Below are 115,343 nucleotides of genomic sequence, written 5' to 3' on the forward strand. Positions count from 1 at the left end.
GGCGGAACAAGCCCTGGACAAACTGCGAGCGCGTATCGCCCACGTTCGCACACGTCAGGTAGAACCCTCGCAGGCCATTGATACGCTGATAACGCTGAGCGGAAAAAGCCGTCTCGACAAACAGGCCCAAGCGGTCGCCCAGGCGTGCGACCTGCCGAGGAAAATCCAGCATGCGATCGCGGCGCTCGCCGCTACGCTCCTGATGCAAGCGTGGGATCAGCTCCGCCCCCAGGCGTTGGAGCAGCGCCTCGAAGGCCTCGCGCACCTGGGCAATGTCGGATCCGGACGTGCCCGCCACCAGGTGCCCGCCCAATATGTCTTCCGTGCCGTCGCCCTGCTGCGCATCAAAAAACTCGGCGAACCCTGGCAAACGGTCGGCCCGGGTCAACACCAGATAAACCGGCACATCCACATGCAGCGTCTGCTGGATGTCCTGCAAGCGAGTATGGACATGACGCGCGTGGAGTTCCAGGTCATGCTCATTGCCCCCCCAAAGCGTATCCACCGACAACGTCACCACAACGCCGTTGAGCGGGCGAGCCCGACGGCGCGACCTGAGCAGACCGAGCAGCGTCGACCATCCCGCCGCATCCACCGTACGGTCAGGCTGGTCCAGATAACGTCCGGCAGTCTCCAGCAGCACGGCGTCATCGGCGAAGTACCAGTCGCAGTAGGCCGTTGCACCTGGTATTGGCGACTCGGCCCGATCGAGTGGGAACTGCAATCCATTGGCGGCCAGCAGATGGGTCTTGCCACTGCCTTGCTGGCCGATCAACAGGTACCAGGGCAGCGCATTGCGCCAACGCTCACTGCGCTCACCGTAGCGGCGGGAGGTTTTCAGGGTTTGCAGCGCCTCCTTGAATCGCCCGCGTACCTGACTTTGCTCATCGTGGATCAGCCCCTGGCGCTGATGATGCGCCTGGTGTTCCGGCTGGTTGAGCCGCGTGGCGCGCCGTGCGCCTACCACCACCATTGCCAGTCCCCACAGTAGGAACAGGCCACAGATGGTCAGCAAGCGAGCCGTCGCGCTTTGCCAGAACCGATGGTCATCCACTGCCAGCAATGGTCCGAAAAACCACACCAGCAATGCGCTGGACAGCACCAGCAACAGGCTCCATAACCAAATCTTGCGCAGCATCGTGCCCGCGCCCTTGAAGAATGCGTTCATTCATTGCTCCCAGCGTTACAAGGGCGTCCGAGCCTGGTCCGACGCCAACGATTGAAAAGGTTGCAGCACCGTCATGCGCTCCGTGCCCAGCACCCAGGCAAACCCTGAGTACATCGCCAGCAAACAGGCCAGTCCAACAGCAATGAGCCACTTGGCACAGAGCATGCGCACCGGCACGGCGCGGACTTTGCCTGCCACCGATGGCGCGGCCATCGAGAGCCGATCGCCCCGCACATGCCTGATCTGCCGGTACAGCGCGTCGCGTACCCCTTCCAGCTGAGCACCTCCCCGCTCCATCACGCGGTATTGGCCTTCGAACCCCAGTGACAGGCACAGGTACATCAGCTCCAGCATGGCCACGTGCTTGACAGGGTCACGGGACAATCGCTCCAGCAGCAGGAAAAACTTCTCGCCGCCAAAGGTTTCGTTGTGAAAGCGACTTAACAGGCTTGACCTGGACCAGTCGCTGCAACGGCCCCACGCGGTGGTGACCACCGCCTCGTCAATGACGCTGCACAGCACATAGCGCGCCGACATCACCTGCCCCTCCTCCCCCCCCAGGTGCAGGGCGTGCGCTTCAAACGTCGTGATGCCCGAAGACAACCGGTCGTTGAGGGTCTGCAGGCTCTCACGGCCGGAGCTGCCCTTGAGCTGCACCACCTGCGACAACAGGTCCCAAGCCGCCGCCACCAGGATGTTGGGGCCCACAGTCAGACTCTGCGCGCTGTGCAGCCGGGCGGTATAGATCATCCTGTCCTCCAGCTGCTCGAAACGCGGCGGCGATGGGAAATCCGTCACCGCCCCCTGCGCCGGACCGCGTCCCTCGCGGTCAAGCAAGACGGTTTTTTCGTCCTGCGGGTATTCACTGTCCATCCTCATAGGGTTCAGTTCCTGATAGCCCAGAAGTTGAGTTCCAGCTCGGTAAACTCGCCGCTGGCATGCAGGGCGAATCCACCTGACTGCTCCAACTGCGCGATGTCCTGGGCGCTGAGCTCGAGCATGAAATAGGTCTTGCCTGCGTGGAACGGAATCTGTCGCGGCGCTACGGGCAACGGTTTGATCCTGATACCGGTGAGATGCAGGTTGACCAACTCGCGGATGCGCTCCACAGGTCCAATCTTGAGATGCGCCGGCAGCCGGTGACGCAGCGTTTCCGAATCACACTGGGCGGTTGCCGCCAGGATGAACGTCGCCGTCCCCAGCAACTTGAGGTCACTCACCGGGCATACCAGCACACCGTACTGACGGGGTTGCAGCGTCAACTCAATGGCATGCTGCTCCAGCACCATCGACAGCACCGCGCGCAGGCGCTCCATCAATCCGCGAAAGCTCGCGCCTTGATCACCATGCTGGTAACGCACCTCCAATTGGGCGCGCTTGCTGTCGGTGGCGAACGTGGCCAATTCCCCAAGGATCGACAGCAGCTCGCGATACAACGTTTCCGGGCGCACCTGGGCCTGGCTCATAAAGTGGCGCAACATCAATTCAGCGCGATTGATCAGTTGCAGCATCAGAAGATCGCCCACCTGCGCACCGGCCGACGCGCCATTACCTTGGATGCGCGCGGCAATCGCGTCTCCACGGCTGGCCAACAGACTGATGACCTCCTTGACGCACGACGACACATACCCGGAACCCTGCAAAAAGATGAACGTCGGCACAAAATCGGTATCCAGTCGCACGCCGCCTTCACGGGTGCAGTCCAGCACCTGAGCGACCTGCAGCTTCACATGGAACGGATCACCGGAATGCTCCCCCAGCATCAGGCGCAGGTCCGGACGCGCACAGCTGATCTGGCAACGGGCATCGACACCGGCATTGGAGTCCCCGATCTCCATTTCACAGGCAACATAGCGCGCCAGGATTTCGTGTTGCTCCGACCTGCGCACTTCAATCTGATTGTCGGTAACCAGCGGCAACGCCAGGTACACGGCTTGCCGACCGACGTTGGCAGGCACTTGCAATACCAGAGGTTCCATCGCGCCATTGAGTTCGAACAGGCTACCGTCCGGCAATAGGCCGCTGGCCTGGTTGACGACCACCTTGCCCAGGTTGAGGTACTGCACATCGATGTCCAGGGTCAGGAACCCCCAGGCGTCGCTGCCCAGCAAGCGCGTTCGGTTGAGCTGCTGATGATAGTAGCGGTCGCTGTGCTGCAAGTGCTGGGGCCGCAGCAACATGCCTTCCTGCCAGATAACGTTATGGATGTGCATCTCGATCCTCCGTCCGACCGGTTTGCGGGGCGGCCATGCGAATACCGTTCTGGTCCAGCATTATTCTGGCCCGCGTCCGTTGCTGGGGGGCAACAGGCAGCACCAGTCGCCATTGCACATGGGGCAGGTCGCGATAGGCCGCCAGTACGCCGACATAGCGGCTTTGGGGCTCGACACTGAGTTTGAGCATCAACCGTTCACCGGGCCGCAGCTCCAGCTCTTCGCTGCTGACCCAGTCCTTGGGCAGGGCCTGCTCGGCCCGTCCATAGAGGCTGAAAAAGTCGGCATTCTCGAATGCCACGGGGTGCCGCAGCGCAAGCAAATGCACCACCACCGGTGAAGGACGGCCATGAAGGTCGGGGTTGACCTCGTCACTGGCCATCAACGCCAGGTCCAGCTTGGTCAAGGTCGAAAAGGGTGAAACGCTGCTGCAGCCGGTCAACATGCCCAGTGCCAGCAGTGTTGATGCAACGGTGGTTAGATACATGAACGTCATCCCGGGTAAGCCGCATGCAGGCTGGAGACCAGGCGCACCTGCTCTTCGTAGGCCTTGCAAAAGTCGTTGCGTAATAATTGATCGCCCAACGACGCCTCGTCGGTCAGCCGTCGGTAATAGCGCTGGTACGCCCGCCAATGAGCGCCATCGGTGAGGAGCCTGGGCGGCTTGCCCTCGCGTTCGAAGCACAGCAGCAGATGACCTGGAGCAAAGGCCGCCAGCGCGCTGCGAACGACGGCACGGCAGGCCACCACCAAGGCCAACTGATGAATCTGCAGGTCCCGGCAGGCGTGGGCCACCGCCCGTTCGGGCGGCAGATGCCCCAACTCACCGTCCCCCAACAGCGCCGTCAAGGCCGCCTGGGCGTCTGGACAATCCACCAAGGGGTTCTGCCGCATAAGCGCCGGGGAGGTCCAACCCAGGTGCACCTCACTGCTCAACTCGTCGCGAGTTCGCAGGCTTTGCTGCAAACCTTCGATGGCTTGCCTGAACAACCCGGCCACCTTGATCGCAAGGGCCTCGCGACCCGACGTATCGAGCGCCCCCACCTCCATGCCCAACGCCTCGCCGAACTGCGCCCAGAACGTCTCAGGGACTGCGGATGCAGCCACAACGGGCTGCGCAGGTACTACGTCACTGACAGGCTCAGCCCATTGCGGTACGACCAGGTGGTCCTGGTCCACGGTTCCCGGAGAGAACGCTTGGGCGGTCGATTCCGTCAACGTGTTCAATGCCTCCAGCTCTTGCGACGACTCGCCGCGTCGTTGTTCGCGATCCAGTGCCTGAATCGGGTCCAGCCCCAGGAAAGCATCGTCTGGAATCACCTCGCTCCGCCCGAGCGGCGGTCGTTGATGCTCGATCAGTCGGGCATGAATTTCCAACGCCCCCAGTTGGTATACGTCTGCATCACTGATCTGCCGCGCGTGCCCCTTGCGCAAGCGCTCCAGGCTGCCGGATACGCCGATACCGTTGCTGCTGATATCCGTCAAAAAGTAATGGCCGCCGCGAAAACTGACCAAGCCATGGTGGCTGGATATCAAGCGTGCGGTGTCGGGGATGACCCAGTCACACGCCGTCCCACGGCCGATCACACCGCCGACACCATCAAAGGTTTTACGGGCTGGCGGCTCGCCACTGGCGGAGCACACTTCAAGCACTAACTGCATGGCAAGGCTCCCCTGTTCAATGGCCACGACGGCTCGCCTGGGGGTCACCCAGTGGACGGTAGTCAGCATCGTCAAAGACATAATTGGCGTTACAGCCACCCAGCAAACACAGCACAAGCGCCACGGCTTGCCACGGACGAAGAGGCATCAGGAATCTCCCATGAAAGTAAGGTGTCCACGCATACGCTATTCAGCATTCCTCTCGAACATCGCCAACCGGGATCTTCAAGCGTGCCAGGCGGTAGAGCAGCGTGCGTCGTGCGACACCCAACTCCCGCGCGGTACGGGTACGATTGCCACGGTTCTTGTGCAGGCAATCAATCAGGAACACCCGCTCCACTCGCTCCAGGCGTTGACGCAACGTTGCATCGACAGCATCGTTGGCGGGTGCCGGTGACAGGGGCAGGTGCGCCGGCAGGATCACACCGTCGTCACAGAGCAGTACCGCGCGCTCCACCAGGCATTTGAGTTCTCGCACATTGCCGGGGAAGCCATGGCTGGACAGTTGGTCCAACGCCGCACTTGACCAGGCCACCGCTACGCGACCCAGCGCAACGCAGGCCTTTTGCGCAAAATGCCGAGCCAACAGCAACGCATCGCCATCCCGCTCACGCAAGGCCGGTAACTCAATGGGAAACTGCGCGAGCCGGTAATACAGGTCCTCGCGAAAGCTGCCCTCGGCGACCATCGCGGGAAGATCACGGTGCGTCGCGGCAATAATGCGTACATCGACCTTATGGGCCGTACTGGCACCCAATGGGCGAATCTCGCCCTCCTGTAAAACCCGCAATAACTTGGCCTGCAACGACAACGGCATATCGCCGATTTCATCGAGTAGCAATGTGCCGCCGTGAGCGGTGTCGAACAAACCGGTGTAGTTGCGTTCAGCCCCCGTGAACGCCCCCTTGCGATAGCCGAACAGTTCGCTTTCCAGCAACCCTTCGGGAAAGGCTGCACAATTTTGCACCACGAAGGCTTTACCACTGCGTGGGCCGGCGGTATGGATGGCGCGCGCCACCACCTCTTTGCCGGTACCGGTCTCGCCATGCAGCAGCACGGTGTAGGGCGTATTCAGCACCTTGCCGATCAAGCGGCACGTTTCATCCATGGCCTTGCTGTTGCCGATCAATCCGAAGCTGGCACAGGATCTCGGCGTGCGACACGTAGGCGGCGTGACATTCACCCCAGGACTCAGACGCTGCATCAGTGCAAGCTGCCTCAAGGCAAAGCTGCCCAGTTGAGTCAATGAGCGGGTGTAGTGCTCCAATTGTTTCAGACGCCGGCTGGCGCACAGCAACACGCCCGCGAGAGTCTTGTGCCGACCGAACAACGGCATGCACGTCAACGATTGCCAAGGCGTCGCCATCGCCGGAAGGAACCGGCTTTCATAGACGCTGTTTTCCAGGTCCTCAAGACTCAAGGCTGTGCGCTGACTGAGCACATACTGCAACAGCTGCTCATGTTGGAAATCCACACCTGAAGCCAGCTCGCCGGATGGCAGCTCCTCTGGCAAATGCTGGGCAATCAGTGCAAGCCGACCCGTCGCCTCGTCGCGCCAATACAACTGGCTGAGTTCGCACTGGCTCAATTGAGCTACCGCCGCGACACACAGGTCCGGCAAGGTTGTCGCGTCACCATCGATCCCCAGGCGGGTGAACCAACCCAGCATCGCGTCGGCGTACCCCGAGGGATGGGGCAACCGGTTGAAAGCATCTTCCGTCATTGGCTGACCTCACAGACAGGACAACCGCTGCCATCCAGGCCGGCATGCACCCGGGACAGCGATTCGCCCCCGGCCATGGCCTCCAGCAAACGATCCGTCACCTGCGCCAGCAAGTGTGCGTCGATCCATTGATCGATAGAGCGGGCACCGCTGTCACCGTCAGCGCAACGCTCGGCGACACAGGCAACCAGTTCGGGCGTATAGCTGAAGGTGAGCTTGCGCAGTTGCAGCCTTTGCCCCAGATGTTCCAGCTTGAGCCTTGCCAGGTCATGCAGGACTTCGCCCGTGATCGGGTAATACGGCACGACATGCATTCGCGCCAGTAAGGCAGGCTTGAAGTGCTTGCGCAGCAACGGACGAATGGCTTCTTGCAGGACCGCCTCAGCAGGTCGCCGGTCACCTGCGCATAATTGACCGATGCACTCGCTGCCCAGGTTGGAGGTCATCAGGATCAGCGTGTTGCGAAAATCGATTTCCCGCCCTTCCCCGTCATTGGCCAGTCCCCTGTCGAAAATCTGATAGAACAGGTTCACTACTTCCGGATCAGCCTTCTCGACCTCGTCCAGCAGCACGACCGAATACGGGCGTTGGCGCACGGCCTCCGTCAACACGCCGCCCTCGCCAAAACCGATATAACCGGGTGGAGCGCCAATCAGCCGGGAAAGGGAATGCTTTTCCTGGAACTCCGACATGTTAAGGGTGGTGACAAAACGCCGACCGCCGTACAGCAGGTCACCGAGGGCCAGGGCCGTCTCGGTCTTGCCCACACCACTTGGGCCAACCAGCAGGAATACGCCGACCGGGGCATCCGCCTTATTGAGCCCGGTGGCAGCCGCGCGCAGGTTGCGTTCAAGTATCTGCACGGCGTGCTCCTGACCGAGGATGCGCGAACGCAATGCATCGGCAAAGCCCAACACACTTTCACTGCTTTCCAGGGCCAGTCGTTCGACAGGAATACCCGTCCAGGCGCTGACGACCTGTGCCACCAGACGTGGACAAACCTCAAGGCCGGCCAATGGCTGGCCGTTTTGTTGCGCGTGCAGTACCTGGCGCTGTTGGGCCAAGGCATGTTCAAGGGTGTCGGTGTTCTGCCCTGCACCACGAGCAGCGTCCAATTGCTGGCGCAGCGCGAGCACCTGCTGCGCCGATGCCCGCTGTTCCAACCAGTGTTGCTCCAGATGTTCACGCTCGCGCTCCACGGTCTCCAGGCGCAGGTTCAACGCGTGCAAGGCCTGCTCGTCCACCGGCAGCCCGGCGTCCCTGTCGCGATTCAACGCCTGGCGCTGTCGCGCGCCTTCCGCCTGCTCGGCGTAAAGGCGTTGCAATGCCTCGGGCGCCGTCTCCCAGCTGGTTCTCATGCGGGCGCAGGCGGTGTCCAGCACATCCACCGCCTTGTCGGGCAACTGCCGCCCAGCCAGGTAGCGCGCGCTCATGTGGGCTGCCGTGACAATGGCATCATCCCGCACATACACGCCATGGCTGCGCTCATACGCCGGAACCAGGCCGCGCAGGATCGAAACCGCCTGTTCAACACTGGGTTCGCCGACCTGCACGGGCTGGAAACGCCGCGCCAATGCCGGGTCTTTTTCGAAGTACTTCTTATATTCCGACCACGTGGTGGCGGCGATGGTACGCAACTCGCCACGGGCCAGGGCGGGCTTGAGCAGATTGGCAGCATCGGACCCACCTGCCTGGGCGCCTGCGCCCACCAGTGTATGCGCCTCGTCGATAAACAGGATCACCGGGATTGGCGAGGCGTTGACTTCATCGATCACGCCTTTGAGGCGCCGTTCGAATTCCCCCTTGATCCCGGTGCCGGCCTGGAGCAGGCCCATATCCAGGGTCAACACCTGTACGTGTTTGAGCGGCTCCGGCACCTCTGCGCTGGCGATACGCAGGGCAAGCCCTTCAACCACAGCGGTTTTACCCACCCCGGCTTCGCCAACCAGGATTGGATTGTTCTTGCGCCTGCGCACGAGTATGTCGATCAATTGGCGGATTTCGGCATCGCGACACAACACCGGGTCGATACCGCCCTCCCGGGCCTGGCGGGTAAAGTCATGGGTAAAACGCGCCAGCAACGCATCGCCGCCCGGCACAGGGTCGAGTTCAGGCACCTGGCTCAACAAATAACTGCACACACGCTGTGCATCCAACCGACTCAGTACCGCCTGATAACCACTGTCGGCATGTTGTAACGGGTAACGCAACAGCGCCAGTAACAGAGCGCCGTGATCAACGTCCGCCTGCCGAAGCTCCAGGCGGGCCACCATCAGGGCGTGCTGCAGCCATTGCACCAGGGCCTGGGCAAACACCGGATTACACGAGGCATTCGTGCCAGCTTTGGGGTGCAGGGCCGCCTGCAGTTCGCCTGGCTCGACACCTGCATCCACCAACGCCCTTACCAGAGTACCGTGGGGGTATTCCAGCAGGGTCAACAGCAGGTCCTCCACCAACACTTCCCTGCCGCCGCGGGTCACGCAACGTTCCGCCGAGCGCTCAAGGTCTCGGCGCGCCTGGGGAGTTAATTTCTGGATAAGTTGCTGCAGGTCCACATTCTTCATAATCATTCATCCCTAATCAGCGTTGCTGGCCACAATGACCACACCGTCGGCACACCCACGGGCCAGCCAAGTGGTCCAGCCGAGGCGGCAGACGTTGTGTTCGCCGAGGTGCAACGGCCTGATCTCCTCCTTGAGCAGTACCAGACGCAGGTCATAGGCCAGAGGGTCGCGCACCGTCAGCCGTAGCAATGCGCACAACAACGGGTAGTCCACACCCGTGGGTAGAAACTCATGGAAACGCTGCCAGCCCAGGTCCTGCACATGCACCCTGAACTTGCCGCTGCAGTCGGTGACCCGACAACCCAGCACCTGGTCATGACCGAGCACACTGTTGGTAGCACCCAGCCGATTCTGCTGGGGGACGGCAATGACCACCGAGCGTTCCACCCACTGCTCGACGAACAAGCGGGTGTGCTTGAAGTAGTAACGCAGCACCGTCTCGATCAAGGCTGCCGAATGGGCCCGCAGGCTGAGCAACCCCAGGTAGGGTAATAGCCGTTTGCAGTTCAATTGGGCAGTCGCGCGCAGGTGATGGCCCTTCAACCCGATCAGGGCAAACATCTGCTCGGAAAAGACATCCCGGGCGCCAGCCTGGAAACACGCCCGGTAGCGGTACTTGCGCCAGATCGGCAGCATCAGCCGCTGCAACCGATGATGAAACAGGTCGAGAAAGTCCCGGGTAGCCTGACCTCCCGCACCGTCAACAATCGCCTGCTCGCCATAAAATGCCGGCAATGGCGAACCTGAGCCGCACAGCCCCAGCACGTTGAGGCAAAGACGCGCGCGCAATTGACCGTGTTCAACAAAAAACTCCACCCGTTCAATATCATGACCGGGGAAACCAAGACCTGGGTTGGCTTGAAACTCCAACTGGTCATACAGCGCGTCGTCATCCAGCATCGGATGAGCATCGCGTAAACGCCTGATCACCTGCAAAACCGCCTGGAACAGCGAGTATTCGCGGATGACGCTGGACAGTGCCGTCAAAGCAGGGGCTGCTGGCCCATCCGGGGTGGCCATAGGTACACGTCTCCTTGTGTGCTGATGACTCGCAATTCGTGATAGGTATTAAGGCTGGCGTAAAGCGCGAAGAATTCGTTGAGCACCGACGCGAACACAAACACCTCGCCCTGGCCAAGAAAACCTTGTGGATCAATCGTCAGGTCGATTCGTAAGCCCCTGACCGGCAAGCCACGGTGCAGTCGGTCAACAGCCGAGTGCCTGATGGATCGCATTGCGCCAAGCTTTCGCTCACTGACTTTCTGCGCCTGTCGGTCGTGGTAGCGCGGCAGGTCGTAGGTTTCGAGGATGACCTGCAAGGCATTGATGTCGCTCAATGACAGGTAGTTGAGCGACATGTTGCTGATAAGCCGCCAGAGAAAATCCTGCTCCAGGGGCGGCGAAAAACTCGCGGTCGGCGTGCAGATATTACGAAACGACAACCCTTCCGGTGTCTGCTCGCAAGGCTGGTTGATCTCCCCGATCTGAAGCAGCCGAGGCAGGTCGTGGTTGGTACACGTCAGCTCGACCGACAGGGTTTCCGGGCCAAGCTCCGGTGCATTGGAAAAACCTAGCCAGGTATCGAGGCCCGCGTGCTGTGCCGATGCATGTTGGCGAATGCTGTAGCTGGCGGAGGCCGCCGACAGTGCGTTATCGCTGTCATGCTCGAAGGATTCGAACGGTACGTAGGTCCGATATCCCGACCCGCCGGGACGCCAACCGGTGACACTGTCCACGGAAAATACACAGGCGTTTTCCCGTGAGTATTCCCCCGGTATCACCAGGTATTCGTCCTGCTTGCCGTCCAGGCGGATCGGTACGGCGTCATGTTTGAACAAATTGGCGATGGGCGTGCAGTACAGCTTCACGTTGTCCAGGGTGGGGTGATGGGGCTCACGCCATGGGTTGCGCAGTTTGAAACGCAGCACCACTGCACGCACCTGTTTGAGCAACTCATGGGGCAAACCGTGCAGTACATCCAGCCCCACCACGTCGACAAACAGGTACTTGTCAGGAAAGGCGAAGTACTCCTGCAAATGACGATATCCATGAAAGGTATTCATTGGATACGGAATCAACGCCTGCTCCTCGCTGAATCCCACGGGACGTACCGGGTCGGCGCCCAATCGCAACGAGAGGGGTTGCCCATCCTCGCCAATGACCGGCAGGCCATCGCGGCCCAAAGGTAGCAACTCGATACCCTCGAGATGACGCAACAGGCTCAGGTACAACCCTTGGCCGATGTAGCGGTCACCCGCCAGGTGCAGGCGTAGTTGATCGAACGTCCATTCACTGAAGTTGCCCTCGGCACTCATGCCCAGGCGCAGGCTCAACAGCGCATCTTCACCCTGGACGCTGTAATCCAGGGCGCTCAGTTGCAGCGGCAGGACTTGGGTGGCGTAACAGGTACGGAAGCGGCAACGCTCGCCCTTGACGGCGGCACTTTCGACCGGGGTATCCCGCGCGACCATCACCCCAGGGCCGACGTGCTTCAACGGATCAAACTGCAAGATGCTGAACGCGGGCATCGGCCGCATGTAGTTGGGCCATAGCAAATGCATCAAGGAATGAGTCAGCTCAGGCAGCTCATCATCCAGTTTCTGGCGCAAGCGACCGGTGAGAAACGCGAAGCCCTCCAGCAAACGCTCCACGTCCGGGTCCTGGCCAGGGTCGGCAAGAAACGGCGCGAGCGCAGGGTTGCGTTCAGAGAAACGCCGCCCGAGTTGGCGCAACGCACTCAGCTCGCTCTGGTAATAGCGATTAAAGGACATCCGGCAAAACCTCAACCCGTCCGGGCTCGCAGAGTCGTGCAACGAACACCACAGGCTGCTTGACACCCGCCGCCATCAGCGTGGCCTCAATGGAGAACGCCTGGGCCAGAGGGTCGTGATCGCGCGGCAATGCCGTAACCCGCACCTGCTTCAATCGTGGCTCGTAGGCCCGTATGAATCGCTCTATCAACAAGCGCGACTGGCTTAATGACTCATGCAGGCTCTGGTTCATGTCATTAAGATCGGGCAAGCCGTAGTCCGGTAATGTCTGAACACTGCCCGCACGGATACTGAGCATTTTCCCCAGGTGACTGGCAATGGACGTCACGCCACAGGCATGTACGGCCGCCGGGCGTTCGAGGCGCTCGAAAAGGCTATGTTTGTGGGGCATTCCCTGACCTTCTTTCATTCTTTGTCGAGCTTGCCAACCAGAGACAGGGTGAAGTCCGCCCCCATGTACTTGAAGTGCGGTCGCACACTCAGTTTGACGCGGTACCAGCCAGGCTCGCCCTCTACGTCACTGACAACGATGCGCGCCGCTCGCAACGGGCGCCGCCCACGCACTTCGGCGCTGGGGTTTTCCTGGTCGGCGACGTACTGGCGAATCCACTTGTTGAGCTCCAGCTCGAGGTCTGTGCGCTCTTTCCACGAACCCAGCTGTTCACGCTGCAATACCTTCAGGTAGTGGGCCAGCCGGTTGACAACCATCATGTAGGGCAACTGGGTCCCCAGGCGATAGTTCAGCTCCGCGTCCTTGCCCTCTGCGCTGATGCCGAACTGTTTGGGTTTCTGCACCGAACTGGCGGAAAAAAACGCGGCATTGTCACTGCCCTTGCGCATCGTCAAGGCAATGAAGCCCTCTTGCGCAAGTTCATATTCGCGGCGATCGGACACCAGCACTTCGGTGGGAATCTTGGTTTCGATTTCGCCCATGCTTTGGAAGTGGTGCAACGGCAAGTCTTCCACGGCCCCTCCGCTCTGCGGACCGATGATGTTCGGGCACCAGCGGAACCGCGCGAAGCTTTCGGTCAGGCGTGTGGCGAAGGCATAGGCGGTATTGCCCCACAGGTAATGCTCGTGGCTGCTCACCACGTTTTCCTGGTAGGCAAAGGTCTTGACCGGGCACTCAAGGGGATCATAGGGCGTACGGAGCAGGAAGCGCGGGACGGTCAGGCCGATATAACGCGCATCTTCGCTCTGGCGAAAGCTTTGCCATTTGACAAATTGCGGCCCTTCGAAATGGTCCTTGAGATCCTTGAGGTCAGGCAGTCCGGTGAAGCTTTCCAGTCCGAAGAACGCCGGCCCAGCTGCTGCGATGAAAGGCGCGTGCGCCATGCACGCGACGCTGGCAGCGTATTGCATCAGTTTCACATCGGGCGCGCTGGGGGACAGAAAGTAATTGGCAATGATCGCGCCCACGGGCTGACCACCAAATTGACCGTACTCAGCGCTGTAGACATGTTTGTACAACCCGGATTGAGTCACTTCCGGTGAATCTTCGAAATCCTCCAGCAAATCTTGCCGGGAGACGTTCAACAGTTCGATCTTGATGTTTTCACGAAAATTGGTGCGGTCGACCAGCAATTGCAAACCTTTCCAGGAAGCTTCCAGGGCCTGGAACTCCGGATGGTGCAGGATTTCATCCATTTGCTGGCTGAGCTTCATATCGATCTCGGCAATCATTCGGTCGACCAGGCGCTTCTTGACGGGCTCGCCGTGGTTCTGTGGTTTGATCAACTCCTCGATAAAGGCCGAGACACCCCGCTTGGCAATGGCATAGGCCTCGTCATCCGCACTCAGCAGTGTTTGGGCAATGATGTTGTCGAGGATGCTGTAATCCTCACTGGTGTGTTCCGGTATCGGATTCTGTCGGGTGGTCATGCGGTCAGTGTCCTTTTACTGAAATGTCAGGCGGTGTGGTCGCTCAGCTCCAACTCGGCCAATACCCGGGCGCGGGACTCGTCATCCGCCAGGGCGTGCTCAATGGCTTTGCGAAAGCTTGGTGTATTGCCCAGCGGCCCTTTGAGCGCCATGAGTGCTTCACGCAATGCCATCAGCTTGTGCAATTCGGGTATCTGCTCCACCAGGTTCGCGGGATTGAAGTCCTTCATGGCATTGATACGCACCTCAATGGCCAGCTCCTCGACTTCAGCACACTCCTGCAGGCGATTGGGTACGTTCAGCGTCAGGCTTAATGCTTGCTTGGCCAGCACTTCATCAAGGGTGTTCTTGTCGATGGCAATGGGCTTGCGGTCTTCAAGCTTGCGTACATCCTCACGCTGGGTGAAGTCACCCAGCACCAGCAGCTTCAACGGCAGTTCAACTTCATCCTGCGCACCGCCGATGGCAGGCTTGAAGGTGATATTGATACGTTCCCTGGGCGCTACCGAACCTTCTTTGGCCATCGTGTTTCTCCTTTTCCAAGTGGCTCGAAAGCCTATTCAAGTACCGCTTCAAGATCGAAGAGGCACAGCCTGCGATGGGTGTCTTCCTTACGCTCGCGTACGGCCTGGTTTTGTGGCAACACGTCACAGCAACGGTGCAGCAACTGGATGACTTGCAAGGCCAACTCCGGCTCCCAGTGCTCCAGGCCCCTGCGTTGCAGCTCGTTGTCGAGGTGTTCGAGCTGGATCTTCGCCAACTCGTGTTTGCCCGCCTGCCCGCACAGGCGCGCCTGGGCAAGTCGCCAATGAAAACGGGCACGATCGCTATGAGCCGCATGCATGCCTTGCTTGAGTTCATGGACGGCCGCCTTGAGCCCGTCCTGGCGCAGCCGCAGCCGTGCCACTTGCAAGGCCACCTCCCAAGGCTCGGCGTCGGCATCCGCCACGGTCGGTGATTCGGGCCATTGCAGATGACGCGCAACCTGCTGCGCGATCCAGTCACGCGTGGGACCGTCGGCAAAAGGAGCGCCATCGTGAAAACGAAACTCGGGCAGGTGGGGCAGGCGCTGCAGCAACAGGGCGAAGTTCACTTCCAGCTCAGTCATGGCCAGGTCGGCCTGCAGGGCTTCCAGGCACTGCCAGACCATGTACAACCCGTCGAACCAGAACAGCGCACCGGCGAGGCTGGCCTCGAGCTCGAGCATCAAGTCGGTGTAATGACCTTGGGCAAGCCGCTCCTGGTAACGCTTGAGCTTGTCGGGTGCAGGCCCGCGCAAGGTGGTGATCCGTTCGCTGTCAGCGTCCGGGTAGCTGACGAGGGTCAGCCAGGTTAGCGCCCGGTTCAGACGCAGCGCGCGCAGGTCGGTGGCGTTCTGGCGTAACCACCAGGCACACAGAGGACGGGCCTGATCCTGTAAGGCGCGCAGCAACTTGTGGGCATCTTTCTCGGTGCTCACCACGACCTCGGAATTCTGCAACAGGGTGGTCACCTGCTTGACCTGCTCCTGCGCGGCAACACCGCCCAGGGTCGCGACCGGAGAATCGCCTTGCGCAGCACGCTCCAACCGCTGGGCCAGTTGCCTGCGAATCGGCAGGAACGGCGACGCGCTATCTTCAAGGCGCTCGACACAACACTCATCGAGACACACCAGATGTTCAAGCACGGATTCGAACAAGGGCTGCTGGTCCTGCAGCGACAGGCTTTGCGCGAAGAGGGGCTCGAGGCGCCCCGCCAGCCAACTGAAGGCTGCGCCACGAGTACGCGGTTTTTCGGGATAGACCGCGGACCAATGATACACACAGAGATAGCGCAATAACCCAAGGCCGGCCAACAGTCCTGGAAAGGACTTCTGTTGATGCAATGCCCAGGTCAGCCAGACGACAATCCGCAGATCCTTGGATTGTTGACGCAACAGGTATTCACCGGTTTCCAGGACCTTCTGCCAGTCGGTCTGGACGCCCCCATGAATGGATTGCGCCTTGCCCAATTCGAACTCCAGAATTTCATACTCACTTGAATAGCGCATATCGCTGCCGGCAAAACTCGTCGGCGTGCAGGGCGACCGTGCAAGTTCAAGGTAGTCGTTATAAAGTTTTTCTGAATAAGACATTCGGCACAATTACCCAAAACAAAAAAGTCAGAGCATTAATATTTAAACCATCTATCAAATCGCCATCTAACCTTCGCCCCACCGCTGCAAAGTTCGTAAACCTTAGCCATGCAAACAGCATTCAACAAGCAGAGCCCCAACACTTAAGCCGTTTCCTACAACCACCATAATTCGAGGCCTGCGCAGGGTTTTGCGCAGTTAAACCTTCATCTGGCCCCGAGCATCTTTGCCTAGCCCAATACCAACAACCCCAATTCCATGAGCAACTAAATGCGCACTTATGCGCAACGTATTCTGCATATATTCGATTAAATCACCCTCCCCCGAGCAAAAAGCCGCTCCGTTAACCGCTGACGCCAGTGTTTTTATTGAGCCTGATACTTTCGGGCACGCTTCTTGTTAATGAGAGTTGCCCGACCGGCACCATGACCGGTTGGAACAACTCATCAATCAGGCAAGGAAACCCGTCATGCCAACACCCGCGTATCTTTCCATCACCGGTGTCAAACAAGGTTTGATTACGGCAGGCACATTTACCCAGGACTCGGTAGGCAACATTTATCAGGAAGGTCATGAAGACCAGATTCTGGTCCAGGCCTTTGCTCATCAAGTAATCATCCCCCGCGATCCGCAGTCGGGTCAGCCGACAGGCCAGAGGGTCCATAAGCCGCTGATGATCAGCAAGGTCTTCGATAAGTCATCGCCCTTGCTGTTCAGCGCATTGACCAGCGGTGAAGAGGTCAAATGCCGACTGGAGTGGTTCCGCACATCATCGGCCGGCACCCAGGAGCACTACTTCACGATAGAACTGGAGGGCGCGACGCTCGTGGACATCCAGTCCCGCATGCCCAATTGCCAGGACCCGGACAATGCCCACTTCACTCACCTTGAGGATGTGTACTTCACCTATCGCAAGATCGTGTGGACCCACGAAGTGTCGGGCACATCCGGATCGGATGACTGGCGCAGCCCGGTAGCGGGCTAAGTCGGACCTGAGCAGGAACGGGAGCCAGGGACGGCACCGTTTCTGCCAGGCAACTACACCATCGCCAAGGGATGCTTGCGCTTGGGTGCGCCGAACACCCGATCAATGGCATCCAGGTCGTGCTCATCGAGCACCACCTTGGCGGCGGCCGCATTGAGCCGTACATGCTCCGGGGTGACCGCCTTGGGAATGGCGATCACACCGTCCTGGCGCAGCACCCAGGCCAAGGCAACCTGGGCGGGCGTGACCTCGTGGCGGCGGGCGATCTGCTTGAGGGTCTGGCTGGACAGCAACGCCCCACCCTGGGCAATCGGGCAGTACGCCATCAGCGGCAAATGGTGTTGTTGCCACCAGGGCAACAGGTCGAATTCGATCCCGCGCTCTTCGATGTTGTACAGCACCTGATTGGTCGCGCAGGCCGGGGATGCGAGCTCCTGCAGGTCGGCCACATCGAAATTGGAGACACCCCAGCGGCCGATCTTGCCCGCCTCACGCAGGCGCTCGAACGCTTCGACGGTTTCTTCAAGGGGGTACTGGCCGCGCCAATGCAGCAGATACAGATCAATGTAGTCCGTGCCCAGGCGCCGGAGGCTGGCTTCACACGCACGGGGCACGCCCTTTTGGCTGGCGTTGTGCGGGTAGACCTTGCTCACCAGGAACACCTGGTCGCGCCTGCCGCTGATGGCTTCGCCGACGACTTCCTCGGCGCCACCCTCGCCATACATCTCGGCGGTGTCGATGAGGGTCATGCCCTCGTCGATCCCCAGTTGCAATGCCGCGACTTCAGCGCGGCGCCGGTCCGGGTCTTCGCCCATGCGCCAGGTTCCCTGGCCGATGACAGGGACGGGAACGCCCGCCAGATCAATGGTGCGCATGACAACCTCCTGATGAGTTCGCGAATTAACAGTGTGGCATTGACCGGACAAAAGGGTTCAATCGAAGTATGGTTGCCCTTTGCCCTTTGCCAAGTCGCCAGGAAGGACCTGCAATGCTGTTTGTCGTGATGCTCGGGGGCAAGCACCCACGGGCAAGAATTGAAGTGCACGATGTGGTGTTCGCCGTAGCAGACACCCTGGAAGGCACCTATCCGCAATTGCGCGAGGGCTGGTTTGGCACCCCCAAGGGGGTGCATATTGATTCGTGGATGGCGGTGGATGGCATCGACGGCTGGAAAGTCGAACTCAGCCACCTGGCCCCCGCTGCCGACGCCCATCACCTGTACTTCATCAACCTTGGCGGTTATGAAACCAATAGCTTTGGCGAGGCCCACCACTACCTGCTGGTGGTGGCCCGCAACAAACGGGAGGCGACCAGCAAGGGCAAGCAACAGGTGCTGCGCCACTGGTCCCAGGCCCACACCGACGGCGTGATGGATATCGACGACTGCCTGCCCATCGACCTGGTAGACGGCCGCTACCTGCACCTGGTGCAAGGCACCCATCGGCCGATCATTCAGCAGAACGACTATATCGTCTTGAATTGATGGAGGCTTATTCGACCTGACATCAGATAACTCCGGCAACGTCAGACGTAACACTGCTGTTGCTGTTGCTGTTGCTCTTGATCTCAGGCGCCCCGTCAAACACGCTGGCCGAACGCAGGCTTGAATCCGTGGGTAACCCGGCAGGACGCCGGGTTAGCCGTCCTGGGCCAGGGATGGCCCATGACGGCGGCCCACGGATTCAAGCCTGCGTTCGGGCACACCGAACCTAGGCGAGGTGCCGAGTGTTGGGGCGAGGACCTTTTGCTTACTTTTGGGTCCCTCCAAAAGTGAGCCGCTGTAAGAGCGGAACCATAGGTGGCCGTTACCGCAGCAACGGATATGTACTCGGTCTGATCCAACATCCTGGTCGGCTGTCAGGCCGCCATCGGGAGCAAGTCGAATCGTCGCACCGCCCCTCCCACATTTGATCTCCATACATCAGGTAGATACTAGTCTGCTCTGGATCTCACTCCATTACCGCAGCAACCGATATGCACTCGATCTAATCCAACATCCTGGTCGGCCATCAGGCCGCCATCGGGAGCAAGTCGAATCGTCGCACCGCCCCTCCCACATGTGATCTCTATGCATCAGGTAGATACCAGCCTGCTCTGGGTCTCACTCCATCACGCCAATACCCAAGCTCAGCGCCCCAACCTGAACCCCAGCGGAACTTTGCCAGGAAATAACCGCCTGAATCCGGTACGCTCACCGTTTTTACTCAAGGAGTTAATCCCCATGGCCAAAGCCACCGCCCGTCACATCCTCGTTGCCACCGAAGACAAGTGCAACGAACTCAAGGCCCAAATCGAAGGCGGCGCCGATTTCGCAGAAATCGCCAAAGCCAACTCCAGCTGCCCATCCAGCCGCCAGGGCGGTGACTTGGGTTCGTTCGGTCCAGGCCAGATGGTCAAGGAATTCGACACCGTCGTCTTCAGCGCCCCGGTCAACACCGTGCAAGGCCCGGTAAAAACCCAGTTCGGCTACCACCTGCTGGAAGTCACCAGCCGCCAGGACTGATCCCGTCCGCGCTGCTGCTTGAAACAACGGCCCGCCTCTTGGTGGGCCGTTGTGCATGTGACGACTGGCGACGCTGATGCCGTTAGCGTACAAATCCTTATTCTTCTCCACCCGGCGTTCAAGGCTGACAATGCGATTGGCTTTTTCCAGACTGTTCAGTACCTCCCTGGCCCTGCTGCTGGCCAGCAGCGCCGTGATCGCGGCGCCCCAACCGTCCATGACCGTGTACGGCGAACCGGCCAAGTATCCCGCCGGTTTCAGCCATTTCGACTACGCCAACCCCAACGCCCCCAAGGGCGGCAGCCTGCGGCGCTCGGCGCTGGAGATCGGGCGTTTCGACCATGTGCTGCCGTATATCGACAAAGGCATCGGCGTCTCCCAGGTCGACGGCTGGCTGTATGCGCCCTTGGCCCTGCGTTCCCTGGATGAGCCCTATACGGTGTATGGCCTGGTGGCCGAGAAGATGGAACGCGCGGAGGACGGCCTGTCCCTGCGCTTCTTCCTCAACCCCAAGGCGCGCTTTGCCGATGGCAAGCCGATCACCGCCGAAGACGTGCGCTACAGCTTCAACCTGCTGATGACCCAAGGCAGCCTGCGCTTTCGCACGCTGTTCGCCGACGTCAAGCACGTCGAAGTCGAAGGCCCGCGCCAGGTACGTTTTGATTTCTCCAGCAATGAAAACCGCACCCTGCCCCTGGATGTCGCCACCCTGCCGGTGTTTCCCGAGCACTGGTGGAAAACCCGCGACTTCGCCAACGGCGGTGGCTACGAAGCCCCACTGGGCAGTGGCCCGTACAAGGTCGGCAAGATCGACTCGGGCAGCACCATCACCTTTACCCGCGACCCCGACTGGTGGGGCAAGGATCTGCCCGTCAGCCGCGGCCTGTACAACTTCGATCACCTGAGCCTGGAGTACTTCGGCGACACCGAAGTGGCCCGCCAGGTACTGCGCGGTGGCGCCTACGACTTCAACCGAGAGTTTTCCGCCACCGGCTATTCCATCGGCTACAACGGCCCGGCCCTGGACGATGGCCGCCTGCAACGCGCGCACCTGGCCAAGGACATGCCGCAACCGGCCCAGGGTTATGTGTTCAATGTGCAAAAACCAATGTTCAAGGACCGTCGCGTGCGCCAGGCCATGGCGATGCTGTGGGACTTCGAATGGGCCAACCGGCAGATGATGCGCAACCTGTACATCCGCCAGCAAAGCTACTTCTCCAACAGCCCGTTGGCCGCCACCCAGCTGCCCACCCCGGAAGAACTGGCGATTCTCGAACCCTTGCGCGGGCAGATTCCCGGCGAGGTATTCACCCAGGTGTTCAAGGCCCCGGTCACCGATGGCAGCGGCATGATCCGCGACAAACAGTTGCAAGCCCTGGCGCTGCTGGAAGAAGCCGGCTGGAAGCCAGACGGCGACAAACTGGTCAACGCCGAGGGCGAGCCGCTGGAGTTCACCTTCCTCAATGCCCAGAACGGCCTGGAGCGCCTGCTGTTGCCGTACAAACGCAACCTCGCACAGATCGGCATTACCTTGAACATCCGCCGCATCGACTCTTCGCAATACGTCAACCGCCTGATGGCCCGCGACTACGACATGATCGTCACCGGCTTCCCGGTCACCACCTCGCCCGGCATGGAGCTGTACAACTACTTCGGCTCGACCGCCGCATTCGATCCGGGCGCCAACAATTACATGGTGCTCAAGGACCCGGCCGTCGACAGCCTGATCAAGGGCCTGGTCAAGGCCGACACCCAGGCGCAGATGCTTACCTATGCCCATGCCTTGGACCGGGTGCTGCAATGGAATTACCTGTGGATCCCCAATTACTACCCGCCCGGCACCTCCGCCGCGTGGTGGAACCGCTTCGGCCGTCCGGCCATCGAGGCCAGGAATGATGAGGCCCTGGAAACCTGGTGGGAAATCAGCCCTACCCCGCTGACCAATGAACAAATGAATGCCGAGTTGAAAAAACGCGCGGGAGCTCGCTGATGTTTGCCTATATCGTGCGGCGCCTGCTGCTGATCATCCCGACGCTGGTGATCATCCTGCTGGTCAACTTCGTGATCGTCCAGGCTGCCCCCGGCGGGCCGGTGGAACAAGCCATCGCCCACTTGCAGGGCATCGGCGGCGGCGCGGTCGGCGGCTCATCCGGCGACGGTGTCAGCAGCGGCTCCCGTGCCAGCCGTGGCCTGGACCCGAAACTGATCAAGGACATCGAAAAACAATACGGCTTCGACAAGCCCGCGCCGGAACGCCTGTGGCTGATGCTCAAGAGCTACGCCCAGCTGGATTTCGGCAACAGCTTCTTTCGCGGCGCCACCGTGATCGACCTGATCCTGGAAAAAATGCCGGTGACCATTTCCCTCGGCCTCTGGGCCACGCTGATCACTTACCTGGTGTCGATCCCCCTGGGCATTCGCAAGGCGGTGCGCCATGGCAGCAGTTTTGATGTGTGGAGCAGCACCGCCATTGTGATTGGCTACGCGATGCCGGCGTTCCTGTTCGCGATGTTCCTGATCGTGGTGTTCGCCGGAGGCACGTCATTGAACTGGTTCCCGGTGCGCGGGCTGGTCTCGGAAAACTTTGCCGAGCTGAGCACCGTGGGCAAGATCGCCGACTACTTCTGGCACCTGGTGCTGCCGGTCAGCGCGCTGGTAATCGGCGGCTTCGCCACCCTGACCATCCTGACCAAAAACTCGTTCCTCAATGAAATCACGCGCCAGTACGTAGTGACCGCCCGCGCCAAGGGCCTGAGCGAACGGCGGGTGCTGTACGGCCACGTGTTTCGCAACGCCATGCTGCTGGTGATCTCGGGGATTCCCCAGGCGTTCATCAGTGTGTTCTTTGCCGGTTCGCTGTTGATCGAGGTGATTTTTTCCCTCGATGGCCTCGGCCGCATGAGCTACGAAGCGGCCGTGTCCCGGGACTACCCGGTGGTGTTTGGCTCGCTGTTTATCTTCACCTTGTTTGGCCTGCTGATAAAACTGATCGGCGACCTCTGCTACACCCTGGTGGACCCGCGTATCGACTTCGCCGCGAGGAACGCCTGATGCTTAACCTGTCTCCCGTGGCCCGTCGACGTTTCGAACGCTTCAAGAAAAACCGTCGCGGCTGGTGGTCGCTGTGGCTGTTTATCGGGCTGTTTATCCTGACCCTGGGCGGCGAATTGATCGCCAACGACAAGCCCTTGGTACTCAGCTACAAGAACGAGCTGTATTTCCCGGCATTCAAGCGCTACACCGAGCAGCAGTTCGGCGGGCAACTGCCGTTCCAGGCCGATTACCGCAGTGACTACGTGCAAAAGCTGATCAAGCAGGACGGCGGCTGGATGATGTTCCCGCCCATCCCGTTCAGCGACGACACGCCTAACTACGAACTGACCCGCCCGGCCCCCAGCCCGCCCTCGACGGTTAACTGGCTGGGTACCGATGACCAGTCGCGGGATGTGCTGGCGCGGGTGATCTTCGGTGCGCGGGTGTCGATCCTGTTTGCCCTGGCACTCACCGCGATCAGCGCCGCCATCGGCATCGCCGCCGGGGCCTTGCAGGGCTATTACGGCGGCTGGGTGGATCTGCTCGGCCAACGCATCCTTGAAGTGTGGTCCGGGCTGCCGGTGCTGTACCTGCTGATCATCCTGTCGGGGTTTGTCGAGCCGAACTTCTGGTGGTTGCTGGGGATCATGGCGCTGTTTTCCTGGCTGGCCCTGGTGGATGTGGTGCGCGCCGAGTTCCTGCGCGGGCGCAACCTGGAGTACGTCAAGGCCGCACGGGCCCTGGGCCTGAGCGACGGCAAGATCATTCGCCGGCATATCCTGCCCAACGCCATGACCGCCACCTTGAGCTACCTGCCGTTCATCCTCACCGGGGCGATTTCCACCCTGAGCGCGCTGGACTTCCTCGGTTTCGGCATGCCTGCGGGCAGTGCGTCACTGGGCGAGTTGATTGCCCAGGGCAAGCAGAACCTGCAAGCGCCGTGGCTGGGCCTGACGGCGTTTTTCACCTTGGCACTGATCCTGTCGCTGCTGGTCTTTATCGGCGAGGCACTACGTGATGCCTTCGACCCACGCTCATGAGTGACTGCGTATGAACCTGATCGAAATCCGCGACCTCAGCGTCGCCTTCAGCGGCCAGACCGTGGTACGCAACCTGAACCTGGATGTACGCCCCGGCGAGTGCCTGGCGCTGGTGGGTGAGTCCGGCTCCGGCAAGTCGGTGACCGCCCATTCGATTCTGCAACTGCTGCCCGAAGCCGGTACTGAAACCCGTGGCTCCGTGAAATATCGCGGCCAGGAACTGGTCGGCGCCTCGGCGTCGACCTTGCAGAAACTGCGCGGCAACCGCATTGCGATGATCTTCCAGGAGCCAATGACCTCCCTCAACCCGCTGCACAGCATCGAAAAACAGATCGGCGAAACCTTGCTGCTGCACAAGGGCCTGGGCGGCAAGGCGGCGCAGGCGCGCATCCTCGAGTTGCTGCAGTTGGTGGGTATCCAGAAACCCCAGGAACGCCTCAAGGCCTATCCGCACCAACTCTCCGGGGGCCAACGCCAACGGGTGATGATCGCCATGGCCCTGGCCTGTGAGCCGGAGCTGCTGATCGCCGACGAGCCCACCACCGCCCTTGACGTGACCGTGCAGCGCAAGATCCTGCTGCTGCTCAAGTCCCTGCAACACCGCCTGGGCATGTCGCTGCTGCTGATCAGCCATGACCTCAACCTGGTGCGCAGCATCGCCCAGCGGGTGTGCGTGATGCACGCCGGCGAGATTGTCGAGCAGGCTGACTGCGAGACGTTGTTCACGGCCCCCCAACACCCCTACAGCCGCCTGCTGCTGGACGCCGAGCCGTCCGGCGATGTGCTGTGCAGCGAGCCACGGGAGACCGTGCTGGACGTGCACGACCTGAGCGTGCAATTCCCCCTGGGCGGCGGTCTGTTCCGGCGCAAGACCTACCTGTGCGCGGTGGATGGCATCAGCCTCAGCGTGCAGCGCGGCAAGACCCTGGGGATTGTCGGCGAGTCGGGTTCGGGCAAGTCGACCCTCGGCCAGGCGATCCTGCGCCTGCTGGATTCCACCGGCAGCATCCGCTTCCAGGGCGAGGCCCTCGACCCGCTCAACCACAAGCAGATGCGCCCGTGGCGCAAGCAGATGCAAGTGGTCTTCCAGGACCCCTACGGCAGCCTCAGCCCACGCATGTCGGTGCAGCAGATCATCAGCGAAGGCCTGGAGGTGCATGCGCCGTGCAGCCTGGTCGAGCGCGATGCGCAAGTGATCCAGGTGCTCAAGGACGTGGGCCTCGACCCCGCCAGCCGCCATCGCTTCCCCCATGAATTCTCCGGCGGCCAGCGCCAACGCATCGCCATCGCCCGCGCGCTGGTGCTCAAGCCGGCGCTGATGCTGCTGGATGAACCGACCTCGGCACTGGACCGTACGGTGCAGAAGCAGGTCGTAGCGTTGCTGCGTGAATTGCAGGAAAAGTACGGCCTGACCTACCTGTTTATCAGCCATGACCTCGCCGTGGTGCGCGCCATGGCCCATGACATGATCGTGATCAAGGACGGCAAGGTGGTCGAGCGCGGACCGAGCCATGACGTTTTCGAAGCGCCGCAGCATTCCTACACCAAGGAGCTTCTGGCAGCGGCGCACATCCCCTTGTAGGAGCGAGGGGGACGCCTAGTTCTTGCTCGCGAAAAACCCGGGGGCGCCGCGTATATTCCGGACACACTGTCATCGTTAACGTTTTTCGCGAGCAAGCTCGCTCCTACAGGATTCTGCACGCATGAGTACCAGCCTCAAGGACTACCAACAGGTTCGCGGCCTGGCGATCCAGTCGCTGTTCGAGATCATCGAGCAGTCCAGCGAAGGCACGGTGATTGTCGACCGCGACGCCAATATCGTCTGGATGAATGAACGCTACGCCAAGCGCTTCGGCCTCAAGAGTGCCGATGAAGCCATCGGACAGCCGTGCGAGCGGGTGATTTCCAACAGCCTGTTGCGCCAGGTAGTGCGCACCGACCGGCCGATTCTGCTGGACATCCAGGACACCCCCAAAGGCCCGTTGGTGGTGATGCGCCTGCCGATCCACAACGATGCCGGTGCCGTGATTGGCGCGATTGGTTTTGCCTTGTTCGATGAACTGCGCAACCTGTCGCCGCTGATCGAACGTTACCTGAGCATGCAGCAGGAACTGGCCTCCACCCGCTCGTTACTGCGCTCACGCCAGAGCAAGTACAACTTCGCGCACTTTATCGGCACCAGCGCCGCCAGCCTGGAAGTCAAACGCCGTGCACGGCGCAGCGCAAGCGCCGAGTCGCCGGTGCTGTTGCTCGGTGAGACTGGCACCGGCAAGGAACTGCTCGCCCAGGCGATCCACGGCGCCTCACCGCGTGCGCACAAAGCCTTTGTCAGCATCAACAGTGCGGCGATTCCCCATGACCTGCTGGAAGCCGAATTCTTCGGCACCGCGCCGGGCGCCTTTACCGGCGCCGATCGCAAGGGCCGTCCGGGTAAATTCCAGATTGCCCAGGGCGGCACGCTGTTCCTCGATGAAATCGGCGATATGCCGCTGCCGCTGCAAAGCAAGCTGCTGCGGGTGTTACAGGAAAAGGAATTCGAACCGGTGGGTTCCAACGAAATGCTGCACAGCGATGTGCGGGTGATCGCGGCCACCTCCATGGACCTGGAAGCGGCGATCAAGCGCGGCGAGTTCCGTGCGGACCTGTATTACCGCCTGAACGTATTGCCGATCCAGGTGCCGCCGCTGCGTGAACGGCTGGAGGACATTCCGGCGCTGAGCGAAGCGATCCTCGAGGAACTGCGCAGCCAGCATGAACTGGACCGCGAAGCCCTGGCGCTGTTGGCACAGCATGCGTGGCCGGGGAACATCCGCGAACTGCGCAACGTGCTGGAGCGCGCGGCGTTGCTGAGCGATGACTTGGTGTTGAACGCTGGGGACATTCGTGCGGCGATTGGCACGGTCAGCCCGGTGACGCGCGGCGCGGTGGACACGGCTGAGGGTGAGACGTTTGCGGCGGCGCGGGAGCGGGTTGATCGGCAGGTGATTGCGGCGGCGCTCGAGGCGTGTGGTGGGAATGTGGTGGAGGCGGCCAGGCGATTGGGGCTGGGGCGGTCGACGTTGTACAAGAAGATGGTAGCACTGGGAATCGCCTAGTCTCAAAATAGAGACAAAATTCTCCATAAAAAGACAACCCATGTGGGAGGGGGCTTGCTCCCGATAGCGGTGCATCAGTCAACACATGTGCTGGCTGATGCACCGCTATCGGGAGCAAGCCCCCTCCCACATTTGATCTTCATTTGTCTCCAAATAGAGACAGGATTCAAAAACACTCCAAAGAAATTAAAAAATATCCATATATTTCAATAACTTGAAAACATGGCACACATCTCGCTATAGCCCTCCCACTGCTTCACCCACAACAATAACAATCCGATGGAGACACACCATGAGTGTGATCATTGCCCTGGCAGCGCTCGCGTTGCTGATGCTGGCTGCCTACCGTGGCTATAGCGTTATCCTGTTTGCCCCCATCGCCGCCCTCGGCGCCGTGCTGCTCACCGACCCCTCCGCCGTCGCCCCTGCCTTTACCGGGGTGTTCATGGAGAAAATGGTCGGCTTTATCAAACTGTATTTCCCGGTGTTCCTGCTCGGTGCGGTGTTCGGCAAGCTGATCGAGCTGTCGGGCTTCTCGCGTTCTATCGTGGCGGCGGCGATCCGTTTGCTCGGCACGCGCCAGGCGATGCTGGTGATCGTGCTGGTCTGCGCCCTGCTCACCTACGGCGGCGTGTCGCTGTTTGTGGTGGTGTTTGCGGTGTACCCGTTTGCGGCGGAGATGTTCCGCCAGAGCAATATCCCCAAGCGCCTGATCCCGGCGACCATCGCCCTCGGTGCGTTCTCGTTCACCATGGACGCCCTGCCCGGCACGCCGCAGATCCAGAACATCATCCCCAGCACCTTCTTCAACACCACCGCCTGGGCGGCGCCGTGGCTGGGGCTGATCGGCACGATTTTCGTGTTCTGCGCCGGCATGCTCTACCTGGCGCGCCAGCGCAACAAGGCCCAGCGCGCGGGTGAAGGCTACGGCACCGAACTGCGCAACGAGCCTGAGACCGCCGAGAACATTGCCCTGCCCAACCCGTGGATCGCGCTGTCGCCGCTGATCCTGGTGGGCGTGATGAATCTGCTGTTCACCCACTGGATCCCGCAGTGGTACGGCAAGACCCACAGCCTCAGCCTGCCAGGCATGAGCGCACCGGTGACCACCGAAATCGCCAAGCTCACCGCGATCTGGGCGGTGCAGGCGGCGTTGCTGGTGGGCATCATCATGGTGCTGGTATTTGGCTGGTCGGCGATCAAAAGTAAGCTCGCCGACGGCAGCAAAAGCGCGGTCAGCGGCGCATTGCTGGCGGCGATGAACACCGCTTCCGAATATGGCTTCGGCGCGGTGATCGCTTCGCTGCCGGGCTTTCTGGTACTGGCGGACTGGCTCAAGGGCATCCCCAACCCGCTGGTCAACGAAGCGATCACCGTGACCCTGCTGGCCGGTATCACCGGCTCTGCGTCCGGCGGCATGAGCATCGCCCTGGCGGCCATGTCCGAGAGCTTTATTGCGGCGGCCCATGCGGCCAATATTCCCCTTGAAGTGCTGCACCGGGTCGCGGCCATGGCCAGCGGCGGCATGGACACCCTGCCCCACAACGGCGCGGTGATCACCCTGCTGGCGGTGACCGGCCTGACCCACCGCGAAGCCTACAAGGACATTTTCGGCATCACGATCATCAAGACCCTCGCGGTGTTCGTGGTGATCGGTACTTTCTACGCCACCGGCATTGTGTGAGGTTTTCATGACGAGATTGAACGGCAAGACCGCCCTGGTCACCGGTTCCACCAGCGGCATCGGCCTGGGTATCGCCCTGAGCCTGGCCAAGGCCGGTGCCAACCTGATCCTCAACGGCTTCGGCGACGCCAGCGCGGTGGTCGCCCAGGTGCAGGCGTTTGGCGGCAAGGTCGGCCACCACCCGGCGGACGTCAGCGACCCGGCGCAGATTGCCGACATGCTGACCTACGCCGAGCGTGAGTTCGGCGGTGTCGACATCCTGGTCAACAACGCCGGCATCCAGCATGTGGCGGCGGTGGAGGACTTCCCGGTGGAACGCTGGGACGCGATCATCGCGATCAACCTGTCCTCGGTGTTCCACAGCACGCGCTTGAGCCTGCCGGGCATGAAGGCCAAGGGCTGGGGGCGTATCGTCAACATCGCCTCGGTGCACGGCCAGGTCGGCTCGGTGGGCAAGGCCGCGTATGTGGCAGCCAAGCACGGCGTGATCGGCTTGACCAAGGTGGTGGGCCTGGAGACCGCCACCAGCAACGTGACCTGCAACGCGATCTGCCCCGGCTGGGTGCTGACGCCGCTGGTGCAGAAGCAGATTGATGATCGCGTGGCCAACGGCGTCGATCCGCAGCAGGCGCAACATGATCTGCTGGCGGAGAAACAGCCGTCCCTGGAGTTCGTGACGCCGTCGCAGCTGGGTGAGCTGGTGCTGTTCTTGTGCAGCGAGGCCGGGGCCCAGGTACGGGGGGCGGCGTGGAACATTGATGGCGGCTGGCTGGCCCAATAAGGCCAGACACATTAGAACTTTATAGTTTGGAAAACCTGCAGAAGAACAAGAGACCGTGCTGATGTCCGAAATCCTCTGGCAACCTTCCCCCGAACGCATCCGCACCACGCGAATGGACCAGTTCCGGCGCTTTATCAATGATCGCCACGGCGTGCAGCTCAGCGATTACCCGGCCCTGCACCAGTGGAGCATCGACCAGCGCCCGGACTTCTGGCAGGCGATCGTCACGTTCTTCGATGTGCAGTTTCGCAGCCCGCCCAGTGCAGTGCTGATCGAAGACGTCGAGATGCCCAGCGCCCAGTGGTTTCCGGGCGCGACCCTGAATTTTGCCGAACACCTTCTGCGCCGACGCGACGATCACCCGGCGGTGGTGGCGATCAGCGAGGACGGCCAGCGCGAACAACTGACCTACGCCGAACTGGCCGCCCACGTCGCCGGCCTGCAGGACAGCCTGCGGGCGGCCGGTGTCGGCAGGGGGGACCGGGTCGCCGCGTGCATGCCCAATACCTGGCAAACCCTGGTCGGTATGCTTGCCACCACCAGCCTGGGCGCGATCTGGTCGTGCTCCTCGCCAGACTTCGGCACCCAAGGCGTCATCGACCGCTTCGGCCAGATCGAGCCCAAGGTGCTGATCACCTGCGCCGGCTACCGCTATGCCGGTAAAACCATCGATAAAAGCGTCAAGCTCAATGAAATCCTCGAACGCCTGCCGTCCCTGGAACAATTGATCATCGTCCCGTACGCACGGCCCCAGGCCTGCGTCGAGGACTATCAGACCCAGGCCCGCGTCGCCCTGTGGAACGACTTCTACCAACCCGGCGGCGAGCCTGAGTTCGTCGCGGTGCCGTTCGACCATCCGCTGTATATCCTTTATTCCAGCGGCACCACCGGCGTGCCCAAATGCATCATCCACGGCACCGGCGGCGTGCTGCTCACCCACCTCAAGGAACACGGCCTGCACGCGGATATCTCCCGCGAGGACTGCCTGTTCTACTACACCACCTGCGGCTGGATGATGTGGAACTGGCTGGTTTCGGTGCTGGCCATCGGCGCCACGGCGGTGCTGTATGACGGCTCGCCGTTTCACCCTGGCCCGGAACGCTTGATCGACCTGATCGACGCGGAAAAGATCAGCGTGTTCGGCACCAGCCCCAAATTCCTCGCCACCCTGGAAAAGGCCGGGCTGCAACCGCGCCTGAGCCACGACCTCGGCAGCCTCAAGGGCCTTATTTCCACCGGCTCGCCCTTGTCGCCCCAGAGCTACGACTACGTGTACCGCGAGATCAAGGCCGAGTTGTGCCTGTCCTCGATGTCCGGTGGCACCGATATCGTCTCCTGCTTTGTGATCGGCAATCCGGTGTTGCCGGTGCGGCGCGGGGAAATGCAATGCAAGAGCCTGGCGATGGCCATCGAGGTGTGGGACGACCAGGGCCAACCGTTGGTCGGGGAAAAAGGCGAACTGGTGTGCACCCGGCATTTCCCGGCAATGCCCATCGGCTTGTGGAACGACCCGCACCAGAAGAAGCTGCGCGCCTCGTATTTCAGCCAGTTTCCGGGCGTGTGGGCCCAGGGCGACTACGCCGAGCTACGCCCCAACGGCAGCCTGCTGATTCACGGCCGCTCCGACGCAGTGCTCAACCCCGGCGGCGTGCGCATCGGCACTGCGGAGATTTATCGCCAGGTGGAAAAAGTCCCGCAGGTGCTGGAAAGCCTGGCCATCGGCCAACGCTGGCAGGACGATGTGCGCGTGGTGCTGTTTGTGCGCCTGGATGACGGCATCGAACTGGATGAGGCCCTGGAGCAACAGATCCGCCAGGTGATCCGCGCCAACACCACGCCGCGCCATGTGCCGGCGAAGATCCTCGCCGTCAGCGATATCCCCCGCACCATCAGCGGCAAGATCGTCGAACTGGCGGTGCGCAACGTGGTGCACGGCGAGCCGGTGAAGAATACCGACGCACTGGCCAACCCACAGGCCCTGGAGCAATTTCGCGACCGCCCCGAACTGGCGGAAAGATGAAAGGTTTCAGCCCTGCCGCACTCATTTGAAGACAAACCCTCAATGCATGCTATTTTTCGAGGGTAGTCACCCATCGGTGTCCCACGGGATAATGGGTGTTGTCATTTTTCAAAGCGTTACGCTCAGGGCTTTTTATGAAGGAAACAACCACCGGCAGCGAAGCCGCTGCATTGATTGCGCGGCTGGACTGGGCGCACAGCCCCCTCGGTGAGGCCAATGATTGGCCGCAAAGCCTGCGCACAGCCGTGGACATTGTCATCCACTCACCGATGCCGATGCTCCTGCTGTGGGGCAGCGAACTCACCCAGCTCTACAACGACGGCTTCGCCCTGCTGGCGGGCAATAAACACCCGGACGCCATGGGCCAGCCGGCGCACCAGACCTGGCCGGAACTCGAAAGCTTCACTGCGCCGATCTACGACGCCGTGCTGACCGGCCAGGTGCGCACCTTCAGCGAGCAGCGTTTTGTCCTGCAACGCAACAATCGCGACACCGAAATCTGGCTGGACCTGACCTACAGCCCGATCCGCGATGAAAGCGCCAATGTGGCCGGCATCCTGGTCACGGCCATCGAAACCAACGAACGGCGCAAGGCCCAGCACAACACCGAACAACGCCTGCAACTGGCCCTGGCCGCCACCGATGCGGTGGGCACCTGGGACTGGGACATTGGCGAAGACCGCTTTATCGCCGACGCGCACTTCGCCTACCTGCACGGGGTTGATCCAAGCGACGCCAGCCGGTTGCCGATCAGCGACTACCTGCAAGGCGTACACCCCGAAGACCGCGGCATGGTGGCGCGCAGCATCAAGCATTGCATCACCTTCGGCACTGAATACGCCGAGGAATATCGCCTGCAACAGGCCGACGGCCAGGTGCGCTGGGTGTTCGCCCGAGGGCGTTGCTACAAGGATCATCAAGGCCGCCCCGCGCGCTTCCTCGGCGCGGCACTGGACCTCACCGAGCGCAAAAACACCGAGCAGGCCCTGCGCCAGAGCCAGACCGAACTGCAGTTGATCATCAACGCCATGCCGGTGCTGATCGGTTACGTCGACCACGAGCAGCGTTTTCGCCTGAACAACAGTGCCTACCTCGACTGGTACGGCCTGACGCCCCAGGAGCTGTACGGCAAGACCATCCGCGAGGTGCTCGGCGACGATGTGTACGCCGGGCGCGAGGACAAGATCGCCGCTGCGCTCAGGGGCAAGGCCTGCAGTTTCATGACCGTCACCCCCCATCGCGATGGCCGCCCGCGCCATGCGTTGATGAAATACCTGCCGCGCTTCAGCAATGACGGCTCGGTGAACGGTTTCTACATCTTTGTCATCGATGAAACCGAACGCAAACTCACCGAAGAAGCCCTGCGCCACCTCAACGAGAACCTTGAGGAGCGCGTGGCCCAGCGCACCCAGGCGCTGGCCGAAGCCAACGAACGCCTGCAAAACGAGATGTTCGAGCGCGAGCGCGCCGAAGATGCCCTGCGCCATGCGCAGAAGATGGAAGCGGTGGGCCAGCTCACCGGCGGTATCGCCCACGATTTCAATAATATGCTCACCGGCATCATCGGCAGCCTGGACCTGATGCAGCGCTACATCGCCGCCGGGCGCAGCGACGAGATCGGCCGCTTTACCGAAGCCGCCGTGTCCTCGGCCCATCGCGCGGCCGCCCTCACCCACCGCCTGCTGGCGTTTTCGCGGCGCCAGTCGCTGGACCTTCGCCCGCTGGATCCGAACCAACTGGTAGCGTCCCTGGAGGAGCTGTTCCAGCGCACCAAGGGCGCGCATATCACGCTCAAGGTGCAACTGGGCCGCGACATCTGGCCGGTCAACACCGACGCCAGCCAACTGGAAAACGCCCTGCTCAACCTGGTGATCAACGCACGCGACGCCATGCCCGATGGCGGCGAACTGCTGATCGAAACCGCCAACAGTTACCTGGACGGCACCGATATCACCACCCTCGAACCGGTCAGGGCCGGCGACTACGTGATGCTCGGCGTGTGTGACAACGGCAGCGGCATGGCGCCGAAGATTCTCGCCAAGGCGTTTGACCCGTTCTTCACCACCAAGCCCATCGGCCAGGGCACTGGCCTGGGGCTGTCGATGATCTATGGGTTTGCCCAGCAGTCCGGTGGCCACGTGACCATCCAGAGCGAACCGGGCCAGGGCACTTGCGTGCGCCTGTATCTGCCGCGCCTGCACGGCACTTCCCTGGAAAGCAGCCAGCCCGCCCATCTGGGCGAAGTCCCGCTGGCCCTTGCCGGCGAAGCGGTGGTGGTGGTCGAGGATGACCCGGCGGTGCGCATGCTGGTGGTCAATGTGCTCGACGAGTTGGGCTATACCGCGCACCAGGCGGCGGATGCCCGTGCGGCGCTGCCGTTGCTGGAGTCGGATTTGCGCGTGGACCTGCTGGTGACCGACGTCGGCCTGCCCGGCATGAACGGCCGCCAATTGGCGGAGATCGCCCGCCAGCATCGGCCGGGGCTCAAGGTGCTGTTCATGACCGGCTACGCGGAGAAAGCCGCCGAACGCCAGGGCTTCCTAGAGGACGGCATGGACATGGTCGCCAAGCCGTTTTCCATCGACCTGCTGGCGACCAAAATCCGCAGCATGATCAGCATCGATGATTCAGTTCAGGCATAATCGCGCGCCGTCGCACACCTGGTAGAGACCGATGAAAGCCCAAGCCCGCCATATCCTGGTGAAAACCAGCGAAGAAGCCGAACAGCTCAAGCAGCGCATTGCCAAGGGCGAAGCCTTTGATGTGCTGGCCAAGAAGTACTCCACGTGCCCGTCCGGCAAGCGCGGCGGCGACTTGGGTGAAGTGCGGCCTGGGCAGATGGTCGGGGTGATCGATGCGGTGATCTTCAAGAAACCGGTGAAAGTGGTGCACGGGCCGATCAAGAGCAAGTTCGGGTATCACCTGGTGCAGGTGTTTTACCGGGATTGAAGCTTTGGCTTAAGACCGCTATCGGGGGCAAGCCCCCGATCCGCCGTAGGCGGCCATTCACCTACTCCCTGGGGATCAGCGCACCCGGCACCTGGATAACCCGGCTCGCCAATCGATGCCCGGCCAACGCCGCCTCCTGGGGCGAACCGCCCTTGAGCCGACTGGCCAGGTACGCCGCACTGAACGAATCCCCCGCCGCAGTGGTGTCCACCACCTTCTCCACCTTCAGCGCCGGCACGGCAAGGCGCTCGCCGTCGCAACGGATCAAACACGCATCCGCACCGCGCTTGAGCACCACTTCCGCAATCGCCGGGTACGCCGCGAATACCTGTTCGCTGTCGGCATAACCAAACAACGCGCGTTCGTCATCCTCGGTCAGCAAGGCGATATCCACCTCGGCCAGTACGCTGCGAAAAGCCTCGCGGGCAACGTCCACCGTGGCCCAGAGCCGTGGCCGGTAGTTGTTGTCAAACACCACTGCACCGCCACGTCGGCGGGTTTCGATCAGGACTTCGAGCAGGCGCTGGCGCCCGACTTCACCCAGCACCGCCAGGGTAATGCCGCTGAAATACACCACGTTGTAGTCCGGCAATGACGCCAAGATCGGGGCAGCCGCCGGCGTGGTAAAGCAGTCGCGCACGGCCGCTTCGTTGCGCCAGTAGAGGAATTTGCGCTCGCCGTTGGCATCGGTCTGGATGCAGTACAAGCCGGGCAAACGTCCGGGCAGGCGCTGGACCCGCTCCAGCCCCAGGCCTTCTTCGGCCCAGTGCGCACACATGGCGTCGCTGAAGCTGTCATCGCCCAAGGCGGTGACATAGTCCACCGTGCCGATATCCCCCAGCTCACGGCGCAGGTACACCGCCGCGTTCAGGGTGTCGCCGCCGAAGCTCTGTTGCAGGCTGCCGTCGGCGCGGTGTTGCAATTCGATCATGCATTCGCCGATCAGGGCGATGCGGGGGTGGGTGGTGGTCATGGCTTTACACTCAGAAACGGGTTTCCAGGGACTCGATCACCCGCAACTGCTCATCCACCAGGCAGCCGACCTGCCACTTGTCGAAGGTCAGGCAAGGGTGCGAGGTGCCGAAGGAAATGATGTCGCCGATGCGCAGCTCGACACCTGCCGCGACGGTCATGAACGCGTGCTGGTCCATCACGGCGGTGACGGTGCAGGCGCTCACATCATCGCCTTCCGCCGGCAGGATCCCGGCGCGATAGCGTTTAAGCGGCACCGGCAAACCGGCGTCGTAGGCCACGTCGCGCTTGCCCAGGGCGATCACCGCAAACCCCGGCTCAGGCAACGATTGCACATGGGCCCAGACTTCCAGGGCCGGACGCAGGCCTTCCTGGAGGTCGCTGCGGCGGTCGAGCACGCAGCACTGCGCCTCTTTGTAGATGCCATGGTCGTGGGCCACATAGCTGCCGGGGCGCAATACACTGAGGAAACGGCCGGCGGCGTTTTGGGTTTCGAAGGACTCGGCGATCAGGTCGTACCAGGCCGACCCCGACGCCGTGATAATAGGCTTGGGCAGGTCGAAGGCCCCATTGTTTTGCAGGTCCACGGCCAGGCGCACCAGGCTCGCGGCGAAGTCGCGGATGCCACTGATGGCGTGCTCGCCGTGGATCACCCCTTCGTAGCCTTCGATACCGGTGAGGGCCAGGGCCGGTTGGGCCTTGATCGCCTTGGCCAGGTCGCGCACTTCCTGCTCGCTGCGACAACCGCAACGGCCGCCGACCACGCCATATTCGATCATCACGTTCAGGCGCAGGCCACGGGCGGCGAAGAACAGGCCCAGGTCGGCGACATTGTCCGGGTGGTCAACCATGCAGTGGAAGTCAAAATCCTTGTCGGCCAGCAGATCGGCGATCAACGCCATGTTCGGTGCGCCCACCAACTGGTTGGCCATCAGCACCCGGCGCACGCCACCGGCATAGGCGGCGCGGGTCTGCACCGCGTTGGCCAGGGTGATGCCCCAGGCGCCTGCGGCAAGCTGGCGCTGGAACAACGCCGGCATCATGCTGGTCTTGCCGTGGGGCGCCAGTTCCGCGCCGCTGTTGCTGACGAAATCCTGCATCCAGCGAATGTTGTGTTCCAGGGCGTCGCGGTGCAGCACCAGGGCGGGCAGGCTGACGTCACGGACCAGGTGGGCACCGACGGCGGCGGCGCCCTTTTCAACGGCATTGATGGCTGACATGGAAAACTCCTATTCGTTGATGCGACGGGCCAGGTTGTTGGCGCTGTCGATCAACACCCGGCGATAGTCGTTGTAGTTTTTGCTCGCATCGGCCCGAGGGGCGACGATGCACAGCGTCGCAATGCTGACGCCCTGCGCGTCCCGGACCGGGGCGGCAAAGCAGTGGGTAAAGGTGTCGGCCACACTGTCGAAGGAAAAGAACCCATCGAGGGTGGCCTGGCGGATTTGCGCGAGGAAGGTCTCCAGCGGCAGGCGCTGGCCGTCCGGCAGGATAAAGTCGTCGTGGTCGATCAGGTCGATGATCTGCTGGTCGCTCAAATGCCCCAGCAACAGGCGCCCGGAGGCGGTCCATGGGATCGGCGCGTCTTCACCGATGTCCGAGGAAATACGGAAATGCCGCTCGCCTTCGCGCATCAGCGCCACCGTGTATTTGCGCCCGTTGAGCAGGCACATCTGCGCGGTTTCGTGGGTTTGGCTGACGATCTCCTGCAAGGCGTGATCGGCCTCGCGGGTCAGGTCGAAATGGCGCAGGTGCGCCTGGCCGAGGAAGTACAACTGACGGCCGAGGTAGACGTGACCGTCCTTGCCCACGGTTTCGAGGATGCGCCGCTCCAACAGGGAGGCGACCAGTTCGTAGACCGTGGATTTGGGGCTGCCGATGCCGCTGGCAATATCATTCGGGCGCAGGGGCTGGCCGATTTCCTTGAGAAAATCGAGGATATCGAATGCACGGTCCAGGCCTTTGGCGCGGCGTTTGATGGTGTCTTCGGTCATGGCGATATCAGTCCGGTCGAAATGGTAGGGCTGGCGCAGGTCCACTGTGGGAGGGGGCAAGCCCCCTCCCACATTTGATCTCTGGTGGGCTTAAGAGTGGGGCAATTTAGCCCTTTTTCTTGTAGGCCACGCAATCAATCTCGACCTTGCAGTCCACCATCATGTTGGCCTGCACACAGGCCCGCGCCGGGGCGTGTTCCGGGGTGAAGTATTCGCCGAAGACCTTGTTGAAACTCCAGAAGTCACGCGGGTCTTCCAGCCACACGCCGACCCGCACCACGTCTTTCAACTCGTAGCCGGCTTCTTCGAGGATCGCTACCACGTTGCGCAGGGTCTGCCGGGTTTGCTCGATGATCCCGCCGGTGATGATTTCGCCGTCCACCGCAGGCACTTGGCCCGAGACGTACAGCCAACCGTCCGCTTCCACCGCGCGGGCGAAGGGACGCGGCTGGCCACCGCCGGCCGTACTGCCGGCTCCGTAACGAGTGATGCTCATAAAACGATGCTCCTGATTAAAAACGAATGTTCTTGAGAAATTCCGCCAGGCGCGGCGATTGCGGCCGCTCGAAGATGTCCTTCGACGAGCCCTGCTCTTCAATCCGGCCCTGGTTCATGAAGACGATCTTGTCCGAGACTTCATAGGCAAAGCGCATTTCGTGGGTGACCAGCAACATGGTCATGCCCTCTTCCGCCAGGCCCTTGATCACACTGAGCACCTCGCCCACCAATTCCGGGTCGAGGGCCGAAGTGACTTCGTCGAAGAGCATCAGGCTCGGGTTCATGGCAATGGCACGGGCTATCGCCACACGCTGTTGCTGGCCGCCGGACAGCTGGCCGGGAAAGTGATCGCGGCGCTGCAGAAGTCCTACACGGTCCAACCATTTTTCCGCGAGTGCCACCGCCTCGTCCTTAGGCATTTTCTTAACTTTCAACAGGCCGAGGGTGACGTTCTGCAACGCGCTCAGATGGGGAAACAGGTTGAACTGCTGGAACGCCATGCCGGTCATCGCCCGGTGCTGGGCAATCACGCGTTCGGGGTGACGCACGCGCTTGCCGCCGATGTCGCTGTAGCCGATGGACTCGCCATCCAGGGTGATCTGCCCGCCCTGGAACTCTTCGAGCAGATTGACGCAACGCAGTAAGGTGGTCTTGCCCGAGCCGCTGGAGCCAATCAACGTCACCACGTTGCCGCGTTCCATGGACAGGTCGACGCCCTTGAGCACTTCGACCTCACCGTATTGTTTACGCAGGCCGCGGATGTCCAGCAGCGGCTCGGTTGTTTGAGGTTGGTTCATGGCAAGGCCACCCGCTTTTCAATGTAGCGCCCGAATAACTCGATGGCGTAGTTGATGACAAAGAACAGAAACCCGGCGAACAGGTAGAACTCCAGGGTCATGAAGGTACGCGCGATCACTTGCTGGGTACTCAACAGCAATTCGGCCACGCCGATCACCGAGAGCAAGGTCGAGGCCTTGACGATTTCCGTCGAGGAATTGACCCAGGTCGGCAGGATCTGCCGCAGCGCCTGGGGCAGCAGCACATAGGCCAGGGATTGCCGGAATGTCAGGCCAATCGCCTTGCCTGCTTCCAGCTGCCCACGGGGAATGGCTTGCAGTGCACCGCGCACGATTTCCGACACGTGGGAGCCGCAGAACAGCGTGAGCCCGACGGCGCCGGCCTGGAACGCGGTGATTTTCCAGCCAAGCGCCGGCAGCATGTAGAAACACGCCAACACCAGCACAAACACCGGCGTGCCACGGATCAGGTCGACATACAGGCGAAACGGTGCGCGCATCCAGAATTTGCCGTAGGTCAGGATCAACCCGGCGACGATACCGATCAGCGTGCCAAAGATAATCGCCAGCGCCGACACCGCGACACTGGCCTGAAACCCCGCCCAGAGCGTATCCCGGGCGATCCACAACTCATGCAGCCAGCTGGGGGACTCGTACATGGACACCCTCCTTAACGACGGATCGCCAGACGCTGTTCCAGGTAACGGAGCAGCATGGCAATGAGGTAACAGGCCGCCACGTAGAGCGCGGTCGTGACCAGCCAGGTTTCAATCACCCGGTAGCTTTCGACGTTGATCTTGCGGGCGTAATAGGTCAGCTCGGGCACTGCGATGGCGGCGGCCAGGGACGTGTCCTTGAACAGCGAAATGAAGTTGTTCGACAACGCCGGCAACACATTGCGCAGCATCACCGGTACGGTGATATAGGCGCGGATCCGCCATTCGCCAAGGCCGATGGCCAGTCCGGCTTCGCGCAAGCCCTTGGGAATATTCAACAGCCCGGCGCGGAACACTTCGGTCAGGTAGGCACCGGCGTACAGCGACAGGGTGATGATGAACGACGGGATCTTGTCCAAGCGGATACCCAGGCTGGGCAACGCAAAGTAGATCAACAGGATCAGCACCAGGATCGGCGTATTGCGGATCACCGTCACATACACCGAGGCCAGGATTCGCAACGCGCGGTGTCTGGACAGCATGGCAAACGCCATCAACAGGCCGATCACGCAGCCGATGGCGATCGACAGCAATGCCAGTTGCAGGCCCAGGCCGAGCCCCGCCAGCAAGGTGTCGAAATCGCGCCACACGGCGGCAAAGTTCAACTGATAGTTCATGGTCAGCAGTACCTGATGGGGGCGCCGTTGGCGGCGCCCCGGTTTTCACGAATCACTTGAACTCGACGGGGAAGCCGATGGCAGGTTCCGGCAGGTCCACACCGAACCACTGCTTGAACGACGCCTTGTAGGTGGGGAATTCCACACCGGTCATGGCTTCATGCAGCGCGGTATTGACGAAGTTCAGCCAGTCCTGGTCGCCACGCTTGACCGCACACGCGTAGGTCTGCGGGCTCCAGGCGTAGGCCGGGCTGCGGTAGCGGCCGGGGTTCTGCACCATCAGGTACTTGACCGAGGACTGGTCGGTGGCGGCGGCATCGGCGCGACCGGAGTTCACCGCCTGGTACATCAGGTCGACGCTGTCGTACTGGTCGACCTTGGCCTTGGGCAGCGCCTGGTGCACCAGTTCTTCGGCATACACGTTCTGCAGCACCGCCACGGTGACGCCATCGCCCGCTGCCTGCAGGTCTTCGATTTCCTTGTACTTGCTGTTGTTCGGCAGCAGCAGGCCCACGCCTTCGCGGTAGTACGGCAGCGTGAACGCCACTTGCTGGGCACGGCTGGCGGTGACGGTGATGAACTGGCAGCTCATGTCGACCTTATCGGTCAGCAGGTTGGGAATGCGTGCGTCGGACGACTGCACCACAAACTCGACCTTACTCGGGTCGTTGAACAACCCCTTGGCCACCATGCGGCCGATGTCGATATCAAACCCCTGCAACTTGCCATCCGCTCCCTGGAAGTGCCACGGCGCATTGGTACTGCCTGTACCCACGATCAGGTGCCCACGCTTGAGCACATCATCGAGCTTGCTGTCCGCCGCCTGCACAATGCCTGCGAGGGAAGCCGATGCGGCGAAGAGAAAAACACACGCTTTGAACACGGAAGGTCGGTGATGCATGACAAGCACTCCAGGAGTTGTGTATTCCGCTATACCGGAACTTAGTATGTAACAACGGAATAGACAGCAGAAAGTGTGCCACACGCACCCGCAGAAAAACATGCCTGGGATAAAGGCTTGTTAAATCAGATAGATAAATATTTCTGGGAGACAAGGCGCTACGCCAGCACCTGCAATCACTTTGCTACCCAGGGCCCCATATGGTGGTGACAGGTCCCGGCGGACGCACTGCAACAGCGTTACCGCGCACCGTTGCGGTGCGCGCGCAGCGTGGAAAAATTCCCATGCTGGACTAGCCTTGGCACATCCCTGCCGACAAGGACCTTGCCCTGATGAAGTCATGTCTTACCCTGGTGGTGCTCACCTTGCTCGCAGCCGGCAACGCCTCGGCCAGCAACGACCGCCGCGACTGCAAGGAAGAACTGCGCAAGCTCAAGGAAGCCTTCGACACCAACTACACCAGCCAGAATCACCACGGCTATCGCCAGGCCAAGGCCTCCCGGGACAATGAGGAATACCGCAAGTGCGCGAACCAGGCGCGCAAGGCCCGGGAACGGGTGGAGCGTGAGGCAGACCTGTGAAGGTTGACAGTAGACGACAGCGACCTACCGACCTAGCGTTGGCACACACCAGCGCTGTCCGGGAGGAACACTGTCATGGGATACGCCAACGGTACCATCGCCAATGCCGAGGACTATCAACGGGTGCTCAGCACTTCACACCCGGTGTTCATGTTGTTTGTCTCGCTGCATTGCGCTGCCTGCGCAGGCTCGGCACCTTTGTTTAAACGGATCGCCGGAAAATACCCGTCCGTGGTCAGCCTGATACTGGACTGCGCGCGCACCCCAAGGCACCCGGAAGTCACGGGCACCCCCACGCTATTGGTATTTCGCGACGGCGCCTTGAAGGAAAAAATCAAGAGCTTCGGTCCAAAGGCCGAGCAACCATTGTTCTTAGAGAACACCTTCAATCACTATGCCCTTGGCCACGATGTAACAGCACCTGCGTCACCCGCCGCTCCTCCACCGCAGCCACCGTCAGGCGCCAGCCCTCATGCTCCAGGTCATCGCCCACCACCGGCAGGCGGTCGAGCAGGCTCATTACCAGACCGGCCAGGGTCTGATAATCCTCGGTCGCGACGGCCTTGAAGCCGGTACGCTGACGAATCTGGGTGAGATTCAGGGCGCCATTGGCACGAAAACCCGCGCCCTCCTCGACAATATCCGGCCCTTCGATCTCACTGGCATCCGGCAACTCACCGGCAATGGATTCAAGAATGTCGGTCATGCTCAGTACGCCCATGAAGTCACCGAATTCGTTGATCACGAAGGCGATATGGGTGGATTCCTGGCGCATCTGCTCCAGGGCGTTGAGGATCGAAAAGCTCTCCAGCAGGTTGATCGCCCGACGTGCGAGATGCTCCAGGTTCGGCTCGTTGCCGGCCAGGTATTCCTTGAGCAATTCCTTCTTGTGCACAAAGCCCAGCGGCTCATCCACCGCGCCATTGCGGATCAACGGCAGGCGCGAATAGGACGAATGCATCAGCTTCAAGCGAATCGTGTCGGGGTCGTCCGCCAGGTCGATAAAGTCGACGTTGGCCCGCGGCGTCATCAAGCTGCGAATCGGCCGCTCGGCCAGTTGCAGCACACCGCTGATCATCACCCGCTCGCGTCGGTCGAACAGCGGCCCCTGGGCGGCATCCGTCTCGCCCAACAGGTCAGCCACCTCTTCACCCACTTCCTCCACCGCCAGGCTGCGACCGCCGAGCAAGCGCATCACCGCATGGGCCGTGCGTTCACGCACCGGCAACACGCCCTGGGCCGACTTCTTGCGACGCGCGCGGGCAATCTGGTTGAACACCTCGATCAGGATCGAGAAACCAATCGCTGCGTACAGGTAGCCCTTGGGAATATGGAAACCCAGGCCTTCGGCGGTCAGGGCGAAACCGATCATCATCAGGAAGCCCAGGCACAGCATGATCACCGTCGGGTGGGCGTTGACGAAGCGTGTGAGCGGCTTGCTCGCGACGATCATCAGGCCGATGGAAATGATCACCGCGATCATCATCACCGCCAACTCATCCACCATACCCACGGCCGTGATCACCGCATCCAGGGAGAACACCGCGTCGAGCACCACGATCTGCGCCACAATCGGCCAGAACATCGCGTATGCCACGTTGCCGGTGCGCTGGGCCACATGGCCTTCCAGGCGTTCGTGCAATTCCATGGTGGCCTTGAACAACAGGAACACACCGCCGAACAGCATGATCAGGTCACGGCCGGAGAAGCTCTTGTCGAACACCTCGAACAGCGGTTGGGTCAGGGTCACCAACCAGGAAATACTCGCCAGCAGGCCCAGGCGCATCAGCAACGCCAGGGACAAACCGATCAAGCGCGCACGGTCGCGCTGCTCCGGCGGCAGCTTGTCGGCCAGGATCGCAATAAACACCAGGTTGTCGATGCCCAGCACCAGTTCCAGCACAATCAAGGTCAACAGGCCGAGCCAGGCCGTTGGATCCGCTAACCATTCCATTTATACAAGTCTCTCTACAGGTTTCAGAATGCCGGGCACGGCAAGGCGCGGTCAGTGGACCGGGACAAGGCTGGCAGTCGGAATACGAGGTGTTTCAGCGGGAACAGCGGCAGCGGATGTCTTGGGGAAAGACGACTGGGAGGCTCCAAGAGGATGTTCATGCAGGTCCTGAAATAACAAAAGGACTTGAATCCTACAGGCGAAATACAAATTCCCTACAACGCAAAACTATTACAAAACCTGTCTTCGAACCCCACACAAAATCATGTGGGAAGGGGCTTGCCCCCGATGAGCATGGGTATCTGCACAACTTTTAAGATCCTGCCAAATCTCTGTGGTGAGCGGGCTTGTCTGCCGGGCGTCCGGCATTGAGCCAACGCTGTGTAGATACCTATGCCCAGATAAGGGCGTGTCAGGTTTTACGGGTTGCATCGTCCAGCGCCAGGATGGTGTGGGCATTCGTCACCGTCGTCGCCAGGGTATTGATCACCCCCGACCGCAACGCCCCCAACGTTGCCGCCGCCTTGGTGTTCTCGCTGGCAATCGCCACCACGTCCGGGATGCGGAACAACTCCTGCACCGTCAGCCCGATCACTCGCCCCTGGATCGCGTTGACTGCCGGCTGGCCGTGGATGTCGATGAAGTCATAGCCCATCATGTCGCCCACGGTACCGGACAGGCGTGCCTGGGCGATCTCCTGGGGCGAGAACCAGCCCATGCGCACCATATTGCTGTTCTCGCTCATGTCGCCGATGCCGATCAGCGCCATGTCAGCCCGCCGCGCACGGTCGAGGGTGGAGCGCACCGTGTCGTTGTTGATCAACACCCCGCGCAACTCCGGGTTGGCCACCAGGGCCGGGGCGTAGAGGCTTTCACTCTCGCCGCCAAAGCGCAGGGCCAGGCGCCGGCAGATATGGTCGGGGTTCATGTATTCGCCAGCCTTGAGCGAACCGCCAATGGCGCAGACAAATGTGCAGTTGCGCGTCACCGGCAGGAACACGTTATCGGCCACGGCGCCGACGTTGCGGCCCATGCCCACGGCGACGATCATGCCGTCGCTCAAGGTCTTGTTCAGGTAGTTGGCCACCAGGCTGGCGACGGCCGAGCGCTGGGTATCGGGATCGCTGTGGTCGACCGCGATCAACGCGCGATCCAGCTTGAAGCGCGCCACCAAGGCCTGTTCCAGCTCGTTGTTCATCGCCGGATGCTGCAAGACGCGCACCTCGACAATGCCTTCATCCCGCGCGCGCTTGAGCAATCGGCTGACTTTGGCCCGGGACAGGTCGAAGCGCTTGGCGATGGCTTCCTGAGTGACGTTCTCGAGGTAATAGAGCATCGCCACTTCGGTCATCTGATCAATATCGCTGGCCATGCGCTGGGTACTGTCACTCATGGGGACGGGCTTCCGTTTCGGCGTCAAAGGCGCATTCTCCCGACTCTTGCCCTGCTACGTCCACTATTGATGCCCATCGCGCTCGATCGCATTGATGCGCTCGACCTTGGCCCCGGAACGGGCCGCCTCGAACTCCGACTCCAGGAACGACTTGACGATGCTTTTCGCCAGTTCGGCGCCGATCACCCGCGCGCCGATCGACAGGATCTGCGCATCGTTGCTCTTGCGCGCCCGCTCTGCCGAGTACGTGTCATGGGCCTGGGCCGCACGAATTCCGAGCACCTTGTTGGCCGAGATCGCCATGCCGATCCCCGTGCCGCACACCAGCACGCCCAGGCGCTGCTGCCCGGCGTTGATGGCGGTGGCCACGGCCAGGGCGATGTCCGGGTACAACACCGGCGCGGTGGAATGGGTGCCGAAGTCGGTCACCGGATAGCCCAGCGCCTCGATATGGCGCTTTAACAGCTCCTTGAGCTCAAAACCCGCTTCATCGCATCCGATAGCCACCGGGAAAGGTGTGTTCATGGTGTCTGACTCCGCTGCCGTGAGGGTGCTTACGACTGATCAATTGATCACTCAATGAAATTTCTCTCATTCATTTCGCAGGCGTTACCCCTCTTCTGTCAAGCGAGATTTAACTGACCTGTCAGTCAAAGCGCTCTAAAAAAGGGTAATTGGCGAAAAAGATCAGAATCACCGCATTTACATGAAAGAGATTGACTGATCAGAATTTCATTTGATACACATATGATCACAGCGAAACATGACTGTGCGACCTAATAAGAATTCACAGCACGAGGACACGCCGATGGCCACGCCATTACTGCTCCAGGCTGAACACGTCGCCAAGGCTTACGCCGGGATCCCTGCCCTGCGTGACGGGCGCCTCTCTCTACGGGCCGGCAGCGTCCACGCCCTGTGCGGCGGCAACGGAGCAGGCAAGTCGACTTTCCTGAGCATCCTGATGGGCATCACCCCGCGTGATGCCGGCAGCATTCTGCTCAACGGCACCGCCGTACAGTTCAATCGCCCCAGCGAAGCCCTCGCGGCGGGGATCGCGATGATCACCCAGGAACTGGAACCGATCCCCTACATGACCGTCGCCGAAAACATCTGGCTGGGCCGCGAACCGCGCCGCGCCGGCTGCATCGTCGACAACAAGGCCTTGAACCGCCGCACCCGCGAACTGCTGGAAAGCCTGGAATTCGAGGTGGACGCCAGCAGCCCCATGCACCGACTGAGCGTGGCGCAGATCCAGCTGGTGGAAATCGCCAAGGCGTTCAGCCATGACTGCCAGGTGATGATCATGGACGAGCCAACGTCGGCCATTGGCGAGCGCGAAGCCGAAACCCTGTTCAAGGCGATTCGCCGCCTCACCGCGCGGGGCGCCGGCATCGTCTATGTATCGCACCGCTTGAGCGAACTGGCGCAGATCGCCGATGACTACAGCATCTTCCGCGACGGCGCCTTTGTGGAAAGCGGACGCATGGCCGATATCGACCGCGACCACCTGGTGCGCGGCATCGTTGGCCAGGAACTGACCCGCATCGACCACAAGGTCGGCCGCGAATGCGCCGCCGACACCTGCCTGCAAGTCGACAACCTCAGCCGCGCCGGCGAGTTCCACGACATCAGCCTGCAACTGCGCCAGGGTGAAATCCTCGGCATCTACGGCCTGATGGGCTCGGGGCGCAGTGAATTCCTCAACTGCATCTATGGCCTGACCGTGGCCGACTCCGGCAGCGTCACCCTGCAAGGCAAGCCCATGCCCGTGGGCCTGCCCAAGGCGACCATCAATGCCGGCATGTCGCTGGTCACCGAAGACCGCAAGGACAGCGGCCTGGTGCTCACCGGCAGCATTCTTTCCAACATTGCGCTGTCGGCCTACAAGCGCCTGTCGAGCTGGTCGCTGATCAATGCGCGCAAGGAAACCCAACTGGCCCAGGACATGGTCAAGCGCCTGCAGATCAAAACCACCTCACTGGAACTGCCGGTGGCGTCCATGAGCGGCGGCAACCAACAGAAAGTGGTGCTCGCCAAATGCCTGTCGACCGAACCGGTGTGCCTGCTCTGCGATGAGCCGACCCGGGGTATCGATGAGGGCGCCAAGCAGGAGATCTACCACCTGCTGGATCAATTCGTGCGCGCCGGTGGCGCCGCCATCGTGGTGTCGTCGGAAGCCCCGGAACTGTTGCACCTGAGTGACCGCATCGCCGTCTTCAAGGGCGGCCGCCTGGTGACCATCAGCACCGACACCGCCCTTTCCCAGGAAGCCCTGTTGAGTCTTGCCTCATGAATGCCAAAACCATTGCCGCCCCTATCACCACCGCACCGCGCAACCGCCTGCGCCTGTCCCTCGACCGTTTCGGCCTGCCGCTGGTGTTTATCCTGCTGTGCGTGGTGATGGCGTTTTCCAGCGAGTACTTCATGACCTGGCGCAACTGGATGGACATCCTGCGCCAGACCTCCATCAACGGCATCCTCGCGGTGGGCATGACCTACGTGATCCTGACCAAGGGCATCGACCTCTCCGTCGGTTCGATCCTGGCCTTTGCCGGATTGTGCAGCGCCATGGTCGCGACCCAGGGCTACGGGCTGCTGGCGGCGGTGAGTGCGGGGATGTTTGCCGGGGCGATGCTCGGCGTGGTCAACGGCTTTATGGTCGCCAACCTGTCGATCCCACCGTTCGTGGCCACCCTCGGCATGCTCAGCATTGCCCGCGGCATGACCTTCATCCTCAACGACGGCAGCCCGATCACCGACCTGCCCGACGCCTACCTGGCCCTGGGCATCGGCAAGATCGGCCCGATTGGCGTGCCGATCATCATCTTTGCGGTGGTCGCGCTGATCTTCTGGATGGTGCTGCGCTACACCACCTACGGCCGCTACGTGTACGCGGTGGGCGGCAATGAAAAAAGCGCGCGCACCTCCGGGATCGGCGTGCGCAAGGTGATGTTTTCGGTGTACGTGGTGTCCGGCCTGCTCGCCGGGTTGGCCGGCGTGGTGCTGTCGGCACGCACCACCTCCGCCCTGCCCCAGGCCGGGGTGTCCTATGAGCTGGACGCGATTGCCGCCGTGGTGATCGGCGGCACCAGCCTGTCGGGCGGTACCGGCAGCATCGTCGGCACGCTGTTCGGCGCGTTGTTGATCGGCGTGATCAACAACGGCCTGAACCTGCTCGGCGTGTCCTCCTATTACCAGCAGGTCGCCAAGGGCCTGATCATCGTGTTTGCAGTACTGATCGACGTGTGGCGCAAGAAAAAACGCTAGAGAACGACCACTACAACAATAACCGGAGTTCCCCCCATGAAACTTGGTACCACCCTGGCCGCCGCGGCGGCTCTCTCCCTGCTCGCCGGCAGTATCGCAATGGCCGCCGATGGCAAGACCTACAAGGTCGGCGCGGCCGTCTACGGCCTCAAGGGCCAATTCATGCAGAACTGGGTCCGCGAGCTCAAGGAACACCCGGCGGTCAAGGATGGCACCGTGCAGTTGACCGTGTTCGACGGCAACTACGACGCCCTGACCCAGAACAACCAGATCGAAAACATGGTGACCCAGCGCTACGACGCGATCCTGTTCGTGCCGATCGACACCAAGGCCGGCGTCGGCACGGTCAAGCAAGCCATGAGCAACGACGTGGTGGTTATCGCCTCCAACACCAAGGTCGCCGACGCCTCGGTGCCCTACGTCGGTAACGATGATGTGGAAGGTGGCCGCCTGCAGGCCCAGGCCATGGTCGACAAGCTCAACGGCAAGGGCAACGTGGTGATCATCCAGGGCCCGATTGGCCAGTCGGCGCAGATCGACCGCGAGAAAGGCGAGCTGGAAGTGCTGGGCAAGCACCCTGGCATCAAGATCATCGAGAAAAAGACCGCCAACTGGGACCGCGCCCAGGCGCTGGCGCTGACCGAAGACTGGTTGAACGCCCACCCCAAAGGCATCAACGGCGTGATCGCGCAGAACGACGACATGGCCCTCGGCGCCGTACAGGCCCTCAAATCCCACGGCCTGACCTCCAAGGATGTACCCGTCACGTCCATCGACGGCATGCCGGACGCGATCCAGGCGGCGAAAAAAGACGAAGTCACCACCTTCCTCCAGGACGCCCAGGCCCAGTCCCAGGGCGCACTGGACGTGGCGTTGCGCGCACTGGCCGGCAAGGACTACAAGCCGCAGTCGGTGATCTGGGAGCGCTATGCCAAGGACGTGAAATGGGGCGATGGCACGGCCAAGACCTACATCCTGCCGTGGGTGCCCGTCACTAACGCCAACGCCGATGCGCTGTACAAACAGGTCAGTGGCGGTAAGTAGTCATTGGCTTGAAATACAGTCAAGTGTGGGAGGGGGCTTGCTCCCGATGGCGGTGTACCAGTGATAGATCAGGTGATCTGACCCACCGTCATCGGGGGCAAGCCCCCTCCCACATGAGATCTTCACTGTTTTCGAAAATGGAGTCATGTAAATGTCTGGATTCTGGAACCAAGCCTTCGACCTCAACGGCCGTTGCGCGGTGATCACCGGCGGTGCCGCCGGTATCGGCCTGGCCTGCGCCAGCCTGCTGGTGGAGCGCGGCGCTCGCGTGGCTTTGCTCGACCGCGACCCGGCGGTGGTTGAAGTGGCGGCAGGCCTGGGTGCCGGGCATCTGGGCATTGCCGTCGACCTCAGCCGGATCAACCAGGTGCAACACACCATCGACCAGGTCTTCGCACACTTCCAACGCCTGGACTACCTGATCAACAGCGCCGGGGTGGCCCTGCTGGACAAGGCCGTCGATGTCAGCGAAAGCGCCTGGGACACCACCCTGGACATCAACCTCAAGGCCAGCTTTTTCGTGGCCCAGGCCTGCGCGCGGCACATGCTCGCCCAGGGCAGCGGGCGCATCGTCAACCTCGCGTCCCAGGCCGCGGTGATCGGCCTCGACCGCCACGTCGCCTACTGCGCCAGCAAGGCGGCCATCGTCGGCATGACCAAGGTATTGGCCATGGAATGGGCGCCGCACATTAACGTCAACGCCATCTCCCCCACCATCGTCGAGACCGCGCTGGGCAAGAAGGCCTGGGCCGGTGAAGTCGGCGAACGGGCCAAATTGCAGATCCCGGCGGGCCGCTTTGCGCAGCCGGAGGAAATCGCCGGGCTGGCGCTGTACCTGCTCAGCGATGCCGCGCAGATGATCACCGGCGCCAACCTGATGATCGACGGCGGCTACAGCATTCAGTAATTCATTTATCTGTCGTGAGGTTTTGTCATGTCCACTGTCACCGAACGCACACCCGAACAACTCTCGCCGGTCATCCCGAAAACCATGCAGGCCGTGGTCTGCCATGGCCCGGAAGACTATCGCCTGGAAACCGTCGACGTGCCCGCGCCCGGCCCCGATGAGATCCTCACCAAGGTCGAGTTGTGCGGCATTTGCATGGGCGACATCAAGACCTATCGCGGCGCGCCGTCGTTCTGGGGCGATGCCGAGCAACCGCGCTACGTCAAGCCGCCGATGATCCCCGGCCATGAGTTTGTGTGTCGCGTGGTGGCCCTGGGCCCGGGCGCGGAAAAGCGCGGCGTGAAGGTCGGTGACCGGGTGATCTCGGAGCAGATCGTGCCGTGCTGGGGCTGTCGCTTCTGCAACCACGGCCAGTACTGGATGTGCCAGAAACACGACCTCTATGGCTTCCAGAACAATGTGCAGGGTGCCATGGCCCAGTACATGATCTTCACCAAGGAAGGCATCATTCACAAAGTGCCGGAATCCATCGCCCCCGACGAAGCGATCCTGATCGAACCCCTGGCCTGCTCACTGCATGCGGCGGAACGCGCCAACGTCGACCATGACGACGTCGTGGTGGTCGCCGGCGCCGGTACCCTGGGCCTGGGCATCATCGGCGCCGTACGCCTGCGCAACCCGAAAAAACTCATCGTGCTCGACATGAAACCCGAACGCGCCGCCCTCGCCCTGCGCATGGGCGCCGACGAAGTGTGGAACCCGGCCGAAGTGGACGTACTGGCCAACATCCGCGCGATCACGGACGGCTATGGCTGCGACATCTATATCGAGGCCACCGGGCACCACAAGGCGGTGAACCAGGGCCTGGCGATGCTGCGCAAGCTGGGGCGCTTCGTGGAGTTCAGCGTGTTCAACGACGAGGCCACGGTGGACTGGTCGATCATCGGCGACCGCAAGGAGCTGGACATCCTCGGCTCGCACCTGGGGCCGTACATGTACCCGCGGGCCATCGACTTTATCGGCAACCGCAAGATCGATATGCGCGATGTAGTCACCCACAAGTTCGCCCTGGCGGACTTCAAGGAAGCGTTTGCGGTGATGGAGCGTGGCGATAAATCGCTCAAGGTTGTACTAGAGCCCTAAGCACCCGACAGGTCCAAATGTGGGAGGCGGCAAGCCCCCCCCACAATTGGATAGCGGTGAACCCATAAAAACAGGAACCCGCGTTATGAATCGAGTCATCAACGATCCGGACCAAGTGGTCGAGGACATGCTGCGCGGCATCCTGGTCGCGCACCCCGAACTGCGCCAGTACGAAAGCAACCCACGGGTGATCGTCAAGGCCAGGCCTTCCGGGCCAGGGCGTGTCGGCATTGTCACGGGGGGCGGCTCCGGCCATGAGCCGGCCTTTCTCGGCTATGTCGGCCCCGGCCTGGTCGACGCCGTGGCCGTCGGTGAGATTTTCTCCTCGCCCACCGCCAAGAGCTTTTTCGACGCCTTCCGCGCCGCCGACCATGGCGCCGGCGTGGCCTGCCTGTACGGCAACTATGCCGGTGACAATATGAACGTGAAGCTGGCGATGAAAATGGCCGCCAGCAAAGACATGCGCATCCGCACCGTGGTCGCCAACGACGACGTGGCCTCCGCGCCCAAGGCCGAGATCGCCAAGCGTCGCGGCGTGGCCGGGGAAATCTTCATGTGGAAGATCGGCGGTGCCGCAGCCGCCCAGCACTACGACCTCGACGGCGTGATTCGCGTCGCGCAGAAAACCGTCGACCACTGCCGCTCGATTGGCATCGGCCTCACGCCCTGCACCATTGCCGCCGTGGGCAAGCCCAACTTCCAGATCCCCGACGGCCAGATGGAACTGGGCATCGGCCATCACGGCGAACCGGGCATTGAGGTCATCCCCATTGAGTCCGCCGCCGCCATGGCCGAGCGCATGCTCGCGCCGATCCTCGCCGACCGCGACTTCAGCCAGGATGACAGCGTGGTGGTGCTGGTCTCCGGTCTTGGCGCCACGCCGGTGATGGAGCTGTATATTTTCTACGCCGAGGTCGAACGCCAACTCAACGCCAAGGGCTTGAAGATTCACCGCTGCTACGTCGGCAACTACTTCACCTCCCTGGAAATGATGGGCGTGACCCTGACCCTGCTCGGCCTCGACGCGGAGTTGAAAACCCTGATCGACCAACCCTGCCGCTCCATCGGCATGACCCAGGCGGACTGAACCATGAGCCAGCATTTTTCCAGCCACCACGGCAGCGCCATCGTCACCGACCTGGTCAGCGTGATCGTGGCCAACCGTGAATACCTCAGCGAAGTCGACGGCGCGATTGGCGACGGCGACCATGGCATCAACATGGCCAAGGGCTTCGCCCATTGCGGGCGCATGATCGAAGGTCGCCAACTGACCCTCGCCGAAGCCCTGGATGAGCTGACCCTGAGCCTGATGGAAGGCATCGGCGGCTCCATGGGGCCGTTGTATGGCAGCCTGTTTATCGGCATGGCCGACGAAGTGCGCGGCCGTGACGACATCGACGCGGCCACCTTCGCCCACCTGTTGCGCGGCGGCCTGACCTCGCTGCAGGACATCACCGAAGCGGGCGTGGGCGACAAGTGCCTGATGGACACATTGATCCCGGCGGTGGAAGCCTTCGAGCGCGCGCACGCCTCGGGGGCGTCTTTCAGTGATGCACTGGAGGCGATGAAAACCGCCGCCTCCCAGGGGCGCGACTCCACCAAGGACCTGGTGGCGAAGATCGGCCGCGCCAGTCGCCTGGGCGAGCGCTCACTGGGCGTGCTGGATGCGGGGGCGGTGTCGTGCTGCCTGATCCTTACGCGCCTGGCGGATTCGGTGCAGCCGCGCCTGAGTGCTTGACCTGCTGGATATACCGCGCCACCGCCGGCGCTTTCTCGAAGCGCCGGTGAATCAGCGACAGCCACGAGGACGCGTCGCAGCCCTGAATGCTGCGATACACCACGCCCGGCAACTGCACATGCCCGACCATTGACGCGGGCACCACCGCCACGCCCTGCCCCATCGACACCAGCGCCACCACCGCGACCAGCCCGCCCGGCTGTGGCCCCAGGCGCGGGGCATAACCGCCTTGCGCGGCGACATGCAGGGTGCCGCTGATTTGCTCCGGCAGGATAAATGTCTCGTTTTGCAGGTGTTCGCAGCCGATGGCCGCGAGCCCCAGCAGCCAGGAATCCTGGGGCAGCGCCAGGACAAAACCTTCGCCGTCCAGGCGCACCGCCTCCACCCCCTCGGGCAAGGTCATCGGCGAGCGGATGTAGCCGATGTCGTAGCGCCCGTCCGCCACCGCACTCGGCAACGTGGCCATGGCGCATTCGCGCACCGTCACGCTGACGTCGGGAAATGCCTGGCCGAACGCACGCATCTGCCGCTGCAACAGCCCGGCGTACAGTGCCGAGGCGACGTAACCCAATTCGATATGGCCGATCTCGCCACGCCCGGCGCGCTGGGCATGGTGCTGGGCGAATTCGAACTGGCGCACGGTGGCTTCGGCTTCGACCAGCAAGGCGGCGCCGGCTTCAGTGAGGCTGACTTCGCGTTGCCGGCGGATAAACAAGCGCGTGCCCAGGCTGGTTTCCATGTCCTGGATCTGTCGGCTCAGGGTCGGCGGCGCAATGCCCAATTGCTCGGCGGCACGGGTGAAGTTGCGCTGCCGGGCCACGGCGAGGAAGTAGCGGAAATGGCGGATATCCATAACAGGATTAGCTCAAAGGTAATGAAGTGCTCCACAGCGGCTAACAATACCAGCAGTGGCCAGGGATAAGCTCGAAGCTCCTCAACACTGCAGAGCCCTTGTGATGTCCGTCAACTGTATTCCCCCTATTGCCTGCAAGGTAATCCAATCATGAGCCGGGTCAGCCCACGCCTGACGTTGCTGACCGCGTCCGGTGTCTGCTCGCTGATCGTGCTCGACACCAATATCGTCGCCGTGACCCTGCCGAGCATCGCTCGCGACCTGGGGGCGAACTTTGCCGATATCGAGTGGGTGGTCAGCGCCTACATGCTGGCGTTTGCCGCCTTGCTGCTACCGGCCGGCAGCCTTGCCGATCGGTTCGGACGCAAGAAATCCCTGGTCTGGGGCCTGAGTATTTTTATCCTCGCCTCCCTTGGCTGCGGGGCGGCGCCGAGTGCGTTGTGGCTGGACATCGCCCGCGCGGTCAAGGGCGTCGGCGCAGCGTTACTGCTCACGTCAGCCCTGGCCTCCATTGGCCATACCTTCCACGACGAAGTCGAGCGGGCCAAGGCCTGGGCGTTCTGGGGCGCCTGCATGGGCGTGGCGATGACGGCCGCGCCGACCCTGGGCGGCGTGATCACCGAGTACCTGGGCTGGCGCTGGATTTTCTACCTCAACCTGCCCGTGGGCCTGGCGCTGATGAGCCTAGTGCTGCACGCCATTGCGGAATCCCGCGATAGCCAATCCGCCCGCCTCGACCCGTGGGGCAGCCTGGCCTTCAGCGCGAGCCTGTTGTGCCTGATCTGGGGCCTGATCGAGGCCAACCGTATCGGCTGGGATAACCCGCTGACCTATGCGCGCCTGATCGGCGGTGCGGTGTTGCTGGGTGTATTTGTAGGGGTCGAACGTGTGCAGCAGCGGCCCATGGTGGACCTGCAACTGTTTCGCCACCCGCGTTTTATCGGCGCCTTGCTCGGGATGTTTGCCTACGCTGGCTGCGCCCAAGTGATGATGACGCTGCTGCCGTTCTATCTGCAGAACGGCCTGGGCTTCTCCGCGATTGCCTCGGGCCTGGGCATGCTGCCGTTCGCCCTGACCATGCTGGTCTGCCCCCGGATCGGCGCGCGGCTGGCGGGGCGCTTCGCACCGGCAACGATGATGGCGGCCGGGTTGACCCTGGTGGGCTGCGGCAACCTGCTGAGTGCCTGGGCGGTGAGTATCGGCGGCTATCTGCCCTTCGCTCTGGCGATTGCCGTCACCGGTGCCGGTGCGGGTTTGCTCAATGGCGATACCCAGAAAAACATCATGGCCTGCGTGCCACGGGACCGTGCGGGGATGGCGTCGGGCATGAGCACCACCATGCGGTTCAGCGCGATCATGTTGGCGATTGGCGTGTATGGCGCACTGCTGAGCAGCCACAGCGAGCATGTGTTGCGCGCACGTATCGACACGCAATGGCAGGCGCAGGTGGCGGGGATTGCTTCACGGGTGGTGGCCGGGGACATGCCGGCGGCAATGAGCTTGTTGCCGGAGCCGGCACGGGCGATGGTGCAACCGCTGGCGCGGCAGGCGTTTGTGGGTGGATTCAGTTACGTATTGTGGGTGGCGGGGGTGCTGGGAGTGCTCGGAGCGCTGGTGGTGGGGAGGCTGATGCGCAAGCCGATACCCACACCGAACTAAATGTGGGAGGGACGGTGCGACGATTCGACTTGCCCCCGATGAGCATAGGTATCTACAAAAATTTGTAGCAGCCAACGCTAACCACGATGCGAAGCGAGCCGCTCTTGATCTTGATCTCAGGCGCCCCGTTAAACCACGCTGGCCGGAATTCGATAGTGATTTGGGGGGTAAACCGGCAGGGATGCCGGTTTAGCCGCCCCGCGCCATGGATGGCGCGTGGCGGCGGCCCCCCAAATCACTGTCGGATTACGGGCACACCGAGCCTAGGCGAGGTGCCGAGTGGTGGGGCGAAGCGTTTTGCTTACTTTTGCGCTTTTCAAAAGTGAGCCGCCGTAAGGGCGGAACCAACAGCAGCCGTTACCGCAGCAACGGATATGTACTCGGTCTGATCCAACATCCTGGTCGGCTGTCAGGCCGCCATCGGGGGCAAGTCGAATCGTCGCACCGTCCCTCCCACAGGTATTACCTATACACCAAAGGGGCTTACCAGAAGCGTTGCTGGGTCAGGCGGCTCCACCAGGTCAGCAGCACCCGGTCGACCGAGCCGCTGGCCGCCAGGCCCACCCGTTCCTGCAGGCTTTTACGCTCGGCATAGTGCAGGTGGAACACTTCGGCGGTCTTGGCCTTGGTGGCCAGGTATTCGTCGCTGGTTTGCAGTTCGTCGACCAGTTGCTTATCCAGCGCGGCAACACCCAGCCACACCTCTCCGGTCGCTACGTCGTCAATCGCCAGCTGTGGGCGATAACGCGAGACGAAGTTCTTGAACAACTGATGGGTGATGTCCAGGTCTTCCTGGAACTTCTCGCGGCCCTTCTCGGTGTTTTCGCCAAACACCGTGAGGGTGCGCTTGTACTCGCCGGCGGTCAGTACTTCAAAGTCGATGTCGTGCTTTTTCAGCAGGCGGTTGACGTTGGGTAACTGCGCCACCACGCCAATGGAGCCGAGGATGGCAAACGGTGCGCTGATGATCTTCTCGCCGATGCACGCCATCATGTAGCCGCCGCTGGCCGCGACCTTGTCGATGCACACGGTCAACGGCACGCCCGCCTGACGGATACGCGCCAGTTGCGACGACGCCAGGCCGTAGCTGTGGACCATGCCGCCGCCGCTTTCCAGGCGCAGCACCACTTCGTCCTTGGGCGTGGCCAGGCTCAGCAGCGCGGTGATTTCATGGCGCAGGCTCTCGGTGGCCGAGGCCTTGATGTCGCCGTCGAAATCCAGCACGAACACCCGTGGCTTGGCCTCGGGCTTCTTCTTGCCGTTCTTCTTTTCGGCTTTGCTTTCGGACTTGCGCAGGGCCTTGAGCTGCTCCTTGTCGAGCAGGCTCGACTCCAGGCGCTCACGCAGGCCCTTATAGAAGTCATTGAGCTTGCTGACCTGCAGTTGGCCGGCGGCCTTGCGACGCCCTTTGCTGCGCAGTGCCGCGAAGCTGATCAAGACCACCAGAATAGCGACCACCAGGGTGACGGTCTTCGCCAGAAAGCTCGCGTATTCAGCCAAAAAATCCATGTGTCTCCTTAACAATGCACGGCGCCAGGCGCGGATTGCCCAAGCATACCGACGGGATCGCCGGGCGACCAGTGCTCAAACCGCCAGCAGGAACGCGCTCCAACGAGCTTTTAAAACAAGCGTATGTTTTTTCATTGACAGCACCCTGGCATCCTCATAACCTCGCCAGACTTTCAACGTACCGGGAAAACGGACGTGGGCAGCATCTATTTGATTCGACATGGCCAGGCCTCCTTCGGTGCAGACGACTATGACGTGCTGTCGCCCGTCGGCGTGGAACAAGCGCAAGTGCTCGGCCGCCACCTGGCGGATATGGGCCTGGTGTTCGACCGCTGCATCGCCGGCGACCTGCGCCGCCAGCAGCACACCGCCACTGCCGCCTTCGATCAATACAGCACCCTCGGCGTGCCGGTACCTGCATTGGAAACCGACAGCGCCTTCAACGAATTCGACGCCGACGCAATCATCCGCGCCCTGCTCCCCGACCTGCTCGGCAGCGAACCCGCCGCCCTGGACATCCTGCGCAACGCTGCGCAAAACCGCAGCGAATTCCAACGCATCTTCGCCCTGATCATCGAACGCTGGCTGGCCGGCACCTATGACCCGCCGGGACTGGAGAGCTGGCTGGGGTTCGTCGAGCGCGTCCAGGGTGGCCTGCAACGCATTCTGGAAGCGGCGGACAACACGCAGAAGATCGCGGTGTTCACCTCCGGCGGCACCATCACCGCCCTGCTCCACCTGATTACCCGGATGCCTGCCGCCCAGGCCTTCGAACTGAACTGGCAAATTGTTAACACCTCGCTCAACCAGCTGAAATTCCGCGGTCGCGAGGTGGCACTGGCTTCCTTCAACAGTCACACCCACTTGCAACTGTTGAAGGCGCCGCAACTCATCACCTTCCGATGAAGTGCGGCCAACCGTGACCCCAAGGTCACTGGACTCACCATAAAAGGATCGAAACCATGACTGACGTAGCTAAAGCCGTAGAAGCAATGAAAGCCAAATTCAACCCAAGCGCTGCCGAAGGCTTGGACCTGGTGTTCGGTTTCCGTATCGACGACACCAAGAACTTTTCCCTGGTGGTCAAAGACAAGACCTGTGAACTGCTGGAAGGCGAAAACCCGGACGCCCAAGTGACCCTGGTCATGGACAGCGAGACCCTTGAGGGCATCGTCGACGGCTCCACAGACGGCATGCAGGCCTTCATGGGCGGCAAGCTGCGCACCGAAGGCGACATGATGCTGGCCATGAAGCTGAGCGAACTGTTCCCTTCCTGATTCACGGGCAACCCTGAATCTCTGTGGGAGGGGGCAAGCCCCTCCCACATTTGGTCTACGGTGGTATTCAGATCCTGGGCTGTAGCAGCAACGCCACCAACGCACTCCATCCGGTCTGGTGCGAAGCCCCCAACCCCCGCCCCGTCTCGCCATGGAAATACTCATGGAACAACACCAGGTCACGACTGGCCGGGTCCGCCTCCAACTGCGCATACCCCGCCATCGACGGTCGTGAACCGTTTTCATCCCGCAGAAACAGGCGGGTCAAGCGCTGGCTGAGGCTGTCGGCCACGTCCTCCAGGGATGCCAGATACCCGCTGCCCGTGGGGTATTCCACCGAAAAGTTGTCCGCGTAGTAGCGGTGAAATTCCCGCAGCGATTCGATCAGCATGTAGTTCACCGGCATCCACAAGGGCCCGCGCCAATTGGAGTTGCCGCCGTACAGGCGCGAGTCGGATTCACCCGGCTGGTAACGGGCGCACAGGGTGTCGCCATTCATCTTCAGCGCCAGTGGCTGCTCGGCGAACGCCTTGGACAGGGAGCGCACGCCAAAGGCCGAGAGGAATTCGTCGTCATCGAGCATGCGCCGCAGCAAATCCTTGGTGCGCTCGCCACGCAACAGCGCCAACAACAGGCGATTGCCCTGGCCCGGTTCGTTCCAGCGCGACACCAGTTTGGCCAGGTCCGGCCGGTGATGCATGAAACCCAACAACCGTTCACGCAACCCTTCCAGCCCCTCGTGTTCGCGCTGCTCCAGCACCAGCACGGCAAACAACGGCATCAGGCCGACAATGGAGCGCAGGCGCACCGGCTCGTTCTGGCCGTCGGGACGGTGCAGTACGTCGTAGAAGAACAGGTCCTGCTCGTCCCACAGGCCTTCGGCGCTGTCGTCAACACGGTTGATGGCGCCGGCGATGTACAGGAAGTGCTCGAAAAACTTCACGGCAATATCGACGTACACGACATTGCGTTTGGCCAGCTCGAGGCCGATGCGCATCAAGTCCAGCGCATACGCCGCCACCCAGGCGGTGCCGTCGGCCTGATCGAGCTGATACCCCGGCGGCAACGCGGCCGAGCGGTCGAACAAGGCGATATTGTCCAGCCCCAGGAAGCCGCCCTGGAACAGGTTGCGACCCTCGGCGTCCTTGCGGTTGACCCACCAGGAAAAATTCAGCAGCAGCTTGTGGAAGATCCGCTCGAGGAAATCCAGGTCGCCCACACCGGTCAGCGCCTTGTCCTGCTGGTACACGCGCCAGCTGGCCCAGGCATGCACCGGTGGGTTGGCGTCGTCGAAGCGCCATTCATAGGCCGGCAGTTGGCCGTTGGGGTGCATGAAGCGGTCCTTCACCAGCAACAACAACTGTTGCTTGGCATACCCCGGATCGATCAGGGCAAACGCCACCGCCTGGAAGCCCTGGTCCCAGGAGGCGTACCACGGGTATTCCCAGGTGTCGGGCATGGACAGGATGTCGAAGTTGGACAGGTGCCGCCAATGGGTATTGCGGATATGCAGGCGCTCGGGCGGTGGCGCGGGCTGGGCGGGGTCGCCGTCGAGCCACTGGTTCACATCGAAATAGTAGAGCTGCTTGGACCACAGCAAGCCAGCCAGGGCCTGGCGCTGCACATTGCGCGCATCGTCATCGGCGATGCCTTGCTGCAAGGCGGCGTAGAAGTCATCAGCCTCCTGGCGCCGCTGTTCAAACAGTTTGCGCGCGTTGACCTCGGGCGCGTCCACGGGCGCAAGGCGCAGGTAAAGGCTTTGGCTTTGCAGGCCCGCCAGTTCAAGGATAAAGCGCGCGGCAACCTTGGTACCGGTGTCGCGACGAATCGCAGCGTCCAGCCCTTCAACCACATAATCGTTGATCCCGTCCTTGAACGGCCCCGGCGCCGGTTGCCCGCCCAGTCGCGGGAAGTTGCTCTCGTTTTCACAGAACAGCCATTCCATGCCCTCCTGCCCCCAGGCGCTGAGGCGCAGATCGGGCAGTGCATGATGACGGGCCAGCACGTGTTCGCCGTCCAGCCTCAACTGCGGCTTGGGCGCATCCGAGGTCCAGCTCCAGTCATTGCGCGCCCACAGCTGCGGCAGCACCTGCAGGCGCGTCGGCTGCTGCGAACGGTTGTGCACGGTGACGCGCATGAAAATATCGTCGGGCTGGTGCTTGGCGTATTCGACGCTGACGTCGCAGTAATGGTTGTCTTCGAACACGCCGGTATCAAGGATCTCGTACTCGGCATCGCCCAGCCCACGCCGGGCGTTTTCGGCGATCAGGTCGGCGTAGGGAAAGGCGGCATGGGGGTATTTGTAGAGCATGCGCATATAGGCATGGCTGGGCACACCGTCGACGAAAAAGTACAGTTCCTTGACGTCTTCACCGTGGTTGCCCTCGGCGTTATTCAGGCCGAACAGGCGCTCCTTGAGGATCGCGTCGCGCTCGTTCCACAGGGCCAGGCCCAGGCACCAGCGTTGCGCCTTGTCGCTGAAGCCGGCCAGGCCATCCTCGCCCCAGCGGTAGGCGCGGCTGCGTGCATGTTCATGGGGGAAGTAAGCCCAGGCATCGCCGTCGGCGCTGTAGTCTTCGCGCACCGTGCCCCATTGGCGTTCGCTCAGATAGGGGCCCCACTCGCGCCAACGCTCGGCCTCCGGCGTCGCCAGGCGTTGGCCTTCAATCGTGTCCAGTATTCGGGTGTCGGGTGTGGCCGTCATCGGGTCCTCCATCGCCTACCAGGTGAGGAGCAGTGTAGAGCCCAATGACGCCCGGGTGCACATGAAGACTTAGAAGATGGCGTAGGTGTAGTTGAAGATCAGGCGGGTCTGGTCCTGGTCGGCGGTGCCGGTGTTTTTGCCGTGATAGGTGCCGGTACGCAAGGTGGTACCGAAGCCTTTCAGAGGACCGGCCTGCACCACGTAGTCCAGGCGGAAGTCGGTTTCGTTTTCTTTCTGGTCAGGGCCACCGGCGACCTTCGACTTGATATCCGTACCGTCCAGGTAGGCCACGGACGCTTTCAGGCCCGGCACGTAGGCCTTGAAGTCATACGCATACTGCCCGAAGTTGACCTGCTCGCCCGCCCGGGAGAACTGGCCCACCACCGCATCGGTGAACAGGTAGAAGTCGCTGCCGCCGGCGCCTTGGGCATGGGGATCGGCAAGGCTGCCCTGGTTGACCCAGACAAAACCACCATCGTCACCCACGCCAATGTGGCCAAGCATCAAGCTGCTGCCACCCAGTTGGTAGGTGAACGCGGCACTGTAGGTTTTGTTGTCCACTTCGTTGGCGTGCTTGGCGTAGCCGCCGTTGTTGTTGAATTGGTAGCCACTCTCGCCATTCTTGCCGTCGCTGCTGCTGTCGAAGTAACGCAGGTCGGTCTTGAACGACTGGTCGTTGCCCAGGGGCAGCACGTGGACCAGGCCGACGTAGTTCTGTTTGTAGAAGTCCTGCAACTGGGCGTAGTAGTACTGCAACGTCAGGTTTTTTGCGATGGCGTTGTCGGACGAACCAAACGGCTTGTAGTCCACCCCACCGAACTTGAAGCTGTCGCTGTCGCGCGTACCGCCGGCCACGCTCAAGCCCGTGGAGTTGCTGGAGGCACGGCCTTCGACGCGGTTCAGCTCGCCGCCGGTGAAGGTGACGTTGGGAATATCGTTGGAGGTGAGGATGCCGCCGTCAAAGGTTTGCGGCGCCACGCGGCTGTCGTTGGAGACCAGGATCGGCAGCACCGGCGCCAGGCCACCACCGACATGCAACTCGGTCTGGGAAATGCGGAACTTCACGTTACCGGCCGCGCGACCGAAGGAGTCGGCCGGCTCGGTGCCGTTGTTTTTGGTCGGGAAGAAGCTGTTGCCATTACCCGCCAGGCCCGGGCCCGCAGTGTGACCATCGCCGCCGTCCAGGCGCAGGGCGCCGAAGGCCATCACGTCGAAACCCAGGCCAACGGTGCCTTGGGTGAAGCCGGATTTGTAGTCGAAACGCAGCGCGGTAGCAGCTTCGCGCAAGTCGTTGTTGGTGCCCGAGCGGTTATCTGCGCTGTAGTACATGGTCCGCGAACTGACGGACGCATGGCTGTCTTCGAGAAAGCCGCTGTGGCCATTGCCCGTGCCCAGCGCGCCGAGCCCGAAGTCATCAGCGTAAGCCTGTTGCGCAAGAACGGCGGCGGTGATCGACAGCGCCAGTGTAGAAATTTTCATTAACTGCGGCCCCTGAATGTTTTTTTATCGTGTTTGGCGTGCAAACCCACTGTCGGCTCTGCAAACGTGACGATTCTTTCATGCCGGCCAGGGCGGACCTCGTGAAGCTTTCTTTAGAAAAGGGCCTGGAAAATGAAATTTCCCTGCCGCCGTTTTTTGTCATATTCACGTCATTTCATTCATTTGCAGAATGAAGTCCAGAGGATTCTTCGTTTGCACGCCCGCCCACAGCCCAACAAAATCCAGGTATCGGCCGCGCCCATCAGCATCGTGATCAGGAATTTTTCTATGCACAGCACCGCACATGTCAGCCCCGACGAGATCCGCAAGGGCTTTTCCAAGGCCATGTCCGACATGTACCGAGATGAAGTTCCGCTGTATGGCGCACTGATGGAGCTGGTCGCCGCCACCAACGCCCACGTACTCGCCAGCGAACCGGACCTGGCGCAACAGCTGCAACGCACCGGTGAGATCCAGCGCCTGGACATGGAACGCCATGGCGCCATCCGTCTCGGCACCGCGGCGGAACTGGCGACCATCGGCCGCCTGTTCGCGGTGATGGGCATGCAGCCGGTGGGTTACTACGACCTGACCCCCGCCGGCGTGCCGGTGCACTCCACTGCGTTCCGTGCCGTGCACGAAAGCGCGCTGCAGACCAGCCCGTTTCGCGTGTTTACCTCGCTGCTGCGCCTGGAGCTGATCGAAAACCCCGAGCTGCGCGGGTTTGCCGAAACCGCCCTGGCCAAGCGCTCTATCTTCACCCCCCGCGCCCTGGCGCTGATCGAACAAGCGGAGAAGGACGGTGGCCTCAACGCTGCGGATGCCGATGAGTTTGTGCGCCAGGCCCTGGAAACCTTCCGCTGGCACCACACGGCGACCGTTACCGCCGCGCAGTACCAGCAACTCAGCGACCAGCACCGCCTGATCGCCGACGTGGTGGCCTTCAAGGGCCCGCACATCAACCACCTGACCCCGCGCACCCTGGACATCGACCAGGTCCAGGTCGCCATGCCCGGCAAGGGCATCACCCCCAAGGCCGTGATCGAAGGGCCGCCCCGCCGCCAGTGCCCGATCCTGTTGCGCCAGACCAGCTTCAAGGCCCTCGACGAACCCATCGCCTTCACCGATGCCCAGGGCAGCCACAGCGCGCGCTTCGGCGAAATCGAACAGCGTGGCGTGGCGCTGACGCCCAAGGGCCGTGCGCTGTACGACCAGTTGCTGAATGCCGCGCGCGACGAACTGGGTGCCTTCCCCAACGAGGGCAACGCCGCGCGCTACATGCAGTTGATGGAGCAGCACTTCCAGGCCTTCCCGGATAACCACGGGCAGATGCGTGAGCAGGATCTGGCCTACTTCCGCTACTTCGCCACGGAGAAAGGCCTGGCGGCACGCGGCCAGGCCGATCAACCGCGCACACTGGAGGCACTGGTCGCCGCCGGCCATGTGGCCGTCGAACCCTTGGTGTATGAGGATTTCCTGCCGGTGAGTGCGGCGGGGATTTTCCAGTCGAACCTGGGGGATGGGGCGCAGAGTCACTACGCGGCCAATTCGAACCAGGCCGAATTCGAGAAGGCCCTGGGGCGCAGGACTATCGATGAATTGAAGGTGTATGGCGAGACGCAGCAGCGCTCCATAGATGAATGCACTCGGGCACTGCTGGTGTAGAAACGGAAAGTGCCCACCCGGCTCACCGGCGCAATCCTTGCGCCGCAACAGTCCCCAGGGCCGGGCGGGATCATAGGCAGTGGCGTGAATGATGCCCCTAAGACAATCCTGAATAAATATGCCGTGCTTTTTGTAGGAGCGAGCTTGCTCGCGAAAAACTTGAGAACGCCGCGTTAAATCAGAAGAGCTGCGTAATCGTTGACGCTCTTCGCGAGCAAGCTCGCTCCTACCGGTGGGTCAAGATTTTCATTTAACCCAATCGCCCCACAATCTCGTCCTTGACCAACAGGCGTTTCTTCTTCAGCTTCTCCACCTCCTCATCGCTGGCCTTGGCCGATTCCGCCTTCAGCACCTCCCCGTCGGCCGCATCGTATTGAGTGAGCAGCGAGTCCAGGCGTTTGTCGTTCGCCCTGCGTTCGTGAACGGCTTCCTTGCTCAACCCCAAGTCCTGATACAGGTCGTGTTTCACTGGCATGGCGTACCTCCGCATGTTGATCAATGGCTTACCCCCTTGAAGCTAGCCCATTCCAGCCGGTCTTGTCATGTTCAGGGTCAATCCATCCCCGTTCGTCGCGGCGCGGGCATTGGGATCAAACCTTTGCCACCCCCCGCCCTCCACTGTAAATCGCCACCCGAGGGAGAACGGTTTCATGACTCATGCTGCCACCGCTGTCGACACCCAATGCATCAACACCCTGCGCACCCTGGCCATGGACGCCGTGCAGAAGGCCAACTCCGGCCACCCCGGCACGCCCATGGGCCTGGCGCCGGTGGGGTATACGCTGTGGAGCCGCTTCCTGCGTTACCACCCCGAGCATCCCGACTGGCCCAACCGTGACCGCTTTGTGTTGTCGGTGGGGCATGCGTCGATGCTGTTGTATTCGCTGCTGCACCTGGCCGGTGTGGTCGAGATCGATGCCCACGGCAAACGTTCGGGGCAACCGGCGATCAGCCTGGACGATATCAAGCAGTTCCGACAGATGAGTTCCAAGACCCCCGGCCACCCCGAGTACCGCATGACCACCGGCGTGGAAACCACCACCGGGCCGCTGGGCCAGGGCTGCGCCAACAGCGTCGGCATGGCCATGGCCGAGCGCTGGCTGGGCAAGCGTTTCAACCGCGACGGCCAGGTGCTGTTCGACTACAACGTCTACACCCTGTGCGGCGACGGCGACATGATGGAGGGCATCAGCAGTGAAGCCGCGTCCATGGCCGGGCACTTGAAGCTGGATAACCTCTGCTGGATCTACGACAACAACACCATCAGCATCGAAGGCCACACCGAGCTGGCCTTCAGCGAAGACGTGATCAAGCGCTTCCAGGCCTATGGCTGGCACACCGTGCACGTCACCGATGCGAATGACTTGCAGGCCTTGAGCGAAGCGCTGAACACCTTCAAGGGCAACACCGGCGCGCCGACCCTGATCGTGGTCGACAGCGTGATCGGCTACGGTTCGCCACACAAGCACAACACCGCCGCCGCCCATGGCGAGCCGCTGGGCGATGAAGAGATCCGCCTGACCAAAGCCGCCTATGGCTGGCCCGAAGACTCAAGCTTCCTGGTACCCGATGAGGCACGCACGGTACTGCGCGATGCACTGCTGGAGCGCAGCCAGCCGCTGTATGACGCCTGGAACCAGAACCTGTCGCAACTGGAGCAATACGTGCCCGAACGCGCCGACGAACTGCGCCGCATGCGCGCCGGCGAAATGCCGCAGAATTGGCAGGACGATTTGCCCAGCTTCGACACCGACGCCAAGGGTGTGGCCAGCCGTGCTGCCGGAGGCGAAGTGCTGAATGCGTTGGCCCAGCACATCCCCTGGCTGCTCGGCGGCTCGGCGGACCTGTCGCCGTCGACCAAGACCAACCTCACCTTCGACGGTGCCGGGCGTTTCAGTGCCGACGACTACAGCGGGCGCAACCTGCACTTCGGCATCCGCGAACACGCCATGGGCGCGATTGCCAATGGCATGGCGCTGTCCTACCTGCGGCCGTACACCTCGACGTTCCTGGTGTTCAGCGACTACATGAAACCGCCGATCCGCCTGGCCGCGATCATGGAGTTGCCGGTGGTGTTCGTGTTCACCCATGACTCGATTGGCGTGGGCGAGGATGGACCGACCCACCAGCCCATCGAACACCTGACCCAACTGCGCGCCACGCCGGGGTTGCTGACCCTGCGCCCCGGCGACGCGAATGAAACCCTGGAGCTATGGAAAGTTGCGCTGGCACAAACCCACCGGCCAAGTTGCGTGGTGCTGTCCCGCCAGCCCCTGCCTACGCTGGATCGTACAAAGTACGCGGCGGCCTCGGGTGCGGCCAAAGGTGCGTATGTACTGGCGGGAGCTGATGAGCCTAAGGTGATTCTGTTGGCAACGGGCAGTGAAGTCAGCCTGGCGGTCGCGGCGTATGAGCAGTTGAAAAGCGAAGGGATTGCCGCGCAGGTGGTTTCAATGCCCAGCTGGGAACTGTTCGAAGACCAGGACCAAGCCTACCGCGACAGCGTGTTACCGCCGGCAGTGAAGGCCCGGGTAGTGGTGGAACAGGCCGGCCCCTTGGGCTGGGACCGCTATGTCGGCCAGACCGGCGCCAAGGTGGTGATGAACAGCTTCGGCGCATCGGCGCCGCTGGCGAAGTTGCAGGAGCAGTTCGGGTTTACGGTTGAGAATGTGGTGAAGCAGGCCAGGGCACAGATCAACCTGACCTAACGCTGAGCAAAATGTGGGAGGGGGCTTGCCCCCGATAGCGGTGGCTCAGTCAAATTATTAGCGACTGACACTCCCTCATCGGGAGCAAGCCCCCTCCCACATTTGGACAACATCGCTTGTTAGAACAGCTCTCGGGCCAGGAATGGCGCGGTGCGGCTGGTTTTGTTTTTGGCCACCTTCTGCGGTGTCCCGCTGGCAACCACCTTGCCGCCCAGGTCCCCGGCTCCCGGTCCGATGTCGATCACCCAGTCACTCTGGGCCACCACGCGCATTTCATGTTCCACCACGACCACCGTATGCCCCCCATCCACCAGTTGATTGAGCTGGCTTAGCAGGCGGTCGACGTCCCGTGGGTGCAGCCCGGTGGTGGGTTCGTCCAGCACATACAACGTCGCGCCCCGGGCATTGCGTTGCAGCTCGGTGGCCAGTTTGATGCGTTGCGCTTCGCCGCCGGACAGTTCCGTCGCCGGCTGCCCAAGGCGCAGGTAACCCAGGCCGATATCCCGCAGCACGTGCAGTGAACGCAGTATCCCAGGTTGTTCGGCGAACACCTCCACCGCTTGTTCCACGGTCAGCCCTAGCACCTGGGCGATGCTCAGGCCTTGCCATTTGATTGCCAGGGTTTCGGGGTTGTAGCGTGCGCCATGACAGGTCGGGCACGGTGCATACACGCTGGGCATGAACAGCAATTCGACGCTGACAAAGCCCTCGCCTTCGCAGTTCGGGCAACGGCCCTTGGCGACGTTGAAGGAGAACTGCCCGGCGTCGTAATCGCGCTTCTTCGCCGCTGGCGTGGCGGCGAACAACTTGCGCACGTTGTCGAACAAACCGGTGTAGGTCGCCAGGTTGGAACGCGGGGTGCGGCCGATGGGTTTCTGGTCCACCTGCACCAGGCGGCGGATGTGCTCCAGGCCGGCACTGATGCGCCCGCCGCTGATTTGCGGGGCGTCGTCTTCCAGGCTCGGCTCTTCGTCGTTTTCCACCCGGCTGCCGAGGCCGCTGCCCACCAGTTCCAGCAGCGCCTGGCTGACCAGGCTGGACTTGCCCGAGCCGGAAATACCGGTGACCGCCGTAAAGCAACCCAACGGGACATCCACGCTCAGGTCCTTGAGGTTATTGCGCGTCACGCCTTCCAGGCTCAGCCAGCCGCTGGGTTCACGGCGCGCCGGGTTCCCAGGGCGCTTGTCGGCGAACAGATAGGCCCGGGTCTGCGACGCCTCAACGTCCGCCAGACCGGCCGGTGGCCCGCTGTACAGCACGTGCCCGCCATGCTCGCCGGCGGCCGGGCCCACATCGATCAGCCAGTCGGCGCGGCGCATGGTTTCCAGGTCATGTTCCACTACAAACAACGAATTGCCCGCCGCTTTCAAACGTTCGAGCGCGCTGAACAACGCTTCGCCATCCGCCGGGTGCAGGCCTGCCGAAGGTTCATCCAGCACATAGATCACCCCGAACAATTGCGAACCCAATTGCGTGGCCAAGCGCAGGCGCTGCAACTCCCCGGACGACAGGGTCGGCGTGCTGCGCTCCAGGGACAGATAGCCCAACCCCAATTCGATCAAGGTACTGACCCGCTCCAGCAGATCCTCGGCGATGCGCTGGGCCGCCAGGCGTTTTTCCACCGACAGCTTCATCTTGTCCTGCCCCGCCGCCACCGGCCGCAACAACGTGGCCAATTGCGTCAATGACAGTTGCGACAACTCGCCAATGTCCACCCCGGCAAACTTCACCGACAGCGCCGCCCGGGTCAGCCGCTTGCCCTCGCACAACGGGCAGGCGCTGCCCTGCATGAACTGCGACACGCGCTTCTTCATCAGCGCGCTTTGGGTGTGGGTGAAGGTGTGCAAAATGTAGCGCCGCGCGCCGCTGAACGTGCCCTGGTAGCTTGGCTCCAGCTTACGTTTCAGTGCATCGCGGGTTTGCGCCGGGGTGAAACCGGCATACACCGGTACGGTGGGGGTTTCTTCGGTGAACAGGATCCAGTCGCGCTGCTTTTTCGGCAGGTCGCGCCAGGGGACATCCACGTCATAGCCCAGGGTCACGAGAATGTCGCGCAGGTTCTGGCCCTGCCACGCCAAGGGCCAGGACGCCACCGCGCGCTGGCGGATGGTCAGGGACGGATCGGGCACCATCAGCGCCTCGGTCACTTCATACACACGGCCCAGGCCATGGCATTGCGGGCACGCGCCCTGGGGCAGGTTCGGCGAGAAGTCCTCGGCATACAGCATCGCCTGTCCCGGCGGGTAGCTGCCGGCACGCGAATACAGCATGCGGATCAGGCTCGACAGGGTGGTCACACTGCCCACTGAGGAACGCGCACTCGGCGTGCCGCGCTGCTGCTGCAACGCCACGGCGGGCGGCAGACCTTCGATGCTGTCGACATCAGGCACGCCGACCTGATCGATCAGGCGCCGTGCATAGGGCGCCACCGATTCGAAATAGCGGCGCTGGGCCTCGGCATACACCGTGGAAAACGCCAGGGACGATTTGCCCGAGCCGGAGACGCCGGTAAACACCACCAGGGCATCCCGGGGAATGTCCACGTCGACGTTCTTCAGGTTGTGTTCGCGGGCGCCGCGCACCTTTACGAATCCAAGGTGCTGGGCAGTGATCGGAGGCATGTTGCGCTGTGACGTCATGAACAACCTTGTCTGGCGGTGAGCACGCTGCGCAACCGTTGCGTCAGGGCCTCGGGGCTGTAGGGTTTGCTCAGCAAGTGAATGTCAGCGCTGAGCAGGTGATTGCTGGAGAGGATGTCGCGGGTGTGCCCTGAGGTGAACAGCACCGCCACCGGCGGCGTCTGGACGCGGGCCCACTCGGCCAGGTCAGTGCTTTTGATACGGCCGGGCATCACCACATCGGTGAAGATCAGGTCGGGCCGCACGCCGTCCTGCAAGGCTTGCATCGCGCGGTCGCCGTCTTCGGCGGTCAACACCGTGTAGCCTGCCTGTTCGAGCAGGTCCACCACGGTCACCCGCACATCATCGTTGTCCTCCACCACCAGGATGGTCTCCTGGCCCATGTCGTGGGGCACGGGTTCTGGGTGAGTCTCCTGGACTTCTTCGCCCAGGCTGCGCGGAAAGTACATTTGCACCACGGTGCCCTTGCCCTCCTCGCTCCACACGTCCACATGCCCACCGCTCTGGCGGACAAAACCAAACACCATGCTCAAGCCAAGGCCGGTGCCGTGGCCATCGCGCTTGGTGGTGAAAAACGGCTCGAACACCCGCGACAGGATCGCAGCCGGCATGCCCACGCCAATGTCGGTGACGGCCAGGCGCACATACTCGCCTGGCTTGATGCTTTTGCCGCGGCAATCCTTGGGGTTGAGGATGATGTTTTCGCCGGTGATGCGAATCACGCCTTCGCCTTTCATGGCGTCGCGGGCGTTGATCGCCAGGTTGAGCAGCGCATTTTCCAACTGGTTGCGATCGACGTTGATGCACCAGGAATCCTGGGGCAGCTGCACGTCGATATGAATGGTTTCACCCAACGCACGTTGCAGCAGTTCGCCCAGCCCGGCGTAGATGCGCTGCGGGTTATACACGGCCGGTGACAACGGTTGGCGCCGGGCAAAGGCCAGCAGCTGCGAGGACAGTTTGGCGCCCCGCTCAACCGCGGCGATGGCCGCCGTGACCCGCCGTTGCACCTGGGCATTCTCCGGTTCATGGCGGGCCAGCAGGTGCAGGTTGCCGGCGATCACTTGCAACAGGTTATTGAAGTCATGGGCCACGCCACCGGTCAGGCCACCAATCGCTTCGAGCTTTTGCGACTGGCGCAGTTGGTCTTCGGCGGCGGAGCGCGCCTGGACTTCGGCGGCCACCCGTTGCTCCAGGTTATGGGTCAACTCCTGGCGCACGCGTTCGGAATGCACATGGGCGGTGGTTTCCACCACAATCGCCAGCACGCCGGCCGGTTGCTGGTTATCCCCGGCGACGGGGCTGTAATAGAGATCCAGCCACACCGTTTCCGGCTGGCCGTTGCGCAGCAGTACCAGGTCTTTGTTGTTGAACGACAAGGTGCCGCCGGCCAGGCAGGTGTCCACCACATGGCGGTTGAAGTCGGCGACTTCCGGCCAGCCCAGCTCCACCGGCGTGCCGAGCAAATAAGGATGGCGGCCACCGGCAAACACCGAATAGCTGTCGTTGTAGATCATGTACCCCGCCGGCCCCCAGAGCATCACCATGGGCACGGGGGATGCCAGCATCATCTGCACGGTACAGGCGAGGCTGGTGGACCAGCGGTCAAGGGGTCCCAGGTCGGTGGTTGACCAGTCAAATGCGCGAATGCGCTGGGCCATTTCGCCGGCCCAACCTTCACAGCCGTGGGGGTCGGATAAGAATTGCATCGTTCGGCTCTGCGCAGAGAAAGGACGGTCGCAAAATTTGGAGCGTATCAAGGGGCGATGGTTTCATTTTGTATAAATTAGGGGCTAATCACCGCCAACGCTACCCGCCTCAGTGAAAATCCCGGCTGCGCACCGTGATGCCGTCCAGCAGCGGCGTCAGGTCGGTCAGGCGCCCGGCGATCAGGTGTCGCACCTCGCCCACCGCCTCCCAACGCCCGTCCACCTTGAGCAGGCGCGAACCCACCAAGGCCTGGCGCTGGCGTTCGGCCAGGTCGCGCCAGACCACCACGTTGAGGTTGCCGAATTCATCTTCGAGGGTGACAAAGGTCACGCCACTGGCCGTGCCGGGACGCTGGCGACCGGTGACCAGCCCGGCGACGCTGACAGAGCGCCCATGCTCCACCGCCTGCAGTTCATTCGAGCTGCGGCAACGCCGCTTACGCAACTCGGCGCGCAGCAGCGCCAATGGGTGCGGGCCAAGGGTGGTGCCAAGCATGGCGTAGTCGGCGTGCAGATCCTCGCCCACCGTCGGTTTCGGCAGTTCCACCCGCGCCTCATCGGGGCTGGGCAGGCCGGCGAACAAGCCAAGCTGCTTATGCACCCCTGCCACGGCCCAGCGCGCCGTATGCCGGTTGCCGGCCAGGGCACGCAAGGCCCCGGCATCCGCCAGCAACGCCTGGGTGCGCGCATCCAGCCCGGCGCGGGCGTCCAGATCGGCAATATCCCTGAACGCCCGGCGCTGACGTGCGGCTTCGATGCGCCGCCCATCCTCTTCGCGAAACCCCGAGATCATGCGCAACCCCATGCGAATCGCCGGCTGCTGGCCATCGATGGGTTCCAGGCTGCAATCCCAGTCGCTGGCCTGCACATCCACCGGGCGGATCTGCAAGCGATGGCGCCGCGCATCCTGCAGGATCTGGTCCGGGCTGTAGAACCCCATGGGCCAGCTGTTGATCAACGCACAGGCGAAGGCCGCCGGCTCATGGCACTTGAGCCAGCAACTGGCGTAGGTCAGCAAGGCAAAACTGGCGGCGTGGGACTCGGGGAAACCATAGCTGCCGAAGCCCTTGATCTGTTCGAAGATCTGCGCGGCAAAAGCCTCGGTGTAGCCGTTTTTCAACATGCCGGTGCGCAGGCGTGCTTGATGCGGCTCCAGGCCACCGTGGCGTTTCCAGGCGGCCATGGAACGGCGCAACTGGTCGGCCTCGCCGGGGCTGTAGTCGGCGGCGACCATGGCGATCTGCATCACCTGTTCCTGGAACAGCGGGATGCCCAGGGTGCGTTTGAGCACCGCCTTCAGCTCCGGCGACGGATAGGTAGCAGGTTCTTCTTTGTTACGCCGGCGCAGATAGGGATGCACCATGCCACCCTGGATCGGCCCGGGGCGCACGATGGCCACCTCGATCACCAGGTCGTAGAATTTTTGCGGCCGCAATCTGGGCAACATCGACATCTGCGCCCGCGACTCGATCTGGAACACGCCGATGGTGTCGGCCTTGCTGATCATCGCGTAGGTGGCCGGATCTTCCTTGGGGATCGTCGCTAGCGACAGGTCACGGCCACGATGGCGGCGCAGCAGATCGAAACAGCGGCGGATCGCGCTGAGCATGCCCAGGGCGAGGATATCCACCTTGAGCAGGCCCACGGCATCGAGGTCGTCCTTGTCCCACTGGATGATGGTGCGCTCGGCCATGGCGGCGTTTTCCACCGGCACCAGGGTATCCAGCGGGTATTCGGAAATCACGAAGCCCCCGGGGTGCTGGGACAAGTGCCGGGGAAAACCGATCAGTTGCTGGGTGAGTGTGAGCACGCGGCGCAGGATCGGGCTGTCCGGGTCGAAGCCGCCTTCGCGCAGGCGTTCCAGGGGCGGCGCATCGTCACTCCAGCGCCCGCAGCATTCGGCCAGCGCGTTGATCTGGTCCGGCGGCAAGCCGAGGGCCTTGGCCACATCGCGCACCGCACCGGCGGCGTGGTAACTGCTGACCACCGCCGTCAGCGCCGCGCGGGTACGGCCATAGCGCTGGAACACGTACTGCAGCACTTCTTCGCGACGTTCGTGCTCGAAGTCGACATCGATGTCCGGCGGCTCGTTGCGCTCCTCTGACAGGAAGCGCTCGAACAACGTACTCGTCAGGCTCGGGTCGATCTCGGTGATGCCCAGGGCAAAACACACCGCCGAGTTGGCTGCCGAACCCCGGCCCTGGCACAGGATCGACCGGCTGTGGGCGAAGCGCACGATGTCGTGCACCGTGAGGAAGTAGCTTTCGTAACCCAGTTTGCTGATCAGTGTCAGCTCGTGATGGATCTGCTGCAACGTCTTGGCATCGACCCCGTGAGGCCAGCGCCGGGCGATGCCTTCGTCGGTGACGGCGCGCAACCAGGATTCGGCATCGTGGCCCTCGGGCACCAGCTCGCGCGGGTAGTGATAGTGCAACTGGCCAAGATCGAAGTGACAGCGCTGGGCGATGGCCAGGGTTTCGTCGAGCAGCGCCTGCGGGTACAGCGTGGCCAGGGCGTCGAGGCTGCGCAGATGCCGCTCGCCGTTGGGGTGCAGGCGCGTGCCGGCGTCGGCCACCGGCACGTGATGGCGGATCGCGGTCATGGTGTCTTGCAGGGCGCGGCGGCCACGGGCATGCATATGCACATCGCCGCAGGCCACCGCCGGAATCTGCAGGCTGGCGGCCAGGTGCAGGCGTTGCTCCAGATGCCGCGCATCGTCCTGGCCGCAGTGCAGGTGCACCGCCAGCCACAGGCGTTCGACGAAGGTACGACGCAGCCATTGGATGGAGGCCTGGGTGTCGCTGTCTTCGGCGACCCACAGCGCCAGCAGGCCGGGCAACGGCTGCTCGAAGTCTTCCAGCAGCAGGCGGTAGCGACCTTTTTCAGCCCGGCGTCGGGCCACGGTGATCAAGCGGCACAGGTGCTGGTAGCCGCTGAGGTCCTGCACCAGCAGCACCAGTTTCGGGCCATTCTCGATGCGCACTTCGCTGCCGATAATCAGCGGCAAATCCACCGCCTTCGCGGCCTGCCAGGCCCGCACAATGCCGGACAACGTGCATTCATCGGTGATCGCCAAGGCGCTGTAGCCCTGGCGCTTGGCCCGTTCGAACAACTCCAGGGCGCTGGAAGCGCCGCGCTGAAAGCTGAAGTTGGACAGGCAGTGCAGCTCGGCATAACTCATGGCCACCGCCGCCTGTAGGAGCGAGCTTGCTCGCGAAGCGCGTTAACGATGACGCGGGAGCCCTGGGTCATCGCGGTGCCCTTGCGTTTTTCGCGAGCAAGCTCGCTCCTACAGAGGCCGGTTGCAGCCTCATGCGAACCAGCCTTGCAGCCATAGCCCGTCGTTTTGCCCCACGCTGCGATAGGCCCAGCCTTGCTGGCCGGCGCGGGTCTGGATCAGGTAGTAGTCGCGGCGAATATCGGCACCGTCCCACCAGCCGGATTCGATGCGCTCCGGGCCCATGAGGATCTGCACGCCCTGCTCGGCCAGCAAGGTCGGTTCGTCAAGCAACCAACCGGGACGCCGCACCTTGCTCACGGTGGCGCAGGGGCTTTTATCCGCCGCCATTTGCCAGGCGCATTCGGGGCGATGGTCGGCATGGAAGCGCAGGCCTTGCACCGCCTCATCCCCCAGGCGCGCACGCAGGCGTTCGCGCAGTTGTTCCCACGGCAGGGTCTGTTGCGGGCGATCGTCGAACAGGTCCTGGCGTTGCGGCACGAACACCGGCAGGTCCTGGGCCACCAGGCGAAAACCGCGCACCGGCGAGGTGACTTGCACGTGCTCCAGGCGCCCACGGGCCAGTTCGAACAGCATCGCCGGCTCACGCTCGGCGCTCAGCAGGCCGACCTTGATCACACTGTCCGGTGCATCGGCATGTTCCAGGTGCAGGTCGAAACGCTGCACGCCACTGTCACGGCCGCAGAGGAACGCGGAGAGGTCGCCGGTCAAACGGCGCAGGGGGAATAACAAGGCCTGGTGGGATTGCACATCGAAATTCAACTCGATGCGCACATCGAACTGGTCCGGCGGCTGATAGAACGCCAGGGCCAATGGCCGCTGCCCGGTCAAGGCATCGAGGTGCTTGAGCAGGCTGGCGTCAAAGCGCCGCGCCAGGGTGTGCCGGGGTAACGCCTGCACTTGGGCCAGGGTACGCAGGCCCATGCGCGACAACGCGGTAGCCGCATGCGGGTCGAGGCCGGCGCGGTCGATGGGCAATGGCGCCAGGGCCTGGAGCAACCCCTCCTCATCGGCCACGGCCAGGCCATCGTAGAGATTGGCCAGCACCCGCGCCGCCGCCGGGTTGGGGGCGGCGACGATACGGTGACGAAAGCCCAGCTCGGTCAACTCCTGACGCAGGCGTGCCTCGAACCGAGGCCAGGGCCCGAACAGGCCCAGGCTCGATTCGATCTCGAACAGCAAGGCACGCGGGTAATACACACTGACCTGGGAGCTGAAACGGTAGGCCCAGGCGGCGAGGAACTGCTGCCAGCGCTCGATCTCCACGGGGTCGTATTCGGCACTGGCAAAGGTCTTGGCCAGGGCATGGGCGGCCGTCAGCGATTGCCCCGGGCGCAGGCCCAATGCGCGGGCGGCGTCATTGACGGTTTGCAGCACGCGCCGCTGCGGCGTGCCGGCCAGCAGCGCCAGGGGTTGGTCGGGCTCGGGGTGCAGGCGCTGCACCCCGTCCAGCGCCAATTGCGGGAAGACAATACACACCCAGCGCATGGCAACCTCAGTGCCCCGCCAGTGCAATCGGCGTCGGATGAGCCAAGCCACCCCGGCACTTGAGCACCCGCACCCGGGCAGGTTTGGCCTCGACGGCCAGGCGCAGGGCGGCGGGCGAAGGGTTGATCGCTTCACTCAAGGCGCGCCAGGCAAACGCCAGGGTCTGCCCGGTTTCCGCGGCCACCTGCAAGCGACGCAAGGCGCGGTCATCCGCCTTGTGCGGCCAGCACAGCACCGCGCCGCAACTGCCGGAGCGCAGGCATTGTTCCACCGCCCACAGCACATCGCGCGCCTCGGCCTGTACCACCGACAGCTGGCGCAAATCCACCCCGGCGTTCTGCCACGCGTGGGGGTACGGGGTGTAGGGCGGCGCCACCAGCACAATGCGCTCCCCCGCCGCCGATAACCGCGCCAGGGTCGGCAGCACCAGTTGCAGTTCGCCGATACCGTCCTTGGCCATCAGGATTTCGCTCAAGGCCGACTCCGGCCAGCCGCCCGTGGGCAGCACCGCATCCAGCGCCGCCAGCCCCGTAGGCTGCACGCTGGCCGGAGGCGCGACAGGCCGGCCTTTCCAGACGCGGCCGCCATTGAACAGCGTATCCAGTGCAACCACGGCACCCATCAGCCTTGCCTCACCAGGCCGCAGAACACCCCTTCGATGGCCAGGTCCTGGTCGGGGCCGACCACGATAGGTTCGTATGCGGGGTTACGCGGCAGCAGACGCACACGCTCGCCACTGCGCTCGAAACGCTTGATGGTGACTTCACCGTCCAGGCGCGCCACCACAATCTGCCCGTTCACGGCTTCGGCACTGCGGCGCACGCCCACCAGGTCGCCGTCGAGGATGCCGTCCTCGATCATCGAATCGCCTTGCACTCGCAACAGATAATCCGGGGTTTTCGCGAAAGTGGCGGGGTCGAGTTGCAGGCGGCTGTGCACGTCGGCATCCGCGCCGATGGGCCGGCCGGCTGCCACTCGGCCGAGCACCGGGACATCCAGCCACTCCAGGCGCGGGGGCTGGTTGAGCAAACGAATGCCGCGCGCCTGGTTGGGGTTGACCTCGATGAAGCCGGCTTCGGCCAGGGCCACGACGTGCTTGCGCGCGACGCTGCGGGAGGCAAAGCCGAACGCCTCGGCGATCTCGGCGAGGCTGGGGGGTTGGCCTTGCTGCGCGATACGGTCGCGGATGAAGGTCAGGATGGCGGTGCGGCGGGGGGTCAGGGTCGTCATGGAGTACATTTGTACTCCTCTGGGAAATTTCTTACAAGAGCCGGTAGTCGGGGTTGGAGGGGTATGCAGATCGAACTGAGGGAGGCCCAGAAGCCGCCAAGCTCATCCCCCTCCCGCCATATGCTGCGCAATCCTGCCCCTCAACCACCGCTCCGCCGGGTCATTGTCATGCACCCCGCTCCACACCATCGACAACTCCGCCGCGTCGATCGCAAACGGCGGATCCTCTGCCCGCAGCGCCGTGCCCTCGGTCAACGCACACGCCGCATAGTCGGGCACCGTGGCAATAATCTGCGTACCGGCCAGCAGCGCCCGCAGCCCACTGAATTGCGGTACCGCCAGCACCACCCGCCGGGCACGGCCGATACGGGCCAGGTCCAGGTCGATATTGCCGCTCAAGTCCCCCGAGAACGACACCATCGCATGGGGCCGTGCGCAATAGTCGTCGAGGGTCAGCGGTTCGACGCCGTCATCCCCGCGCAGCACCTTGCAGGGAATGTCCCGCAGTTTCCTGCGCTTGGCATTCGCCGGCAGTTCAGTGGTGTAGCTCACGCCCACCGAGATCTCGCCACTGGCCAGTAACGCGGACATCAGCAGGTAATTGGCGCGGCGTACCACCACGATAATGCCCGGGGCTTCTTCGCGCAGTTGGCTGAGCAACGGCGGGAACAGGCCGAACTCGGCGTCGTCGGACAGGCCGATGCGGAACACCGCACAGCTGGTGGAAGGGTCGAAATCCTTGGCGCGGCTGACTGCGCCTGAAATGGTGTCCATGGCCGGTTGCAGCTCCTTGAGTATCGCCACGGCACGTGGCGTGGGCTCCATGCCCCGGCCGTTGCGCAGCAGCAACGGGTCGTCGAACAAATCTCGCAGCCGACCCAGGGCCGCACTCACCGCCGGTTGGCCCATGAAGAGCTTTTCGGCAACCCGAGTCAGGTTCTTCTCGAACATCAGCGCTTCGAAAATCACCAACAGGTTCATGTCGACGCGGCGCAGGTCATTGCGGTTCATGGCGGTATCCAAACGGTTAGCAGGCTCCCAGCTAAGCAGGCAGGACACTGCCTGGATTGCATGCCTGTGCTGTCTTTTCCGTGACCGAACCTGGCGAAATTAACAACGATTAACTCGCCAGCCAGCCGGTGCGGCGCCAAAAATGAGCCGGTCTACACTGCATCCATTCACCGGGAACGCTCCCATCGACTGCGGATATCCGTCATGGCCCGACCTGCGTATTGTGCTCCTCGCTTATCCGCCACCGGCGGCCTGTGCCCCCGGCGCGAACGAATCGCCAAGCAATTGATCCTCGCCAACCTCGGTGAAAGCCTGGCGATTGCCGACCTGGCCCAGGCCTGCGCCCTGTCGCGCAGCCATTTTTCCCGCGCGTTCAAGTGCACCACCGGGCTGTCGCCCCAGGAATGGATACGCCAGCAACGCATCCAGCGGGCCAAGGAGTTGATCACCGGTTCCTCCTTGAGCCTCACGCAAATCAGCCTGGAGTGCGGGTTTTGCGACCAGGCGCATTTCTGCCATATGTTCACGCGCAGCGAGGGCGTCAACCCGATGACCTGGCGAAATCACCAACTGCGTCACAAGCCTCGGGAGATCGCTGCCTAGTGGTCGGCACGCACCTGGAATATGCTGGCCGCTTACTTTTCCCAGAGCATGGCCACCCATGAGTGACCCACGCGACCAGGCCGTGCATTTCGGTCCTTACCGCATCCACCCGCGCCAGCGCCTGGTGCTGGAGGCCGGTCGCCCATTGCGCTTGGGACGGCGAGCCGTGGACATCCTGCTGATCCTGCTGGAGCAGGCCGGCACGGTGGTGAGCAAGCAGGAACTGATCGCCCGGGTCTGGCCCAAGAGCGTGGTGGAAGACGGCAACCTGCGGGTGCATATGGCGGCGCTGCGCAAGGCCCTGGGCGATGGCCAGGCCGGGCAGCGCTATATCGTTACGGTGGCCCAGCGTGGCTACAGTTTTGTGGCGCCACTGAGCATCGAGCCGATGAGCCTACCGACCGAAGGCGCCCCCCAACGCCCGAGCCACAACCTGCCGCTGCGACGCACGCGCATGCTTGGCCGCCAGGCCCTGATCGACAGCCTGGTACAGCAGCTGCCCGAGCAACGCTTTATCACCCTGACCGGCGCCGGCGGCATCGGCAAGACCACCGTCGCGTTGCGCGTTGCGGAATTGTTGATCGGACATTACCGCGACGGTATTCGCCTGCTGGACCTGGCACCTCTCAGCGCGCCGTCGATGATCCTGCCCAATCTCGCCGCGCTCCTCGACCTCACCCACACCGAGCATGAACCGTTGCCCGTGTTTGCACGCCGCCTGCAGGAGCACCAGCTGCTGCTGGTGATCGACAACTGCGAACACCTGCTGGACGACATCGCGCTGATCAGCGAGGCCCTGCTGCGCCACGCGCCCCAATTGCACATCCTCGCCACCAGCCGCGAGGCCTTGCGCGCCGAGGGCGAGTCGGTGCAGCGCCTGGAACCCCTGGCCTGCCCGCCCGCCACCGGCAACCGCGCCCAGGCCCTGGGTTATCCGGCCCTGCAACTGCTGATCGAGCGGGCCATGTCCCATCAGGACAGCTTCGAACTGAGCGAAGCCGAACTGCCCCTGGCCATTGATATCTGCCAACGCCTGGACGGCATCCCCCTGGCAATCGAGTTGGTGGCCGCGCAGATCGAGCGCTTCGGCCTGCCCGGCCTGCTGGTGCAGATGGAAGACAACTTCCGCCTGCTCACCCGTGGCCGACGCAGCGCCCTGCCCCGCCATCAAACCTTGCGTGCCACCCTGGACTGGAGCTTCGAATTGCTCACCGGCTGCGAGCAAATCTGCCTGCGTCGCCTGGCGGTGTTCCGCGGTGGTTTCAGCCTGGCCAGTGCGGCGGCGGTGATCGCCGGGCAACAGGTTGCGCCGGCCGAGGTGCTGGGTTCGATCACCCAGCTGGTGGCGAAATCCCTGCTCACGGTGGAGGCCGGGGATGACGAGGTGGTCTACCGCCTGCTGGACATCACCCGCACCTATGCCCTGGAAAAACTCAGCGTCGCCAATGAACTCGATGCCACCCGTGAACACCACGCCAAGCGCTGCCTGGTGCTGATGAACCAGGCGCAGGACGATTGGGAACAGACCGCCACCCAAACCTGGATCGACCGCTATGCCCCGCTGCGCGAAGACATTCGTGCCGCCCTCGACTGGGGCCTGGGCGACCAGGGTGCGCACCTGCTGGGCATTCGTCTCACCGTCAGCGCCATGCCGTTGTGGCAGGAGCTGTCGCTGCTGCGCGAACACGGCCTGTACGTGGGCAAGGCCCTGGCGCGACTGGGGCAATCGAGCACGCCGAGCCCGCACTTGAACATGGCCTTGCAGTTGGCCTTCGGCAGTTTTTCCTATCACACCCAGGGCGGTACGCCGCAGACCATCGAAGCCTTTGCCCTTGCGCGGCGCCTGGCCGAAGCCGACAGCAACCTGGTTGGCCAACTGCGCGCGGTGTCGGGGCAAATGGCGGTCAGCCTGTGCGGCGGCAACTACCGCGAGGCCCTGGAGCAAAGCCTGCATTTCGACCGGTTGGGGCCGCAGGCCGAGCCGTTGCTGGCCCTCAGCGCCCAACGCCTGAGGGTGCTGGCGCAGCACTTCGCCGGCAACCAGGTGCTGGCGCAGCAGAATGCCGAACAGGTGATCCAGCGCATGGCCCAGAGCGGCCATCTCAACCGGTTTACCCACGGCTTTGGCGTGCAGTACGACCAGAGCGTGGCCTCGTTGACCATCCTCGCGCGCATCCTGTGGCTGCGCGGTTTTCCCGAGCGTGCGTGGCGCACCGCCAGCCAGGCGCTGGAGCTGGCGTTGCAGATCAACCACGGCACGTCGATTTGCTACACCCTGGCCCTGGCCGGGGTGGTCATCGCCCATTGCAACGGCGACACCCTCACGGCCCGCGACCGTTTGGACCTCCTCCTGCAACAGGCGCAAAAGCATTCGGTGCAGTTGTTCCACACCTGGGCGCAATGCTACGAAGGCACGGCGCAGATCGCCGATATGCAGGGATTGGGGCTGGTCGCAGACATCCTGGTGACCTTCAACGCCCGTGCAGTGGATGAGGCCTTGTTCGAACGCGCCCGGAGCGGTGCGGCCGGCTGGTGCAGCCCGGAAATCCTGCGCGTGCGCGCCGAGGCCATGGCCGATCCCCAAGGGGCTGAGGCGCTGCTGCTCGAAGCCCTGGAGTTGGCACACCAGCAAGGCGCGCTGGCCTGGGAGCTGCGCTGTGCAGACTCGTTGGCGCGGCTGTGGCAACAGCAGGGTCGTGTGCAGGCCGCCCGCGACCTGCTGGGTTCGGTCTACGCGCGATTCAGCGAAGGCTTCGCCACCCAGGATCTAGTCCGCGTACGCCGCCTGCTCGACGAGCTGCAGGACAAACGGCCGGCCTGAGAACGTCCCCAGGTAATGCCCATAGCCCTGCTGCAAACGCGCCACCTGCTGCGGGTTGCGCAGGAGTGCCAGGCCATAGCTGCGCGTGCTGTTGAGCAGACGATAGCGTGGATAACCCGGACCGGGTTCGAGGCTCAACAGCGAGGTGCCGACCAGCCGCCCGAGCAGGTACGACAAATCGGCGTGCTCCAGCTCGGTGCCGGCCACCAGCTTACCCAGGGTGGGCAAGGTCACGGCCATCTTGAACAGGCTCAGTTGCAGGAACAGCCAGCGCTCCGGCAGGCTCAGGCGCTCGTAGGTCCAGTCCAGGGCGGCGGTCAGGGATTGATGGCGCTCCACCGCAGTGCGGCGGCCCCGGGTCAGTACCTGCACTCCACTGTGCAACTGCGCCTGTAGACCGCGCACGCCCAGCGCGTCCACTTGGGCGGCCGCCAGTTCAAGGGCCAGGGGAATACCGTCGAGGCGCCGGCAGATGTCCCGCAACGGCGCCAGGTCCTGTCGGCGCAACACAAAGCCCTGTTGGCCGGCACACGCCCGGGCGACGAACAGTTGCACGGCGGGGAACGCCATCGCCTGTTCAACACTGCCCAGCGCCGACGGTGCCGGTACGCCCAGCGGGGGGACGCGCAGCACCCATTCGCCTGGGGCCTGTAACGCTTCGCGACTGCTGACCAGCACGCTGACCTGGGGCGCATTTTCGCGCAGCGCCCACAAAAGATGGCGACAGGCACCGAGCAGCAGGTCGGCACCGTCGAGTACCAGCAGCAATTGCCGGGAGACCAACTGGCGGCACAACTCAGTGACACTCCCGCTGGGTTCCAGGTGCAGGATCGTGGCCAGGTGGCGCAGCATCATCAGCGGCGCCTCCACCGTGGCCAGGTCGACCCACCACACACCGTCGCGGTAGCGCGGCAACACGCGCTCGGCCAGGGCCAGGGCCAAGGTGCTCTTGCCCACGCCGGCGCAACCGGTCAGGGTCATCAGGCGCTGCCCGGACACACGCCGCACCAGCACGCCCAGCAGTTCATCGCGACCGATCAGCGGGCTGAGCCGGGGGGCAAGGTTATGCCGGGGCAGCACCGCGGCAGCCGCGACCCGCACGGGGGCGGCGAAGCAGTAACCGCGCTGGGGGTCATTGATAATCAAGCGTTGCCCGTCAAGGGCACGGCGCAGTGCAGCGATGTGCACCCGCAGGTTGTTCTCTTCCACCACGCTGCACGGCCAGACCCGCTCGATCAGGGTGGCCTTGCTGATAAATTGCCCTGGCGACTCCAGCAGCACCGCCAGAATATCCAATGCCCGCCCGCCCAGCGGCACCGGCCAACCCGCCTTGCTCACCAGTCGCTGCTGCCGATGAAAGGCATAGTCACCGAAGCGCACCGTGCTATCCGCGTCAATCGCCTGAGGCATATTCATGTCTGCAATCGCGCTGAAACACCCGGTCTTGGGCGTCCGCGCATCCTTTTCCATGGGCTCGACGTTATCTTGCCAGCTACCGGTGACAGGGCAATGCTGGCACGGGGAGCGATACGGACAATCGGGTGCGTGAGACGGACATCCTGTCGTTAACTGAACTGCTGGCGATATTGGGTCGGGTTGAGGCCGAGTTTTTCACTGAATAGAAAGCGCATGTGCCGCACGCTGCCGAAGCCTGCGTGGAACGCCACGGTCTTGAGCGGCAGGTCGGTGGTTTCCAGCAGTTGCCGGGCGCGGTCGATGCGCGCGCCCTGCAGGAAGGCCATGGGCGTCATCTGTACGTCCTTGGCGAACAACCGGGCAAAGTGGCGCGGGCTCATGCCGGCCAGTTCGGCCATGGACTCGATGGTGAAGGGCTGGTCCAGATGGGCGAGCACATGGTTCTGCACGCGGGTGATCGCGGTTTCCTGGGGTGCCACGGACGCGGTCATCGGGCTGAACTGGGCCTGGCCGCCCTGGCGCTTCATCACCACCAGCAGCACCTTGGCCACATCCACCGCCACTTGCTTGCCATGGTCCTGGGCGACGATCGACAGCGCCAGGTCGATACCGGCGGTGACCCCGCCCGAGGTAATCAACCGCCCGTCCTGCAGGTAGATGCGATCCGTCTCGACGATGGCCTTGGGGAAGGCCTTGATCAGGCGCTCGGTGTAGTGCCAGTGGGTGGTCACGCGGCGTTCGTCGAGCAGCCCGGCGTGGCCCAGCACAAAGGCGCCGGTGCAGATCGAGCCGAAGCGCCGCGCCCGTGGCGCCGCCGCCTTGAGCCAGGGCAGCAGCGCCGGATGGCATTCGTTATAGGCACCCGGGCCACCGGGCACCAGCAGCAGGTCATAAGCCGCCTGGGCCTGGTCCAGCAGCAGGTCGGCCTGGACCAGCACCCCATTGGAGGCGCGCAACGGCCCGGGCTCGGTGCCCAGGGTGAGGATCTGGTAATGCTCCGCCGCCGGCAGGTAGCGGTTGGCAATGGAAAACACTTCGAGCGGCCCGGCCATGTCAAGCAGGAGGAAGTCCGGGAACAGCGCCATGGCCACGGTTTTCATACGGGAAGCATCCATCGAGGGTAAGAAAGCGAAAGGCATTATGGCATGCCCTTCACTGTCAATCTCAAGGAGACAGTTATTCAGATTTCATCTTCTTAATGAATATTTCGGTTACCAGTAACCTTCTTCTCAACGCAAGCGCCCTGCATCTCGCAGCCCGCGCTCACTTGAGGACAAGACCATGCTGACCCTTCGCAAAGCTTCCGAACGCGGCGCCGCCAATCACGGTTGGTTGAAGTCGTTCCACACCTTCTCGTTCGCCAACTATTGGAACCCCGATGAACAGGGTTTTTCCGACCTGCTGGTGATCAACGACGACCGCGTCGCGGCCGGCAAAGGCTTCGGCCAGCACCCGCACCGCGACATGGAGATTTTCTCCTATGTGCTTGAAGGCGCCCTGGAACACAAGGACACCCTGGGCACCGGTTCGGTGATCCGCCCCGGCGATGTGCAACTGATGAGCGCCGGCAGCGGCGTAGCCCACAGCGAGTTCAACCACAGCCAGACCCGTGGCGTGCACTTCCTGCAAATCTGGATCGTACCCGCCGTGGCCGGTGCCGAACCGCGCTATCAACAGGAACACTTCAGCGCGGCGCAGAAACAAGGGCGCCTGCAACTGATCATCTCGCCGGACGGCAGCGACGGCTCCCTGACCGTGCGCCAGGACGCCAGGGTGTACGCCGGGCTGTTCAACGGCGACGAAGCCGCGACCCTCGACCTGCCGCCGGATCGCCACGTGTATATCCATGTGGCTCGGGGCAGCGTGGACATCAACGGCCAGCGCTTGCAGGAAGGCGACGGTGCCCGAGTGCGCGATGAGCGGCAAATCCGCCTGAGCCAGGGCCAGGATGCCGAGGTGCTGGTGTTCGACCTGCGCCCCCAGGAACGGCCACAGATGCCGTGACCGGCGCGGCGATGGCCCTTTGAAACGGGCCATCGCTGGCATCGATAGTCACCATCAGCCCAATGAAGTTCTCTTAAAAAATGCAACGCGTAACATCAAACCCATACCCGGCAACACCCAACTAAAACACTTGGAGCACACCCTCATGAAACGCCAAATCTTGCTTAGCCTCGCTTTCTCGGTACTCGCTGCAAACGCATTTGCCCACCCTGTCGTTGCTGAAGGCGGCGCGGATCGCCTGATCGAAAATCGTGTTGCCGAAGGCGGGGCTGACCGTCTGCAAGGCAATCGTGTAGCCGAAGACGGTGCCGATCGCCTGCAAGGCAATCGTGTAGCCGAAGGCGGTGCCGATCGCTTGCAGGAACGTGGTCTGGCCGAAGGCGGTGCCGACCGTCTGCAGGAACGTGGCCTGGCCGAAGGCGGTGCCGACCGTCTGCAGGAACGTGGCCTGGCTGAAGGCGGTGCCGACCGTCTGCAGGAACGTGGCCTGGCCGAAGGCGGTGCCGACCGTCTGCAGGAGCGTGGCCTGGCCGAAGGCGGTGCCGATCGCCTGCTGGACAACCACGCTTGATACCGCAGCGTTTGCGAGATCCCCAAACCGGCCTGATCAGCCGGTTTTTTTTCGTCTGCATCATCAGAGAAGTCACCGAATTGCGCTTTCCTGCGCAAATAAGTCATTTACGGACCTACCATGGTCGACTCCAGGTCCTTAAAGTGCTGCCACTGAGCAATTGACGGGCGTACTTATGAATCTCTGGTTGCGTTTGCTGTACATGCTCTGCCGCCGCCCATGGCGAACCCCCGCCCACGGCCTGGCCACCACGGTGGTGCGCATGCGGGTGTGGCCCCTGGACCTGGATATCAACCGGCATGTCACCAATGGCCGGTACTTTTCACTGGCGGATGTCGCGCGCATGGATTTCGTCTTGCGTACCGGTGCCTTTCGCGTCGCACTGCGCCACAAGGCCCTGCCCATCGTGGGCGACACCTGGGGCAAGTTTCGACGGGAGTTGAAGCTGTTCGAGGTGTTCGAGGTGCACACCCGCATGCTGGGCTGGGACGCGAAGTGGAGCCTGATGGAACACCGTTTTATCAGTCGCGGTCGCGTAGTCGGCGTGGTGGTGATGCGTGGGCTGTTCCGCTCGGCCAAGGGCACTTTGCCTCCGGGTGAGTTCGTGCGGGAACTGGGTCTGGACGAGGCATCACCGCCGATGCCGCAATGGTTGATCGACTGGGCGCAGAGTTGCGATGACATGAGCGTGCAGTTGCGGGAAGAGGAATTGACCTGAGGATGCCAGCGTCCCAGCCCCTGTTAGCGCCGCATAAATGGGCAAGGCTTAAACCCCGCCCCGCTCAAAAAATCGTTAGGGCTAAAATACTTACCGCGCATTACAAATTTGCACTAGCCTATGTGTAAGTTCAGGTAAAGATCCTCGAAACAACCGCCTCCCCCCTCGCTTCGCCATCAAAAATAACGTGATGAATGTTAAAATTTGTCACGTTTGAGCGTATTCAATTCGATTAGTATCTAAATGCTAGCGGCGATTGAACTGATGGCCTTGCATGCCAGAAAAGGGAGTAGGTGATGCATTTTTCCAATGTCCTCGCTATTGCACGGACCCCATCGAAGTCGGAGGACTTTCGGGCGCTGATAGTTCGCACTGTACCGAATGATTTAAAAATCGATACACGATGCTACGGGCAACTAACCGAGTCCCTGGAAAGTCATAAGCATTACCGCGCCATTATTATAGAAATTGATACACCCTCTGCCAGCAATCAGACCCTGGACATTATCAGAAAGACCCGCAGCGATAATCCGGGCTGCACGATATTCGTTGTCGTGACCTTTGCCTCCACACTGAGCAAGACAAAATATTATCTGGCCGGTGCTGACTATTGCATCAAAGCGCTGGAAACCTCAGCCGAAAAAGAACTAAGCCTGTTTGATGCTTTTTTGAGTGAAAGCGCTCGACTGAAACGTTGTGGCCTGGTGCTGGATCAGGATCGCATGTGCATCTATGGCGACGGTAAAAAGCTGGAAATATCCTTCGTCGAGATGAAAGTTCTCGAAGCCCTTATTCAGAACAGACTGCTGAGTCACAATGAAATTGCGGCGGTCATGGGGCTTAACACCAAGTACTACGACTCCAGGGCACTGGAAAAGTCTATCAGTCGACTGCGCAGTAAGATCAAGGCGCACTACGGCGACAATATCATCCAGAACATCCGCGGCTACGGCTACAAACTCAGCAGCGGTCTTATTTGCGCCAGCCATTTCCAACGTTCCAGGGAGCGGTCGGACCGTGAATAACGAGCAACTATCACCCGCATACACGGTGGACTTCACACTGGCCCGGCAGGCCATCGTCGAGCGTACGCATGCTCTATGGGGCAGCGAAATCAGCGTAGTGGGCAGCGGCCACCGCGAGCAACTCGAGGTTGCTTACCGTGAGGCGCTGCAACGCAGCCACCCACGCCACAAAGCCCTCCAGCAGGTGGGCCACCGGCTTGTGAATATAGATCAGGCTGCCTTGATGAAGGAGCCTCTGGTCAAGGACATCATTGCAGCCGCCCACCTCCTGAAAACCCACGGCCAGACCTTGACACTCAGCCTCCATAACCCGCTGGGCGCACTCCCGGATCCTGCAGAGCGCCGAGGCATGGTGCGCCAACTGTATAAGCTCAAAGACCAGGGTTGTATCAAGCTGGCCTACAGTGGCTACACACTCGATACAACACGTGGCGACCTGTTGATCGAGCTGGACCTCTACGACTACATAAAAATGCCTTTCCCCGACTCCGCCCTCCGGCTGAGCCTGAACACGCGGTCGGGCCTGTTCGATCGGCTCTACGACCACATGCTTGAGCTGATCAATGCCACGGGGGTGCGTTTCATTGCCGACCATGTCGAGTTTTGCGACAGCGCAATGTTGGCTAAAAACCTGCCATTCAAATACTTTCAGGGCGGGTATTACGCCCCAGCTGATCGCTTATAAAAACCTGCCTCTCACTGATCTCGGTGGACACTATGAGCTCCCTCAAGAAATACGCCTTCACTCCGACACTCCCGGCTATCGCACTGCAGGACTTCACCCCCAGTGCAGAGACGTTCCACTACGATTTGAACGCGCTGGCGACGCACTCCATCACCTTGCTCTCACACCCTTTTAACGCCGCGCGGCAAGAAGCAAGAATGCCTACGCCCAAGACTGCCGACGACCCGGGGGATCCCCACTCTCGTTCCATGGACATCGGCCTGGAAAGAACTCAACTGTATCCCCAGGATTTCTGGTTACTTACCCAGCATGACCGAACGCTGGTCAAAGGCGGCCTGCGCATTTCGCTGACCGCCATTGAGTCGGCCTTGATTAAAAAGATGCTGAACCACGAAGACCGTGTGGTCAGCAAAGAAGAACTGATCCGTAATATCGGGCGCGAGCCGGAATACTATCGCGGCTTGGAGATGTGCTTGAGTCGCCTGCAGGAAAAGTTCAAGCGGGCCAACGAAGGCGAACGTTTATTTCGCGCCGTCAGAAATCGCGGTTATTGCCTGACACAGAAAATCAAGAAGCCATTAGAGCCGACCCAAGCGCGCCGCTAAAATAATAAATACATCAGACCTTATCACGCACCCTGCCTACTACCACCCTCTTCTACCTGCCTTTTTATAACATCAGCGCCATAACAACATCCTTGCGACCTTGTTATAAGTCGTCAGCCACTGCCCCCCGCCGTTCATTACTATCCAAGGGTACGCGCGTGCGCGTGCCCGCCTGTTGATTAAACCCTGCCACCACGTGCGTGGTCACCACCGGGAGCAGAACTATGTTGAACAATACTAGAATGCATCGCAACCTGACCCCCAAGGGTTTAACGTTTTGGGGCCAGTGGACATTGGCATCGGGATTGGTGGTTACAGCGTTATTCATGTTGGTCTTTTTAAAGACCGGCCAACTTGAATACAACTACCGAGCGCTGGCCGCATTTACCATATTGGCATCTCTTCCGGCGTATAGCCTGTGTGACGTCTACAGTAAAAAAGATGACTACGGCGTGGGCCTGGGACGACTGTTCATGGGCTGGCTGCTGACCGTCGCAATAGTGTTTATCGTGGGCATGGCGTGCAATGCAAGTTCATTATTTCCTTGGGAAACCTTATTACTCTGGGCGGCAATCAGTTATCCGTTACTGGCCCTGTGCTATATCCCTTTACATAGCCTGTCCCGGTATTACCACCGCCAACTTCACGAGCGCCAAAAGTCATTGATCGTGGGTACCGGCAAGCTTGCCGTGGACCTGGCCAGAACCCTCTCCCGTCAAAAGCGTTCGCCCCTGGTGGGGCTCGTCGGCAACCCTGCCGGCGCCGCGGAGGGTGCGCAATCGCAGATCCTGGGCGAGCTGCCGCAACTGCCCCAATTGATCCGGCAACACGGTATCCGTCGGCTCTACATCACCCATTCATTGCAGGACGCCACCCACATTGAGGCGTTGTACCTCAACCTGCTGGAGATCAGCGTGGATGTAATCTGGGTGCCCGACCTCAATAACATGCTGCTGCTCAACCATTGCGTGGCCGAAGTGGATGGGCTGCCGGCGATCTACCTCAACGAAAGCCCGCTGACCAGCCGTCCCACCGCGGCGCTGAGCAAGTCGCTGCTGGACAAGAGCCTGGCTGCTCTGGCGATCATCGTGCTGAGCCCGTTGCTGCTGCTGGTCGCCCTGCTGATCAAGCTGACCTCCCCCGGCCCGGTGATCTTCAAGCAGGACCGCCACGGCTGGAATGGCGAGGTGATCAAGGTGTGGAAATTCCGCTCCATGCGTGTGCATGACGACCATGAGGTACGCCAGGCCAGTCGCAACGATTCACGCATTACGCCGGTGGGCCGGTTTATCCGGCGCACCTCCATCGACGAATTGCCGCAGCTGTTCAACGTGCTGCAAGGGCACATGGCCCTGGTCGGCCCACGCCCCCATGCGATTGCACACAACGACTACTACTCGGGGAAAATCCGCGCCTACATGGCCCGCCACCGGATCAAACCCGGCATCACCGGCCTGGCACAGGTCAATGGCTGCCGGGGCGAGACCGAGACCCTGGAGAAGATGCAACAGCGCGTCGACATCGACCTGCGCTACATCAACACCTGGTCGCTGTGGCTGGACATCAAGATCCTGCTGAAGACGCCGTTTACGCTGCTGTCCAAGGACATCTACTGATAGCCGGCAATCAATACAGTTCAAATGTGGGAGGGGCTGCGTGGCAGCCCCAAAACCAGGCCCAGAGGAGTGCCTGATACACCGCATTCGTCTTCATCAGGGGCGCTTCGCCCCCCTACGCGGGACAAGCCCGCTCACCACAAAGGTCCCAGTTTGCTGCGCGACAACGCTAGGTCTATTCAGTGATCTTGTCGATGTTCTTGTAGAACAGCTCACTGTCGCGCCCATCGGTCATCGAATGCAGTGAGTAGGCGCGGTTCAAGCGTGCGCCGCCATCGCGGGTCAGCGGCGCCCATACCAGGTTGGCGCGCCGCATCGTCGACAGGCTCATCAACTCATCGAACGGAATGGACAGGTACAGGCCTTTGTCGAAGCTGCCTTCGCCGTACTCTGCGCTGGATGCAGTGGTGCGGGTGATCCACGCGCCAATCCGCACACCATTGTTGAATTCCCGCGACAGGTCCAGGGTCGCGCCCCAGTCCCTGGCCAGGTAGCGCCCCACACTCAAGGCGCCCTGAATGTTGAACGGCAGATCGGTGTAGCCGGTGATATGCCCGGTGACGGTGCGGTAATCGCGCAAGCTGAAATCCTGCTCGAAACCGCGCTGGCGCACGTAGTTCAGGTCGGCCCCCAACGCCCAGCGCTGGCCCATCGGACGGTACAGCACTTCACTGCCGACACCGGCGTACATCGACTCCAGCAAACCACCGTAGACCATGCCGTAGAGGTCCTGGTCCAACTGCTGCGCATGGTTGAGCTGGAAGGTCGGCAGGGTCACATCGGAGGAGGTCATGTACCGGCGCAGGTCGGTCCGCACCCGGGGCAAGCCACTGGGCGCATCGTAGGTAAATCCGTCGTAGTTGTTCAGCAGGTTGACGCTGAGCAGGCCGCTCCACCAGGTAGTGCGGGTGAAACGATACTCGCCGTCAAGGTCGGCGGACACCTGGTAGAGCAAGCCATCCGGCCCGCCGACGTTCTGCTTGTAGCCCAGCCCCACACCATAGGTGAAGGGTTTGGGCGGCTGGGTGTACAGCACTGTCTGGCTGCGGTTGCTGGCACGATTGACCTCGACCTGGCGATGCAGGTTCTGCAGGTCCTCGCGGTGGCTGACCACCTCGCGAAAGGTCTCGCGCGGCACGCTGGTTTCTTCGATCGGCATGGCGTAGCGCTCGCTCACCAGGGTGAACCAATCGATCTGGTCATTCACGCTGTTATCGAGAATCCGACTGGCGCGGCCCACCGCCTTGGCGCTGTAGAAATAGCGCTGCTGTTCGCCGTACACCAACAACTCCGGCCCGCGCTGGGTAATGCGCTGCACATTGTAGCCGGCATTGTCATGCAGGCGCCGGGATACGGCGGCCCAATCCACCTGGTCCATCGGCGTGGTCGGGGCCTTGGCAGGCAACTTGGGGGCCGGCGGGTCGTAGGTTTTTACCGGGGCCTTGCGGCTGACGAAATTGGTGTGCAGGGTGATGCCGAACATGGCGGTGTTGCCACGTTCCCAGGCGGCACTCACATCGATGGAGTCGGCCAGCTTGTAGACCAGGCCCAGGTTGATGGGCGAGTCCTGGCGCTGGTTGTTGTCGCGGGGTTCGTTCTGATAGTCGTTGCCCTCGTATTCCAACTTGAGGCTCAGCGGCGCCCAGGGTGTCTGATAGGCAATCCCGCCGAACAACGCGGGCCGGCCGCGAAAGTAGCCGTTGGAAAAACTGCCGGAGCCTTCGGCGGTGGGCCGCTGGTTGAAACGATCATCCAAGGCGCCCAACGGGTTGCCGAAATCACCGCGACTGCCCAGGTACCCCCAGGCGATGCCGGCACTGAAATCCACGTCACCGTAGCGCTTGTTGGCCACCAGGTACTCGCTGGAAAACAACCCGGTGCCACCCAGGTCCATGAACCCCAGCGCCACCTCGGGCAGCCAGTGGCTTTCCTGATACAGGCGCACTTTGGCGTCGACCGCCTTGTCCTTATAGCTCTGGCCGCCGCTGAAGGACTCGGCGCCATAGGGGCGGTTGGTGATCGCAGTGTAGCGAAAGGTGCCCTCCAGCCAGTCCAGGGGTTGCGCCGAAAAACTGTAGCGGCTGTAGGGTTCGGTGCGGTTGGCATTCACGCTGAGTTCGCCGGCGGGCGCCATGCGGGCGGTGGGGGTTTGCAGCAGCCCGACGCCGCCGAAATCGCTTTGGGTGTAACGGGGATCGCCATGGGTGACGCCACAGGGCACCAGCAGCACGGCTGCAATACATAATTTCAAGGCGTGACCTCGGCCAGGGGTTGGGTGGCAAGAAACTCGGCCAGTTGCTGATTGAGCTCAGGGGTGGGCGGGTCCAGGTCGTCGCTGCGGATCGGCACCAGCAACGTACTGCCCGGCGCGGGAGGCGTGCCCTCCTCGCGATTCCATGCCGCGATACCCAGGCGCGTGACATGGCCGTCGGGCTGGATCAGCCACAGGTAATCGCGGTCCGCTTCCGCCAGGGCCGGACAGGCGTGGAGGTAATCGAGGGGCCGCTGCAGCGCCTGGAATGCCAACGTGCAGGCCGCGGCGACGGCCCCCACGACACGCACGCTGTCCGGCCTCGGCGGATAAACCAGGCGGTCGCCCTCACTGACCAGCGGGTTCGGCGCAAAGCCGACTTCCACCGCCACCGGATCCAGCATCGCCTGTTGGCGGCCGGTCACCGGCAAGGCCTGCACCTGTTGATAGAGCCGAGCCGCCGCATGCGCGCGACCTTCGCGACCGGCCGCCAACGCCGCACGCTGCAGGGTTTGCAGGTCAAACAGCACACCGGCCTTGAGCCGTGCCTGCTGTGCCAGCAAGGGTTGGCGCAGCCAGGCCGCACCGAGCCAATAGCCCTGGGCATCCGGTTGCGACGCCGTGATCACATCCAGCAAGCGCGCCTCGGGCGCCAAGGGGATCGGCCCCGGATTGCGCACCTCGCCACTGACGGTCATCGCCGCCTGGGACACACTGGCGCCACTGCACAACAGCACCAGCGCGGCCAATTTTCGCAGCATCATGGGGCATCCTTGCGAGTCGGTTGCAGCTGAGTAATGGTGAGCGTCAGGTCGGGCGTCAGGTGCTGCTCGCTCTGCACGATAAAACCGTCGGTGGGGTCGACCCAGTAACGGTTACGCGCGTGAAAGCCGGGGGCCTCGATGTCTTCATCCACCCGCAGCAAGGCATAGGATTTGTCGAGAATCTCGACGCTCTCCAACCCATGGCGCGTCATGCGGCTGTTGACCGTAACGCCCAGGCGATAGCCGTCCACCACGTCGATCTGGCGCGTGCTGCGATAGCCGTCCGGGACACGATGCAACCCTTGCTGGAACGGTGACCGGCCCTGCCAGCGCGTGCCATCCAGGTCAGTGCCCAGGCCCACCGTGCGCACCACCAGACCATCGCGCAGTAGCAGCACCTGTTTGCCGGACGCCACCCAGAACTGCAGGTCGTCACGCTGGCGGATCAACGCCATTACCCCTGCGCCGGACACCGTGGTGACCTTGATCTGGGGGAACGGCACCGCATCCACCTGGGCCTGGCTCAACACCAGCGGCGGCGGGCCGCCGACGGCAGCCTTGAAGGTATCCAGCGAGGCCTGCATCAGCGGATTGCAGCCAGCCAACAGCCACGCCAACCCCGCGTACGTACCGATTTTCAGACTGTTCACGCAGGTACCACCCTATCGGCTGCTGGCTTCGCTCAGGTTGTTCTGGGTGGATGCACCAATGCCGATGATCGACGCGGACGGCACCAGTTGGCTGATAAAGCGGTTCCAGCGCGTGATATTCGCCGGGCCGACAAACACCACGTCCTGGGGCTGCACATCAAAACGCGTGGCCAGGGCCATGGCCGAAGGGGAGCCGGCTTCCAGCTGGAACACCTTGGCCGGTTCCACATCAATGTTCTGCGCGCCGCGAATCACGTAGATGGCATCGGCGTTGGAGGTGTTCTGGTTGACCCCGCCCACTGAACCCAGCACGTCGGAGAGGTTCATGCTGCGGGTCTTGAAACTCAGCGCGCGGGGTTGCATCACCTCGCCCATCACGTAGATGCGCTTGCGGTCGTTGTAGGCCAGGTACAGCTGGTCGCCGTCCTTCAGGTAAATGTCATTCAGGCGCGACTGCTCAAGGTTGAGCGTGTCGAGGTCCAGGGTGTAGCGCTTGCCGCCACGGGTGAGGGTGAGGTTCGACAGGTCGGCGTTGATCGGGTCGATCCCGGCGGCGCCAAGGGCCTCGCTGACGTTCATGGCAATGGTGGTCAGGGGCACCGGCCCGGCCTTGATCACCGCGCCGCTGATCACCACTTTCTGGCTGGCAAAACGCAACACGCTGACATCCACCTGGGGGCTGTCGATGTACTGGCGCAGCTTGTCGGTGATCTCGCTGCGCAGCGCTTCAATGCTGCGACCCTTGGCAACCACCTCGCCCACGTAGGGGTAAAACAGGTTGCCCTCGGGGCTGACCAGGCGACCGTTGGCATCGATCTGCTGCTGCGGGCCGGACGGCGCGGTAAGTTCGGGGTGATCCCACACCGTGATATACAACGCATCATTGGCGCCGATCAAATACGGCCCGGGTTTATAACTCAATAGTTCTGCGGGGATGGAATAAGGCACATGACTTGCCGCGTCCATGGCCAATAACTTTGGGGTAATCGGAATTAAATCCACGCGACTGTTTTCAGGCCCGCCCTCTTCGGTCAGGGAGGCCGTGTCCATAGATTGACCCGGGGCAAACATGCAGCCTTGCAATAATGCAGCGGCCACGGCTGCAATAGAAAAAATACGCATCATAGTGCTAGGACACTCGCGATAGACGACAAGAAAAAAAGACCACTTGGGCGGGGATTCCAAGCGGTCTTAAAAGCGGAAGGTGTACGACTAGTTGCTGGTACCCGTAGTGCCGGTGGTGCCGGTAGTACCCGTGGTGGTGCCGCCATTGGAGCTGCCGCCGCTGTTGGAAACAGCGGCAACACCGGCAACCAGGGCAGCGCCGACCAACAACGATTGCCCCACCGTAACGGTTCCGGCCACTGTGGTATCAAGCCCCAACGGTAACTCGTCGGCCATCGCCGAAGTACTCAAGACACTGAGTACCAGAATAGCCAGTGATTTTCTCATTTCAGACTCCTTATCATCAGTGAGCAGGCAAACCGATAGTGCCATTCAACTAAACAGCACACCAGACAGATAATATTCAACCGACTTAGTTGAAAATAACGTTTTCCCGGCAAGCCCCGGCCTTCAATGCATTGCGCCCGGCGAAGTTATTAAAAACGTTATTAATTGTCGGAAAACCTCAGGCCCTGCCGTACTTGTCTTCGAAGCGCACAATATCGTCTTCGCCCAGATAAGAGCCCGACTGCACTTCGATCAACTCCAGCGGGATCACCCCCGGGTTTTCCAGGGCGTGCACCTGGCCGATGGGGATATAGGTCGACTGGTTTTCCGACACCAGGTAAGTCTGTTCGCCATTGGTCACCCGCGCCGTACCGCTGACCACAATCCAGTGCTCGGCGCGATGGTGGTGCATCTGCACCGACAACTTGGCCCCCGGTTTCACCGTGATGCGCTTGACCTGATAGCGCTGGCCGTTGTCCACCGAGTCGTACATGCCCCATGGCCGATACACCTCGCGGTGGTTGAGATGCTCATGGCGCCCGGCCTGCTTGAGCAGGTCGACGATGGCCTTGACCTGCTGCACCTGGTCCTTGTGGGCCACCAATACCGCGTCCTTGGTCTCGACAATGATCAGGTCCTGCACCCCAACCGTGGCCACCAGCCGACTGTCGGCGTGGACGTAGGTGTCTCGGGTGTCCAGGCTCAGCCCGTCGCCGCGTATCACATTGCCGCTGGCATCTTTTTCGCTGGCCTCCCACAGCGCCGACCACGAGCCGATATCACTCCAGCCGGCCTGCAACGGCACCATCACCGCGTCATGGGTGTTTTCCATCACCGCGTAATCGATGGAATCGTCCGGGCACGCGGCAAAGGTCGCGGCATGCACGCGGGTGAAGGGTTGATCCTGGCTGCCGCCCTCCAGCGCCACGCGACAGGCCTCGAGGATGGCCGGCTGGAAGCGCTCCAGCTCCTCCAGGTACCGGCTGGCGCGGAACATGAACATGCCGCTGTTCCAGTAATACCCGCCGCTGGCCAGGTACGCCGCAGCGGTGGCGGCGTCCGGCTTCTCCACAAAGCGCTTGACCCGATAACCGCCCTCGCCCGCCGCCGCGCCTTGTTCGATATAGCCGTAGCCGGTATGGGCACTGGTGGGCGTGATGCCGAAGGTCACCAACTTGCCTTCACGGGCCAGCGGCAGCGCCACTTCCAGGCTGGCATGAAACGCCGGGACGTCTTCGATCAAATGGTCTGCCGCCAGCACCAGCAGGATCGGGTCCTGGTGCTCGGCCAGCGCCTTGCACGCCGCCAGCGCGATGGCCGGCGCCGTGTTGCGCCCCACCGGCTCCAACAGGATGCTGGCCTGCTCCATGCCCAACTGGCGCAATTGCTCGGCCACCAGGAAGCGATGCTGCTCATTGCAGATCAACTGCGGCAGCGCGACGTTGGCGCCTTCCAGCCGCGTGATGGTCTGCTGCAGCATCGACAGGTGCGCGTCGGTCAGGCGCAGGAACTGCTTGGGGTTCAGTTGCCGCGAAAGCGGCCACAGGCGCGACCCCGAACCGCCTGCCATGATCACCGGTAACAACATGAGAGCGTCCTCGGGAGAGAGAGTCAGAAATAGGCGCGAGTGTGTTCGTGCACCCGCGGGCTGATGCGCAGTTCATCTGCGGACCACCAGCGGTAATGCTGGTGTTGCTCCGTGGGCGGCTGCAGGGTCTGGCCTTCGCCCAGGTCCAGGCAATAGCCGAGCACCACGTAATGGGTGTCCGGCCCGGCCCCGGCGTTGGCGAACACGCTGTCGTCGTAGAAGTGCTCGTACACCCCCAGCAGCCGTGCCTCGGCGCGCTCGAACGGGTGTCCCAGTTCGTCGCGGGTGATGCGCCGGAAAGCGTTGTCGAGGTGTTCGTTTTTCTGGATACGCCCGCCGGGCACGAACCAGAAACCATAAGCCGGCCGATTGACGCGCAGGCCCAGCAGGACCTCGCCACGGGTGTTTCTCACCACCAGGTCGATCGCCACCAGCGGCGTCGATGCCACGACCGTATTGAAGGTCGGTAAATCAAGCCACATACCCATCAGACCTGTGCCATAAAGCGTTGCAGAATACGTTCCTTGTCGAGGAACTCCTTGGCGTAGTTCAGCGCCACCTCGTTGCGCGCGGGCAATGCCAGTGCCCGCTCGATCCCGATGTTCAGCGCGGCGACAGACTCCGGTTCAGCCAACAACGCAATGCCGGGGTGTTCCTCGCACAGGCGGCCGAGGGTGGTGCCGGGGTCGGCGGTGATGATGGCGTGGCCGCCCACCGCGAGGATATTGGTCAGCTTGGAAGGCAGCACCGCGTCCGCCACCCCGCGCTTCTGGATCACCAGGTGCACGTCGGCCGAGGCCAGCAGCACCGGCAGATCCTCGTAGGGCTGCAACGGCGCAAACAGCACGTTGCGCAGGCGATCGCGCTGTACACGCTCGAGCAAGCGGGCCTTGCCGGTGCCCTGGCCGACGATCAGGAACACCAGCTCCGGGCGATCGACATAGGCCTGGGCGGCGTCGAGGATCAGTTCCAGGCCCTGCTTCTCGCCGATATTGCCGGCGTACAACAACACCCTTTGGCCCGACGCCACACCCAGGCGCTGCAGCAGCCCGGGGCTGCGGGGCACCTGGCGAAAGCGGGCGGTTTCCGACCAATTGGGAAAGAACAGCAGGCGCTTGCCGCTCACGCCTTTGCCCCGGGCCTTGTCGAGCATGCCGCTGGAAATCGTCGAGACCCGGTCAAAGCGCCGCAACAGCCAGCGTTCAAGCCCAAACGCCAGGCGCCGCACAAGGGAGCCGCCACCGATGCCGAGGCCGAACATCGCGTCCACTTCGTAATCCTGGATATGCAGCACCGAGCGCGCGCCACTGAGCTTGGCCAACAACAGTGCCTGGGGCGCACAAAACAGCGTGGGCACCACCAGGATCACCAGGTCCGGTTTCCAGCGCCACTGCCCCATGACCGCCAAAAACGAACTGGCGGAAAAGCTCATCAGGTGCAGCAGGCGCGTCAACGCCGTGGGCTGGCGTGGCACATACAGCGGGCAGCGAATCACCGTCACGCCGTCGTCCTGCTCGGTGCGAAAGCGCCACGGCGAATAGCCCTCGCCCACCTGCCACTGCGGGTAATACGGCGGCGCCGTCACCACTCGCACCTCATGGCCCTGGCCCGCCAGCCAGCGCGCCTGTTCACCGCTGTACTTGCCGATGCCGGTGAGCTCCGGGCTGTAGTTGATGCCGTACAGGAGGATCTTCATCAGTGGCCCCGAGGCTGTTCGAGGGCCGCGAGGTAGGCGTTGTAGGCGTCGCGCAGGCCCTCTTCCAGCGGCACATAGGCTTCCCAGCCGAGGGCGTTGATCCGGCTCACATCCAGCAGCTTGCGCGGTGCGCCGTCGGGCTTGCTGGCGTCGAAGCGCAACTGCCCCTTGAAGCCGGTGACCCGCACCAGCGCCTGGGCCAGTTCGGCGATGGTGCAATCCACCCCGGTACCGACGTTCAAATGCGAACGCATCGGCTGGGTCTGCTCACGGTAGCGTTCCTGGCTGAGCTCCATCACATGCACGCTGGCCGCCGCCATGTCATCCACATGCAGGAACTCGCGCCGTGGCTTGCCACTGCCCCAGATCACCACCTCCTCATCGCCGCGCTGGGTCGCCTCATGGAAGCGCCGCAGCAAGGCGGCGATCACATGGCTGTTCTGCGGGTGGTAGTTGTCGCCCGGCCCGTACAGGTTGGTGGGCATCACGCTGCGGTAATCGCGGCCATGCTGGCGGTTGTAGCTTTCGCACAGCTTGATCCCGGCGATCTTGGCCACCGCGTAGGGTTCATTGGTGGGCTCCAGCGCGCCGTCGAGCAACACCGCTTCGATCATCGGTTGCGGGGCATGCACCGGGTAGATGCAGGACGAGCCGAGGAACAACAGCTTCTCCACGCCATGACTGTGGGCGGCGTGGATCACGTTGGCCTGGATCATCAGGTTCTGGTAGATGAAGTCGGCCGGGTACGTTGCGTTGGCGTGAATCCCGCCGACCTTGGCGGCCGCCAGGTACACCTGGTCCACACGGTGCCGGGCGAAGTACGCCTGCACCGCGGCCGGGTCGAGCAGGTCCAGCTCGTCACGGCCGGCGGTAAGCAACTGCGTGTAGCCCAAGGCCCACAGGCGCCGCACGATGGCCGAGCCGACCATGCCGCGATGGCCGGCCACGAAGATCCGCGCATCAAAGTCACGTGCCATGCTCAGTTCTCCACGGCAATCGGTGCGTCATGCCCGTGCAGGCGCAACAAGGCGTGGCGCTGGGCGACCTTGAGGTCTTCGCGGACCATCTCCGCGCACATTTCCTGGGCGCTGATTTCCGGCACCCAGCCGAGCAGGCGCTTGGCCTTGGACGGGTCGCCCAACAGCGTCTCGACTTCCGCCGGGCGGAAGTAACGCGGGTCGACGCGCACAATCACATCGCCCACCAGGATGCCCGGCGCCAGGTCGCCGTCGATCCGCTCGACCACCGCCACCTCTTCAACGCCCTCGCCGACAAAGCGCAGATGCAGCCCCAGTTCCGCCGCCGACCAGCGAATAAAGTCGCGCACCGAATACTGCACACCGGTGGCGATGACAAAGTCCTCGGGGTGTTCCTGTTGCAGCATCATCCACTGCATGCGCACGTAGTCCTTGGCGTGGCCCCAGTCGCGCAGTGCATCCATGTTGCCCATGTACAGGCACTGTTCCAGGCCCAGGGCGATGTTGCTCAGGGCGCGGGTGATCTTGCGGGTCACGAAGGTTTCACCGCGACGCGGCGACTCGTGGTTGAACAGGATGCCGTTGCACGCATACAGCCCATAGGCTTCGCGGAAGTTCACGGTGATCCAGTAGGCGTACAGCTTGGCCACCGCATAGGGCGAGCGCGGGTAGAACGGCGTGGTTTCCTTCTGCGGGGTTTCCTGCACCAGCCCGTACAGCTCGGAGGTCGAGGCCTGGTAGAAGCGGGTCTTCTTTTCCAGGCCCAGCAGGCGGATCGCCTCGAGGATGCGCAAGGTGCCGAGGGCATCCACATCGGCGGTGTATTCCGGCGAATCGAAGCTCACCGCCACATGGGATTGGGCGCCGAGGTTGTAGATTTCATCGGGCTGGATCTGCTGGATGATACGCGTCAGGTTCGACGAATCCGCCAGGTCGCCATAGTGCAGGATCAGGTTTTTACGCAGGGCCTGGGGGTCCTGGTAAATATGATCGATGCGCTGGGTATTGAACGACGAAGAACGGCGCTTGAGGCCGTGCACGGTATAGCCTTTTTCCAGCAGCAGCTCGGCCAGGTACGAGCCATCCTGACCGGTGATCCCGGTAATAAGCGCGACTTTATTCATGTCTGTCTCCCAATTGATAGGCGAGCGAAGGCCGACACCCAGACTTGGGTGTTTGTTAAAAACGCTCAGTTACTTCGGTGTGGGCAGGTTCAAGTTATGGCCGGTCAACTTTGAGAGTTCCCGGACAATGGCTTCCTTATCGTTTAAGTGCGCAATCGCGGTTTCCAGTTCGAGCACTTTGGCGCCCACCAGAAAGCGGTACCAATAGCCCTGGAGCAGGTGATAGACCAGGCCGCTGCGGCCATCGAGAAACCCCAGCTGGATGATGTAGCGCCACAGGAAATACGCGGTGGAACTGAGGGTGAACGGCACGCGGTTGTACACGCGGTTCTTGACCAGGCGCTTGGCCTTGGCCTGGAACGAACTCTGCCCGGCATGCAGTTCATCGCGTATCGCAAACAGCCCCAGCCGCGCGTTAAGCACTTCAATCGCTTCGCGGGTGGCGTACTGGTTGTGCTTGTGGGTGAAGAAGGTCAAGTCATGCAGGTTATGGTCGGCAAACCCGCCGTCGAGGGTGATGGTGCGGCCCTCGGCGACCGAGATGTGCTCGTCCATCCAACGGTCCTCCATGCGCCCCTGGCCGGTGCGCCACAGCCGCAGCATCTTCAACGGGTAGCGGCCGCCATGGCGCACCCAGCGCCCCATGAAGATATGCTTGCGCTTGAAGTTGATGCCGGTGATGTCGCGGGCCAGGGTCGGCAGCCGGGTATTGATCGCGGCGGCGAGGTCGGCCTCGATGATTTCGTCGGCGTCCAGGCGCATCGTCCAGTTGCCGGTAATCGGCAGGTGATCCAGCGCCCACTGGAACTGCTTGGCCTGGTTGACGAAGGCGTGCTGCACCACCAGCGCGCCATGGCGCCGGGCGATGTCGCAGGTGTCGTCGGTGGAAAACGAATCGACCACCAGCACTTCGTCGCTGAAGGCCCGTACCGACTCGATGGCCCGGGCGATATGCAGGCTTTCGTTGTAGGTGAGGATGATCACACTGACGGTTTCGCGCTTCATATCAGCCACCGTGCATCTGCAGGACTTCGGTGGTGAGCCGGCGCGGTGAACGCGCGGCCCGGAAGTGGCTTTCCAAGGGCAGCCCCACGGCGATCATCATGATCAACCGCTCGCTGGCCGGGATGGCGCCGATGCCACGGATCTTCTTTTCCACCGAATTGAGGATCGCCAGGTTCAGCGGGCACGCACCCAGGCCATTGGCGTGGCAGGCCAGCAGCAGGCCCATGGAAAACAATGCACCGTCGACGTAAAGCTGGTTGCGCTGCCCCGCGCCGCCCCAGGCGGTGACTTCGGACGTGACCACAAACAGGTTGTCCACCGACTGCGCAAACCCGCGCGAGCCGCCTTGCAGCTCCAGCAGCTGCGCGATCACCGCGCGGTCCTGATACACATGCACCCGCGACGACTGCCGGTTGCATTGCGAGGGTGACGACTGCGCCAATTCCACCAGGGACGTCAGCAGGCCACTGTCGATCTTGCCGGCCTGGAACATGCGGCAACTGGAGCGCGATTGCAGGAACGCCTTGGCATCCAGACCGCCGTTGCCCAGCCACGGCGCCGCACGCTTGATACCACCGCTGCCGGCGGTGCCGTCGCGCTTGAGGTGCTCCACATAGGCATCCAGGTAAAACACGAAGTCGTCGCTGATGCCGAGGGTGCGGTGCAGCTCGAGGTAACCCTGGAACGCGCCGAGGGCCATCTCCACCGGCAGCGCCGAATACGTGCGGTCGTATTCGTTGAGCATATGGATGATGCCGTTGATCTTGTCCTTGCCGAACAGCGGCTTGGGTTCCTTGAGGGACAGGCCCTTTTCCACGGTGTGGGTTTCGATGAGGATTTTGTAGAACAGCTTCTTGTTGCGGCTTTCCAACGGCGAATAACCGTTGTGGCGAATAAACGTGAGCATGTCGCGAAAGAACTCGCTGACGAAATACATCAACTTCCATGCCTTATCCATCATGGGTTTCACCTGTTTCATAGTGCGATGTCTCTCGTTTTGAGGGGGCGGCACGGCGCACCGACGCAAATCATCCAGGCCGGCTGGCTGGCCGTGACCACCGAGCGCGCGCCGACCACGCAGCCCTCCTCCAACACGCAACCGGGGTGGATAAAGGCCTCGGCGGCGACCCACACGTGGTCCTTGATCACAATCTCGCGAGTCACCAGGGGCCGCAGCAGGCTGCGGGTGTCGTGGCTGCCGGTGCACAGGAAGCTGCGCTGGCTGATGGTGACTTTGGAGCCCAGGGTGATTTTGGCCATGGCGTACACATCGACCCCATCGCCGATGGCGGTGTAGTCGCCGATCTCCAGGTTCCACGGCGCCCAGATGCTGCACGTGGGCGCGATGCGGCAACCCACGCCGACCTTGGCGCCAAAGCAGCGCAGCAACCAACGCCGCCAGTTGTGCAGCATCCAGCGCGGCGTGGGACGAAACAGCAGCTGGTAGACGATGCCCCACAACAGCCGGCGCGCCTTGTTGCTGCGCGGCAGGGTGTCGACGTACTTGAGTTGCGCGAAGTCGCTCATGACCGGATCGCCGCCAGTTGTTCCAACAGGTAGCGCTCGCCCACCTGTTGCAGGGCCTGGCGCCGGGCCCGCACCGCCACCCAGTCGATGGGCGCCGCGATCAAGGCGTGCACCTGGTCGGCATCGTCTGCCGGCAGGAAGCGTTGCGACAGCTCCAGCTTCTCCAGCAGGTTGCGCACACGGGCGTTCAGCGAGGCCTTGTTGCCCGGCAACCCCACGGCGATAAACGGCTTCTCGAAAATGATCGCGAACACCGTGGCGTGGAAGGAGTTGGTCACCACGTAGGCGCTCTCCTTGAGCAACTTGAGCCAATCCTGCGGGCCCACCTGCACGGTCTCGCCGATCTGCCGCCAGCGCCGGTGCGCGTTGTACGGCGAGACAATCGGCCCGGCCACCTGCCGCGACAGCGCCTGGGCCACTTCGCGCACGCCCACGCCGGTGCGCAGCGCATAGCAGAACACGTGGCCGGTGCGGGTCTGGGTGGACGTGGCGAGCAGCGCCGAATAGTCGCGGTGCAGCAGCGTCGGGTCCGGCACGCACTGGGCAGCCAGCCCCGAGACCTGGTGCACGATGCTCACCCCGCTCTCCTCGCGCACACTGATCGCCGACAGTTGCTTGAGCAGGCCCTCGGCTTCGGCGTGGTACTGCGGCTCCAGGTATTCCTTGCCGAAACTTGCGGCGTAGGAGATGCGCCGGATCGCCTTGTCGCAGTCGAAGGCCAGGAAGTACGCCGGGTCGAGGCCGGTCTGGCCCGAGGGGTTCCAGATCTGGTCACTGCCGGCCACCAGCAACTGCTGGCCGGCCACCGCCTGGTTGAGCTGGTGGGCGTGGGCGTAGCGCGGCGCCTGGATATTCAGGAAGCGCGTCTTGAACGCCTCGAACTGGCGCGACTGGGCATTCGGCCCCAGCACCCGGGTTTTCAACGCCAGGGTCTTGAGGTACAGGGCCTTGAGGTTGGCCTTGAGCTGGCGCGGGTTGAACAGCTGGCGAATCTCGCTGCCATCCTCCACGTAGGCCGGGTGGTAGTTGATCAGGCTTACCTGCAAGCCCTGTTGCTGCAACCAGCGCTGCAAGGCATAGGCTTGCAGCACCGCGCCGAAGTTTTCGCTGAAGTGGTACGTCAGTATCCCGGCCCTGATGGGGCTAGCAGGTGCGTTCATGATCCAGCCTGTTTCAGTAAGTAATTGGGGTAAACCGCCTGGCGTGCAGGCGCAGCCTTGTTGAGTAGGCCGATGAACATCGACCACACCAGCAGGTAGCTGCCATCGAAGGTGGTGAAGAACTGGTAGCTGGTCTTGAACGAGAAAATCAGCAGGATCGCCACCACGGCCAGGGATACCGGGCTGCGCGGCAACCCGCTGAACAGCAGGCAAAACAGCGCCACGCCGAGCACCCCCAGCTTGGCGGTCACGCCCCAGTAGCCGTTCTCGATATCGAACTTGGAGTTCTCGAACCAGCGCTCGTCATTGGTGGGCACGCCGGGGGTCAATTGCTTGGCCAGGCCATTGCCCAGGAACACCGTGGCGGGGTTGTCGAGAAACGATTCCTTGGCATGGGCGATCTCGAACGCACGGGTCACGTCCTCACCCTTCTCCTCGAACAGGTAAGTGGCAAAGCGCGACACCGCCAGGGGGCTGGCGTAGAACGTCAGCGTGCCCAGCGCGCCGATGGCCACCACCAGCACCGCCAACGACTTGAGCTTACGCTGGGTAATCGCCGACAACAGGATCATCACCGCCATCGCCGCGAGGATGGTCTTGGACCCGGCCGCCAGCAGCGTGACCGCGAGGATCAGCATCAAGCCGACCCTGCGCTGGCAACAGGCATAGAAAAACAGCAGCACCGCCGAGCTGGTGGGGAACAACATGATCCGCCCGACTTCGTCGCTGGACTTGGACGCGGCGTTGGTCAGGTCGATGCCCACGCCATACAGGCTGACCTGCAGCAACTGGCCAAGGGCGAAGATGTAGATGATGCGTTCGAGGATGCGCCGGTAGTTGACGCTATGGGCCAGCGCGATTTTTTCCACATTGGCCAACACATAGCTGTACCCGGCCAGCAGCAGCACAAAATAGAAAAACGGAATGCCGGAACGCAGGAACTGGTACAGCGAGATGTTCGCCCCACTGCTCACCAATACCTGCAACACACTGGACGCAACCACCAGCGCCAGCAATGGCAGCGCGCGGGTAAAGCCGCGCGCCGCGTACACCACGAACGGCAGCAACAGCAGCAGCGCCAAGGGTTGCGAGAGGTTGTTGCTCAGCGCCAGGGGCAAGGCGAAGAACGTCAGCGGCAAGTAGAGGGTCAGGCGCGCCTGGGACAGCATCATGGGCCGACCTCCCCCACGCGAATCACCCGCAGGTACACCAACACCACCAGTTCCGGCAGCGACAGCAACAGCGACGCGCCCAGCAGCGGATCGATGCGCTCCTTGCATGCCAGCCACAGCAGCAAGGCCATCACGCTGCTTACGGCATAGATCACTGAGGTGAGGGTGTGGCGATTGGTGGAAATCAGCATCGCTGCGAGGATGAACCAGGCCACATTCAAAATCGTATGGGAGCCGATCAGCGCCAATGACAAGCGATCGACCTGCACCAGGCCATGGCTCCACAGCAGGATAATCTGCGGCCCGGCCCAGATCCCGGCGGCATACACCAGCACGCACAGGCCCAGCACCAGGGAGCTGGCGCGCTGGGTAAAGCGTCGCGCCTGTTCGAACTCGCCGCGCCCGGCCAGCCGTGAGATCTCCGGGGTCAGGGCGTTGCTGCAAGTGATGCCCAACTGGATGATCAGGCGCATCAGGGTACGCGCCATGGTGTAACCCACCACCACCGCCGGGCCGGCGATCTGGTTGAGCACTTGCAGGCCGCCTTGCAGGGTGATCGCCTGCGCCAGCGGGATCGCCGCGCTGCCCAGCGCCGGTTTCCAGATACCACGGAACTCGGCCCAGGACGCCGACGCCAGCCCCAGCAGCGGCCAGGGTGAAATCCGCCGCACAAACAGGGTCACCAGCACCAGGAACAGCACCTGGCTGAAAAACATGCCCTGGGCCAATTGCAGTTCGGTGCCACCCAGCAGCAGCACGACGATGGACAGCACAATGTCCAGGGTCCTGCGGTTGGCCATGATGAAGACGCCGCCGACGGTTCTGTCGATGGTGCGAAACCAGGCGTCGATCGGCCCACCCAGCAAGCGCGTGCACAGGTAGCCGGACATGAACAGCACCACCAGGCCGGCTTGCTCGGCGGTCAAGGTCTTGAGCCCGAGCAGTGACACCCAGTCGAGCCACTGGCCCAAGGTCAGGGCGAATACCAGCACCAGCGCGACCACCGCCAGGGTAAAGGCCAGCGCGGTCTGCACACTGCGCCGCGCCCCCGGCACATCGCCCTGGCTCGCACGCAGCGTGGCGCTGGTGGCCGACGCCTGGGCCACCCCCAGGTCCAGCAGGCTGAGCAGCGACGGAATACCGGTGAGCACCAGCCAATCGGCATAGCGCCCGGTGCCCCAGGCGTGCAGGAAGAACGGCACCAGCACCAGTTGCGCCGCCAGCGTCACCAGTTGGGTGTAGCCGTAGCTCAACACGTTGAGGCGAAACCGTCGCGACAACGAGCGCGGCATTTCAAGCACTTTGCTCATGGTCATCAGGCCTTGTCGGACTGATAGGCGTAGCTGTAGTAACCGTAGTCGCCATAGCCGTAGCTGGCGGACCGGCGTTTTTCCACACCATTGAAGATCGCACCCTTGAGCTCGATGCCGTTCTGATGGAAGCGGCGCAGGGTCAACTCGATCTCCTTCGCCGAGTTCACGCCAAAACGGGTGACCATCAGGCTGGTGCCGGCCTGGCGCCCGACAATCGCGGCATCGGTCACCGCCAGCAAGGGCGGCGTGTCGATGATCACCAGGTCATAGCGCTCGCTGACTTCCGCCAGCAACGCGGCAAAGTTGGGGTGCATCAGCAGTTCCGATGGGTTGGGCGGGATCTGCCCACGACCGATAAAGTCGAAGCGCTCCACGGCAGTCGGGTGAATCGCTTCCTGCAGATCACAGCGCTTGGCGAGCAGGTCGGACAAACCCGCCTCCACCGCCTTGCCAAGCATCTTGTGCAAGTAGCCCTTGCGCATGTCGGCATCGATCAGCAGCACGCGCTGGCCCGACTGCGCGACAATCGCCGCCAGGTTGGCCGAGACAAACGTCTTGCCCACCTCGGGGCTCGGGCCGGTGATCATCAGGCGGTTGTTCTTGGCTTCGAGCATGGCGAAGTGCAGGCTGGTGCGCAGGCTGCGCATGGCTTCCATCACCAGGTCATGGGGGTGATTGACCGCCAGCAGCGACGGTGCGCCGGAGCGGCCCTTGGCGGCGTTGGTTTCCTCGGCCTTTTGCAACAGGCTGAAGGGGATCGAGGCGTACACCGGCAGGCCGAGTTTCTCGATCTCATCCGGGCTTTCCAGGCCACGGTTGAGCAGGCTGCGCACCAGCACGATGCCCACCGAGAGCATGCCGCCGAGCAGCATCGCCAGCAGCACCACGATGACCTTGCGCGGCGCCACAGGCTTGGCCAGGTTGACATCGGCACTGTCGATCAAACGCACGTTGCCCACGGTGCCGGCGCGCATTACGTCGAGCTCCTGGGAGCGGTTGAGCAACTGGGTGTAGATCTCGGTGCCCACTTGCACGTCGCGGGTCAGGCTGAGCAATTCCTGCTGGGTCGTGGGCAAGCCTTCGACGCGCTTGGTCATCTGCGCCTGCTTGGCATTGAGTTCCGCCAGCTTGGCGATCAAGGCGCGATAAGCCGGGTGCTGGGGGGTGAACTTGCGGTCCATCTCGGCCTGTTGCAGCTTGAGTTCGGAGATGCCGGTGTCCAGGGCCACCACCTGGTCGAGCACGGCCTTGGCTTCGAGGCTGATGTCGATGGATTTGCTGCGGGTCTGGAAGCGGTTCAAGGCGTTCTCGGCCTTCTCCAGGTCGCGACGCACCTGGGGCAACTGGTCATTGAGGAACGACAGGCTCTGCGCCGCCTCGGCCGAGGTGCGGTCGACGTTCTGCTTCACATACAGGTTGGAGATTTCATTCAGCGTCCGCACCGCCAGGGCCGGGCGCGTGCTCTCCAGGGACAGGCTGATGATGCCCGACTCCTTGCCGCGTTCGATCACGGTGAGCAGGTCCTGGTAGTCGGCCACCGCGTCCAGGCGCGGCTTGCGCACGATCTTGAAATGCGCGCCCGGATTGGCCCGCAGCTCCTTGACCAACACCTCGACGCCGTCGGCGGCAAACGGCACGCCGACGCTTCCTGCGGCGATCTCGACGCCGTCCTCATCAAATAACGTGTAGGCCTGGGCCTCGCCGGCCACCAGTACCAGGGTGGTCCCGAGCAACGCCGTCGGCAGGTTCAAACTGCTCAGCGCCAGGGCCTCGCCCCCTGCCGACCAGCGGCTGAAACCGAACAGCGGCGGCGCAATATCGCCCTTGTGTTCAGGCGCATAACGCCGCGCGAGGAAGCCACCGATCAACGGAAAATGCTGCGGCGTGATAGTGATGTCCAACGCCAGGGTATCGACGGTCTTGCCAATGATGGTGCGCGACTTGATCAGCTCGATCTCGGTCACCGCCGGCGATTCCTTGCCCAGCAGGCTACTGACGTCGGAGAAACCGAGCATGTCGTTCTTCTTCGGTTCCACTTGGATCAATGCATTCGCCTGGAACACCGGCGCCGCCAGAATCGCGTAGGCGGCACCGATCAGCATGCAGGTGCCGGTGATCCCGGCGATCAGCCATTTGTGATCGATCAGGGTGCCAAGCATGCCGAGCACATCGATCTCGTCACGGTGAGGGCTTTCAGGGGAAGCGTTCTGGGGTGAATACATAAATCGCGTCTTCGTCCTTGCAATCGTTTAAAGAGGGAGCGTCAGCGCGCCAGGCGCTGGGCCCAGGCCTGTGCGGCCTGTTCGATCAAGGCATAGGCCTGCACAAAGGCGGGCTTGCCCTGGCGATAGGGGTCGGTGATCTCGCGATCGTGCTGCCACTTGCCCAACAGGAAGACCTTGCCCCGCGCCTCGGGAGCGAGGCCGAGCACGCCGTCGATGTGCCGTTGTTCCATCACCAGGATCAGGTCGGCCTCACTCACGGCTTCAACGCTGAGTTGCCGCGCCTTGTGTGCCCGGGGAACGTGCCCATGCTCCTGCAGCACTTGCCCGGCCGTCGGTTCCAGCGGATGGTCACGCAACGCCGCCAAGCCCGCCGAACTCACCGTGATTCCGGAGGACGTCAGTGCGGCCCCCAGCAAGTGTTCCGCCGTGGGGCTGCGGCAGATGTTGCCGATGCACACAATCAATATCTTTTTGAACAAGGCAACCTCCCACGCACCGCACACTTATTCTTCGGCAAAAGGGACGACCTTATTTAATCAGTTGCAACTAACGACCGACTAATTATGACCACAGCCTACAAACCGAGACCATCTATCGCGCAAGACAAAAAATAACAACACCGGCATTAACCGACTAAAACTAACATTCCGGTATTTTTGTACCGTCCCATAATAAAGTGCGATTTGAATGCACCAGACAGGGGACGGCCATGAACACGTCAAAGTTATTGGTAGAGCGTATTGGCCTATTTCCTTCTTCGGGAAATATTCAAGTGGAAGTGCATGATTCATCCCATGTCGTCGAACGCCTGCAGGTGTTGTATGCCGATAACTCACTGGACAGCGACGCGTCCGGTGCCGGGTTTTCCATGGTGTTCGCCGATTGGCGCTTCAAGTTGCAGGTCAGTGACCCGTTGTCGGTGTGCCTGTGCGTGGAAAGTCGCGGCGACAGCCAGTTCATGCAGGTCAAGACGGCCGAACTGCTGGCCAATATCTGCGGCACCGAGGAGCGGCCATGATCCTGTGGGCGGGCTTGAGACGCGGCTATGCGCTGCGCAGGCTGACGGGGATGTTCGAGGGGTTTGCCGAGCCGGTGCAGGGCGCGCAGTACCAGCGCAACACCCGGGCCATCGGCCATTGGCTGGACCTGTTGCGCGGCAGCTCCCCCCAGCAGATCACCCATGCGCTGTTCCAGCAGATGAAACGCGCGCGGCGCCGTGGCAATGCGCAACGGTTCAACGCGCAGACGACCTTGCTGGCGCTGATGGTGGAAAGCAACCTGGCGCTGGACCTGGCGACCTACTCGGCCTTCCTGTGCGCGGTTTCCAGGCGCCAGGCAGGCTCCTGATGGGCCTGGTCGGCACCTGATAGGGTCACTGCGACGCGGTTGAGCAGCCACTCCGCGTTGTACTTGGGCACCAGCCCACAGACCAGCAAAAACACCAGCCCGCCGCCGATGAACACGGGGGCTACCTTGATGGGCGCGGCATCAACACACCACAGAAAGACAATGGCCGCTGTCGCACCCAGTGCGGCACCGGCCAGGGCTTCATTCAGCGGATGTATATAAGGCGCGACACAATAAGCACTGAACCCGATACTTATCACTACCCCCACCAACGCCGCCGGCCAGCGCCAGGCCAGGTTGAACTGGCGAGCCAGCAAACTCGTTGCCACCGTGACCATCAAACTGGTGTTCATGGCATGGCCACTTATTACAGCAATATCCAAGTGCTGGGACGATAAGCCCCAGCCTTTAAACAGCAACTTGCTGGCCGCCACAATCGAATAAGTCGTACCTACGGTTATTATCCAGGCCCGCAGTGCCCACGGCGCGGAATACCTTAACCAGACAGCAATCACCAGTGCGGCCGGAATCATGACGGTAATGCCGCCATATTGCGCAAGTTCTGCCCGCATCACTGCTTAACCTTCGAGGTGCCGTTTTCGGCGCTCATCAGACCTCAGGCCCGGAAAAAACACAACGTTATCTAGGGTCAGCAACGCGCTCAAAATGCAATTTACTGATCACTAAACATACATATGATTCTATATTTTAATAATTAGGTTAGAACCAAACGGCATTTTACAGCGACTGTCGCGGCCCCTACCGTGGACGAGCATGACCGACCCCCTGCCCGGCGGAGGTATTCACCCCTACTCGACAAGGACAGACCATGAGCATTGAATTCATCGGCTATATCGGCGGTCACCACGCTTCCGAGATCCACCCACGCAGCGGCCCTACCCTGCAACCGGACTACGTGGAAACCGTGGCCCGCGCCCACGAAGAAGCCGGTTTCGACCGCGCGCTGGTGGCGTTCCATTCCAACAGCCCGGACAGCACGCTGATCGCCGCCCATGCCGCCAGCGTGACGAAAAAACTGCAGTTCCTGATCGCCCACCGTCCGGGCTTCGCCCAACCCACCCTGGCCGCCCGCCAGTTCGCCACCCTCGATGTGTTCAATGGCGGGCGCACCGCCGTGCATATCATCACCGGCGGCGACGACCGCGAACTGCGCGCCGATGGCAGCCATATCGGCAAGGACGAACGCTATGCGCGCACCGATGAATACCTGAGCGTGGTACGCCAGGAATGGACCAGCGATCAGCCCTTCGACTTTGCCGGCACCTACTACCAGGTCGAAGGCGCGCACTCCGCGGTGAAGTCGCCGCAGCAGCCGCATATCCCGCTGTACTTTGGCGGCTCTTCCAAGGCCGCGATTGAAGTGGCGGGCAAGCATGCCGATGTGTACGCGCTGTGGGGCGAAACCTATGAGCAGGTACGCGAGATCGTGACCCAGGTGCGCGCCGAGGCTGCCAAGCATGGGCGCACGATTCGCTTCAGCCTGTCGCTGCGACCGATCCTCGCCGCAACCGAAGAACAGGCATGGGCGCGTGCCGACAGCATCCTGCAACAGGCCACCGAGTTGGCAGAGAAGAATGGCTTTGTGCGGCGTGAACCGCCGAATGAAGGCTCGCGCCGGTTGCTGGCGGCGGCAGCCCAAGGCTCGCGACTGGACAAGCGTTTGTGGACGGGGATTGCGGGGTTGCTGGGCGCGCAGGGCAACTCCACCTCGTTGGTGGGGACCGCCGAACAGGTGGCAGAGGCATTGGTCGATTATTACGACCTCGGCATCACCACCTTCCTGATCCGTGGGTTTGATCCGCTCAATGATGCGATCGACTATGGCAAGCGGTTGATCCCCCTCACCCGCCAGCTGATTGCTGAACGCGAGCAGGCCAAACAGGTCGCATAAGCAAGAACACCACAAAACCCATGTGGGAGGGGGTGTAAGCCCCCTCCCACATTTTGATCTTCATCTGGCCCGGCATCAGTTCTTGTAATCGGTATCAGTCCGCTCCAACTGCCGAATCAGCGCATTCCAATGCCGCGCCACCCCCGGTCCTTCGCCACTGGCAAACACCTTGGCCTGTTGTTCGACTTTCGCCACCACTTCGGCCGGCGGGAAGATCAACTCCGCATTCCCCGCCGCCTGCGCCGCCACCTGGATATTGCACGCGCGCTCCAACTGTTGCAGCTGCGCAAACGCATGTTCAACGCTGACGCCGGCGGTCAACAAGCCATGGTTACGCAGGATCATCACGCTCTTGTCGCCCAGGTCCGCCACCAGCCGCTCGCGTTCGTCCAGGTCGAGGGCCACGCCTTCATATCCGTGGTACGCCACGCGCCCGGAAAAACCAATGGAGTGCTGGGAGATTGGCAGCAGGCCGTCCTTCTGCGCCGACACCGCAATGCCGTCGCGGGTGTGGGTGTGCAGCACCGCCTGCAGGTCATGGCGTGCGCCGTGGATCGCGCTGTGGATCACATAGCCGGCGTAGTTGATGCCCAGGCCGGTAGGGTCATCGACGATAGTGCCGTCGAGGTCGACCTTGACCAGGTTGGATGCGCTGATTTCATCGAACAACAACCCGAAGGCGTTGATCAGGAAATGCTCCTCCGGCCCCGGTACACGGGCGGAGAAATGGGTGTAGATGTGGTCGGTCCACTTGTACAAAGCGGCCAGGCGATAAGCGGCGGCCAGTTTGACGCGCACCTCCCACTCTTGCGGGGTAACGCGCTGGCGAACATTGCTGGTGAGATTGGTGATCGAGGTGACGCTGCTCATGGCAAAACTTCCTGGATGGCCTTAAGGACTTCCAGGCAAGCCTAGGGGATGGCCAAAAATAATAAAAAGCACATTTTAATCTAAGCTAATTATTATTTTTTTTCATATAACCCTCACCAACAGCACAAGGCAAATGGGAGCAGGCTTGCCCCTCCCACATGATCAGGCTGCGTCGCGGACTTTATGCAGCGACGCCGCCACCCGCTTGCCAAACGCATCCACCGGCCCCTGCAGGTTGCCCAGGAAGTGTGGATAGATCAGCCACAGGTCCATCACCGGCTTGAAATCCTTGAGCGGCATCACCGCCAGCTGCTCACGGTGCGCACTGCGTTCCAGCAACGGCCGTGGCACCAGGCCCAAGCCCAGGCCGTCGGCCACCAGGCCCAGTTGCAGTTCAGTACCGAAGGTCTCCAGGTTGACCCGCAGGGCCAGGCCCTGATCGGACAAGGTGCGCTGCAAGCCGGCGCGGAAGCCGCAGCCGTCCGGGTTGAGGACCCAGCCATTCTGGTACACATCGGCCAGCTTGCAGGGTTTCTTCGGCAGGTGGGCCTTGGCGCAGACCACCACCAGTTCCATCTTGCCGATGGACTCGCCGACGATGTTGTCCGGGAAGATCTTGCCTGCCGGGAACAGCGCCGCCGCCGCATCCAGTTCGCCGCGTTCGATCTTGCCCACCAACTGGCTGCCCCAGCCGGTGGCGACCTGGGCACGCAAATCGGGGTATTCGCTACGTAGGTGCTTGAGCGCGTCCAGCAGCACCACATCGCCGATGGTCTGCGGCACCCCCAGGCGCAACAGGCCGGTGGGCGGTGCGTCGGTAGCCACCAGTTCGCGCAGGGCGTCCATCTCGCGCAGGATCAGCCGGCACTGCTCATAGACGCGGGTGCCGATCAACGTCGGTTTGAGGGGTTTGGTGTTGCGGTCGAAAAGCTCCACGCCCAGCGCCTGCTCGAAGTTCTGCACGCGGCGGGTAATGGCCGGCTGGGTCAATTGCAACGACTCGGCGGCATGGCTGATGGACTGGCAACGAATCACTTCGACAAAGGCATCGATATCGTCAATTTTCATTTGGGCCGCACATAGAGAACAGTCATTAAGATGTGTGTGAAGCATAGTTGCAGGAACGTGGCGTGAATAGCCCGTGCTGCAATCGATAACGTCTAACGCTATTCAGACCGGTTCTAAATTACCTTCAGCTATAAGCTAATCATTAAAAAATAGCATATTAACTATAAACATTATGCTTAGATAACCCCATCCCTGCGACCACACGATGGAAGTGCCATGACCCAGGCCCGACACCCCGAGAGACTCAGAGCCTTCATAGGCGCCCTGGCGGAATTGATCGACGGCAATCCACGGGAAGGCGACCTGTTGCACCGTGGCGGCAAGCTGCTGGCGCAACTGGTCAGCCACGACGACTGGCTCCCCGATGAGTTTGCTCAACCCGATCCCGAGCGCTACCAGCAGTTCCTGCTGCATGCCGATTCGCGCCAACGTTTCAGTATTGTCAGCTTCGTCTGGGGGCCGGGGCAAAGCACGCCGATCCACGACCATCGGGTGTGGGGGCTGATCGGCATGCTGCGCGGTGCAGAGTTTTCCCAAGGCTTCGAACGCGCACCCGACGGCAGCCTGGTTGCCGAAGGCCAGCCGATTCAACTGGTGCCGGGCCAGGTCGAGGCGGTGTCGCCCAAGGTCGGCGACATCCACCAGGTGAGCAACGCCCACAGCGACCAGGTGTCGATCAGCATTCATGTGTACGGCGCCAATATCGGCGCGGTGCGCCGTGCGGTGTACCAGCCCGACGGCAGCGAGAAACTGTTTATCTCCGGTTATTCCAACGCCTTCCTCCCGAATATCTGGGATTTGTCCAAAGAAAAGAGCCCTGCCCTATGACCACCGTATCGACCCGTAGCTTTGCCCGGATTCGCCAGGCCCTGTTGGACCGTGAAGAAGTCGCCCTGGTGGACGTGCGCGAAGAAGCGCCGTTTGCCGAATCCCACCCGCTGTTCGCGGCGAATATCCCGCTGTCCAAGCTGGAACTTGAGGTGTACTCGCGCATTCCACGCCGCGATACCCAGGTCACCGTCTACGACAACGGTGAAGGCCTGGCCGCCCGTGCAGCCGAACGCCTGGTTGCGCTGGGCTACACCCAGGTCAGCCTGCTGGAAGGTGGCCTGGACGGTTGGCGCCAGGCCGGTGGCGAGCTGTTTATCGATGTGAACGTGCCGAGCAAGGCCTTTGGCGAGCTGGTGGAAAGCGAGCGCCACACGCCGTCCCTCGCCGCTGAAGAAGTGCAGGCGCTGCTCGACAGCCAGGCCGATGTGGTGGTGCTCGACGCCCGCCGTTTCGACGAATACCAGACCA

At 62.3% G+C, this 115,343-nt stretch carries 101 protein-coding genes and 2 pseudogenes (2 of these 103 cut by a window edge); 42 read left to right on the plus strand and 61 right to left on the minus strand.

Annotated elements, in window-relative coordinates:
* The 14 genes in view from tssM to tssA are tightly spaced (at most 42 nt apart) and all read right to left on the minus strand, a layout consistent with a single transcriptional unit that may run on beyond the window.
* On the minus strand, nucleotides 1-1,168 hold the beginning of the coding sequence (gene tssM / locus J3D60_RS07735) for a type VI secretion system membrane subunit TssM (protein WP_253490754.1). The gene continues 2,204 nt to the left of window position 1, outside the view; 1,168 of the gene's 3,372 nt are visible here — the first part of the coding sequence; the start codon lies at nucleotides 1,166-1,168; the stop codon falls past the left edge of the window.
* A gap of 15 nt (nucleotides 1,169-1,183) precedes the next feature.
* Entirely contained in the window at nucleotides 1,184-2,047 is an 864-nt protein-coding gene (gene icmH / locus J3D60_RS07740) for a type IVB secretion system protein IcmH/DotU (RefSeq protein WP_174557018.1), read from the minus strand.
* 5 nt (nucleotides 2,048-2,052) lie between these two features.
* A complete protein-coding gene (gene tssK / locus J3D60_RS07745) occupies nucleotides 2,053-3,381 on the minus strand; it encodes a type VI secretion system baseplate subunit TssK (RefSeq protein WP_065941994.1) in 1,329 nt (442 codons plus the stop codon).
* Nucleotides 3,368-3,868: a type VI secretion system lipoprotein TssJ gene (tssJ, locus tag J3D60_RS07750; RefSeq protein ID WP_253490756.1), complete on the minus strand. Its 501-nt coding sequence runs from the start codon at nucleotides 3,866-3,868 to the stop codon at nucleotides 3,368-3,370. The genes tssK and tssJ overlap by 14 nt, the downstream gene beginning before the upstream one ends.
* Nucleotides 3,869-3,873: 5 nt before the next feature.
* Nucleotides 3,874-5,043, minus strand: a complete 1,170-nt coding sequence (tagH, locus tag J3D60_RS07755) for a type VI secretion system-associated FHA domain protein TagH (RefSeq protein ID WP_253490758.1) — start codon at nucleotides 5,041-5,043, stop codon at nucleotides 3,874-3,876.
* 16 nt (nucleotides 5,044-5,059) lie between these two features.
* On the minus strand, nucleotides 5,060-5,191 hold the full coding sequence (locus J3D60_RS07760) for a type VI secretion protein (protein WP_083236517.1): 132 nt from the start codon (nucleotides 5,189-5,191) through the stop codon (nucleotides 5,060-5,062).
* Between the two features lie 42 nt (nucleotides 5,192-5,233).
* Nucleotides 5,234-6,766, minus strand: coding sequence for a sigma-54-dependent Fis family transcriptional regulator (locus J3D60_RS07765; RefSeq protein ID WP_253490761.1), 1,533 nt, complete (start codon nucleotides 6,764-6,766; stop codon nucleotides 5,234-5,236).
* Nucleotides 6,763-9,330: a type VI secretion system ATPase TssH gene (gene tssH, locus J3D60_RS07770; protein WP_253490763.1), complete on the minus strand. Its 2,568-nt coding sequence runs from the start codon at nucleotides 9,328-9,330 to the stop codon at nucleotides 6,763-6,765. The genes J3D60_RS07765 and tssH overlap by 4 nt, the downstream gene beginning before the upstream one ends.
* Before the next feature lie 12 nt (nucleotides 9,331-9,342).
* Nucleotides 9,343-10,350, minus strand: a complete 1,008-nt coding sequence (tssG, locus tag J3D60_RS07775) for a type VI secretion system baseplate subunit TssG (RefSeq protein ID WP_253490765.1) — start codon at nucleotides 10,348-10,350, stop codon at nucleotides 9,343-9,345.
* Nucleotides 10,314-12,101: a type VI secretion system baseplate subunit TssF gene (tssF, locus tag J3D60_RS07780; RefSeq protein ID WP_253490767.1), complete on the minus strand. Its 1,788-nt coding sequence runs from the start codon at nucleotides 12,099-12,101 to the stop codon at nucleotides 10,314-10,316. The genes tssG and tssF overlap by 37 nt, the downstream gene beginning before the upstream one ends.
* Complete coding sequence (gene tssE, locus J3D60_RS07785) at nucleotides 12,091-12,492, minus strand: type VI secretion system baseplate subunit TssE (RefSeq protein ID WP_065941989.1); 402 nt, start codon at nucleotides 12,490-12,492, stop codon at nucleotides 12,091-12,093. The genes tssF and tssE overlap by 11 nt, the downstream gene beginning before the upstream one ends.
* Before the next feature lie 14 nt (nucleotides 12,493-12,506).
* The gene (gene tssC, locus J3D60_RS07790; protein ID WP_065941988.1) at nucleotides 12,507-13,982 is read right to left on the minus strand and encodes a type VI secretion system contractile sheath large subunit; all 1,476 of its coding nucleotides are present in this window, start codon (nucleotides 13,980-13,982) and stop codon (nucleotides 12,507-12,509) included.
* 26 nt (nucleotides 13,983-14,008) lie between these two features.
* Nucleotides 14,009-14,506 (minus strand): type VI secretion system contractile sheath small subunit, encoded by a 498-nt coding sequence (gene tssB, locus J3D60_RS07795; protein ID WP_065941987.1) that lies wholly within the window; start codon nucleotides 14,504-14,506, stop codon nucleotides 14,009-14,011.
* Between the two features lie 32 nt (nucleotides 14,507-14,538).
* Nucleotides 14,539-16,095, minus strand: a complete 1,557-nt coding sequence (gene tssA, locus J3D60_RS07800) for a type VI secretion system protein TssA (RefSeq protein WP_253490769.1) — start codon at nucleotides 16,093-16,095, stop codon at nucleotides 14,539-14,541.
* A 469-nt stretch (nucleotides 16,096-16,564) separates the two neighbouring features.
* Between tssA and J3D60_RS07805 the strand changes: the two genes are divergently transcribed.
* Nucleotides 16,565-17,080 (plus strand): Hcp family type VI secretion system effector, encoded by a 516-nt coding sequence (locus J3D60_RS07805; protein WP_048729440.1) that lies wholly within the window; start codon nucleotides 16,565-16,567, stop codon nucleotides 17,078-17,080.
* A gap of 53 nt (nucleotides 17,081-17,133) precedes the next feature.
* On the opposite strand, the gene J3D60_RS07810 is transcribed toward J3D60_RS07805, so the two are convergent.
* The gene (locus tag J3D60_RS07810; RefSeq protein ID WP_027608616.1) at nucleotides 17,134-17,955 is read right to left on the minus strand and encodes an aldo/keto reductase; all 822 of its coding nucleotides are present in this window, start codon (nucleotides 17,953-17,955) and stop codon (nucleotides 17,134-17,136) included.
* A gap of 113 nt (nucleotides 17,956-18,068) precedes the next feature.
* Between J3D60_RS07810 and J3D60_RS07815 the strand changes: the two genes are divergently transcribed.
* The 12 genes from J3D60_RS07815 to J3D60_RS07870 all read left to right on the plus strand — a co-directional run bounded on the left by J3D60_RS07815 (nucleotide 18,069) and on the right by J3D60_RS07870 (nucleotide 34,185).
* Nucleotides 18,069-18,563 (plus strand): DUF1543 domain-containing protein, encoded by a 495-nt coding sequence (locus J3D60_RS07815; RefSeq protein ID WP_253490771.1) that lies wholly within the window; start codon nucleotides 18,069-18,071, stop codon nucleotides 18,561-18,563.
* A gap of 738 nt (nucleotides 18,564-19,301) precedes the next feature.
* Complete coding sequence (locus J3D60_RS07820) at nucleotides 19,302-19,583, plus strand: peptidylprolyl isomerase (RefSeq protein ID WP_044274278.1); 282 nt, start codon at nucleotides 19,302-19,304, stop codon at nucleotides 19,581-19,583.
* Nucleotides 19,584-19,713: 130 nt separating this feature from the next.
* Nucleotides 19,714-21,573 carry an extracellular solute-binding protein gene (locus J3D60_RS07825; protein WP_253490773.1) on the plus strand — a complete coding sequence of 620 codons (1,860 nt, stop codon included), beginning with the start codon at nucleotides 19,714-19,716 and terminating at the stop codon, nucleotides 21,571-21,573.
* Complete coding sequence (locus J3D60_RS07830) at nucleotides 21,573-22,634, plus strand: microcin C ABC transporter permease YejB (protein ID WP_027608619.1); 1,062 nt, start codon at nucleotides 21,573-21,575, stop codon at nucleotides 22,632-22,634. The genes J3D60_RS07825 and J3D60_RS07830 overlap by 1 nt, the downstream gene beginning before the upstream one ends.
* Nucleotides 22,634-23,656, plus strand: coding sequence for an ABC transporter permease (locus J3D60_RS07835; protein WP_065941982.1), 1,023 nt, complete (start codon nucleotides 22,634-22,636; stop codon nucleotides 23,654-23,656). Before J3D60_RS07830 ends, J3D60_RS07835 begins: the two co-directional genes overlap by 1 nt.
* A 10-nt stretch (nucleotides 23,657-23,666) precedes the next feature.
* Complete coding sequence (locus J3D60_RS07840) at nucleotides 23,667-25,238, plus strand: ABC transporter ATP-binding protein (protein ID WP_253490775.1); 1,572 nt, start codon at nucleotides 23,667-23,669, stop codon at nucleotides 25,236-25,238.
* Between the two features lie 121 nt (nucleotides 25,239-25,359).
* Entirely contained in the window at nucleotides 25,360-26,751 is a 1,392-nt protein-coding gene (locus J3D60_RS07845; protein WP_065941980.1) for a sigma-54-dependent Fis family transcriptional regulator, read from the plus strand.
* 292 nt (nucleotides 26,752-27,043) lie between these two features.
* Complete coding sequence (locus tag J3D60_RS07850; protein WP_065927160.1) at nucleotides 27,044-28,435, plus strand: GntP family permease; 1,392 nt, start codon at nucleotides 27,044-27,046, stop codon at nucleotides 28,433-28,435.
* A gap of 7 nt (nucleotides 28,436-28,442) precedes the next feature.
* Nucleotides 28,443-29,216, plus strand: coding sequence for a 3-hydroxybutyrate dehydrogenase (locus tag J3D60_RS07855; RefSeq protein WP_027608624.1), 774 nt, complete (start codon nucleotides 28,443-28,445; stop codon nucleotides 29,214-29,216).
* A 61-nt stretch (nucleotides 29,217-29,277) separates the two neighbouring features.
* Nucleotides 29,278-31,236, plus strand: coding sequence for an acetoacetate--CoA ligase (locus J3D60_RS07860; RefSeq protein ID WP_253490777.1), 1,959 nt, complete (start codon nucleotides 29,278-29,280; stop codon nucleotides 31,234-31,236).
* Between the two features lie 134 nt (nucleotides 31,237-31,370).
* A complete protein-coding gene (locus J3D60_RS07865) occupies nucleotides 31,371-33,878 on the plus strand; it encodes a PAS domain-containing protein (protein WP_253490779.1) in 2,508 nt (835 codons plus the stop codon).
* Between the two features lie 31 nt (nucleotides 33,879-33,909).
* Nucleotides 33,910-34,185: a peptidylprolyl isomerase gene (locus J3D60_RS07870; RefSeq protein ID WP_010564624.1), complete on the plus strand. Its 276-nt coding sequence runs from the start codon at nucleotides 33,910-33,912 to the stop codon at nucleotides 34,183-34,185.
* A 61-nt stretch (nucleotides 34,186-34,246) separates the two neighbouring features.
* On the opposite strand, the gene J3D60_RS07875 is transcribed toward J3D60_RS07870, so the two are convergent.
* From J3D60_RS07875 to J3D60_RS07910, 8 genes are all read right to left on the minus strand, one after another.
* Nucleotides 34,247-35,158, minus strand: a complete 912-nt coding sequence (locus J3D60_RS07875) for a sugar kinase (RefSeq protein WP_253490781.1) — start codon at nucleotides 35,156-35,158, stop codon at nucleotides 34,247-34,249.
* A 10-nt stretch (nucleotides 35,159-35,168) separates the two neighbouring features.
* Nucleotides 35,169-36,377, minus strand: a complete 1,209-nt coding sequence (locus tag J3D60_RS07880) for an amino acid deaminase (RefSeq protein WP_253490783.1) — start codon at nucleotides 36,375-36,377, stop codon at nucleotides 35,169-35,171.
* Between the two features lie 9 nt (nucleotides 36,378-36,386).
* The gene (locus J3D60_RS07885; RefSeq protein WP_065942123.1) at nucleotides 36,387-37,151 is read right to left on the minus strand and encodes an IclR family transcriptional regulator; all 765 of its coding nucleotides are present in this window, start codon (nucleotides 37,149-37,151) and stop codon (nucleotides 36,387-36,389) included.
* Nucleotides 37,152-37,257: 106 nt separating this feature from the next.
* The gene (locus J3D60_RS07890; RefSeq protein ID WP_012723821.1) at nucleotides 37,258-37,647 is read right to left on the minus strand and encodes a RidA family protein; all 390 of its coding nucleotides are present in this window, start codon (nucleotides 37,645-37,647) and stop codon (nucleotides 37,258-37,260) included.
* 16 nt (nucleotides 37,648-37,663) lie between these two features.
* On the minus strand, nucleotides 37,664-38,446 hold the full coding sequence (locus tag J3D60_RS07895) for an amino acid ABC transporter ATP-binding protein (protein WP_065941974.1): 783 nt from the start codon (nucleotides 38,444-38,446) through the stop codon (nucleotides 37,664-37,666).
* Nucleotides 38,443-39,105, minus strand: a complete 663-nt coding sequence (locus J3D60_RS07900; RefSeq protein WP_065941973.1) for an amino acid ABC transporter permease — start codon at nucleotides 39,103-39,105, stop codon at nucleotides 38,443-38,445. The genes J3D60_RS07895 and J3D60_RS07900 overlap by 4 nt, the downstream gene beginning before the upstream one ends.
* 11 nt (nucleotides 39,106-39,116) lie before the next feature.
* Nucleotides 39,117-39,779 carry an amino acid ABC transporter permease gene (locus tag J3D60_RS07905; protein WP_027608632.1) on the minus strand — a complete coding sequence of 221 codons (663 nt, stop codon included), beginning with the start codon at nucleotides 39,777-39,779 and terminating at the stop codon, nucleotides 39,117-39,119.
* A gap of 52 nt (nucleotides 39,780-39,831) precedes the next feature.
* A complete protein-coding gene (locus tag J3D60_RS07910; protein WP_065941972.1) occupies nucleotides 39,832-40,680 on the minus strand; it encodes a transporter substrate-binding domain-containing protein in 849 nt (282 codons plus the stop codon).
* 332 nt (nucleotides 40,681-41,012) lie between these two features.
* Here J3D60_RS07910 and J3D60_RS07915 point away from each other — a divergent pair, with 332 nt between their 5' ends.
* Both J3D60_RS07915 and J3D60_RS31280 read left to right on the plus strand, forming a co-directional pair.
* Nucleotides 41,013-41,261 (plus strand): hypothetical protein, encoded by a 249-nt coding sequence (locus J3D60_RS07915; protein WP_253490785.1) that lies wholly within the window; start codon nucleotides 41,013-41,015, stop codon nucleotides 41,259-41,261.
* A 75-nt stretch (nucleotides 41,262-41,336) separates the two neighbouring features.
* Nucleotides 41,337-41,591 (plus strand): annotated as a pseudogene (locus tag J3D60_RS31280) (thioredoxin family protein); the annotation flags it as partial.
* Between the two features lie 55 nt (nucleotides 41,592-41,646).
* Here the strand turns inward: J3D60_RS31280 and J3D60_RS07925 are convergent.
* The 3 genes from J3D60_RS07925 to rpiB form a co-directional block, all read right to left on the minus strand.
* Complete coding sequence (locus tag J3D60_RS07925; RefSeq protein ID WP_065941971.1) at nucleotides 41,647-43,215, minus strand: TerC family protein; 1,569 nt, start codon at nucleotides 43,213-43,215, stop codon at nucleotides 41,647-41,649.
* Between the two features lie 412 nt (nucleotides 43,216-43,627).
* Nucleotides 43,628-44,608, minus strand: coding sequence for a sugar-binding transcriptional regulator (locus tag J3D60_RS07930; RefSeq protein ID WP_027608636.1), 981 nt, complete (start codon nucleotides 44,606-44,608; stop codon nucleotides 43,628-43,630).
* Between the two features lie 63 nt (nucleotides 44,609-44,671).
* Nucleotides 44,672-45,133 (minus strand): ribose 5-phosphate isomerase B, encoded by a 462-nt coding sequence (rpiB, locus tag J3D60_RS07935; protein WP_016969738.1) that lies wholly within the window; start codon nucleotides 45,131-45,133, stop codon nucleotides 44,672-44,674.
* Nucleotides 45,134-45,416: 283 nt separating this feature from the next.
* On the opposite strand from rpiB, the gene J3D60_RS07940 reads away from it, so the two are divergent.
* The 7 genes from J3D60_RS07940 (at nucleotide 45,417) to dhaL (ending at nucleotide 52,710) form a co-directional block, all read left to right on the plus strand.
* Nucleotides 45,417-46,904, plus strand: a complete 1,488-nt coding sequence (locus J3D60_RS07940; RefSeq protein ID WP_065941970.1) for a sugar ABC transporter ATP-binding protein — start codon at nucleotides 45,417-45,419, stop codon at nucleotides 46,902-46,904.
* Nucleotides 46,901-47,878 (plus strand): ABC transporter permease, encoded by a 978-nt coding sequence (locus tag J3D60_RS07945; protein WP_027608638.1) that lies wholly within the window; start codon nucleotides 46,901-46,903, stop codon nucleotides 47,876-47,878. The genes J3D60_RS07940 and J3D60_RS07945 overlap by 4 nt, the downstream gene beginning before the upstream one ends.
* Nucleotides 47,879-47,914: 36 nt before the next feature.
* Nucleotides 47,915-48,922, plus strand: coding sequence for a substrate-binding domain-containing protein (locus J3D60_RS07950; RefSeq protein WP_027608639.1), 1,008 nt, complete (start codon nucleotides 47,915-47,917; stop codon nucleotides 48,920-48,922).
* 151 nt (nucleotides 48,923-49,073) lie between these two features.
* Nucleotides 49,074-49,829 (plus strand): SDR family oxidoreductase, encoded by a 756-nt coding sequence (locus tag J3D60_RS07955; RefSeq protein ID WP_253490787.1) that lies wholly within the window; start codon nucleotides 49,074-49,076, stop codon nucleotides 49,827-49,829.
* Nucleotides 49,830-49,856: 27 nt separating this feature from the next.
* Nucleotides 49,857-50,972 carry an alcohol dehydrogenase catalytic domain-containing protein gene (locus J3D60_RS07960; RefSeq protein WP_253490789.1) on the plus strand — a complete coding sequence of 372 codons (1,116 nt, stop codon included), beginning with the start codon at nucleotides 49,857-49,859 and terminating at the stop codon, nucleotides 50,970-50,972.
* 85 nt (nucleotides 50,973-51,057) lie between these two features.
* The gene (locus tag J3D60_RS07965) at nucleotides 51,058-52,059 is read left to right on the plus strand and encodes a dihydroxyacetone kinase subunit DhaK (RefSeq protein WP_065941967.1); all 1,002 of its coding nucleotides are present in this window, start codon (nucleotides 51,058-51,060) and stop codon (nucleotides 52,057-52,059) included.
* A 3-nt stretch (nucleotides 52,060-52,062) separates the two neighbouring features.
* On the plus strand, nucleotides 52,063-52,710 hold the full coding sequence (gene dhaL, locus J3D60_RS07970) for a dihydroxyacetone kinase subunit DhaL (protein ID WP_253490791.1): 648 nt from the start codon (nucleotides 52,063-52,065) through the stop codon (nucleotides 52,708-52,710).
* Here dhaL and J3D60_RS07975 read toward each other — a convergent pair.
* Nucleotides 52,667-53,563: a LysR substrate-binding domain-containing protein gene (locus tag J3D60_RS07975; protein ID WP_027608644.1), complete on the minus strand. Its 897-nt coding sequence runs from the start codon at nucleotides 53,561-53,563 to the stop codon at nucleotides 52,667-52,669. The two genes, dhaL and J3D60_RS07975, sit on opposite strands and share 44 nt — an antisense overlap.
* Before the next feature lie 150 nt (nucleotides 53,564-53,713).
* On the opposite strand from J3D60_RS07975, the gene J3D60_RS07980 reads away from it, so the two are divergent.
* Nucleotides 53,714-55,222: an MFS transporter gene (locus J3D60_RS07980; protein ID WP_253490793.1), complete on the plus strand. Its 1,509-nt coding sequence runs from the start codon at nucleotides 53,714-53,716 to the stop codon at nucleotides 55,220-55,222.
* Between the two features lie 483 nt (nucleotides 55,223-55,705).
* Here J3D60_RS07980 and sohB read toward each other — a convergent pair whose 3' ends face one another.
* The gene (gene sohB / locus J3D60_RS07985; protein ID WP_027608646.1) at nucleotides 55,706-56,731 is read right to left on the minus strand and encodes a protease SohB; all 1,026 of its coding nucleotides are present in this window, start codon (nucleotides 56,729-56,731) and stop codon (nucleotides 55,706-55,708) included.
* Nucleotides 56,732-56,926: 195 nt separating this feature from the next.
* On the opposite strand from sohB, the gene J3D60_RS07990 reads away from it, so the two are divergent.
* Complete coding sequence (locus tag J3D60_RS07990; RefSeq protein WP_253490795.1) at nucleotides 56,927-57,637, plus strand: histidine phosphatase family protein; 711 nt, start codon at nucleotides 56,927-56,929, stop codon at nucleotides 57,635-57,637.
* A 56-nt stretch (nucleotides 57,638-57,693) separates the two neighbouring features.
* Nucleotides 57,694-58,008, plus strand: a complete 315-nt coding sequence (locus J3D60_RS07995; RefSeq protein ID WP_065927178.1) for an SCP2 sterol-binding domain-containing protein — start codon at nucleotides 57,694-57,696, stop codon at nucleotides 58,006-58,008.
* 67 nt (nucleotides 58,009-58,075) lie between these two features.
* On the opposite strand, the gene J3D60_RS08000 is transcribed toward J3D60_RS07995, so the two are convergent.
* Both J3D60_RS08000 and J3D60_RS08005 read right to left on the minus strand, forming a co-directional pair.
* Nucleotides 58,076-60,712 carry a glucosidase gene (locus J3D60_RS08000; protein WP_253490797.1) on the minus strand — a complete coding sequence of 879 codons (2,637 nt, stop codon included), beginning with the start codon at nucleotides 60,710-60,712 and terminating at the stop codon, nucleotides 58,076-58,078.
* 69 nt (nucleotides 60,713-60,781) lie between these two features.
* On the minus strand, nucleotides 60,782-62,191 hold the full coding sequence (locus J3D60_RS08005; protein WP_253490799.1) for an OprD family outer membrane porin: 1,410 nt from the start codon (nucleotides 62,189-62,191) through the stop codon (nucleotides 60,782-60,784).
* A gap of 288 nt (nucleotides 62,192-62,479) precedes the next feature.
* Here J3D60_RS08005 and J3D60_RS08010 point away from each other — a divergent pair, with 288 nt between their 5' ends.
* Nucleotides 62,480-63,856: a VOC family protein gene (locus J3D60_RS08010; protein WP_253490801.1), complete on the plus strand. Its 1,377-nt coding sequence runs from the start codon at nucleotides 62,480-62,482 to the stop codon at nucleotides 63,854-63,856.
* A 250-nt stretch (nucleotides 63,857-64,106) separates the two neighbouring features.
* Here J3D60_RS08010 and J3D60_RS08015 read toward each other — a convergent pair whose 3' ends face one another.
* Nucleotides 64,107-64,331: a DUF465 domain-containing protein gene (locus J3D60_RS08015; protein ID WP_065941960.1), complete on the minus strand. Its 225-nt coding sequence runs from the start codon at nucleotides 64,329-64,331 to the stop codon at nucleotides 64,107-64,109.
* 175 nt (nucleotides 64,332-64,506) lie between these two features.
* Between J3D60_RS08015 and tkt the strand changes: the two genes are divergently transcribed.
* Nucleotides 64,507-66,564 (plus strand): transketolase, encoded by a 2,058-nt coding sequence (tkt, locus tag J3D60_RS08020; protein ID WP_253490803.1) that lies wholly within the window; start codon nucleotides 64,507-64,509, stop codon nucleotides 66,562-66,564.
* A 119-nt stretch (nucleotides 66,565-66,683) separates the two neighbouring features.
* Here the strand turns inward: tkt and uvrA are convergent, their stop codons facing one another.
* The 3 genes from uvrA to J3D60_RS08035 all read right to left on the minus strand — a co-directional run bounded on the left by uvrA (nucleotide 66,684) and on the right by J3D60_RS08035 (nucleotide 74,093).
* Entirely contained in the window at nucleotides 66,684-69,203 is a 2,520-nt protein-coding gene (gene uvrA, locus J3D60_RS08025) for an excinuclease ABC subunit UvrA (RefSeq protein ID WP_253490805.1), read from the minus strand.
* Nucleotides 69,200-70,912, minus strand: a complete 1,713-nt coding sequence (locus tag J3D60_RS08030; protein ID WP_253490807.1) for an ATP-binding protein — start codon at nucleotides 70,910-70,912, stop codon at nucleotides 69,200-69,202. Before J3D60_RS08030 ends, uvrA begins: the two co-directional genes overlap by 4 nt.
* A 109-nt stretch (nucleotides 70,913-71,021) precedes the next feature.
* Complete coding sequence (locus J3D60_RS08035) at nucleotides 71,022-74,093, minus strand: error-prone DNA polymerase (RefSeq protein ID WP_253490809.1); 3,072 nt, start codon at nucleotides 74,091-74,093, stop codon at nucleotides 71,022-71,024.
* A gap of 26 nt (nucleotides 74,094-74,119) precedes the next feature.
* Here J3D60_RS08035 and J3D60_RS08040 point away from each other — a divergent pair.
* Nucleotides 74,120-74,206, plus strand: a pseudogene (locus J3D60_RS08040) (outer membrane lipoprotein carrier protein LolA); the annotation flags it as partial.
* 16 nt (nucleotides 74,207-74,222) lie between these two features.
* On the opposite strand, the gene J3D60_RS08045 reads toward J3D60_RS08040, so the two are convergent.
* From J3D60_RS08045 to J3D60_RS08060, 4 genes are all read right to left on the minus strand, one after another.
* Nucleotides 74,223-75,638, minus strand: a complete 1,416-nt coding sequence (locus J3D60_RS08045) for a DNA polymerase Y family protein (RefSeq protein ID WP_253490811.1) — start codon at nucleotides 75,636-75,638, stop codon at nucleotides 74,223-74,225.
* Between the two features lie 7 nt (nucleotides 75,639-75,645).
* Nucleotides 75,646-76,260: a translesion DNA synthesis-associated protein ImuA gene (gene imuA / locus J3D60_RS08050; RefSeq protein ID WP_253490813.1), complete on the minus strand. Its 615-nt coding sequence runs from the start codon at nucleotides 76,258-76,260 to the stop codon at nucleotides 75,646-75,648.
* Entirely contained in the window at nucleotides 76,260-76,877 is a 618-nt protein-coding gene (lexA, locus tag J3D60_RS08055; RefSeq protein WP_253490815.1) for a transcriptional repressor LexA, read from the minus strand. Before lexA ends, imuA begins: the two co-directional genes overlap by 1 nt.
* Nucleotides 76,878-76,970: 93 nt before the next feature.
* Entirely contained in the window at nucleotides 76,971-77,879 is a 909-nt protein-coding gene (locus J3D60_RS08060; protein ID WP_027608660.1) for a LysR family transcriptional regulator, read from the minus strand.
* Between the two features lie 204 nt (nucleotides 77,880-78,083).
* Here J3D60_RS08060 and J3D60_RS08065 point away from each other — a divergent pair, with 204 nt between their 5' ends.
* Together J3D60_RS08065 and J3D60_RS08070 are read left to right on the plus strand one after the other, a co-directional pair.
* Nucleotides 78,084-78,482, plus strand: coding sequence for a helix-turn-helix domain-containing protein (locus J3D60_RS08065; protein ID WP_027608661.1), 399 nt, complete (start codon nucleotides 78,084-78,086; stop codon nucleotides 78,480-78,482).
* A gap of 58 nt (nucleotides 78,483-78,540) precedes the next feature.
* Nucleotides 78,541-81,303, plus strand: a complete 2,763-nt coding sequence (locus tag J3D60_RS08070) for a winged helix-turn-helix domain-containing protein (protein WP_065941951.1) — start codon at nucleotides 78,541-78,543, stop codon at nucleotides 81,301-81,303.
* Here the strand turns inward: J3D60_RS08070 and J3D60_RS08075 are convergent.
* Complete coding sequence (locus tag J3D60_RS08075; RefSeq protein ID WP_253490817.1) at nucleotides 81,250-82,773, minus strand: winged helix-turn-helix domain-containing protein; 1,524 nt, start codon at nucleotides 82,771-82,773, stop codon at nucleotides 81,250-81,252. The genes J3D60_RS08070 and J3D60_RS08075 overlap by 54 nt on opposite strands.
* A 95-nt stretch (nucleotides 82,774-82,868) precedes the next feature.
* Complete coding sequence (locus tag J3D60_RS08080; RefSeq protein WP_065941949.1) at nucleotides 82,869-83,819, minus strand: GlxA family transcriptional regulator; 951 nt, start codon at nucleotides 83,817-83,819, stop codon at nucleotides 82,869-82,871.
* 181 nt (nucleotides 83,820-84,000) lie between these two features.
* Between J3D60_RS08080 and J3D60_RS08085 the strand changes: the two genes are divergently transcribed.
* The 7 genes from J3D60_RS08085 to J3D60_RS08115 all read left to right on the plus strand — a co-directional run bounded on the left by J3D60_RS08085 (nucleotide 84,001) and on the right by J3D60_RS08115 (nucleotide 89,943).
* Nucleotides 84,001-84,723 (plus strand): pirin family protein, encoded by a 723-nt coding sequence (locus tag J3D60_RS08085; protein WP_027608665.1) that lies wholly within the window; start codon nucleotides 84,001-84,003, stop codon nucleotides 84,721-84,723.
* Between the two features lie 145 nt (nucleotides 84,724-84,868).
* The gene (locus tag J3D60_RS08090; RefSeq protein WP_253490819.1) at nucleotides 84,869-85,294 is read left to right on the plus strand and encodes a hypothetical protein; all 426 of its coding nucleotides are present in this window, start codon (nucleotides 84,869-84,871) and stop codon (nucleotides 85,292-85,294) included.
* Nucleotides 85,295-85,469: 175 nt separating this feature from the next.
* Complete coding sequence (locus J3D60_RS08095) at nucleotides 85,470-86,012, plus strand: thioesterase family protein (RefSeq protein ID WP_065941947.1); 543 nt, start codon at nucleotides 85,470-85,472, stop codon at nucleotides 86,010-86,012.
* A 296-nt stretch (nucleotides 86,013-86,308) separates the two neighbouring features.
* Nucleotides 86,309-87,037, plus strand: coding sequence for a winged helix-turn-helix domain-containing protein (locus J3D60_RS08100; RefSeq protein WP_115488234.1), 729 nt, complete (start codon nucleotides 86,309-86,311; stop codon nucleotides 87,035-87,037).
* Nucleotides 87,030-87,722 carry a hypothetical protein gene (locus tag J3D60_RS08105; protein ID WP_065941945.1) on the plus strand — a complete coding sequence of 231 codons (693 nt, stop codon included), beginning with the start codon at nucleotides 87,030-87,032 and terminating at the stop codon, nucleotides 87,720-87,722. The genes J3D60_RS08100 and J3D60_RS08105 overlap by 8 nt, the downstream gene beginning before the upstream one ends.
* A 32-nt stretch (nucleotides 87,723-87,754) precedes the next feature.
* Nucleotides 87,755-88,327 carry a winged helix-turn-helix domain-containing protein gene (locus J3D60_RS08110; RefSeq protein ID WP_065941944.1) on the plus strand — a complete coding sequence of 191 codons (573 nt, stop codon included), beginning with the start codon at nucleotides 87,755-87,757 and terminating at the stop codon, nucleotides 88,325-88,327.
* Between the two features lie 224 nt (nucleotides 88,328-88,551).
* Complete coding sequence (locus J3D60_RS08115) at nucleotides 88,552-89,943, plus strand: undecaprenyl-phosphate glucose phosphotransferase (protein WP_065941943.1); 1,392 nt, start codon at nucleotides 88,552-88,554, stop codon at nucleotides 89,941-89,943.
* Between the two features lie 175 nt (nucleotides 89,944-90,118).
* On the opposite strand, the gene J3D60_RS08120 is transcribed toward J3D60_RS08115, so the two are convergent.
* From J3D60_RS08120 to J3D60_RS08205, 18 genes are all read right to left on the minus strand, one after another.
* Complete coding sequence (locus J3D60_RS08120) at nucleotides 90,119-92,194, minus strand: YjbH domain-containing protein (protein WP_253490821.1); 2,076 nt, start codon at nucleotides 92,192-92,194, stop codon at nucleotides 90,119-90,121.
* Nucleotides 92,191-92,958: a capsule biosynthesis GfcC family protein gene (locus J3D60_RS08125; protein WP_253490823.1), complete on the minus strand. Its 768-nt coding sequence runs from the start codon at nucleotides 92,956-92,958 to the stop codon at nucleotides 92,191-92,193. The genes J3D60_RS08120 and J3D60_RS08125 overlap by 4 nt, the downstream gene beginning before the upstream one ends.
* A complete protein-coding gene (locus J3D60_RS08130; RefSeq protein WP_253490825.1) occupies nucleotides 92,955-93,608 on the minus strand; it encodes a YjbF family lipoprotein in 654 nt (217 codons plus the stop codon). Before J3D60_RS08130 ends, J3D60_RS08125 begins: the two co-directional genes overlap by 4 nt.
* Nucleotides 93,609-93,620: 12 nt before the next feature.
* Complete coding sequence (locus J3D60_RS08135; RefSeq protein ID WP_083236516.1) at nucleotides 93,621-94,733, minus strand: polysaccharide biosynthesis/export family protein; 1,113 nt, start codon at nucleotides 94,731-94,733, stop codon at nucleotides 93,621-93,623.
* Nucleotides 94,734-94,820: 87 nt separating this feature from the next.
* Nucleotides 94,821-95,060: a hypothetical protein gene (locus J3D60_RS08140; protein ID WP_065941939.1), complete on the minus strand. Its 240-nt coding sequence runs from the start codon at nucleotides 95,058-95,060 to the stop codon at nucleotides 94,821-94,823.
* Between the two features lie 178 nt (nucleotides 95,061-95,238).
* On the minus strand, nucleotides 95,239-96,648 hold the full coding sequence (locus J3D60_RS08145) for a mannose-1-phosphate guanylyltransferase/mannose-6-phosphate isomerase (protein ID WP_065941938.1): 1,410 nt from the start codon (nucleotides 96,646-96,648) through the stop codon (nucleotides 95,239-95,241).
* Between the two features lie 23 nt (nucleotides 96,649-96,671).
* Entirely contained in the window at nucleotides 96,672-97,130 is a 459-nt protein-coding gene (locus tag J3D60_RS08150) for a GDP-mannose mannosyl hydrolase (protein ID WP_253490827.1), read from the minus strand.
* A gap of 5 nt (nucleotides 97,131-97,135) precedes the next feature.
* Nucleotides 97,136-98,344 carry a glycosyltransferase WbuB gene (locus J3D60_RS08155; RefSeq protein ID WP_253490830.1) on the minus strand — a complete coding sequence of 403 codons (1,209 nt, stop codon included), beginning with the start codon at nucleotides 98,342-98,344 and terminating at the stop codon, nucleotides 97,136-97,138.
* Nucleotides 98,344-99,321: a GDP-L-fucose synthase gene (locus J3D60_RS08160; RefSeq protein ID WP_065925164.1), complete on the minus strand. Its 978-nt coding sequence runs from the start codon at nucleotides 99,319-99,321 to the stop codon at nucleotides 98,344-98,346. Before J3D60_RS08160 ends, J3D60_RS08155 begins: the two co-directional genes overlap by 1 nt.
* A 2-nt stretch (nucleotides 99,322-99,323) precedes the next feature.
* On the minus strand, nucleotides 99,324-100,445 hold the full coding sequence (gmd, locus tag J3D60_RS08165; protein WP_027608681.1) for a GDP-mannose 4,6-dehydratase: 1,122 nt from the start codon (nucleotides 100,443-100,445) through the stop codon (nucleotides 99,324-99,326).
* Between the two features lie 69 nt (nucleotides 100,446-100,514).
* The gene (locus J3D60_RS08170; protein ID WP_027608682.1) at nucleotides 100,515-101,450 is read right to left on the minus strand and encodes a glycosyltransferase family 2 protein; all 936 of its coding nucleotides are present in this window, start codon (nucleotides 101,448-101,450) and stop codon (nucleotides 100,515-100,517) included.
* Between the two features lies 1 nt (nucleotide 101,451).
* Nucleotides 101,452-102,411, minus strand: coding sequence for a nitroreductase family protein (locus J3D60_RS08175; RefSeq protein WP_159440249.1), 960 nt, complete (start codon nucleotides 102,409-102,411; stop codon nucleotides 101,452-101,454).
* A 14-nt stretch (nucleotides 102,412-102,425) separates the two neighbouring features.
* On the minus strand, nucleotides 102,426-102,977 hold the full coding sequence (locus J3D60_RS08180; protein ID WP_027608684.1) for an acetyltransferase: 552 nt from the start codon (nucleotides 102,975-102,977) through the stop codon (nucleotides 102,426-102,428).
* A complete protein-coding gene (locus J3D60_RS08185; RefSeq protein WP_253490832.1) occupies nucleotides 102,974-104,137 on the minus strand; it encodes a polysaccharide pyruvyl transferase family protein in 1,164 nt (387 codons plus the stop codon). Before J3D60_RS08185 ends, J3D60_RS08180 begins: the two co-directional genes overlap by 4 nt.
* Complete coding sequence (locus J3D60_RS08190) at nucleotides 104,134-105,309, minus strand: O-antigen ligase family protein (RefSeq protein WP_065941935.1); 1,176 nt, start codon at nucleotides 105,307-105,309, stop codon at nucleotides 104,134-104,136. The genes J3D60_RS08185 and J3D60_RS08190 overlap by 4 nt, the downstream gene beginning before the upstream one ends.
* Complete coding sequence (locus J3D60_RS08195; protein ID WP_253490834.1) at nucleotides 105,306-106,619, minus strand: lipopolysaccharide biosynthesis protein; 1,314 nt, start codon at nucleotides 106,617-106,619, stop codon at nucleotides 105,306-105,308. Before J3D60_RS08195 ends, J3D60_RS08190 begins: the two co-directional genes overlap by 4 nt.
* Before the next feature lie 5 nt (nucleotides 106,620-106,624).
* Nucleotides 106,625-108,844: a polysaccharide biosynthesis tyrosine autokinase gene (locus tag J3D60_RS08200; RefSeq protein ID WP_065941933.1), complete on the minus strand. Its 2,220-nt coding sequence runs from the start codon at nucleotides 108,842-108,844 to the stop codon at nucleotides 106,625-106,627.
* Nucleotides 108,845-108,885: 41 nt separating this feature from the next.
* A complete protein-coding gene (locus tag J3D60_RS08205) occupies nucleotides 108,886-109,326 on the minus strand; it encodes a low molecular weight protein-tyrosine-phosphatase (RefSeq protein ID WP_065941932.1) in 441 nt (146 codons plus the stop codon).
* Between the two features lie 230 nt (nucleotides 109,327-109,556).
* Here J3D60_RS08205 and J3D60_RS08210 point away from each other — a divergent pair, with 230 nt between their 5' ends.
* Nucleotides 109,557-109,865 (plus strand): phosphomannomutase, encoded by a 309-nt coding sequence (locus J3D60_RS08210; protein WP_223841602.1) that lies wholly within the window; start codon nucleotides 109,557-109,559, stop codon nucleotides 109,863-109,865.
* Nucleotides 109,862-110,194 carry a hypothetical protein gene (locus tag J3D60_RS08215; RefSeq protein WP_253490835.1) on the plus strand — a complete coding sequence of 111 codons (333 nt, stop codon included), beginning with the start codon at nucleotides 109,862-109,864 and terminating at the stop codon, nucleotides 110,192-110,194. The genes J3D60_RS08210 and J3D60_RS08215 overlap by 4 nt, the downstream gene beginning before the upstream one ends.
* Here the strand turns inward: J3D60_RS08215 and J3D60_RS08220 are convergent.
* The gene (locus J3D60_RS08220) at nucleotides 110,146-110,769 is read right to left on the minus strand and encodes a hypothetical protein (RefSeq protein WP_253490837.1); all 624 of its coding nucleotides are present in this window, start codon (nucleotides 110,767-110,769) and stop codon (nucleotides 110,146-110,148) included. The genes J3D60_RS08215 and J3D60_RS08220 overlap by 49 nt on opposite strands.
* A 254-nt stretch (nucleotides 110,770-111,023) precedes the next feature.
* Between J3D60_RS08220 and J3D60_RS08225 the strand changes: the two genes are divergently transcribed.
* Entirely contained in the window at nucleotides 111,024-112,106 is a 1,083-nt protein-coding gene (locus J3D60_RS08225; protein WP_253490839.1) for an LLM class flavin-dependent oxidoreductase, read from the plus strand.
* Nucleotides 112,107-112,181: 75 nt separating this feature from the next.
* Here J3D60_RS08225 and J3D60_RS08230 read toward each other — a convergent pair whose 3' ends face one another.
* A complete protein-coding gene (locus J3D60_RS08230) occupies nucleotides 112,182-112,976 on the minus strand; it encodes a class II aldolase/adducin family protein (protein ID WP_027608693.1) in 795 nt (264 codons plus the stop codon).
* A gap of 162 nt (nucleotides 112,977-113,138) precedes the next feature.
* A complete protein-coding gene (locus J3D60_RS08235; protein WP_253490842.1) occupies nucleotides 113,139-114,044 on the minus strand; it encodes a LysR family transcriptional regulator in 906 nt (301 codons plus the stop codon).
* A 216-nt stretch (nucleotides 114,045-114,260) separates the two neighbouring features.
* Between J3D60_RS08235 and J3D60_RS08240 the strand changes: the two genes are divergently transcribed.
* Nucleotides 114,261-114,872: a cysteine dioxygenase gene (locus tag J3D60_RS08240; RefSeq protein WP_065925151.1), complete on the plus strand. Its 612-nt coding sequence runs from the start codon at nucleotides 114,261-114,263 to the stop codon at nucleotides 114,870-114,872.
* On the plus strand, nucleotides 114,869-115,343 hold the 5' portion of the coding sequence (locus tag J3D60_RS08245) for a rhodanese-related sulfurtransferase (protein WP_253490844.1). Its footprint extends 1,109 nt past the window's final position; only the first 475 of its 1,584 coding nucleotides appear in the window; its start codon is at nucleotides 114,869-114,871; its stop codon lies beyond the right edge, outside the window. The genes J3D60_RS08240 and J3D60_RS08245 overlap by 4 nt, the downstream gene beginning before the upstream one ends.

It is taken from the genome of Pseudomonas sp. S3E17 (genome assembly GCF_024168685.1).
GTDB classification, from domain to species: Bacteria; Pseudomonadota; Gammaproteobacteria; order Pseudomonadales; family Pseudomonadaceae; genus Aquipseudomonas; species Aquipseudomonas marginalis.

Coding starts and splice junctions, on each gene's coding strand:
- icmH (WP_174557018.1), bottom strand. CDS start 2,047: ATGAGGATGGACAGTGAATACCCGCAGGACGAAAAAACCGTCTTGCTT.
- tssK (WP_065941994.1), bottom strand. CDS start 3,381: ATGCACATCCATAACGTTATCTGGCAGGAAGGCATGTTGCTGCGGCCC.
- tssJ (WP_253490756.1), bottom strand. CDS start 3,868: ATGTATCTAACCACCGTTGCATCAACACTGCTGGCACTGGGCATGTTG.
- tagH (WP_253490758.1), bottom strand. CDS start 5,043: ATGCAGTTAGTGCTTGAAGTGTGCTCCGCCAGTGGCGAGCCGCCAGCC.
- J3D60_RS07760 (WP_083236517.1), bottom strand. CDS start 5,191: ATGCCTCTTCGTCCGTGGCAAGCCGTGGCGCTTGTGCTGTGTTTGCTG.
- J3D60_RS07765 (WP_253490761.1), bottom strand. CDS start 6,766: ATGACGGAAGATGCTTTCAACCGGTTGCCCCATCCCTCGGGGTACGCC.
- tssH (WP_253490763.1), bottom strand. CDS start 9,330: ATGAAGAATGTGGACCTGCAGCAACTTATCCAGAAATTAACTCCCCAG.
- tssG (WP_253490765.1), bottom strand. CDS start 10,350: ATGGCCACCCCGGATGGGCCAGCAGCCCCTGCTTTGACGGCACTGTCC.
- tssF (WP_253490767.1), bottom strand. CDS start 12,101: ATGTCCTTTAATCGCTATTACCAGAGCGAGCTGAGTGCGTTGCGCCAA.
- tssE (WP_065941989.1), bottom strand. CDS start 12,492: ATGCCCCACAAACATAGCCTTTTCGAGCGCCTCGAACGCCCGGCGGCC.
- tssC (WP_065941988.1), bottom strand. CDS start 13,982: ATGACCACCCGACAGAATCCGATACCGGAACACACCAGTGAGGATTAC.
- tssB (WP_065941987.1), bottom strand. CDS start 14,506: ATGGCCAAAGAAGGTTCGGTAGCGCCCAGGGAACGTATCAATATCACC.
- tssA (WP_253490769.1), bottom strand. CDS start 16,095: ATGTCTTATTCAGAAAAACTTTATAACGACTACCTTGAACTTGCACGG.
- J3D60_RS07805 (WP_048729440.1), top strand. CDS start 16,565: ATGCCAACACCCGCGTATCTTTCCATCACCGGTGTCAAACAAGGTTTG.
- J3D60_RS07810 (WP_027608616.1), bottom strand. CDS start 17,955: ATGCGCACCATTGATCTGGCGGGCGTTCCCGTCCCTGTCATCGGCCAG.
- J3D60_RS07815 (WP_253490771.1), top strand. CDS start 18,069: ATGCTGTTTGTCGTGATGCTCGGGGGCAAGCACCCACGGGCAAGAATT.
- J3D60_RS07820 (WP_044274278.1), top strand. CDS start 19,302: ATGGCCAAAGCCACCGCCCGTCACATCCTCGTTGCCACCGAAGACAAG.
- J3D60_RS07825 (WP_253490773.1), top strand. CDS start 19,714: ATGCGATTGGCTTTTTCCAGACTGTTCAGTACCTCCCTGGCCCTGCTG.
- J3D60_RS07830 (WP_027608619.1), top strand. CDS start 21,573: ATGTTTGCCTATATCGTGCGGCGCCTGCTGCTGATCATCCCGACGCTG.
- J3D60_RS07835 (WP_065941982.1), top strand. CDS start 22,634: ATGCTTAACCTGTCTCCCGTGGCCCGTCGACGTTTCGAACGCTTCAAG.
- J3D60_RS07840 (WP_253490775.1), top strand. CDS start 23,667: ATGAACCTGATCGAAATCCGCGACCTCAGCGTCGCCTTCAGCGGCCAG.
- J3D60_RS07845 (WP_065941980.1), top strand. CDS start 25,360: ATGAGTACCAGCCTCAAGGACTACCAACAGGTTCGCGGCCTGGCGATC.
- J3D60_RS07850 (WP_065927160.1), top strand. CDS start 27,044: ATGAGTGTGATCATTGCCCTGGCAGCGCTCGCGTTGCTGATGCTGGCT.
- J3D60_RS07855 (WP_027608624.1), top strand. CDS start 28,443: ATGACGAGATTGAACGGCAAGACCGCCCTGGTCACCGGTTCCACCAGC.
- J3D60_RS07860 (WP_253490777.1), top strand. CDS start 29,278: ATGTCCGAAATCCTCTGGCAACCTTCCCCCGAACGCATCCGCACCACG.
- J3D60_RS07865 (WP_253490779.1), top strand. CDS start 31,371: ATGAAGGAAACAACCACCGGCAGCGAAGCCGCTGCATTGATTGCGCGG.
- J3D60_RS07870 (WP_010564624.1), top strand. CDS start 33,910: ATGAAAGCCCAAGCCCGCCATATCCTGGTGAAAACCAGCGAAGAAGCC.
- J3D60_RS07875 (WP_253490781.1), bottom strand. CDS start 35,158: ATGACCACCACCCACCCCCGCATCGCCCTGATCGGCGAATGCATGATC.
- J3D60_RS07880 (WP_253490783.1), bottom strand. CDS start 36,377: ATGTCAGCCATCAATGCCGTTGAAAAGGGCGCCGCCGCCGTCGGTGCC.
- J3D60_RS07885 (WP_065942123.1), bottom strand. CDS start 37,151: ATGACCGAAGACACCATCAAACGCCGCGCCAAAGGCCTGGACCGTGCA.
- J3D60_RS07890 (WP_012723821.1), bottom strand. CDS start 37,647: ATGAGCATCACTCGTTACGGAGCCGGCAGTACGGCCGGCGGTGGCCAG.
- J3D60_RS07895 (WP_065941974.1), bottom strand. CDS start 38,446: ATGAACCAACCTCAAACAACCGAGCCGCTGCTGGACATCCGCGGCCTG.
- J3D60_RS07900 (WP_065941973.1), bottom strand. CDS start 39,105: ATGTACGAGTCCCCCAGCTGGCTGCATGAGTTGTGGATCGCCCGGGAT.
- J3D60_RS07905 (WP_027608632.1), bottom strand. CDS start 39,779: ATGAACTATCAGTTGAACTTTGCCGCCGTGTGGCGCGATTTCGACACC.
- J3D60_RS07910 (WP_065941972.1), bottom strand. CDS start 40,680: ATGCATCACCGACCTTCCGTGTTCAAAGCGTGTGTTTTTCTCTTCGCC.
- J3D60_RS07915 (WP_253490785.1), top strand. CDS start 41,013: ATGAAGTCATGTCTTACCCTGGTGGTGCTCACCTTGCTCGCAGCCGGC.
- J3D60_RS07925 (WP_065941971.1), bottom strand. CDS start 43,215: ATGGAATGGTTAGCGGATCCAACGGCCTGGCTCGGCCTGTTGACCTTG.
- J3D60_RS07930 (WP_027608636.1), bottom strand. CDS start 44,608: ATGAGTGACAGTACCCAGCGCATGGCCAGCGATATTGATCAGATGACC.
- rpiB (WP_016969738.1), bottom strand. CDS start 45,133: ATGAACACACCTTTCCCGGTGGCTATCGGATGCGATGAAGCGGGTTTT.
- J3D60_RS07940 (WP_065941970.1), top strand. CDS start 45,417: ATGGCCACGCCATTACTGCTCCAGGCTGAACACGTCGCCAAGGCTTAC.
- J3D60_RS07945 (WP_027608638.1), top strand. CDS start 46,901: ATGAATGCCAAAACCATTGCCGCCCCTATCACCACCGCACCGCGCAAC.
- J3D60_RS07950 (WP_027608639.1), top strand. CDS start 47,915: ATGAAACTTGGTACCACCCTGGCCGCCGCGGCGGCTCTCTCCCTGCTC.
- J3D60_RS07955 (WP_253490787.1), top strand. CDS start 49,074: ATGTCTGGATTCTGGAACCAAGCCTTCGACCTCAACGGCCGTTGCGCG.
- J3D60_RS07960 (WP_253490789.1), top strand. CDS start 49,857: ATGTCCACTGTCACCGAACGCACACCCGAACAACTCTCGCCGGTCATC.
- J3D60_RS07965 (WP_065941967.1), top strand. CDS start 51,058: ATGAATCGAGTCATCAACGATCCGGACCAAGTGGTCGAGGACATGCTG.
- dhaL (WP_253490791.1), top strand. CDS start 52,063: ATGAGCCAGCATTTTTCCAGCCACCACGGCAGCGCCATCGTCACCGAC.
- J3D60_RS07975 (WP_027608644.1), bottom strand. CDS start 53,563: ATGGATATCCGCCATTTCCGCTACTTCCTCGCCGTGGCCCGGCAGCGC.
- J3D60_RS07980 (WP_253490793.1), top strand. CDS start 53,714: ATGAGCCGGGTCAGCCCACGCCTGACGTTGCTGACCGCGTCCGGTGTC.
- sohB (WP_027608646.1), bottom strand. CDS start 56,731: ATGGATTTTTTGGCTGAATACGCGAGCTTTCTGGCGAAGACCGTCACC.
- J3D60_RS07995 (WP_065927178.1), top strand. CDS start 57,694: ATGACTGACGTAGCTAAAGCCGTAGAAGCAATGAAAGCCAAATTCAAC.
- J3D60_RS08000 (WP_253490797.1), bottom strand. CDS start 60,712: ATGACGGCCACACCCGACACCCGAATACTGGACACGATTGAAGGCCAA.
- J3D60_RS08005 (WP_253490799.1), bottom strand. CDS start 62,191: ATGAAAATTTCTACACTGGCGCTGTCGATCACCGCCGCCGTTCTTGCG.
- J3D60_RS08010 (WP_253490801.1), top strand. CDS start 62,480: ATGCACAGCACCGCACATGTCAGCCCCGACGAGATCCGCAAGGGCTTT.
- J3D60_RS08015 (WP_065941960.1), bottom strand. CDS start 64,331: ATGCCAGTGAAACACGACCTGTATCAGGACTTGGGGTTGAGCAAGGAA.
- tkt (WP_253490803.1), top strand. CDS start 64,507: ATGACTCATGCTGCCACCGCTGTCGACACCCAATGCATCAACACCCTG.
- uvrA (WP_253490805.1), bottom strand. CDS start 69,203: ATGACGTCACAGCGCAACATGCCTCCGATCACTGCCCAGCACCTTGGA.
- J3D60_RS08030 (WP_253490807.1), bottom strand. CDS start 70,912: ATGCAATTCTTATCCGACCCCCACGGCTGTGAAGGTTGGGCCGGCGAA.
- J3D60_RS08035 (WP_253490809.1), bottom strand. CDS start 74,093: ATGAGTTATGCCGAGCTGCACTGCCTGTCCAACTTCAGCTTTCAGCGC.
- J3D60_RS08045 (WP_253490811.1), bottom strand. CDS start 75,638: ATGCGCTGGGTGTGTATTGTCTTCCCGCAATTGGCGCTGGACGGGGTG.
- imuA (WP_253490813.1), bottom strand. CDS start 76,260: ATGGGTGCCGTGGTTGCACTGGATACGCTGTTCAATGGCGGCCGCGTC.
- lexA (WP_253490815.1), bottom strand. CDS start 76,877: ATGTACTCCATGACGACCCTGACCCCCCGCCGCACCGCCATCCTGACC.
- J3D60_RS08060 (WP_027608660.1), bottom strand. CDS start 77,879: ATGAACCGCAATGACCTGCGCCGCGTCGACATGAACCTGTTGGTGATT.
- J3D60_RS08065 (WP_027608661.1), top strand. CDS start 78,084: ATGGCCCGACCTGCGTATTGTGCTCCTCGCTTATCCGCCACCGGCGGC.
- J3D60_RS08070 (WP_065941951.1), top strand. CDS start 78,541: ATGAGTGACCCACGCGACCAGGCCGTGCATTTCGGTCCTTACCGCATC.
- J3D60_RS08075 (WP_253490817.1), bottom strand. CDS start 82,773: ATGGAAAAGGATGCGCGGACGCCCAAGACCGGGTGTTTCAGCGCGATT.
- J3D60_RS08080 (WP_065941949.1), bottom strand. CDS start 83,819: ATGAAAACCGTGGCCATGGCGCTGTTCCCGGACTTCCTCCTGCTTGAC.
- J3D60_RS08085 (WP_027608665.1), top strand. CDS start 84,001: ATGCTGACCCTTCGCAAAGCTTCCGAACGCGGCGCCGCCAATCACGGT.
- J3D60_RS08090 (WP_253490819.1), top strand. CDS start 84,869: ATGAAACGCCAAATCTTGCTTAGCCTCGCTTTCTCGGTACTCGCTGCA.
- J3D60_RS08095 (WP_065941947.1), top strand. CDS start 85,470: ATGAATCTCTGGTTGCGTTTGCTGTACATGCTCTGCCGCCGCCCATGG.
- J3D60_RS08100 (WP_115488234.1), top strand. CDS start 86,309: ATGCATTTTTCCAATGTCCTCGCTATTGCACGGACCCCATCGAAGTCG.
- J3D60_RS08110 (WP_065941944.1), top strand. CDS start 87,755: ATGAGCTCCCTCAAGAAATACGCCTTCACTCCGACACTCCCGGCTATC.
- J3D60_RS08115 (WP_065941943.1), top strand. CDS start 88,552: ATGTTGAACAATACTAGAATGCATCGCAACCTGACCCCCAAGGGTTTA.
- J3D60_RS08125 (WP_253490823.1), bottom strand. CDS start 92,958: ATGATGCTGCGAAAATTGGCCGCGCTGGTGCTGTTGTGCAGTGGCGCC.
- J3D60_RS08135 (WP_083236516.1), bottom strand. CDS start 94,733: ATGATGCGTATTTTTTCTATTGCAGCCGTGGCCGCTGCATTATTGCAA.
- J3D60_RS08140 (WP_065941939.1), bottom strand. CDS start 95,060: ATGAGAAAATCACTGGCTATTCTGGTACTCAGTGTCTTGAGTACTTCG.
- J3D60_RS08145 (WP_065941938.1), bottom strand. CDS start 96,648: ATGTTGTTACCGGTGATCATGGCAGGCGGTTCGGGGTCGCGCCTGTGG.
- J3D60_RS08150 (WP_253490827.1), bottom strand. CDS start 97,130: ATGTGGCTTGATTTACCGACCTTCAATACGGTCGTGGCATCGACGCCG.
- J3D60_RS08155 (WP_253490830.1), bottom strand. CDS start 98,344: ATGAAGATCCTCCTGTACGGCATCAACTACAGCCCGGAGCTCACCGGC.
- J3D60_RS08160 (WP_065925164.1), bottom strand. CDS start 99,321: ATGGCACGTGACTTTGATGCGCGGATCTTCGTGGCCGGCCATCGCGGC.
- gmd (WP_027608681.1), bottom strand. CDS start 100,445: ATGAATAAAGTCGCGCTTATTACCGGGATCACCGGTCAGGATGGCTCG.
- J3D60_RS08170 (WP_027608682.1), bottom strand. CDS start 101,450: ATGAAGCGCGAAACCGTCAGTGTGATCATCCTCACCTACAACGAAAGC.
- J3D60_RS08175 (WP_159440249.1), bottom strand. CDS start 102,411: ATGATGGATAAGGCATGGAAGTTGATGTATTTCGTCAGCGAGTTCTTT.
- J3D60_RS08180 (WP_027608684.1), bottom strand. CDS start 102,977: ATGAGCGACTTCGCGCAACTCAAGTACGTCGACACCCTGCCGCGCAGC.
- J3D60_RS08185 (WP_253490832.1), bottom strand. CDS start 104,137: ATGAACGCACCTGCTAGCCCCATCAGGGCCGGGATACTGACGTACCAC.
- J3D60_RS08190 (WP_065941935.1), bottom strand. CDS start 105,309: ATGATGCTGTCCCAGGCGCGCCTGACCCTCTACTTGCCGCTGACGTTC.
- J3D60_RS08195 (WP_253490834.1), bottom strand. CDS start 106,619: ATGAGCAAAGTGCTTGAAATGCCGCGCTCGTTGTCGCGACGGTTTCGC.
- J3D60_RS08200 (WP_065941933.1), bottom strand. CDS start 108,844: ATGTATTCACCCCAGAACGCTTCCCCTGAAAGCCCTCACCGTGACGAG.
- J3D60_RS08210 (WP_223841602.1), top strand. CDS start 109,557: ATGAACACGTCAAAGTTATTGGTAGAGCGTATTGGCCTATTTCCTTCT.
- J3D60_RS08215 (WP_253490835.1), top strand. CDS start 109,862: ATGATCCTGTGGGCGGGCTTGAGACGCGGCTATGCGCTGCGCAGGCTG.
- J3D60_RS08225 (WP_253490839.1), top strand. CDS start 111,024: ATGAGCATTGAATTCATCGGCTATATCGGCGGTCACCACGCTTCCGAG.
- J3D60_RS08230 (WP_027608693.1), bottom strand. CDS start 112,976: ATGAGCAGCGTCACCTCGATCACCAATCTCACCAGCAATGTTCGCCAG.
- J3D60_RS08235 (WP_253490842.1), bottom strand. CDS start 114,044: ATGAAAATTGACGATATCGATGCCTTTGTCGAAGTGATTCGTTGCCAG.
- J3D60_RS08240 (WP_065925151.1), top strand. CDS start 114,261: ATGACCCAGGCCCGACACCCCGAGAGACTCAGAGCCTTCATAGGCGCC.